We start from the raw sequence: 115343 nt of genomic DNA on the forward strand, positions 1-115343 counted from the left end.
GCGCTGACCGGCGGTCGGCAGATGCGACACCGAGGCCGCGACAACCGGAGGCGAACGATGATCGACCGCGAGACCTTCGTGGAGCTGATGAGCGGGGTGTGCGCCCCGGTCACGGTGGTGACGACGGCCACCGCCGACGGGCGCCCGCACGGCAGCACCGTCTCCAGCTTCACCTCACTCTCCCTGGACCCGCCCCTGGCGAGCTTCGCCCTGGACCGCGGCTCCGGCCTCCTGCCCCACCTGCACCAGGGCGCCCGTGTCGGCGTCAACATCCTCGCCGCCCACCAGCACGCCCTGGCCGCGTCCTTCGCCCGCCGATGCCCCGGCACGGGCTCCAAGTTCGACGGCATCACCTGGACCACCCGCGCCGGCCTCCCGCACCTCCCCGACTCCGCCGGCTGGACCGCGGGCCGCGTCGAACGCCATGTGCCCGGCGGCGACCACGTCCTCCTGGTCATCTCCGTCGAGGAGGCCCACTCGACACCCGCGGCCCCGCTGGTCTACCTCCGCAGATCCTTCGGCACGTACTCCGGGCTGCCGGCGGGCGGTTGACCCGGCGCCCCACCCGCCGGGGGCGAAGCCCCCCGCCCCCGGCTTCCGGGAGCGGCCGGGCTACGTCACCCTGCTCTCCGCTTCCCCCGCCGCTGCCCGCAGCACCGACGACGGCACCCGCGCCCGCGGCCGGCCCGGCGGGTAGAACTGCCGGGCCCAGTGGCGGAACGGGCCGATCGGGCCGTCGCCGCGGGCCAGCCGGGGCGGAGACACGTACCGTTTCGTCGCCCAGACCGGGAAGTCCTGGGACACGAAAGCGCAGTTGCCCCGGAACATCACACCCCCCAGCAGCCGGTGTGCCGAGCCGCTCACCCAGCGGGCCAGCGGCGCCGGGAGGGCGGCCGGCTCGGCCACCTCGAAACGGCTCGTCTGGCGCAGCTGGAACGCCGCGGGCGCGATCATCGTGGTCGTGTACACGGCACAGGTGCGCACCCCGAACCGAGGGAGCGCCGTGCACACGTGCACCCGGCTGATCCCGTTCCCCTCCAGCGTCACCTCCAGCGGGCTCGCGCCCAGCAGCGGCACCCGCTCCTCGGAGCGCACGGAGATCCGGAAGGACCGCCCCTCGAAGACCGCCGGCTCGGCCACCTCCGACGCGCCCCAGCCGTGCAGCGGCGTGAAGTGCCCGATGTCCACCGTGTTCTCGACCACGTCCTGGCTGTGCCCCGCCATCTCCCACGCGGCCACCCGCGGCGCCCGCGTCCCGAGCGTGTGCCAGGGCGTCAGCTCCCAGTCCGGCGCCCGCCCGTCGTGGTGCCGCCACACGAAGACGGCGCCGTCGACCTCCCGCACCGGCAGCAGGGTCAGGTCCGAGGACGGCGGCGGGGGCGTGCCGTACCCCGTCCGCGTGCAGGCGCCGTCCGGGCCGAAGGCGAAGCGGTGGAAGGGGCACAGCAGTTCGTCGCCCTCCAGCGCGCCGAGCCCGAGGTGCGCCCCCAGGTGCGGACAGTACGGGCGGACCGCCCGCACCTCGCCGTCGCGGAGCCGGTAGAGCACCACGTCCTCGCCCTGGAGCGGCCGGGTCAGCAGGGCCCCCCGCACCACCTCCGAGGAGAACGCCACCGAGAACCAGCCGTCGGGGTACGGCAGGACCGGCTCGTGCGCGTCGGCCGGGCTCGGACCCTCCGTGAGCGCCCGGGTGTGGCCGCGCCTCACAGCTCGACCAGCACTTTGCCGAAGGACGCCGCGCGGTCGGTGTACAGGCTGCGGTAGGCGGCGGGAATGGCGTCGAAACCGTGATGCACGGTCTGCTGGTAGCGGATCTCGCCGGCGCGCACCAGCGGCCCCAGCTCGGCGTGCATCGCCGCCCAGTTGTCCTCGGTGAACCACTCCAGCGCGAAGACCCCACGGATCGTCGTGCGCGGGAACATGATGTACGGCAGCAGCCGGGGCCCGGTCCACTCGCCGCCGACCTGGCTCGCCCACTGCCAGCACACCGCGACCCGGCTGTCCACGGTGAGCATCGTGAAGACGGTGTCGGTCATGACCCCGCCGAGGTTGTCGAAGTACCGGTCGATGCCGCCGGGAGCCGCCTTCGCCAGGTCTTCGCGGAGCTGCGCCGGGTCTCCGTCGTGCCGGAAGACGACGACGGCGTCGAAGCCGAGCGCCGTCAGCCGCGCCGCCTTCTCCGGCGAACCGGTCGTGCCCACCACCCGCGCGCCGGCCCGCTTCGCCAACTGCCCGACCAGCGTGCCGATCGCGCCGGACGCGCCGCTGATCAGGACCGTGTCGCCGGGCCGTACGGCCAGGAAGGTGGTGAGGGTGGCCCACGCGGTCATCCCGGCGCCGCCGAGGATGCCGAGCGCGGTGCTCAGCGGCAGCGCCTCGTCGTAGTGGGCCGGGTCCAGCTTCCGGTACGCGGGGAAGACCATCGGGAACGTGCCGGTCTGCCACAGCGCCCCCGCGCCGTTGCTGACCAGGTGGGTGCGCCAGCCGCCGAAGCCCTGCACGAGGTCCCCGACGCCGAACATCGCCCGCGGTCCGGCCGCCAGCACCTCCATGATCGAGTCGGCGCCCATGTGGTCGCCCACCGGTGTGTCCAGGGCGATCCCGTGGAGGTACGGGTCGACGGAGACGTACCGCGTGCGCAGCAGCATCTCGTCCTCGGCCAGGTCGGTGTCGAGCTCCTCCGCCACCTTCTCGTACATCCGGCCCACGTCCGGCACGCCCTCGTTGTGCTCGCTGACGATCCACTTCTCGGTTTTCACGGGGTGGCTCCTGCGGGTTCGATGAGTTGTACGGGGAGAGGGGAGCCGTCGTCGACGGAGGCGGTGAACGGCCGCCCGTCGTCGCGGCAGACGAAGTGCATGACGTGCCGTCCCGAGGCCGCGGCCCGGATCAGGCCGCCGGTGGTGGCCCAGACGCCGGACAGATAGAAGTCCGCGAGCCCCGGCAGTCCCGGACCGTGTCGCTTGACCTCCTGCTCCACGGTCTCGCCGCTGTCCACGAACGGCTGCCAGCCGAGCACCGTGCCGTCGTAGTTGCCGGTGTAGCGGACCTGGGTGAGCGGGGTGGACACGTCCCGCACCACGATCGCGTCCCGCAGCCCGGGGTGCCGCTCGTCGAGGAAGTCCACGATCGTGTCCCGCACCTGCCGCTTGGCCCGCTGGTAGTCGCGACCGCGCCCGACCGGCAGCGTGTGCAGCTCCTCGCCGCGGCGGATCCGGGTGAACTGCTCGGGACCGGTGCTCAGCTCCCGCCACGGCGCGATGTCGCAGAAGTACGTGGCGTACACCACGGAGGTGCCCGGCGGCGACAGCTCCGGGTAGTGGCGGCTGCGGAACTGCACGTTGACGCTGGGGTGCCGGATGCCGGTGAGCCGTTCCGCGACCGCGTCCTCCAGGAGGTACGTGGTACAGGGCTCGCCGTCCGGGAAGGGCCGGCGCAGCCCGAGGAAGACCGTGAGGTAGCCGGGGAAGACCATGCCGGGTTCCGTGATGGTCCGGGTGTACAGCTCCCGGTACGTGTCGGTGAGGTAGCGGCCCTTCAGCAGGTCGAGGAGCGTGGTGCGCCCGTCGCAGGCGGAGACCACGATGTCCGCCCGCAGCTCCGTGCCGTCGCTCAGCCGGACCCCGGCCGCCCGGTCGTTCTCCACCAGGATCTCCACGACCCTGGCGTTGTACACGACCTCGCCGCCGAGCCCCCGGTAGCGCTCCTCGACCGAGCGGGCCAGGCCCAGCGAGCCGCCCTCGGGGACACCGGCCGAGGCGTCGGCGTGCGCCGCGAGCTGGAAGTAGAACGGCAGCACGGGGAAGTTGGGATGCTTCTCGTACAGGATGAAGTTGAACGCCTCGCGCAGCAGCGGGTCCCGGAAGCGCTGCGAGTAGTCCCGCATCAGCGTGCCGATGGAGCGCCGGATCACGTTGAAGTAGGGGACCAGGGACGCCAGCATCCGCCAGCGCTCCAGGCGGCCCATGAGCCCGACCGGGGTGAGGAACGGGTAGCGGGCCAGTGCCTTGCGGAAGGTCCGCAGCCCGGCGCAGAAGTCGCGGATCACCCGGGCGTCGCCGGGGGAGAGGCCGAGCAGGTGCGCTTCGAGGCGGTCCGGATCGGAGTAGAAGTGGACCGCCCGCCCGTCCCGGCCGCGCACCGTGTTGAACACGTCGAAGTTGCGCATCCGCTTGCCCTGGAGCGCGCCGAGCTCCAGCCAGATCTGGTGCATCTCGTTGCCCGGCCCGCTGCCGAGCAGCCAGCTCACACAGCAGTCGAGGGTGAAGTCACCCCGGTCCCAGGCAGTGCAGGAGCCGCCCGGGATCTCGTGCATCTCCAGCACCCTGCTGCGATAGCCGTTCATCTGGGCGTAGCAGCCGGTGGAGAGCCCGCCGAGCCCTCCGCCGACGATCAGCATGGTCCTTCTGGTCATTCGGCCACCGCCGCCTTCCCGGCGTCGCCCCGCTGTTCGAGTCGTGGCAGCCGGCCCAGCTTCCCGGGATGCCACGGCCCGGCACCCTCGCTCGGCCAGGCCCGGAACTCCCGGCCCAGCTCGTCGCAGAGGAACTGGACCGCGTACCGGCCGCTGGTCGCGGCCCGGATCAGGCCGCCCATCCCGGTCCACTGCCCGGCCATCGAGAAGCCGCTCAGCCCCGGCAGCCGCATCCGGCCCCGGTCCACCAGCGCGGTCGACACGTCGTCGGCCTCGGAGAACGCCTTCCAGGCCAGGATGCTGCCGTAGGTGTTGCCGGTGTACCGCTCCGTCGTCGCCGGCGTCGCCACGTCCACCAGCTCGATCCGCTCCTCGATGCCCGGATGACGCTCGGTCAGGAAGCCCCGCAGGAAGTCGACGACCTCCTGCTTGCGCTCCCGGTACGCCCGCCGGTCCGCCTTCCGCAGCTCCTGCCAGGACCGGTGGTCGGTGAAGTACGTGCAGTGCAGCACCGACTTCCCGGCCGGCGCGAAGCCGTCGGCGTAGTCGGACCGCCGCTGCACCACCAGACTGTGCTGGAGGCTCCCCGGCAGTGCCGCGCCCCGCTCCGGACCGAGGAGGTACGTCGTGCTGTGCGGCTCACCGGCGGGCAGCGGGCCGTCGATCCCGACGAACGCGGAGACCACCGCCGGGTACAGGTTGTCCGGGCGGTCCAGCAGCTCCGTGTACAGCCGCTCGGTGTGCGGGCTGCTCCACCGCCCCTCCAGCAGCCGGTCCAGCACCGTCGGCCCGTCGCAGGCGGCGATCACATGGTCGGCGAAGTGCTCCTGCCCGTCCCGCAGCCGTACGCCGACCGCCCGCCCGTCCTCGACGAGGATCCGCTCCACCCGGGCGCGGTAGCCGACGTGCCCGCCGAGCCCCGTGTACCGCTCCTCCACCGACCGGGCCAGACCCAGCGAACCGCCTTCCGGGAAGCCCGCGTTGCCGTTGAAGGCGCAGGACATCGTGAAGAGGAAGGGGAGCAGCGGGAAGCCGGTCAGCTCCTGGAGGAACATGTTCGGGAACGCCTGGCGCAGCAGCGGGTCCTCGAAGCGGTCCGCGAACCGGCGCATCGGCGTGGCCGCGGTGCGCCAGTACAGCCGGAACGCCGGCAGGATCGCGAGCAGCGTTCGCGCCTTCTCCGTCAGGGACTTCAGCGGCGGCGGCTTCAGCTCCCAGTGCGGGGCGAGCCCCGCGAAGCGCCTGAGGTCCCGGCAGAACGCCCGGATCAGGCGCTCGTCGCCGGGCGAGAGCTCCAGCAGGTGCTGCTGGAGCCGGTCCGGGTCGTTGTAGAACGTGACGGACCGGCCGTCCTCCGCCACCACCCGGTTGAACTGGTCGAAATGAGTGATCCGCTTCCCGTCCAGCGCCCCGAGCTCGCGCCACACGTCGTTCGCCCCGGTCCCGGCTCCCGTGCCGATCAGCCAGTCGATGCAGTAGTCGAAGAGGTAGCCCTGCCGGGCCCAGGCGGTGCAGCAGCCCCCTGGCAGCACGTGCTTCTCGAAGATCCGGCTCTCCAGCCCACTCATCTGCGCGTAGCAGCCGGCGGCCAGTCCCGACATGCCCGCGCCGATGATGATCACCCGGGGCCGCCCGCCGGGAGGCCGGGCCTCCCAGCGGGGCCCGCCGTCACGCACTCCCATTCGCGGCACCTCCCGTCAGCAGCGCCCGGACCAGCTCCGCGTTCCCGTCGAGGAACGAGCCGTCGAGCATCTCGGCGTGCCGCCCGTGCCCCTCGCGTACGGTGCACCCGGCGGCGGTGCCCCCGTGCCAGCCGCCGGGCTCGTCCACCGCGAAGCGGAGCAGCTTGTCCTGGTCGGAGATGACCGCGATCGGCGCGTCGAGCACACCGAGCGACGGGTGAGCAGCGCAGTGCGCCAGGTACTCGCGGGCCTGCTCCACGGTCTCCCGGGCGACGATCTCGGAACCGGTGTGCCGCCGCAGGTGCTCCGCGAGCTCCGCCTCGAACTCGGCCAGGTGCTCCTCGCCGAGGGCGACGGCCTCGGCCATCCGGTACGAGTCCATGATCAGGACGAGGTCCACCGCGCGGCCCCGCCGCTCCAGCTCCCCGGCGATCTCGAACGCGAGGTTGCCGCCGAGGGAGTAGCCGAACAGCGTGTACGGCCCGCCCGGGTGCAGCTCCTCGGCCAGATCCGCGTACCGGGCCGCCTTGTCCGGGCCCGACAGGTAGTTGAACGCGGCGAAGCGGTGCTCGGGCAGCCGCGCCGCGAGCTGCCGGTACACCAGCCCGTGCCCGCCCGCGGGCGGCAGGCAGAACACCGTCGCCGCCGGGTCCGCGCCCGGGTTGAACCACAGGTACGGCTCGGCGCCGGGCAGCCGACCGGTGACGACGTCCTCCAGGGTGCGGGCCATGCCGTGCAGGGTGCTGGTCTTGAACAGCCGCCCGACCGGCACGGACGCGTTGAACTCGGTCCGCAGGTGGTGGATCAGCTGGATCAGCTTGATCGAGCTGCCGCCCGCCTCGAAGAAGTCGTCCCGCAGCCCCGGCCGCTCCAGCCCGAGCAGCGACCGCCAGTGCGCCGCCATCCGTGTCTCGTACAGCGTCACCGGCGGTTCGTACCTCTCCGGTCCCGCCTCCGCGCGCGGCTTTGGCAGCGCGTCGAGATCGACCTTGCCGTTCGCGGTCAGCGGCAGCGCGGACAGCTCCGTGAAGTGCGCCGGGATCAGATACGTCGGCAGCTGCTCCGCGAGGTGGCGGCGCAGCTCCCGGGCGTCGGCCGCCGCGCCCGGCGCGGGCACGCAGTAGGCGCACAGCACGTTCTCGCCCGTCTCGTCCCGCCGTACCGTCACGCACACCTGCGCCAGCTCGGGCCGGGCGGCCAGCCGCGCCTCGATCTCCCCGGTCTCCACCCGGTGGCCGCGCACCTTCACCTGCCCGTCGCGCCGCCCGAGGAGGTGCAGTACCCCCTCCGCGTCCCAGTGCCCGAGGTCCCCCGTCCGGTACAGCCGTACGGGTTCGCCGCCCGGTTCGAGGGTCACGAACCGCTCGGCCGTCCGCTCCGGATCGCCCAGGCAGCGGTCGGCGACGCCGGCGCCGCCGATCCACAGCTCACCGGCCACCCCCGGCGGCACCGGCTCGCCGTGCCGGTCGAGGACGTACAGCTCGCTGTTGGGCAGCGGCCGGCCGACCGGCACCATCCGGCCCGGCTCCAGCCCCTCCGCCGGCCCCTCGTAGTAGGCGCTGTCGATGGTGGCCTCGGTCAGCCCGTACGAGTTGACCACCCGGGTCCCCGGCCCGCACAGCGCGACGAGTCTGTGGTGCTCGTCCGCCCGCCAGGCGTCCGAGCCGACGATCACCAGGCGCATGAACTCCAGGCCCAGCCCCTCCCGTTCGCAGTGCGCCAGCAGCCCACGCGCCACCGACGGCACGAACTCGCCGCAGTCCACGCCCTCCGCGCGCATGGTCCGGTAGAGCCGCGCGGTGTCGAAGAGGAGGTCCCGGTCGACGAGGACCAGCGTCCCGCCCGAACTCAGCGCCCGGACCAGGTCCCCGGTGAACACGTCGAAGGAGAGGCCCGCCATCTGCAGGTGCACCCGGACGTCGGTGTCCAGCCGGTACTCCTGCTGCCAGGCGACGAACACCGAGGCCAGGTTGCGGTGGCTGACCCGCACCGCCTTGGGGCGGCCGGTGGAACCCGAGGTGTGGATCACGTATGCCGTCTGGTCGAGGTCCACGGCCGGCTCCGGCCGCTCCTCGGTCCCCGGCCGGTCCAGCTCGTCGAGGGTGACCGGCCGTCCCGGCAGCCGGGCCGCCCCGCCGCGCCGCCCGTCGGTCAGGACCAGCGTGGCCCCGGCGTTCTCCGTCAGCTCGGCCAGCCGCTCCGCCGGGTGGTCCGGGTCCAGCGGCAGATACGCGCCCCCGGCCCGCCACACCGCGAGCAGCGCGATCACCAGCTCCGGCGACTTCGCCAGACGCACCGCCACCACCGTCCCGGCGCCGACGCCGCGTTCGCGCAGCGAGGCCGCCACGCGCCGCGAGCGCTGGTCCAGCTCCCGATAGCCGAGCCGCCGCCCGTCCGGCACGGACACCGCGACCGCCTCCGGGAACTGCGCGGCGATCTTCCCGATCAGCTCGTGCACCGGAACGTCGTGGTCGATCCGCCGGCCGACGCCGCCGAACCCGGTGACGATCCGCTCCCGTTCCCCGGCCCCCAGCATCGGCAGCCGTCCCGCCGGGCGCTCGCCCTCCGCGCGGGTCAGGCCGTCGAGGAGGTTTTGGTAGTGCGCGGCCATCCGACGCACCGTTGCCGCGTCGAACAGGTCGGTGTTGTACTTCAGCACGCAGTGGAAGCGCCCGTCGGACCGGTCCTCGTACGCGGACAGCGTGACATCGAACTGCCCCTCCTCCTCAGGGAGTTCGATGTACTCCAGGGTGTACCCGAAGCGCTCCACGGCCACCTTGTGGGTGAGCAGGATGAACATCGCCTGGAAGACCGCCGAGCGGCTCGGGTCGTGCTGGAGGCCCAACTCCTCCACGAGCAGCACGAACGGGTACTCCTGATGGTCGAGGCCCCCGAGGACCGTGTCCCGCACCCGGCCAAGCAGCTCGGCCACCGACGGCTCCCCGGCCAGGCTCACGTGCAGCGGCAGTGGATTGACGAAGTAGCCGTAGACGGAGGCGAGCTCCTCCTCGGTGCGCCCGGTGACGGGGCTGCCGACCACGATCTCGTCCTGCCCCGACCAGCGGTGCAGCAGCAGGTAGTACGCGGTGAGCAGCACCGTGAACACGGTGACGTTGTGCTCCCGGGCCAGCGTCTGCACCCGGGCGCTGAGTTCGTCGTCGAGCTGGAAGAACTCGGAGGCGCCGTTGTCGGTCTGCACCGGCGGGCGCGGCCGGTCGGTGGGCAGTTCGAGCGCCGGGGCCTCCCGCGGCAGGTGCTCCCGCCAGTACTCCAGCATCCGCCGCGCCTCGGGCCCGGCCAGGAAGCGGTTGTGCCGGTTGAGGAAGTCCAGGTAGCGGGCCCGGACCGGGGCCAGCTCCGCCGGCCGGCCGGTGCGCAGCCCGTGGTAGACCTCGAACAGCTCCTCGATGAAGACGAAGGTGGAGATCGCGTCCGAGACGATGTGGTGGACCGCCTTCATCAGCACCCAGCGGTCCGGGGCCCGCCGGAACAGCCGCAGCCGCACCAGAGGATCCCGCTCCAGGTCGTACGGCCTGCGGTACTCCGCCACCAGCCGGGCGCGGACCTCGTCCCAGGGCAGCCCGGACACATCGAGAAGACCGGTGTCGGCGACGGCCTCGGGCCGCACCCGCTGGACCGGACGCCCGTCCTCGGTGGTGATGTTGACGCGCAGGCTCGGATGCCGGGCGATCAGCGTCCGGAAGGCATCGAACAGCAGCTCCGGGTCGAGCTCCGCGCGCACCTCCACCGCGCCGCCGATGTTGTACGCGAAGCCGTCCGGGTTGAGCTGCCGTAGGAACCACAGGGCCTGCTGGTTGTGGGTGAGCGGGTAGCACGCCTCGTCGGTGAACAACTCCACCGCCGTCTCCGCCACCGGACCCCCGGCCGCCGCGAGTTCGCTCAGCCCCGCGTGCAGCCGCTCGGTCAGCTCGCTCACCGGCCCATTGCTGAGCAGCGCCACCACCGGGAGCGAGACCCCCAGCTCGGTGTGGGTCCGCGCCCGCAGCTCCATGGCGAGCAGCGAGTCCAGACCGAGCGAGCCGAGCCGGGCGTCCGCGTCGACCAGCTCCGGCCGCACCCGCAGCACACCCGCCGCGAGGGCCGCGAACCGCTCGGCCACCAACGCCGTACGCGCCGCCTCGTCGGCGGCGCGGAACGCGGCGAGCAGACTGCCGCCCTGCCCCGCCGGGACCTCCCGCGCCGCCGCGGCGGCGAGCGCCGACACCAGCGGCGGCGGGGTGGGATACCAGGCCAGGAACACCGGCCAGTCCACCACCGCGGCCACCAGCAACTGGGCCCGGTCCTGCCCGATCACCCGCTCCAGGACCGCCATGCCCGCCTCCGGCGCCAGCGAGCTCATCCCGCGCGCGTCCCGGTAGTGGGCGACCAGCCCGAGCTCCTCGATCATGCCGGTGGCCCACGGCCCCCAGTCCAGGCTGAGCGCGGGCAGACCGAGCGCCCGGCGGTGATGGGCGAGCGCGTCCAGGAACGCGTTCCCGGCCGCGTAGTTGACCTGACCGGCCGTGGTCAGCAGCGAGGCGACCGACGCGAACAGTACGAAGTGCTCGACCGGCTCGTCGCGCAGCAGCCGGTGCAGCAGGTACCCGCCGTGCGCCTTCGGCCCGTAGCCCGCGTCGAACGCCTCGCGGTCCAACGACGGCAGCAGGACGTCCCGCACCTGTCCCGCGAGGTGGAACACGCCCCGCACCGGCGGCAGACCGGCGGCCCGACGCCCGGCCAGCCAGCCCTCCATGGCCGCCGCGTCGGTCACGTCCACCGCGGCGACCAGCACCTCTGCGCCGAGCGCTTCCAGCTCGCGCAGGAATGCGACCCGCCGCCCCTCGGGGCCGCCCGGATCGAGCCCCCGCCACGCGCCGCGCTCCGGCACGCCGGTGCGGCCGAGCAGGACCAGGCGCCGGGCCCCGCGCCGTACCAGGGTGCGGCAGAGCAGCCGCCCCAGCGCCCCGAACGCGCCCGTGACCAGATAGGCGCCGTCCGCGCGCAGCCGCAGCGGCAGCGGACGGGTCAGCCCCGCGGGCGGACGCAGCCGGCTGAGGTGCCGCCGCCCGGACCGCAGCGCGATCTCGCCCTCGCCGTCGTCCGCCGTGAGCGCGCGCAGCAGCACCTCGGCCTCGCCGGGACCCCCGGCCGGGTCGAGATCGATCAGTTTGCCGCTGTGACCGGTGAGCTCCTGCTGCCACAGCACTCGGCCGATGCCCCAGGCGGGTGCGCCGAACGGCTCCACCGGCTCGCCCGGAACCACCGCCTGGGCACCCCGGGTGACGATGTGCAGGCGTCCCTGCGGGCACGCCTCGGGCAGCACCTGGGCGAGCAGGACGAGCGAGTAGCCGCCGAGAGTGCCGATACCGTCGAGGTCCGCCGCGCCGACCGTGTCCAGCGGGGGCAGATCGAGGTTCCACAGATGCACCACGGCGCCGAACCCCGGCCCGAGTTCGTCGAACAGCCTGCGCAGATCGGTCGCCGAATCGGGTCGCACGGTCACGTGCCCGGCCCCGCTTCGGTATCGGCTGCCCGGGCGGACCAGCCGGCACCGCCCGCCGCGCGCCACGACCGCCTCGGCCATCCGCGCGCCGAGCCCGCCCTCGTCGGCGAAGACCACCAGGCCGGGCGCGGGGCAGCCGTCGGGACCGGCCCCGCTCCCCTCGGCGGTCCCGACGTCCTCCGGCGCCTCGGTGGACGTCTCCGCCTTGGTGGGCGCCTCCTCCCAGACCACCTCGGCCAGCCAGCCGTCGATGGTGCCGAGCTTCACCGAGGAGGCCCCCCGGTCCACCGCCGCCGCGCGGAAGCGGCTGATCCGGCCGAGCGGCGTCCCGTCCTCGGCGTACAGGGCGAGGTCGCCGACCAGTTCCTCGTCGCTCTCCGCGGTCACCGTCGCGTGCGCCCACAGGGCCGCCCGGTCGCCGACCGCGTCCAGCCGCAGCTCCGCGACGCCGACGGGCAGCCGGATCCCGGCGGACCGGCCGTCGCCCGGCGTCATCGCGGTGAGCATGGTCTGGAAGCAGGCGTCCAGGAGCACGGGGTGCACATGGCAGTCCGCGGCCCCGTCGCCCATGCCCGGGGTGGGCCGGATCAGCGACAGCGCCTCGCCGGGCCCCGTCCACACCTCGTCGATCGCCCGGAACGCCGGGCCGTAGTGGTAGCCGAGCGCCGACAGCTCGCCGTAGCACGCCTCCCCGTCGAGCCGGCGCCCCGCCCGCGCCCGTACCGCGTCCGTGTCCAGCGGTTGTGCGAGCCGGCGTGGCTGCCCGGTGCGGACGACTCCGCTCGCGTGGACCGTACGGTCCGGAGCCCCGGTCCCGGAACCGGCGAGGGAGGCGATGGTGAACCCGGCCTCCTCCGGCGCGAAGGCCAGCTGAACGGTCGTCGCCTCGCCGTCGGGCAGGAACAGGGCCCGGGAGAACTCGACGTCGGCCAGGGTCGCCGTGTCGCCGCCGGTCAGCGCCCGGACCGCCTGCGCGGCCATCTCCAGGTACCCGGCGGCCGGGAAGACCGTGCTGCCCTCGATCCGGTGGTCGGCCAGGTACGGCAGCCGCTCGGTGTCCAGGCGGCTCTCCCAGGTCGGCTGCAGCGCGGAGGACCGCCGGCCGAGCAGTGGGTGGTCCAGCCGGCCGAGCCGGATCTGCTCCACCGGCGCGGGCTCCACCCAGTACCGCTCCCGCTGCCACGGATAGCCCGGCAGCGGCACCGGCCGCCCCACGGGCTGGAGCACCGACCAGTCCACGTCGACGCCCAGCGTGTACAGCTCCGCGAGGGAGCGGGCGAACCGCTCGGGCTCGTCCTCCCGGCGCCGGATCGACGGCAGCGTCACCCCCTCGACGGCCCGGCCCTCCAGGCACTCCCGGATCGAGTGGCCGAGCACCGGGTGCGGACCGATCTCCAGGAACAGCGTGTACCCGTCGTCGACCAGCCGGTCGACCGCGGCACGGAACCGGACGGGCCGCCGGACGTTCTCCCACCAGTACGCGGCGTCCAGCTCCGGCCCCCGCGCACGCCCCTCGCGGGCGGTCGGATACAGCGGGAGTCCGGCGGCGCGCGGCGCGATCCCGGCCAGCGCCTCGTGCAGCTCGGCCTCGATCGGGTCCATCCGCACGCTGTGGTACGGCACTTCGACGTCGAGGAACCGGGCGAAGACCTGCTCCCGCTCCAGCCGCCCGGCGAGCTCCCGGAGGGTGTCCCGGTCCCCGGACAGCGTCACCGACGCCGGGCTGTTCACGGCGGCGACCGACACGCGGTCCCGGTACGGGCGGACCAGCCGCTCGGCCTCCTCCTCGGACAGGTTCGCCGCCAGCATCACGCCGGTGCCCGCGAGCCGGTGCTGGAGGGCGCTGCGCGCCAGCGCGATCCGGACGGCGTCCTCCAGGCCGTACACCCCGGCCTGGTGGAAGGCCGCGATCTCGCCGGTGCTGTGCCCGACGACGGCGTCCGGCCGCACCCCGTGGTGTTCCCACAGCGCCGCGAGCCCCGCCTGGACGGCGAAGTTGGCGGGCTGGGCGAGCCAGGTCTCGGCCATCCGGGACTCCGCCTCGGGCCGGGTCAGCTCGTCGAGCAGCGACCAGCCCGCCTGGCGCCGGACCTCCCGGTCGCAGCGCTCGACCGCCTCCCGGAACACGGGCTCGGCGTCCAGGAGTTCGCGCCCCATGCCCCACCACTGCGGCCCCATGCCGGTGAACACCCACACCAGCCGCTGCGCCCCGGGCTCCCGGAGGCGGCCCCGCACGGCCCGGGCGTGCTGCTCCCCGCGCTCGCAGGCGGCCAGTACCTCGTCGAGGGAGCCGGGTGGGCCGAGGGGGGAGTGGACGACGGCGAGGCGCTCCTCGAAGTGCTGGCGGCGGTGGGCCAGGGTGTGCCCGAGGTCCGCGAGGGACACTCCGGCGGCAAGTTCGCGGCGGACGCCCGCGGCCAGTTCGGCCGGGCCCGACGCGTGCCGGGCGCTCAGCGGGAGGACCGAGACGGCGGGCGTCCGGGCCGTCGCGCGCGGCTCCTTTGGCGGGCGGGGCGGCGCCTCCTCCAGCAGGACGTGGGCGTTGGTGCCGCCGAAGCCGAAGGAGTTGACGCCGGCCCGCGCGGGTCCCTGGTGCTCCGGCCAGTCGACCGGTGCGGTCGGGATCTCGAAGGGCAGCGCGGCGAAGTCGATGGCGGGGTTGGGCTGTTCGAGGTTCAGGTGCGGTGGGATGCGGCGGTGCCGGAGGGCCAGCGCCGTCTTGATCAGGCCCGCGACGCCGGCGGCGGCCTCCGTGTGCCCGATGTTGGTCTTGACCGAGCCGACGTAGCACCGTGCCCCGGGCGCCCGGCCCTGCGCCAGCACCCGGCCCAGCGCCCGCGCTTCGATCGGGTCGCCGACGGGGGTGGAGGTGCCGTGCGCCTCGACGTACTGGAGGCTGCCCGGTGTCACCCCCGCCTCGGCGCAGACCCGCTCGATGAGCGTGGCCTGGGCGTCGGCGCTGGGCACGGTGATGCCGTTGGTGCGTCCGTCCTGGTTCACCCCGCTGCCGATCACCACGGCGTGCACCGGGTCGCCGTCGCGCAGCGCGTCCGAGAGGCGCTTGAGCACCACGACTCCGACGCCCTCGGCCCGTACGTACCCGTCGGCGGAGGCGTCGAAGGCGCGGGAGCGTCCGTCGGTGGAGAGGAAGCCGCCCTTGGTCTCGGCGATGGTGTACTGCGGCGCGAGGTGCAGCAGGGTGCCTCCGGCCAGGGCGAGTTCGCTCTCGCCGCGCTGCAGGCTCTGGCAGGCCAGGTGGACCGCGACCAGGGACGAGCTGCACGCCGTGTCGATCGAGACGCTGGGGCCGCGGAAGTCGAGGCAGTGCGAGATGCGGTTCGAGACCATCGTCATCATCGTGCCGGTCGCGGTGTGCGCGGCCAGCGTCTCGAAGCCGAGGTCGGCGAACTGCAGGATCTTGTAGTCCAGGGTGAAGGCGCCGATGAAGACGCCGACGTCCCGCCCGGCCAGTTCGGCGGGCCGCTGCCCGCCGTCCTCCAGCGCCTCCCAGGACACCTCCAGAAGCTTGCGCTGCTGCGGGTCCATGTGCTCGGCTTCGCGCGGGCTGATCCCGAAGAAGTGCGGGTCGAACTCGTCGAAGCCGTCGATGTAGCCGCCCCGGCCGCCGGTCAGCCGGCCCGGCTTGGCCCGGTCGCGGCTGCCGAGGGTCGTGGTGTCGTACCGGTCCGCCGGGGTGGGGACGAGACAGTCCCGGCCTTCGATCAGATTGCGCCAGAAGGACCGGTGGTCACCCGCGTGTCCGGGGAGCCGGCAGCCGATGCCGATGATGGCGACCTTGTCGCGGTGGGCGGCGCTGGGTGAGTCCGTCATGGTCCAATCCGTTGGAGACGACGCCTGGGTACGGGCCGGGCGGGGGCGTATGGGGGCACGACGCCGGTACGGGGCGGGGAGGTCGCGGTACGGAGCGGGTGTGCGCGGTACAGCGGGCATCGCGGTACGGGGGGGACTACGCGGTGTGGGTCGGGCGGCGCACGGGGTGGAGCAGGCTGGCGACGATCGAGCCGGTCTCCGGGAACGTGGCGGGGTCCTTGACACCGACGATCGCCGGGCGGCGGTCCGGTCGCCAGGTGAAACTGCCGAAGAGGCGGTCCCAGACCGAGAGGTCCACGCCGAAGTGACCGGCCTCGGCCAGGTCGGCGCTGTGGTGCAGCCGGTGTTGCTCGGGACTGGCCAGGACGTGGTGGAGCGGACCGAGCCGGACGTCCACGTTCGCGTGCACGAAATAGCCTTGGACAAGGGTGAAGAGTGCCACCGCGAAAAGGCAGTCGGCGGAGAATCCGAGAAATCCCAGTGCCAATTGGACCGTGCCCTGTTTGAAGGCGACGTCCAGTAGGTGGTTGACGCCGTTATTGGCGACGTTCACCTTTCCGGGGACGTGATGAATTCCGTGTACCTTCCACAGCCACCGATTGGAATGCGCCCAGCGGTGGGCGAGGTAGCCGGTCAGCGAGGAGGCCAGCAGCGCGAGGGGCACCTCGGCCCCGAGCGCGAGCCCCGGTCCCGTGACGGGGGTCGCGGCCAGAACGGCCGCGACGACCGACTGGCCGAGCACGGCGCCGACCATGGTGAACCCGAAATAGGCTGCGTACCAGCACAGTTCCCGGCCGCTCGGGTGCCAGTCGGTCCGGTGCGGGATCAGCCGCTCCAGCGCCGCGAGATAGACGATGGTGCCGACCAGGAAGAACTGGATGGCCTGGCCCCGGTCCCAGCCGAAGCGCAGAACCGAGGCGAAGAGCCAGACCGCGGACAAGAGCAGAATCGGGTACGCGGCATAGCGGAGACACTCGCGGGCGGACGCGCCGGCGGCCCACACATTCGCCGGCAGCGACCCCGTATCGGGTCGATCTTCCATGCGGAGAATCTCCATCACATCCGAATAGGGAGTTCGCAGAGTAGCAGCGGACGTGAGGGGTCGTGAATGAGGGAACGGCGCTTTTTGGTCAGCGCGGTAAGGGGGCGTGCGAGGGTGAATTATAAGGCGCGCGAGGGTAATTAATAAGAAGAAACTCTTTTCAACGTTCGGTGCCCGTGGGGCGGGGCGGAGGGCACGGGGTGCCGGTGACCGGAAGTAACGATTCCGCACTCGCACGGGCGGCGCCGGCCATGCCGGTCGCCACCCGCATAGAGAGCGGTTACTGCCGAGTCCCGGGCCCGGCGGATATGCCCGAAACCATCGCTCCCTGCTCTTCGTGGCGGCGACACGGGCCCGGGACGGTGTGGACGTCTTCTGGCACGGAAAGCCCAGCCCGTTCCTCGACGACTCGTGAGTCGCCCGATTTGTACGGCTCGTGTTCCGCCCGTGGCCCCGCACGCGCTCCCACGGGACCGGGCGCGCTGGATCTCGTGCCGGTGGCGGACCGGGTCACTGTCGCGCAGGCTGTTGACGGCCTCGCGGGGCACGAGTCCGTCCGTCACGCCCGCGATGACCATGCGCTGGTATTCCAGCCCTTGAACCGGAACATCGTGCACCCCGGTGGAGCCGTTCGGGCCGTCGGAGCGGATCTCCACCGAGTCGATACCGTGCAGCTTGAGCGTGTAGGCCGTCTCGGCCGCCATCTGATTCGTCGGCACGCAGATCGCGATCTGCTCGTGCGGAATGGCCGTGTCCGAGTCGGCGTCCCACTCCTCGATGAGCGCGGCCACGCCTTCCCGCTCGGAAGCCCAGTCCGGGAAGGCGTGCCCGGCCGGCAGCCCTCCACTGAGCACCGACCGGTAGCCGGCCAGGGTTTCCTCGCTGCCGTCGAGGTCGTCGTACGTGGTTTCGCCCGGCACGCCGAGGGCGGAGGGCAGGATCTGCCGCGTCGTGCGGTAGCTGAGGCTCAGCTTCGAGGAACGACCGCGGATGTTGACACCGAGACTGCCCAGCGTCACCCGGTTCTTGTAGATGCGCTGGTGGGTGTCGCCGACCAGGAACAGGTCGTCGGCGCCGCGAGGTGCCATCGCATGCAGCATCTTCCAATGTGCCGTCCGAGCCGGTCCAGCCGCTGGGTGAAGCGTTCGGCGAGCTGCCAGATCTCGGCTCGCTCGGCGCGGCCGATGTTCCTGCCGCGTCCGGCGCGCCGGGCCCCGGTCAGAGTGAGAACCTCGGGAGTGAAGCCGTCGAGCATGCTCGTAGTCAGCTGGGCGCTGTCGCCACCGCCGTGCTCAAGGAACTGCAGCACGTTGCTTCAGTGCAGTCAGGCACGCCGGCGTCGCTTGTGGGCCGGCTCGTCGACGAGGGCCGCGTCACCGTCGTCCAGGATGGTGAGCCCCGTCCACACGGGAGGGGTGCGTCTGCCGTCGGCGGCCAGTACCAGACGGCAACCCGACGCGTCGGGACCGCAGAGCAGGCGTACGGGTCCGGCGCCCCCGGCCGGCCTGCCGCCGCGCAGCGCCGCCCTGAGCCCCTCGCCGGCCTCTTCGCCGGTGAGCGCGAGGTACTCTCCCCGACGAGCCCGGCCTGGTCGGTGGCGAGCGCGTTCATCGGGTACAGCAGCACGGCCTTGATCCCGGCCCGCCCCTCGGCCTTCTGCCGCCGGCAGTGATCCAGTACGGGGATCAGGAAGGACTCGCGGTCTTGCCGGACCCGGTACCGGTGGTCACCAGCGTCGGCCGGGCGGGCCCGTGCAGCGTGGAGAGCCGCGCCCACGCCTTGGCCTGGTGCCGCCACGGGGCGAACCCCGGAAAGCCGGCCGACCACTCCCGCTCCCGCTTCCAGCCGTCGTCGGCGACGTGGAACGGCGTCCTGATCCGCAGGTAGGGCCCGCGGAAGATACCGGTCTCCGGATGCCCGAGGAAGCGTTCGAGCGCGCCGCGGGTGTCTTCGTCGGCGAGGGCGTACGTCGTCGTGAGGTACTGCGTCAGACTGCCGCGGAGCTGCGCGGCGGCCATGGTGGGCTTCACGACCGTCCCCTTGCAATGCCGGTGCCATGGTGATCGATACCACCGCATAGGGGGTGGCTGACAGCCCATACAGTGGTGAACCGGGCCTGTCCTGGCTAGCCGGCTTTCTTCCAGCCGGCCAGTTCGTCGGCGAAGTCGCGGAACGACCGGTAGTTGCAGACGCCCTCGACACCGACGGAAATCTTCGACACTCGGTTCGGGCCGCCCCGGAACGCCAGAGCCCCGAAGCCCCCACGTTCCGCCGGCGCCGGCTCGATCCCATCGCGCGTCACGTCTCCCAGGAACTCAAACGCGTGTAACACATTCGACTTGCCCGCCGCGTTCGGCCCGACCATGACGGTCAGAGGCCCCAGCGGCAGCTTCGTGTCGGTCAGGGTGCGGCAGCTGCGCACCGTGAGACCGAGTATGCGGTGGCTCAAGCCTCGCGCCCATCGTGGAACGGCCGGGCTACGACCCGGCACCGAACTGGTCGGCGCACGGCGGACGGTCCCCGACATACGTCTGAGTGCCGCTCAGTTCACCTCGTGAGTCGTCCACTTGGTACGTCCGACCACCGAGTGTCACGAAGCATACAACCTGCGTCACACCGTCACCAGGTACTCGCGTACTTCAGCCATCCGGACCGAAAGGGCTCTCTTTCCCACGGCGTGAGGTTCGCGGACCCTGACGGGGAGGGAAAGCGCGCGGGCCGTGCCGAGGGGGAGCCGCGATGTCCGAACCGCTCTACGTTCCCGTTCTGCCGGTCCGCCAGCATGCCCGGATGGCTTACGAGCGCCTCCGGCCCGACATACAGGCGTCGGTCGCGCCGCTCTGGAACCTCCCGCCCTCTCCGGGGACGACTCCGGCGCAGCTCGAGAAGGCCCGCTGGCAGAAGGAGCTGCGCCGGGTGAGGGGCGTGCACCGGCGCCATCCGGGCTGGATCGACGCCCCGTTCGCCGAAGCCGCGCAGGCCTCGGCACTCGCCGGGATCCTGGCAGAGTGCAGCGCACTCAACCACCTGCTCCGCCCGGTGACCGGTCCGGAGCGGGGCGAGGCCCAGCAGACGGCCGCGCTGGAGACCGCCCGCCGCTGCGGCTGCGGGGTCGGTGTCCGGGTCCGCATGCCGGGGGAGTGGGGCGGAGCCGTCACCGAGGCCGTCGGGGCCCTGATGGGCCGGGTCGACCGGGAGGTGCCCGTCGATCTGCTGCTGGACCTGGGTGCCGTCCTGCCCGGTCGCCCCGACGCGGGAAAGGAGGCGCTGCGCGCTCTGGACGCCCTCGTGGCACTGGCCGGCGACTGGCGGACCGTCGCCGTACTCGGCGGGGCGTTCCCACACGTCACCGACGACATGATGCGGTACGGCGAGCCGCACGAGGAGCCCCGCGCCGACTGGGACGCGTGGCACGAGGTGCGGGCCGCCCGCCGGGATCGCCTCTCGCGGCTGAGATACGGCGACTATGGAGTGCAGCCTGCCGCAGCGCTGGCCACGGAGCCGGGTAACGGAGGCCCGCCCTGGGGCGTCCTCCGCTACACCACCGACCACTCGTTCGTGCTGTGCAAGGTGCGGAACGGAGGGCCGGACCGTACGGCGGGCATCCGGACAGCCGCCCGCCGGATCCGTGACCTGCCGGACTTCCGTACAGCGGTCGCGAGTGCCGGGGAGACCTGGCTGCGCGACTGCGCCGACGGTCCCACGACGGACAGCGAGGGCACCGGAACGCACACCCAGTGGCTCTGGGCGGGCGGCGTCCAGCACATGACACACGTCGTCCGGTCCCTGCCCGGCACTTGACCGACCCCTGTGCAAGGGCCGTTCCTCCTCAGTCGAGCACCGGCGCCAGGAGCTCCTCGCCCGCCAGGACGCGCCACGCGGGGATCCGGATCACGCGGCCCACCGGGCACGTCTTCGCCCCGTGGCCCCCGGACGGAAGCCCGGTCAGGAGGTCGCCCCGCGCGTGGGTCAGCCGCAGGTGCCGTGCCGGGTTGGTACCGGGCGACGGGCCGAGGTCGATCAGGACCGCCGTGTTCTGCCCGGCCTCGGTGAACAGCAGGTCCACCGGGTGGCCGCCGACCACCGCCGCCCGCTCCAGGTCGGTGATCCCGCGCTCGGCGAGGTACTGCTGGAGCCGGTCGGCGAGTTCCTCGCGGAACCCGGTCGCCGGCGTGGCCGCCACCACCGGCCCCTCGGCCTCCTCGGTGTCCGCCCCCAGAAGCGCCGAACGTTCGGCGAGCAGGGTCGGCAGACCGCTCTGCCCCTGCCAAAATCCGTGCGCGCCCACGGTGATCAGCTGGGACTTCGCCCGGGTCACCGCCACGTTCCACAGATTGACCTGGCTCGCGACCCAATGGGTCGTCCTCGGCGGGGTGTTGTGCGTGGCCACGGGGCTCAGCACCATCACGTCGCGCTGCCCGCCCTGGAAGGCGTGCACGGTGCCGACCCGGACGCGATCGTCGTCGCGCCACACCCGCGCCAACGCCTCCTTCTGCGCCCGGAAGGGCGTGACCACACCCACGGTGGCGTCCTGCGGCAGCCGCTCCAGCAGTTCGTCCACCACCCGTCGTACCGCCTCCGCCTCCGCCTGGTTGCGCCAGGACCGCCCGTTGCCACCCAGCGCCGACTCGCCGCGCGGCACGTCGACCCAGCCCAGCGCGGGCGCCGGATCGGCCTCTCCCGCCGGGTCGACGGCCGGGACCTGCCGCCGTACGTCGGTGAGCACCTGCAACTGGCCCGCGTAGCAGTAGCCGTTGACGATGTCGGCGATCCGCGGGTGGCACCGGTAGTGCTCGTCGAGGAGCAACGCGGAGTCACCGTGCTGCTCGGCCGCGTGGTACGAGGAGTAGACGTGGTAGGTGAGCCGGTGGTGTTCCAGCTGCGCCGCGCTCAGCCCGGCCCGGACCCGCGCCCGCTGTTCCTGCTGGGGTGACACGCCGGGGATGTGCCCCAGCTGCATCGGATCGCCGATGATCAGCGCCCTTCGGGCCCGGAACAGCAGGGGAAGCACCGACGGGATGGAACACTGGCTCGCCTCGTCGATGACGACGAGGTCGAACAGCTTCGGGGTCAGTTGCAGCTGCCGCACCGAGTGCGTGCTGACGGCCCACCCCTTGATGTGTGCCATGAGGTTCTTCTGGCTGCGCTGGAAGCCCGAGCGGCTCCGCAGTGCCTGGAGCCGCTGCTGCATGAGCGCCCGCCCTCGCGTCAACGCCTCGGCGGACAGCGCCCGCGACAGTTCCGCCGACAGTTCGGAGAGCGTGCCGGCCGCCTCCAGCCGTGACCGTCGCAGCCCGTCCTCGTCCCATCCCGTCTGCCGGGGGACCAGCGCCCGCACCTCCCGTTCCACCGCCACGGTGTCCGCCAGCGACTCCAGCAACTCAGCCGGAACCGGCCGCCCGGTCGCCCACTCCGGCCACGACGGCAGGTCCGGCCGATCCGGTACGTCCGGTCGATCCTCTTCCGTGCCGGCGGTCGCCGCCGCGACGAGCGCGGCCAGCGCCCGTCCCCGACGCCACGGGCCGAACAGCCACCAAGGGGCACCGGCCACCTTCCGCGCCCGGTCCTCCCAGCGCCCCAGAGCGACCGAACCGTCCTCGCCCGCCGCCGCCCACACCCGTTCGAGGAGCGGCAGCGGCAGTTCCAGCGCTTCCGCCCGTTCCGACCGGTCCCGGAGCAGCTCCAGCAGGCGCCCCTCCTCGCCGACGTGTCGCGCGGCCTGCGCCTCCAGCCCCTCGGCGGTCTTGCGCGCGCTGCGCAACTGCCCGCCCACGGTGGCCGAACCGCGTTGCGGCGCCTGGACGGGCTCGCCCAGCAGCCCTTCCAGCTTGGCCGCCTCCCGCACCAGTGCCTCGGTGTTGCCCGTCCGCATCAGCAGCCCGGGAGCGATGTCGTCGCAGCGTTCGGCGACGACGTCCACGGCCTCGTTGTTCGTCGAGGCGACCAGCACGGACTGCCCGGCGGCGACACAGGTGGTGACGACGGCGGTGACGACCTCGCTCTTGCCCGTGCCGGGCGGCCCGGTCGCCACCGTCAGGGGCCGCGTCATCGCCGAGGAGATGACCGACTCCTGGCTCTCGTTGCACGGCCCCGGAGCCACCACAGTGACGGACGCGCCCCGCGCACCGCCCTCGCCGCCGCTCAGCAGGGCGTCCAGGGCGGTGCCGGGGATCTGCCCGGTCCGGGCCGACATCTGCAGCAGGTTGTCCACCAGAGCCTCGGTGGCCTTGGCCTCCACACCCGAGGGCACCAGCAGGACGGCCGCGTTGTGCGCGCCGGGCCGCAGCGCCTGCATCACGGTCCGTTCGCTGAGCGCGGACGGGTCGAGCGGCTCCAGTTCCGGCAACCCCAGCGCATCCAGCAACTCCCGTACGGCACGCAGCATCTGCGCGTCGTTGCCCTCCTGCCAGGACGGCTGCCAGTGTGCGATGAGGTCGGCCGCGTCGCCCGCTTCGAGGAGTTCCGAGACGACGCCCGTGTGCAAGGAGGGAACGCCACTGGGCCGGAGCACGTCCCGGCCCTCCTCGTCCGGGGCCAGTTCCATCTGCTGGATGAGCAGCGGCGCCAGCTCCACCGTCGTACGCCGCCCCCGGGCCCCGCCGTCGCGTACCGGCAGGGTGATCGCGGGGTAGCCGTACCAGTACTCCTGCTGCCTCCCCGTGTCACCGCCGCTCGCACCGGCCGGCTTGCCCTGCGGCTTGGGCAGCTCCCCCGGTGCGGGAAAGACGGCACCCCGGCCGGACTGGATGGTTTCCTCGCCCTGACCCAGCAGGAAGTACTTCGAGCCGCGCCCGCTGTCCCGGTCGGGCCGCATGCCGGCCGCCGACGTAGCGGCGAGGCACTGCGCGTAGTACCGCAGCAGCCGCTCCCAGTCGACGCCGTCCCGGGCATCGAGCGCGGCCAGTTCCTGGGCCTTCAGCAGGGCGGGGGATCTCCGGGCCGCCTCGGCCGCGTCGCGCGGCAGCGCCGGGAGGCGCACCGGACGGGCCACCGACCGGGCGAAGGGCAACTGGTTCGTGGCCCTGATCGTGGACTTGGTGGGCCGCTGCTCCTCCGGTACGCCGTCGCGCCTCATCTGCGCGGTCAGGTACTCGAAGAGGTCGTCCGGAGTGATCCAGCCGCCTTCCTTGATCCGTCCGTTGCGCAGCCCCTCCACGATCTCCCCGGTGAACCGGGACGTACCGAGACTCGAACCCTCCGGCGCCATCGCGGACGCGGACTGGAGGGCGTCGGACGCGGTGATGAAGTACACGCCCGTCGGCCGTAGCAGCGTGCTCGGCGCGGGCCGGGCACGCTCCTCCGCCGGCCCCTTCGCGGTCCATCCCTGGACGACGGAGCCGCTGGAGCAGCAGTCCAGCAGCACCAGCTTCGAGGCGGCCCGGCACGACTGGAGCATCCGTTCCAGGAACTCCGCCGGGACCGCCGTACCCGGCAGGTCGCCCGGGTCGGTGTCCCGGGTCAGGAAGTACAGCTGGTTGTCGTCCTCGCAGAACTCGCCGTGCCCGCTGAAGTACAGCAGTGCCGTCTCGCTGGGCTGCCGCGCGTTCAGGAACGTCTCGACGGCGTGCAGCATCTCCGCGCGCGTCGGCTCGGCGACCGTCGCGCAGTCGTTGTACATGCCGATCTCGGTGTTCTCCAGCACGGCCCGCATGTAGTGCAGATCGGCGCGCACGGGCGGCAGATCTCGGTACGCGTCACTGTCGTACGTGGACACGCCCACGAGCATGGCGAACCGGTCGTTGTCGGTCATCCGCGCTCAGCCCGCCGCAGGGCTGTCGCCGGACCCGTCGAGCTCCGTGCGGCGGGGTGCCTCACCGCCGCCCGCGAGGAACCGTACGATCCGCTCGTCGTCCTCGCGGGCCTCCTTCCCGGTGATGTGCAGGGTCGCCCCGTCCGGCCGCTTCACGACGATCGTCCGCTGTGGCACCCGTGCCAGCCAGATCTGCACCCCGGCGGCGACCAGCGATCCGGCGCTGATCAGTACGCCGATGGTGTCGGCAGTGAGCCCGCCCTTGAGTGACACGTCGGCCGGCGCGACCGTGTCCCGCCGGGGAACGTCCAGCGCCGCCTCTGGATCGGTGTCGGCGATCTGCGTGAGCAGCTCCCGTGCTTCCTTACGCGCGCGCAACGGGTCATCGTCGAGGATGGAGATCCGGTACCCGGTATGTTCCTCGGGCGTGGTGGTCACAGCGCGTCCCCTCGATCTGCGGTGTGCCTGGTGGAGGCATGAGCGGACGACGATAGTCGGCGGGTTCGACAGCGGGCGCCCGTGTTTCCGAAACCCGTCAGGCGTTGGCGGGAAAGTGACCGATGGGAGACGGAGCGGGGGCCTCCCCGGGCAGCCATAGTTCCGCCCAGGCGGTCTTGCCGGGCCCGTCGGCGCGAGGAGCGACGGCCCAACGGGTCGCCAGTTGGGCGACGATGAGCAGACCCCGCCCTGACTCCTCTTCGCCGGACGGCTCCTGGATGGTGAGCAGCGGTACGCGTTCGGTGCGGGTGTCGGTGACCTCGACCCGCAGGGTGCGCGGGCCGCCGGCGGTCTCGGCCAGCCGTAGGTGGAAGTCCCGCCCGGCGACATGCCCGTGCCGTACGGCGTTGGCGGCCAGCTCCGACGTGATCAGCGACAGCGTCTCGTTGGCGTCGCCGGTGTACGGGTAGCCCCAGGAGTCCAGCCGGTGGGAGACGAGGCGACGGGCGAGGCGTGCACCGCGGGTGGACGACGTGAACCGCATCGCGAACTCGCGGCTGACAGGGCAGGGCGCCGCCCCCGGTGCGGGGGAAGTTTCGTTGTTCATGTGGTCCACGCTGACGTGCCGGTTCTACCGTGACGAGACACGACGTGCACACGCGCGGTAGCTGTAGGTGACGGGTCGGTGCGTGTAGGCGGGGCGGAGCGTGACGGTCGGCGCGGGGGCGCGTTGGCCGGGGAGGCGGTGCGGAGCATGAGCGAGGTGGCTGGATTGGCCGAGGAGGAGTCCGGGGCGGAGGGGGAGGAGCGGGAGCCGGGGGTGGGCTCCGGCATCTTGCGGGTCTTCGGGCGTCAGTTGAAGCGGTTCCGGGTACGAGCGGGGCTGGAGCGGGCCGTGTTCGGCTCGACGACCGGTTACTCCGTGTCGACCATCGCCGCGTACGAGCAGGGGCGCCGGGTGCCGCCGCCGAAGTTCATCGACCAGGCGGATGAGGTGCTGGACGCGGGTGGGGTCCTCCAGGAGATGAAGGAGGAGGTTGCGCGAGCGCAGTATCCCGCGTTCTTTCGGGATGCGGCCAGGTTGGAGGCTGAGGCGGTCGAGGTGTGGGTGTACGCGACCCAAGCTGTGCCTGGACTGCTTCAGACCGAGGAGTACATGCGGGCTGTATTCGGCATGTGGCGCCCATTGCTGGACGAGGAAACCGTGGAACAGAGGGTGGCGGCGCGTCTGACTCGCCAGCACATCTTCGATCGGAAGCCAGGGGCGCTGCTCAGCTTCGTGCTGGACGAGGCAGTGTTGCGTAGGCCGCTTGGTGGCTGGGGAGTCATGCGCGGCCAACTGGAGCACCTGATGCTGGTTGCCGAGTTCCGGAACGTAGAAGTTCAGGTGCTGCCACTGGACCGGGACGACAACGCCGGGGTTGACGGACCGTTCACCGTGTTGCAGCGTGCGGATGGCGATCAAGTGGCTTACCTGGAGGCCCAGGGACGCAGCACAATGGTCAGCGACCGGCGCGAGGTCCAGGGAATCGTGTCGCGCTACGGGATCGTCCGTGCGCAGGCTCTCACCCCACGCGAGTCGCTGGCGTTCGTCGAAAAGCTGCTTGGAGAGGTGTGAAGGTGAAAACTACGGGCGCGGCGGTGGAACTGCACTGGTTCAGGAGCAGCTACAGCGGTGGGGCCGGGGGCGAGTGCGTCGAGGTGGCCGCCTGTCCTCAGGCGATCCACGTGCGCGACTCCAAGGACATAGCCCGCCGTGGCATTTCAGTCGACGAGGTGGCCTGGAAAGCGTTTGTAGGCTTCGCCGTCAGGTAGAGCGTCGAGGGTCTGCCCCCTGGCAAGGCGCCAGGGGGCAGACCTGTGTCCGGCGAGGCTCGTCGACTACGCCTGTACGGCTTCGCGGACGGGCGGTGTCCAGCGCCCGGCGGCGATCTCCGCGTCCAGGCGGGCCTGGAAGTGAGTGTGCGCGGCCCTCATCTCGGCCTCTCGGTCGGCCTTGTAGAAGGGAGCGTGGTAGCCCTCCGGGGGTGGCGTGCGCTCCGGCTCCTCCAGGTGGGCCAGGAGGTCGAGGTAGTCCTGCTTAGCCTCGCGCTTTCACCAAGCGGGGTGTCCGAGGTTTGATCAAATAAGCGGAGAGTGCTCCTGACCTGCAACGATGGGACTTGTCTAGGGTCCTGTTGACTGCACGGGAAGAAACACTCTCCAGGTGAAGAAGCGTATCGGGTCGTACCCGCGTGTCCGTATCGAGGGCGGCGGCCGGGGGCGTGGTCTCGCAGGCCGGGGGCGTGCTGCTGGTCGAGACCGTCCGCAAGGCCGGCTTGGACACCGCGATATCAGCGGCGCTGACGCCGTGGCGGAAGGCCCGGGCGGTGCACGATCCAGGCAAGATCCTGCTGGACGTGGCCCTGGCGGTCGTGTTGGGCGGGGACTGCCTCGCGGATGTCGCCATGCTGCGGGCCGAGCCGGCTGTGTTCGGGCCGGTGGCCTCCGACCCGACGGTCTCCCGCCTCGTCAACTCCCTCGCCGCCTCCGGCGAGGAAGCATGGGCGGCGATCCGTGCCGCGCGGGCCGAAGCACGCGACCGGGCCTGGCGGTTGGCCGGCCGGGATGCGCCTGATGCGGGCGGGACGGTGACCGTCGACCTCGACGGGGTGCTGGTTGTCGCGCACTCCGACAAGGAGGACGCCGCACCGACCTGGAAGCGGACCTACGGCCATCATCCGCTGATGGGGTTCGTGGACCACGGACCGGGCGGCACCGGTGAGCCGGTGGTGGCCCTGCTCAGGCCGGGCAACGCGGGTTCGAACACCGCCGCCGACCACGTCACCGCCGCCCAACTGGCCTTGGCCCAGCTGCCGAAGAAGTACCGGCGCGGGCGCCGGACCCTGATCCGCACCGATTCCGCGGGCGGCACTCACGACTTCGTCGCATGGCTCGCCCGGCGGGGACGGTGGCTGTCCTACTCCGTCGGCATGGTGATCACCGACGCGATCCACCAGCACGTGCTCAAGGTTCCCGCCTCGGCCTGGACGGCGGCCGTCGAGGCGGACGGCGAGGTCCGGGACGGTGCCTGGGTCGCCGAGCTCACCGGAGACGTCCTGGACGGCCGGCCCACGGGCATGCGGCTGATTGTCAGGAAGGAACGGCCGCACCCAGGAGCCCAGTTGCGGCTCACGGATGCGGACGGCATGAGGCTGACCTGCTTTGCCACCAACACCACGGGGCGCCCAATCGCCGAGCTCGAGCTCCGTCACCGGCTGCGGGCCCGGGCCGAGGACCGCATCCGGGCCGCCCGGGCCACCGGCCTGCGGAACCTTCCCCTGCACGACACCGCCCAGAACCGCATCTGGCTGGAGATCATGCAGATCGCACTGGACCTGCCGGCCTGGATGCCGATGCTCGCGCTGACCGGAAAGGCCCGCCTCTGGGAACCCCGCCGCCTGCGACTCCGACTGTTCACCACGGCCGGACAGCTCGTCACCACCGGCCGTCGGCGGATCATCCGACTGGCCGGACACTGGCCCTGGACCAGCCACATCACCGCCGCCCTCGACCGACTCGCACTCCTACCGAACCCCGGCTGACCAGCGAATCCACCCGCCCCTACGAAAGAACCCTCCAACCGGAGCAGTGGAACCCGGCGTCCACCCGAGACGACACTCGGACCCTCAACCTGCCCAGCCTCCGCCACCAGCAACAAGATGGGCCGCCGACTCCGTCGGCGACCCATCAAGAAAGATCGAGGTTAGACCACTCCGTGCCGGTCAGGCCGGTCTCTCACACCGGATACGCCGTATGGATATGGCCGTCGCGGATGACGACTTCCACGTCCCTGGTCTCCCGTCCGCTGCCGTTGATGCCCACAGGCTCGCCGTGTTCGAAGCGGTGCAGGTGGCTGTCCTGTCCGGCTCTGGCGCGGGGGTTGGGGGTGGCGGGGGTGCCGTCGACGCCCTCGCGGAGCCGTCGGCCCAGGACGAAGTCGTCGCCCTCCCAGAAGAAGTCCTCGTAGAACTCACCGGGCAGCGAGGGTTCCGGCCCCGTCGGGTCGGCGTTCTCCCGCACGCGGTCCTGGGCGCCGGGGCCGTGCTGGCCCTCGATGTGGGTCTCCCGTTGCTCCGTGATGCCGTGCCTGCTGCTCTCGCAGCTCACCAGCCCCCACGGGTCGGTCCAGCGAAGGGGGTCGAGGACGTAGGCGTGGTGGTTCGGCGCGGGAGCGAGGCCCAGAGGGTCCGGGCTGATGTAGCGGGCGTTCTCGGGGTCGTAGTAGCGCCGGAAGTTGTAATGGAATCCGGTTTCCGGGTCGTGGTACTGGCCCGGGAAGCGCAGAGGACAGCCGACCGGCCCCTCTGAGCCGCCCACCGGCGTGCCCCACAGCGTCGTGCGCGCCCGCCAGGCGACCCGCCCCTCCTCGTCGACCAGTTCGGTGGGGGTGCCCACCAGGTCGGTGACGATGGCGTAGAAGCGGCGGTCGACCTCGTCCTGGTCGATCTGCAGCAGCACACGGTCTGTGCCGGGAGCCCATTCCCAGCTTCGGGTGGGACCGCCGGCGGAACTGCGCTGTTCCACCAGGTGGGAGCCGTCCCAGGTAAAGACTGTCTCCTCGACCGGCAGACCTCCGTCGGACAGCAGGCGCTTGGCGACGCGGCGGCCGAGGCCGTCGTAGACGTACGCCCAGCGACGACCGTCCGGGGTCGTGACCTGAGTGAGCCGGTCCTCGGTGTCCCACACGTAGGTCCACTCCCGCGTCCCCCCGGACAGCAGCTTGCGCGTCTGCCGCACGAGGCGCCCCTGTGCGTCGTGGACGTAGGTGATGTGTCCGGCCCTGCGGATGAGCGTTCCGTCGTGGATTCGCTCCCCTTGCGGGCCCTCCGGTGCGTCCGCCCGGCTCATGTTGCCCGCCGCGTCGAAGGCGTAGCGCTCGGACCAGTCGCTGGCGGAAACCGTCTCTACCCGGCCGAGACGGTCATGGCTGAACCGGCGGGTGCCGTGGGTCTGGTCCTCGACGGCGGTCAGACCGCCGTCCGGTCCGTACGTGTACGAGCGGTGCAACAGGGTCTCGTCCGGTGAACCCGTGTCGGAGGCGATGCGGCCGAGGACCCTCTGCTCCGTCAAACGGTGGCCGGCGTCCCACTCCTGCGTCAGCACCGCCGTCTCCCCGAGCCGCCGCTCGGTCTCGTGGCCCGAGGTCCCGTAGGCGAAGGACAGCGAGCTGTCGGCGAGCTGGACCCGGGTCGGCCGGTTGTTCGCGTCCCATTCCCAATGGCTGACGGCGCCCGACGGAGTCCGGCGTTCCGTCCGCCGGCCGAGTGCGTCGTACGACGTGTGGACCGCGCGGCCGTTGCACTCTTCGGAGACGACGCGGCCCACCACGTCGCGCTCGAACGTGAGCGTCGTCTCGGGGGTGACCGCCGTGACGAGCCGGCCCGAGGAGTCGTAGGCGAAGGTTGCGATCGCCTCGCCGGACCGTCGCTCCACGACCCGGCCGCACGTGTCCCGCACATAGGAGGTGATCTCGCCGGCGCCGTTGGTGCGCCGGATCAGACGGCCCGCGGCGTCGTAGGTGTAGGCGACGGCGCGGCCGTTGAAGTCCACTTCGCCGACGAGGCGGCCCGCCGGGTCGTAGGTGTACGACCACACCGCACCCGACGCGCTCGTCACGGACGTGAGCCGCAGTTCGGTGTCGTACGCGAACCACGTCGTCGAACCGTCCGCATCCGTCCTGGAGTGGATCCGGTCGAAGTGGGTGAAGGTGTGGGTCGTGCTCCGGCCGTCGAGGCCGGTGTAGCGGAGGATGTTGCCCTCGCCGTCGTAGGACCAGCTTTCGCCGCTGCCGTCGGCCATGACGCGCTCGGCGGGGTAGCCCTCCACCGTCCAGGTGGTGCGTGTCGCCGCGCCGGCGGCGTCGACGGTACCCACGATGCGGCCGAAGGCGTCGCGGGTGACGCGCGACGTACCGCCCAGTGGCGCGGTGACGGAATCGGGCAGCCCGAGCGGCCCCGGGTGGACGCGGTGGGTCGCACCGAGGGCGTTGGTCACGCCGAGCAGTCCACCGGAGGGTTCATGGGCGTAGGTGGTGACGGCACCATCGGCGTCGACGGTCGCCGCCGGGTGGCCGTGCTCGTCGTACGCGTAGCCTCGCCTGCCACCGTTCGGCAACGTGATCCACAGGGGACGGCCGGAGGGGTCGTACTCACAGGTTGTGACCGTGCCGTCGGGACGGACCACAGAGATGAGGTTGCCACGCTCGTCGTAGCTGTAACGGGATGTGTGGCCCAGCGGATTGGTGCGTGAGAGCAGCTGGTTGTACGCGTCCCACTCGGCGTGGGTGGTGTTGCCGAGCGCGTCGGTCTGGCCGACGACCTGCCGGCGTTCGTTGTACCGGTAGGTCGTGGTGTGGCCGAGCGAGTCGGTGTAGCGGGTCTCCCGACCTTCCAGGTCGTAGGCGACGGAGCAGGACAGGAACCCGTCGGCGCCTTCACCGCGTACGCAACGGTCCTGGTCGTCGTAGGTGAAGCGGTACCAGGTGCCGTTGCGGTCGGTCCAGGATGTGATGCGTCCCTGGAGGTCGTAGGTGTACCTGAGGGGAAGACCGCTGGAGTTGTAGATCTCCGTCAGGTGACCCTCGGCGCTGTAGCCGTAGCGCCGCAGCGTCGTGCCGTCCGGCCCCGCCTCCTCGTCGCGCAGCCGCAGGCCGACTATGCGGTTGCCCTCGGTGTCGATGTGCACATGGCGGCCGCCGGAGTCGCGGACGGCGACGGGGGCGCCGGTGTCGTCCCGGTCGATGTCGATGCGCCGTCCACCGCGGTCGGTCACGGCGGCCAGGGGAAGGGTGAACGCCTCGTACGCGGCGACGGGCCCGGCGAGCGGGGCGAAGTGGCGGGTGTGTCCGGAGGCCGGGTCGGTGATGCGGAGGGGACTCTCGGGAGAGCCGTCCCAGTCCAGCGGCCAGCGCGGGCCCTCCGTCGGCGTGACCGACGTACCGGGGACGGGCACGGGATACACGAGGATCATGCCGTCCTCAGCGGCGAAGACGACGCCTTCCGCGTCCAGCTCAAGGCGCTCGTCGAACGTCGAGGCCCAGGACGAGCCGAACCAAGAACCCCAGTTGTACGTCGAGAGGTGCGTACGCCGCAGCACGAGCGGGAGGAGCCCGGGAAGCTCGGCGTCGGTCTCCTCCACGAGCATCTCGCCGGAGACCATGTCGATGGGGTCGCCGTTCTTGCAGCGCCCCTTGGCCGGTTTGCTCTTGCCGACCGCGTCGTCGGCTCCCTTGCGCAGGCCTCGTCCCAGGCCTTTGGCCATCGCCTTGAGGCCACCCTTGCCCAGTGCTTTCGCTCCTGTCGCTTGCCGAGCGTCGTGATGCCCTTGCCGCCCGGTATGCAATCCAGGGCCGCGAACCCCACGTCCCACAGCGACGCTTCGCCTTTGCGGTATTTGTTGAGTGTGTCGGCGAGGACGACGAGGGCGGCAACGACGACGATCGCGGCCAGGATCGGTCCGCCGATGATCATTGCGACAACGCCGACCACTGTCACGACGACCTTGCAGACCGCGACGATGGTGTCCCAGTTGTCGGTGAACCAGTCGCCGATGTCCTCCCACCACGACCGGTTCTGGATGCCGGCGTCGGACGCTTCGTCGATCTTGTTCTTGGTCTCGCGGGCGGCGTCCTCGCGCATGGTGCGGGCGTCTTCGGCCATCTTCTTCGCCGCGTCCAGGGCACTCTGTGCGTCGTTGACGGCCGCCTGCGCGTTCGTCTGCGCCGTCTTGGCATGCCGCACGTCCCGGGTGGCTGCCCGCACCTTCCCCTCGTCCGGCTTGTCGGAGTCCGACTTGCTGCCGGTCGGGTCGTCCTTGTACTTGTCTGCCTCCTTCGACGCCCGGGTCACCCAGGAGTCGGCAGAGGAGAGCGTCGACTGCGCCGAGGAGAGGTCGGCACGGGCCTCGCGCGCCTTCACCAGCGCCCTGTCCGCCAGAGCCTGGGCACGCTCCAGCTTCGGCCAGAAGTCCGTGAGAGCGTCACCGCACATCCCGTAGGACTTCTCTAGCTTCTTCAAGTTCTTCGGGACGCCCGAGAACTCCTCCTTGAAGACCGTGGCCGACTTGCCCGCCCACTCCGCGAGTGTGCTCTCGCCTGCCATGTTCTTGACCAGGCGCAGGGCGTCGGACACGTCGTCGGCGAAGTCGTGCAGGACTTTAGCCAGCCTGCGCACTCGTTGCGGATCGCCGGGGGCCGGGTCCTTGTCCAAATCGAGGACATGCCAGTCCGTTGGCCGGTTGCCCATGTTCTTCCCCCGTCGCATGGCTCCAGTCAAGGCACGTACGCCTCAGTAAAGTTACTTGATGTCCAGCTCATAGACTCGGGGCGTGAGCCACAACGAAGAGACACCCGGCGTCGGCGCTTCCGACGGACAGCAAGGGGAGCGGACCGGGCCGGAGTCGCAGCATCTGGCTGAGCTCGGACCAAGGGAGATGTACGAAGCGGCGGAGAAGCTGTGCCGCACGACGAACGGCGACGGCCCCCCTGAAGCCTCGGCGGCACGAGCTGTCGGGCAGATCGCCGAGACTCTGGCCGACACGCGTTCCCGGGACAGTGCGACGTTCGCTGTGGACCTCGTGAGCCGGCTGCTGCCCGAAGTGGCCATGCCTCCTGACGAAGGCGATCGACTGCTGCGTTCCGTAGCTGCCAAGGTGGTCAAGTCCCAGCATCTGCGTGACATCGAACCTCTGTTCCGTGAGATGCCGGACGGGATTCCGGATCCGGCAGTCGAGCTACGGGCCTGTCTTCTCGGAGAGCTGGCGCTGATCGGCTCGGGTGTAGGTCGCCGCTCGCTGGAGGCGTACGCCGAGAAGCTGCGTGAGCTGGGGCATCCGCTGGCCCGCCTGCCAGGGGCGCGGCTGGACATCGAGCACCGGTTCGCCGTTCGTGTCCGGGGGCTGGGGGCGGTCAAGTCCGCGAAGCAGTTGCGGTCGCGTTTCCCGGAGGCCCCCTCGACCGACGGCGGCGCCGTCGCAGGCTGCGGGGCCGGGGACGCCCGGGACGACGGTCGGGCGAACGCGGCCGCCCGACCGTTCACGGCCGGCGGCTGGGCCCGTGAGCCCGAGGCACGGTTCTTCACGCTGCCGAGCCCGCTCGGCCCCGACGACTTCGGCATCTCGTTCATCAAGGAACTGTCCTTGCGCTGTCTGGCGGGTGAGGGCAGCCGCCGGGGGAGCGCGCTCGCCTGCGTGACGACACCCGACGATGTGCTCAACGAACTGTTCTCGGCTTCGTACGTCGGAGGAGTGAACGGCCATGGGCAGGGCGGTGCGTATGCGCGGCTGTATGCCTGGGAGAGCTTCTACGCACTCATGGGGTTGCCCACCGATGTACCCCTCTTGAAAGCGGTGCGGCACGCGGCGGATTACCGGTGGCTGCGGTTCATGGCGTTCACGGACTGGTTCCACCACGACACCTCGGATCTGGCTTTCGCCGTGCTCGATCCCACCCGGACTCGGGTCGCGGTGCTGGCGGCGACCGATACCGATGCCCACCGTGACGCTCTCGGATAGCGGGACACCGTTCCTGGGACCCGGTCCAGCCGATGGCCGGGCGTCTGCCGGACGGGAACATGCAGGCCCTGCAGCAGCTGAGGCGCGTCCCCCGGCCCGGCTGGGCGCGGAGCTCCGCGCCCAGCCCGGCTGACACAACCTCGTCCCGCGCGTCCTCGTGCGCCACCTCGCCCGGCACCGGGACGCCGGCCTTCAGGGCGACCCCGAAAGGTGACTGCGCCGTTTCGTCGAGTGAGGCACCTGTTTCCGCAGGGTGACGAGAGGTGACCGTCGGGTGGCCGGTTCTGTGAGGGCGCGCACAGGACTCACGTCACACCGGGCCCGGGTTAGTAGACGTCGGACGGCCACTCGCCGTGTGGTGGCCGGCCGTCCGAGGCCATCACGCGGCCGGTCTGCGAAGCGGCGTAGTAGGTCACACACTTGTCGCGACGCCGGAGTACTCCGCAGTGTGTTCGGCGTACCGGGGAGCCGAGCGCCGGGACCGGACGGGAAGAGCCCGTCCGCGATCCAGACACCGGCCCTGATGACGCGAAGCCCGCGTCCAACGCGGACACCGCGTCGCCGACCCCCCGTCGGCCTCCCCATCACGTTCCCGAATGGAGAGGTACACCCGTGCACGCCACCATGCGCCGCCCCGGCTTCCGCAAGTCCGCCATGGCCTCCCTCGCCACTGCGGGCGCCGCCGCCGTCACCCTCGCCCTCGCCCCGAGCCCGGCACACGGCGCCGAGCCGGCCAAGACGTCCACCGCGCAGGCCCAGGCCCAGACCGACAAGATCAAGGCCATCGTCAAGGCCGGCGAGAAGAAGCACGGCGACGACCTCGACGGCTGGATCCGCACCGCCCTGGACGTCATGGACGCCAAGAACATCCCGGGCACCTACGAAGGCCTGCACCGCAACATCATGCGCGAGTCGTCCGGCAATCCGAAGGCGCAGAACAACTGGGACGTCAACGCCCAGAACGGCATCCCCTCGAAGGGCCTGCTCCAGACGATCCAGCCGACGTTCGACACCTACCACGTCAAGGGCACGAAGGACTCCATCACCGACCCGGTCGCCAACATCGTCGCCGCCTGCAACTACGCGGCCGACAAGTACGGCTCCATGGACAACGTCGACTCCGCCTACTGACCGGCGGACCCACCGACCGCCTGAGTCCCCGGGACAACCGGTCCCGCGCGGAGGCCGGCGGGGCCCAGGCAACGCGGCGGGGCCGGAGGACGACACGTCTCTCCGGCCCCGCCTGCGGTCGCACCCCCGTGCGTCCCGCCGATTCGGACGTGATTACTCGATGTCCGGGTCATCGGCCTCTTCGAGGAGACGGGTCGCGAGGTCGTCGGCCCACTCCACGGCCCAGAAGCGGAGAGCGTTGATCGTGGCGTCCTCGAGCCCATAGGCGGCGAAGGCTTCGTCGTCGGTCCACTCGGCGCCCGTGAGGTTGGATTGCAGGTCCTCGCGCTCGAAGCGGCCACGAGCGTGGCGACGGCCGAACTCCTCGAGGTCGGCATTGGACCAGCGGTGTGAGGCCGCGAACACGTCGATCAGGTCGCGGGGCGCTCCGCGGTCGGCGAGGGCGCGGACCTTGGTTCCGATCACGTCCTCCTCCGCGAGGACGGGCCCGTAGGGGCTCTGTGCGACTGGCCGCCAGAAGATCTCCTTGAGGATGTCGACTTCGCATTCGTGTCCGGTGGCAGGGTCGGTCACGGTGAAGCGGGCGGACAGCGGGGCGGTTTCCAGGGCGTGCACCTTCCAGCCGCGGGCTTCCAGGCCGGCGCGGAGCGTGGCGGCGATGTCGGCCATGGGTGCCGGGTTCTCGGTGGCGAGGTCGAGGTCATGGCTGGGGCGGCTGACGAGGCGGTGCGCTCGCACGGCGTATCCGCCGGTGAGGACCAGGGGATAGGGGGGAACCGAGGGCGATCACATCCGCCAGAAGCCGCGTGTGCAGCTCCGGCATGTCCGTCACGCGGCGGCCCGGGTGCGGGAGGCGAGCTTAGGGAAGGCGTCTTCCCATACGGTGCGCACGCTGCGGCCGACGAGGGTGCGCAGCACTGGCCACAGCTGGAGGAGCAGGCCCTGGTTGAGGTAGTGGGGCAGGTCGTCGTGCAGACCCTCGTGCAGGACGGTGCGGTACAGCCCCATACGCTGGCGCGGCTTGCCCAGGTCGTACGAGGTCATTCCCGACCACGCCATGTGCAGCGGAAGCTCCACGATCCCCTGAGTGGGGCCCTGCAACTCGTCCAGCGACTCCGGCAGGCGCCGCCGAAACTTCTCCCGGTACAACGCGAGGTCCTCAGCGGCCGCGTCCGAGAGGCTGCTCGGCACGGGTGCGGGGCGCTGTGGGGTGGGGGGCATACCTCCATTATGACCGTAGGGGAGCGGTCAGGGGCATGATGCGCGAGCTTGCCTCCGCAGTGGGCGGGACGGGCACCGGCGCGTGGAGGGTGTTTGGGCGTGACAGCAAGGCGGTGAGTCGAGAACCCGACCCGGCCTGTTCTCCTTCGTGAGTCGCTCAGGTCGGCGCCCGTCCGGACGGGCAATCCGTCCCTCAACTCCTGGGAGCGGCAGTCTCCGGGCTCGGCCCGAAAGTCCCTGAGGAGTCCCACAGATGAAACCGAATCCCCTCCTGGCTCGCATACGTGCAGGTCAGAAGGGGATTCACGTTAGTTTTTCCTAGAACCCTCAGATGTCCCGGAAGATCTCGATCTGCGCCCCGATCGAGTTCAGCCGCTCCGCGAGGTCCTCGTAACCGCGGTTGATGACGTAGACGTTGCGCAGGACCGACGTGCCCTCGGCGGCCATCATCGCCAGGAGGACGACCACGGCGGGGCGCAGGGCCGGCGGGCACATCATCTCGGCGGCGCGCCAGCGGGTGGGGCCCTCGACCAGGACGCGGTGGGGGTCCAGGAGCTGGAGGCGGCCGCCGAGGCGGTTGAGGTCGGTGAGGTAGATGGCGCGGTTGTCGTAGACCCAGTCGTGGATGAGGGTCTGGCCCTGGGCCGAGGCCGCGATGGCCGCGAAGAAGGGGACGTTGTCGATGTTCAGGCCCGGGAAGGGCATCGGGTGGATCTTGTCGATCGGGGCTTCGAGCTTGGAGGGGCGGACGGTGAGGTCCACCAGGCGGGTGCGGCCGTTGTCGGCGAAGTACTCCGGCGTGCGGTCGTGGTCGAGGCCCATCTCCTCCAGGACCGCCAGCTCGATCTCCAGGAACTCGATCGGCACCCGGCGGACGGTCAGTTCGGACTCCGTGACCACGGCTGCCGCCACCAGGCTCATCGCCTCGACCGGGTCCTCGGAGGGGGAGTAGTCCACGTCGGCGTCGATGACCGGCATGCCGTGCACGGTGAGGGTGGTGGTGCCGATGCCTTCGACGCGGACGCCGAGGGCCTCCAGGAAGAAGCAGAGGTCCTGGACCATGTAGTTCGAGGAGGCGTTGCGGATGACGGTGACGCCGTCGTGGCGGGCCGCGGCCAGCAGGGCGTTCTCCGTGACCGTGTCGCCGCGCTCGGTCAGCACGATCGGGCGGCCCGGGCGGACGGAGCGGTCGACCACCGCGTGGTAGTGGCCCTCGGTCGCGGCGACGTCCAGGCCGAAGCGGCGCAGCGCGATCATGTGCGGCTCGATGGTGCGGGTGCCGAGGTCGCAGCCGCCGGCGTAGGGCAGCCGGAAGCGGTCCATACGGTGCAGCAGCGGACCGAGGAACATGATGATGGAGCGGGTGCGCACGGCCGCCTCGGCGTCGATGGCCTCCATGTCCAGCTCGGCCGGCGGCACGATCTCCAGGTCGACGCCGTCGTTGATCCAGCGGGCGCGCACCCCGATGGAGCTGAGCACCTCCAGGAGGCGGTAGACCTCCTCGATGCGGGCGACCCGGCGCAGTACCGTGCGCCCCTTGTTCAGGAGTGAGGCGCACAGCAGCGCCACACAGGCGTTCTTGCTGGTCTTGACGTCGATGGCGCCCGAGAGGCGCCGGCCGCCGACCACCCGCAGGTGCATCGGACCCGCGTAGCCGAGCGAGACGATCTCACTGTCCAGCGCTTCGCCGATACGGGCGATCATCTCAAGGCTGATGTTCTGGTTGCCGCGCTCGATGCGGTTGACGGCGCTCTGGCTGGTGTTGAGCGCCTCCGCGAGCTGTGACTGCGTCCAGCCGCGGTGCTGCCGGGCGTCACGGATGAGCTTGCCGATGCGTACGAGGTAGTCGTCTGCCATGAGCTTGAGGTTATCTCAGATATGAGATCGCGCCTCCCGGGGGGTCCGTTCGGGTGACGCGGGGTCAAAGCCCCCTCGTCAGCGCCTCGGCGCCTCAGCGGTGCCGGCTCGTCGTCGTGCGGCGCCAGCCGAAGGGGCCCGGCGAATCCATCGATGTCGTACGACGTCCGGTGCTGCTGCGGGTGTGGCGCGGGCCGTTCCGGCCTCCGGTCGTGATGGACCACGAGTGTTTGTTGATGTTCAGCCGCACTACGGGAAGGATCCGGAAACTCTTGCGGAACGTGAGTGGCATCGTGCCCCCCTTCCGGGTCGTGCCGGGATGCCGACGCTTCCCGGCACGCATCGGATACCCGGGTTCGGCGTAGTGATGGCCGCACGGGTCACCCGGACGGGGCGCGGGAGCGTATGCGGCGCTGTGGTGGGGCGCACGCCACATGGCGCCCGGGCATGACCAGACCGGCCCTATGTACTAGAGTTATCTCGACATCGAGATATCTGCCGAGGCGTACCTCAGCCGCCACCCTGGTAAGGGCTACCTAACTTAGCCTTACCTCAGCGAATCCGCCAGGGCGGCGCGGCGGCAGGATGCGGTGGTACGCGCACATGAATGAAGGAGACTGTCGTGTCGGCGAACAGCTTCGACGCCCGCAGCACGCTGCAGGTGGGCGACGAGTCGTACGAGATCTTCCGGCTGGACAAGGTCGAGGGCTCCGCGCGCCTTCCCTACAGCCTGAAGGTCCTGCTGGAGAACCTGCTCCGTACCGAGGACGGCGCGAACATCACCGCCGACCACATCCGCGCCCTCGGGGGCTGGGACTCGCAGGCCCAGCCGTCGCAGGAGATCCAGTTCACGCCGGCCCGCGTGATCATGCAGGACTTCACCGGCGTGCCCTGTGTCGTGGACCTCGCCACCATGCGTGAGGCCGTCAAGGAGCTCGGCGGCGACGCCAACAAGATCAACCCGCTCTCCCCGGCCGAGATGGTCATCGACCACTCCGTCATCGCCGACAAGTTCGGCACCAACGACGCGTTCAAGCAGAACGTCGACCTGGAGTACGGCCGCAACAAGGAGCGCTACCAGTTCCTGCGCTGGGGCCAGACCGCCTTCGACGACTTCAAGGTCGTCCCGCCCGGCACCGGCATCGTCCACCAGGTCAACATCGAGCACCTGGCCCGCGTCGTCATGACCCGCGACGGCAAGGCCTACCCCGACACCCTGGTCGGCACCGACTCGCACACCACCATGGTCAACGGCCTCGGCGTCCTCGGCTGGGGCGTCGGCGGCATCGAGGCCGAGGCCGCGATGCTCGGCCAGCCGGTCTCCATGCTCATCCCGCGCGTCGTCGGCTTCAAGCTGACCGGCGAGCTGACCCCCGGCACCACCGCCACCGACCTGGTGCTGACCATCACCGAGATGCTGCGCAAGCACGGCGTCGTCGGCAAGTTCGTCGAGTTCTACGGCGAGGGCGTGGCCGCCACCAGCCTCGCCAACCGCGCCACCATCGGCAACATGTCGCCGGAGTTCGGCTCCACCGCCGCGATCTTCCCGGTCGACGACGAGACGCTGAACTACATGCGCCTGACCGGCCGCAGCGACCAGCAGGTCGCCCTGGTCGAGGCGTACGCCAAGCAGCAGGGCCTCTGGCTGGACCCGAAGGCCGAGCCGGACTTCTCCGAGAAGCTGGAGCTGGACCTCTCCACGGTCGTCCCCTCCATCGCCGGCCCGAAGCGCCCGCAGGACCGCATCGTCCTGGCCAACGCCGCCCAGCAGTTCAAGACCGACGTCCTCAACTACGTGGACGTCGTGGACGAGGCGGGCAAGGAGTCCTTCCCGGCCTCCGACTCCCCGGCCGTCACCCCGAACGGCGCCCCGTCCAACCCGGTCCGCGTGACCGCCCCCGACGGCACCTCGTACGAGCTGGACCACGGTGCGGTGACGGTCGCGGCCATCACCTCCTGCACCAACACCTCCAACCCGTACGTCATGGTCGCCGCCGCCCTGGTCGCCAAGAAGGCGGTCGAGAAGGGCCTGACCCGCAAGCCGTGGGTCAAGACCACCCTCGCCCCGGGCTCCAAGGTCGTCACCGACTACTTCGAGAAGGCGGGCCTGACCCCCTACCTCGACAAGGTCGGCTTCAACCTCGTCGGCTACGGCTGCACCACCTGCATCGGCAACTCCGGCCCGCTGCCGGAGGAGGTCTCCAAGGCCGTCAACGACCACGACCTCGCCGTCACCTCGGTGCTCTCCGGCAACCGCAACTTCGAGGGCCGGATCAACCCCGACGTCAAGATGAACTACCTGGCGTCCCCGCCGCTGGTCGTCGCCTACGCCCTCGCCGGCTCCATGAAGGTCGACGTCACCAAGGACGCCCTGGGCCACGACCAGGACGGCAACCCGGTCTTCCTCAAGGACATCTGGCCCTCCGAGGCCGAGGTGAACGACGTCGTCGCCAACGCCATCGGCGAGGACATGTTCTCCAAGTCCTACAGCGACGTCTTCGCGGGCGACGCCCAGTGGCAGGCGCTGTCCATCCCGACCGGCGACACCTTCGAGTGGGACGCCGAGTCCACCTACGTGCGCAAGCCCCCGTACTTCGAGGGCATGGGCATGGAGCCGGCCCCGGTCGAGGACATCTCCGGCGCCCGGGTGCTCGCCAAGCTGGGCGACTCGGTCACCACCGACCACATCTCGCCCGCCGGTGCCATCAAGGCCGACACCCCGGCCGGCAAGTACCTCACGGAGCACGGCGTCGAGCGCCGCGACTTCAACAGCTACGGCTCGCGCCGCGGCAACCACGAGATCATGATCCGCGGCACCTTCGCCAACATCCGCCTGCGCAACCAGATCGCGCCGGGCACCGAGGGCGGCTACACCCGCGACTTCACGCAGGCCGACGGGCCGGTGTCGTTCATCTACGACGCCTCCCGCAACTACATCGAGCAGGGCACCCCGCTCGTCGTCCTGGCCGGCAAGGAGTACGGCTCCGGCTCGTCCCGCGACTGGGCCGCCAAGGGCACCGCGCTCCTCGGCGTCAAGGCCGTCGTCGCCGAGTCCTACGAGCGCATCCACCGCTCGAACCTCATCGGCATGGGCGTCCTGCCGCTCCAGTTCCCGGAGGGCCGCACCGCCGAGTCCCTCGGCCTGACCGGCGAGGAGACCTTCTCCGTCTCCGGCGTCACCGAGCTGAACGACGGCACCACCCCGCGCACGGTGAAGGTCACCACTGACACGGGCGTCGAGTTCGACGCGGTCGTCCGCATCGACACTCCCGGCGAGGCGGACTACTACCGCAACGGCGGCATCCTGCAGTACGTGCTGCGCAGCCTGATCCGCAAGTAGGCGGCAGCAGTACACAACGGTCGAGGGCCGCACCCCCTGTTTCGAAGGGGGGTGCGGCCCTCGCCGTGTGCCGAGCGTGTGCCGAAGGGGTCGGCTGCCTACGACAGCAGCTCCACCTCCGACAGCGTGTGCTCGCCGTCCAGGACCAGGCGGTACTTCGCGTACGTGCCCGGTGACTTCACCGAGAACGCCCGCGTCTGGCGGTCCCAGGCGAAGGACTCGCCGGAGCGCCGGTCCAGCGTCCGCCACGTCTTGCCGTCGGCCGAGCCCTGGAGCTTCCAGCCGGCCGGGGCCCTGGTGTGGTCCGCCGACGAGGTCAGCGTGTACTGGAGCGCCTTGGCGCCCTTGTCCGCGACCGGCAGGTCCACCGACGTCACGGTCGCGTCGGTGGCCGACGTGTTGTCGAACAGCGCGCCCTCGCCCGTGACCGCGTCGGCGCGCGGGGTCGGCACCTCGTCGTCCTTCGTGATCGACGGCGGCGCCGCGTTCTCGCCGGTGCCCCACGAGGACGGCTTCGCGCCCATGTCGAACTCCAGGACGCCGCCCTTCGAGATCAGCGAGTGGGGTAGCGAAGTGGAGGTCCAGCGCTTGCCGTTGACCTTCAGGCCCTGCACGTAGACGTTCTTCGTGCTGTTCTTCGGCGCCTTGACGACCAGCTTGCGGCCGTTCTCCAGGTGGACCGTCGCCTTGGTGAACAGCGGGGACCCGACGGCGTACTCGCCACTGCCCATCACCAGCGGGTAGAAGCCGAGCGAGGAGAAGAGGAACCAGGCCGACTGCTCGCCGTTGTCCTCGTCACCGTGGTAGCCCTGGCCGATCTCGCTGCCGGTGTACAGCCGCTGGAGCACCTCGCGGATGTTCTTCTGCGTCTTGTACGGCTGGCCGGCCGCGTCGTACATGTACAGGGCGTGGTGGGCGACCTGGTTGGAGTGCCCGTACATGCCCATGCGGACGTCCCGCGCCTCGGTCATCTCGTGGATGACGCCGCCGTAGGAGCCCTTCAGGTCGGGGGAGGCCGTCTCCGGGGTGGAGAGGTACTTGTCGAGCTTGTCGCCGAGGCCGTCCCGGCCGCCGTACAGGTTGGCGAGGCCGCGGCTGTCCTGCGGGGCGGTGAAGGCGTAGCCCCAGCCGTTGGTCTCCGTGTAGTCGTAGCCCCACACGCGCGGGTCGTACTTCTCGGAGTCGACGCGCCAGTTGCCCTTGGTGTCCTTGCCCTGGAAGAAGCCGGCCTTCGAGTCGAAGAGGTTGACGTAGTCCTGGGCGCGGTTGAGGAAGTACGCCGACTCGTCCTTGTACCGCTTCTCGCCGGTCTCCTTGTAGAGCTTCTCGCCCATCTTGGCGATGCCGTAGTCGTTGAGGTAGCCCTCCAGCGCCCACGACAGGCCCTCGTGCGTCTCGGTGCCGGTGTAGCCGAGGAACGGCGAGGTCTCCATGCCCTTGCGGCCCACGCCCGAGGACGGCGGCACCACGGTGGCGTTCTTGAGGGCCGCGTCGTACGCCGCCTTCGCGTCGAAGTCGACGCCCTTGACGTAGGCGTCCGCGAAGGCCACGTCCGAGGAGGTGCCGGTCATCAGGTCCGCGTAGCCCGGGGAGGACCAGCGCGAGGTCCAGCCGCCGTCCTTGTAGTGCTGCACGAAGCCGTCGACCAGCTCACCGGCCTTGGAGGGGGTGAGGAAGGAGTACGCGGGCCAGGTGGTCCGGTACGTGTCCCAGAAGCCGTTGTTGACGTAGACCTTGCCGTCCACGACCTTGGCGCCGGTCTCGGTCGGCGTGTTCTCCTTGACCGCCTTGGAGAACGGGGAGGCGTACTTGTACTTCCCGTCGACCTTCTCGTGGCCCGAGTTCGGGTACAGGTACAGCCGGTACAGGCTGGAGTACAGCGTGGTCAGCTGGTCCCGCGTGGCGCCCTCGACCTCGACCTTGCCGAGGATCGTGTCCCACTGCTTCTGGGCGTCGCGCTTGACCTTCTCGAAGGAGGCGCGCTTCGGGAGCTCCTGGCGCAGGTTGTCCTTCGCCTGGTCGACGCCGAGCAGCGAGGTGGCGATGCGCATCGTCACGGCGCGGTCGCGGCCGGCGTCGAAGCGCAGGTGGCCCTTGACGCCGCCGGTGTCCTCGCCGCCGGTGACCTTGCTGTCGAACTCGCCGTAGACGAAGAGCCGGGTGGCGCCCGCGGAGCCGCCGGACTTGACGTCCGAGTAGCCGCTGAAGGTGCCGTTCTCCTTGTCCAGGGTCAGGCCGCCCTTGTCCTCGACGTTGTCGAAGATCACGCTCGCGTCGTCACCGGGGTAGGTGAAGCGCATCATCGCCGCGTGGTCGGTCGGCGCCATCTCGGCCTTGAGGCCGTTCTCGAACCGCACCCCGTAGTAGTACGGCCGGGCGGTCTCGTTCTCGTGCCGGAAGGCCAGCTCGCGGGCGTCCCGGCTCGTGTCGGGGGTGCCGGAGGCGGCCGACGGCATCACCTGGAAGGTCTGCCGGTCGCCCATCCACGGGCTCGGCTCGTGACTCGCGCCGAACGCCTGCAGGGTGGGCAGGTTGTCGTCGTTGTTGCCGCTCGCGTAGTCGTACAGCCAGCTGGTCGTCCCGGCGTTGGTCACCGGCGTCCAGAAGTTGAAGCCGTGCGGCACGGCGGTCGCGGGGAAGTTGTTGCCGCGCGAGAAGCTGCCGCTGGAGTTGGTGCCGCGGGTGGTGAGCGCGTAGTCGGACAGGTGGGCCTCGGGGCGCTCGGGCTCCGCCCGCTTGATCTCCACGTCGTCCAGCCAGCCGCGGAACTTCGCCGGGCCCTTGGGGGAGTCGTACGCCACCAGGATCCGGTCGACGGTCTTGCCGGCGGCGACCGAGCCGATGCCCGACTCGACGCTGTTCCACTGGTTGACGTAGAGGATCTTGGCGTCGCCCTGGCCGCGCGGCGTCAGCGGGAACCCGTGCTGGTCGGTGGCCTCGAGGTCGCTCAGGTAGGTGCCGTCGGTGAAGGCGAGGTCGACGGAGACGTTCGTGGCGTCGTAGTCGAGGTCGCGGTCGGCCATCGCGGGGAAGATCTTGTACGACAGCTCGGTGCGCCGGTCGACCTTCACGTCGACGTCGAAGACCTTGTTGTACGAGTAGGCCCGGCCGTCCGCGGTGTGCCGGCCCGCGTAGCGCAGCGCGTGCGTGCCGGTGAAGCCCGCGTTCGCCTTCGCGGTGGGCGAGCTGGTGGGGCCCTCGTCGACGAAGGCGAGCATGTCCTCGGGCGCCGGGGTCTCGGCGTCGCCCGTGGAGAACTGGACGTCGCCGAGCTGGAGCGCGTCGCCCGCCCCGTTGTTCTTGGTGAACTCCAGGCGGAAGTGCTGGAACTCGGCGGTCTCGGCGAGGTCGTAGGTCTTCGTCGTGAACGGTTCGCCGAAGGTCTCGCCGGAGCGGGTGTCCAGCGTCTGCCAGCTCTCGCCGTCCGTCGAGCCCTTCAACGTCCAGTCGCGCGGGTCGCGTTCGGAGTGGTCGTTGGCGGAGGTGAGCGCGTACTTGACGATCTTCGTCGGCGCGTCCAGGTCGAACTCGACCCAGCCGGTCGGCGCGAAGGTCAGCCACTTGGTGCCCGGCTCGTTGTCGGCGAGGTTCTCCTTCACCTCCCCGCCGTTGGTGTTCTCGGCGCTGGCGCGCACGCGGGTGACGTGTTCGGTGACGTTGCCGGGTATGCCGGTGCTGAAGCCGCCGTCGACGCCCGAGGACCGCTTGCCGCCGTCCGCGCCGGTGTCCACGGTGCTGACCCAGTCCGGGGCCGGGTCGCCGTCCTCGAAGGACGACGTGAACTCCCGGTCGGTCTTCGCGGGTGCGTTCGGCAGTGCGACCGCCGCCCCTTGAGAACCCACCGCCAAAGCGAAGGCGGTCGTCATGACGACCGCCGGACCCCATCTGTGCCGAACTCTGTACTGCATGTCCTGGCCACCCTCCCAGCGCGTGGGACAACGTTGTCAATTCAACTGCGCAAGGACCAGTAGGGGTCAAGTGGCATGTGATGTCAAGGGTGTTGGATGTGGCGTTCGGGGGTTATGCCAGGGATTCTTACGGCATGCGGCGCACCGGCCACTCATATTTCCGGGAGGTCTCAACTCGGAAAAGACGTACCGCCAACCTTGCATTCGATCTTGCTCAGTCGGCGGAAAGTGGACTATACCTGTCGGCCACCGGGGGAACCCGGGGAAACCGCGACGGGACCCCCGCCGGGCGCCCGAACAGCAGTGGAAGCACGAGTGGCAGCACGGCAGTACCGCACTTCCTGCACGAACCAGCACGACCCGATCGCGGTGCCGGTCAGGATCCGGTTCACCGCCTGAGTCCTGGAGAAGGCGAGGACTTGAGCATGGGATCCACTTCCGCCGAGAACAACGGTACGGGCGTCGGCCGCCGCGATCTGATCAAGCGGTCCGCCGCGCTCGGCCTGATCTCCGTACCCACGATGGGTTTTCTGTCCGCCTGCGCCAGCGGCGGCGGTGGCTCCCAGGAGAAGGCCGAGGCGGGCGAGAAGTCCGAGAAGAACCCGCTCGCCGTCAATGACAGCGCCCAGATGGAATTCGTCCTCTTCGACGGAGGCTTCGGCAAGGAGTACGCCGAGGACGCCGTGAAGCTGTACGAGAAGGCCTATCCCGGCGCCAAGGTGAAGTTCGCCGCCACCCAGAAGATCCAGTCGACCCTGCAGCCGCGTTTCAACGGCGGCAACCCGCCCGACCTCGTCGACAACTCCGGCGCCGAGCAGATGGACATGGGCGTCCTGGTCGGCAAGAAGCAACTCGCCGACCTCACCCCGCTCCTTGACGCCCCGTCCTACGACGACCCCGCCAAGAAGGTCCGCGACACCCTGCGCCCCGGCATCGTGGAGATGGGCCAGTTCGACGGCGACCCGGTCTGGATCCTGTACTACGCCTACACGGTGTACGGCAACTGGTACTCCCAGAAGGCGCTGGACTCCCTCGACGCGGAGTACCCGAAGACCTGGGACGAGATGCTCGCGGTCTGCGCGAAGGCCAAGAAGAAGGGCATGGCCGGCTGGACGTACGCGGGCAAGTACCCGTACTACATCCCCTTCTCCATGTCCCCGATGATCGCCAAGGTCGGCGGCGTCGAGGTGATCGACGCCATCGACAACCTGGAGCCGAACGCCTGGAAGCACCCGGCGGTCAAGACGGTCTTCGAGGCCTGGTACGAGCTGTTCAAGAAGGGCTACGTCCTCAAGGGCACCCCGGGCCTGGACCACATCCAGTCGCAGACCGCCTGGGCCAAGGGCGACGCCCTGTTCCTCCCCAACGGCTCCTGGGTGGAGAACGAGTCGGCGAAGGTCATCCCCGCCGACTTCCAGCTCACCGTCTCCGCGCCGCCCGGCATCGACGACTCCGACAAGATGCCGTTCGGCACCATGTGGGCCTCCGGCGGCGAGCCCTTCATCGTCCCCGCCAAGGCGGCCAACGGCGCCGGCGGCATGGAGCAGCTGCGCATCATGCTCAGCGAGGCCTCCTCCAGGAACTTCACCGGCAAGGTCAAGTCCCTGAGCGCCTACAACGGCGGCACCGACGGCATCGAGCTGACCCCGGGCCTCAAGTCCGGTGTCGCGGCGCTGGAGCTGGCCGGCGAGAACGTGGTCAACCCGCGCATGCAGGACTGGTACGTGCAGCTCCAGAAGGAGAAGATCGGCGTCGCCTGCCTGGGCGAGATGATGGCCGGCCGGCTCACCCCGGCCGAGACCATCAAGAAAATCCAGGGCTACGCCGACGACGCCGCCAAGGACTCGTCGATCAAGCACTACAAGCACCAGTGAGGACGCGTCACCAGGGCCTGTCCGGCGCCGCCGCGGCGCCGGACAGGCCCTGGCGGCGCCGCCCGCGCGCAGATCGGGGTCGGTAGCAATGCAGCACGGCAAGTACCGGTTCATCGTGGGGTTCCTGGCGGTTCCCCTGGGGCTGTACGCGCTCTTCGTCATCTGGCCGTTCATCCAGTCCATCTACTACTCGTTCACCGACTGGACGGGCCTGAGCCCCGAGTTCTCGATGGTCGGCTTCGACAACTACTCGCGGCTGCTCGACGACGACATCTTCTGGAAGTCCCTGCAGCACAGCGTGCTGTTCGCCCTGCTGGTGCCGCTGGTCACCCTCGGCCTGGCGCTCTTCTTCGCCTTCATGATCAACGTGGGCGGACGGCGCCGCCGAGGCGGGCCCGCGATCACCGGCGTCCGCGGCTCCGGCTTCTACAAGATCGTGTACTTCTTCCCGCAGGTGCTCTCGATCGCGATCGTCGCCCTGCTGTTCCAGTTCGCGTACAACCCCGACAGCGGAGCGATCAACTCGCTGCTGCGCGGGATCGGCCTGGACTCCGTGCAGCCGCTGTGGCTCGGCGACCCGAACATCGCCCTGTGGTGCGTGATGGCGGTGCTGGTCTGGTCCACCGTCGGCTTCTTCGTCGTCCTCTTCTCCGCGGGCATGGCCTCCATCCCGGCGGAGCTGTACGAGGCCGCGCTGCTGGACGGGGCGAACCGCTCCACCACCTTCTTCAAGGTCACCCTGCCGCTGCTGTGGGACACCGTGCAGTCCGGCTGGGTCTACATGGGCATCCTCGCGCTCGGCGCCGAGTCGTTCGCGGTCGTGCAGATCATGACGACCGGGCCGGGCGGACCCGACTACTCGACCACCGTGATGGTCCTGTACGTGTACCAGAAGGCGTTCCGGGACGGTCAGGCCGCCTACGCCACCACCATCGGCGTCGCCCTGCTCGTCGTCACGCTGGCCTTCGCGGCCGTCGTGATGCGGCTGGGCCGGCGCGAGCGGCTGGAGTACTGATCACATGACGACGACCGACACCCCCGCCCCCGTACCGGCCGAGCCCGGCACGCCCGTCGACAAGGGCGGGGCGCCGTCCGACGGGCCCCGGAAGGGGAAGAAGGAGGGCACCGCCCTCAACGTCTTCTCCCACGGCGTCCTGGTCATCTGGGCGATCATGGTCGGCCTGCCGCTGGTGTGGGCGGTGATGACGTCCTTCAAGGACGACGCCTCCATCTTCGGCTCGCCCTGGTCGCTGCCCGACAGACTGAACTTCGACAACTGGTCGCGGGCCTGGTCCCAGGCCCACATGAGCGACTACTTCCTCAACACCGTCCTGGTGGTGGGATTCTCGCTCGTCGGCACCCTGGTCCTCGGCTCCATGGCGGCCTACGTCCTGGCCCGGTTCGAGTTCCCCGGCAACCGGTTCATCTATTACTTGTTCATCGCCGGCATGAGTTTCCCGATCATGCTCGCGCTGGTCCCGCTGTTCTACGTCGTGGACAACATGGGCCTGCTGAACACCCTCCCCGGGTTGGTCCTGGTCTACATCGCCTACTCACTGCCCTTCACGGTGTTCTTCCTGACCGGGTTCTTCCGCTCCCTGCCGAGTTCGGTGGCCGAAGCCGCCTTCGTGGACGGCGCCTCGCACACCCGGACCTTCTTCCAGGTCATGCTGCCGATGGCCAAGCCCGGCCTGATCAGCGTGGGGATCTTCAACTTCCTGGGGCAGTGGAACCAGTACATGCTGCCCACCGTGCTGAACACGGACCCCGACAAACACGTCCTCACCCAGGGCCTGGTGCAGCTCGCGGTCAGCCAGGGCTACAAGGGCGACTGGTCGGGCCTGTTCGCGGGCCTGGTGATGGCGATGCTGCCGGTGCTGGCCGCGTACATCGTCTTCCAGCGCCAGGTGGTCCAGGGGCTCACGGCCGGTGCCCTGAAATAGCGCTCAGGAGACCCCGCACGCCGCCCCCGGGACACCGGGGGCGGCGTGCGCGTGTGCGCGGGACGCCTGTGCGGGGCACCCGGATGCGGTTCAACCTCTTGACGGGAGGCGACCCGAACGGCTCAGCTTAGAGTTCACTAGTTGGACATTGGACGGGGTCTCATCGAAGCGGCCCCGCGCGCAGGAGGTCGTCGTGGAGACTCCCGGGTCGCAGTCGTCGCTGCACCGAGCCAACCTGGAACGCGTCGTACGGGCGGTACGGCTCGCCGGGTCGCTCACGCAGGCGGAGATCGCGAGGACGACGGGGCTGTCCGCGGCCACGGTCTCGAACATCGTGCGGGAACTGAAGAACGGCGGGACCGTCGAGGTCACCCCCACCTCCGCGGGCGGACGCCGGGCCCGCAGCGTCTCGCTGAGCGGGGACGCCGGTATCGTCATCGGCGTCGACTTCGGACACACCCACCTGCGTGTCGCGGTCGGGAACCTCGCCCACCAGGTGCTCGCCGAGGAGTCCGAGCCGCTGGACGTCGACGCTTCCTCGGACCAGGGCTTCGACCGGGCGGAACAGCTGGTCAGCCGCCTGATCACGGCCACCGGCGTCGACCGTGCCAAGATCGCCGGAGTGGGCCTCGGCGTGCCCGGGCCGATCGACGTGGAGTCCGGGACGCTGGGCTCGACGGCGATCCTGCCCGGCTGGAGCGGCATCCGGCCCGCCGAGGAACTGCGGGGCCGGCTCGGCGTTCCGGTGCACGTGGACAACGACGCCAACCTCGGCGCGCTGGGCGAGCTGGTCTGGGGGAGCGGCCGGGGGGTGCGGGACCTGGCGTACATCAAGGTCGCCAGCGGTGTCGGCGCGGGCCTGGTGATCAACGGGAAGATCTACCGCGGTCCCGGCGGCACGGCGGGGGAGATCGGCCACATCACCCTCGACGAGGGCGGCCCGGTCTGCCGCTGCGGAAACCGGGGTTGCCTGGAGACCTTCGCCGCAGCACGCTATGTGCTGCCGCTGCTCCAGCCCAGCCACGGCACCGGCCTGACGATGGAGGGCATCGTGCGGCTGGCGCGGGACGGCGACCCGGGCTGCCGTCGGGTGATCGCCGACGTCGGCCGCCACATCGGCAGCGGAGTCGCCCACCTCTGCAACCTGCTCAACCCGAGCCGGGTCGTCCTCGGCGGCGATCTCGCCGAGGCCGGCGAACTGGTCCTCGGGCCCATAAGAGAATCCGTCGGACGCTATGCCATCCCCAGTGCGGCGCGGCGCCTTACCGTGCTCCCGGGGGCACTTGGCGGCCGTGCGGAAGTGCTCGGCGCCCTGGCCCTGGCGCTCAGTGAGATGGGCGACTCGACGCTGCTCGACGGAGGCGCGACCGGCGCTCTGCCGGCGGCGACGCATGCCTTCACTTAGAGCACGGATGGCACCGTTGTCATCTCGTTAAGGATTTACTTCTTGACGTCGCACGTGCGGCCGAGTTGACTTCCAGCCACCTCGGCCGCAGCGACGCGGCCTCGTCAGGGAGGTTTGTGAAGTGAACACGCGTATGCGTCGTGCCGCCGTTGCCCTCGCCACCGGCGCCATGGCCGTCTCGCTCGCCGCCTGTGGCAGTGCCAAGGAGTCCAGCGACAACAACGACTCCGACTCGGCGGCGAAGAAGGGCGACGACATCACGGTCGGCCTGCTTCTTCCGGAGAACCAGACCGCGCGGTACGAGAAGTTCGACAAGCCCTTGATCGAGAAGAAGGTCAAGGAGCTCACGAACAACAAGGGCAAGATCCAGTACGCCAACGCCAAGCAGGACGCCAGCCTGCAGGCGCAGCAGGTCGACACGATGGTGACCAACAAGGTCGACGCGCTGATCGTGGACGCGGTGGACTTCAAGTCCATCGCCGGCTCCGTCAAGAAGGCCCACGACGCCGGCATCAAGGTCGTCGCCTTCGACCGCCTGGCCGAGGGCCCGATCGACGCCTACACCTCGTTCGACAACTTCACCGTCGGCAAGACGCAGGCCGAGGCGCTCCTGGAGGCGCTGGGCGACAAGGCCAAGGACAGCCAGGTCGTCATGATGAACGGTTCCTCCACGGACCCGAACGCCGCCCAGTACAAGGAGGGCGCCCACTCCGTCCTCGACGGTAAGGTGAAGATCGGCCGCGAGTACGACACCAAGGAGTGGAAGGCGGAGAACGCCAACGCGAACATGGACGCGGCGATCTCCGCCCTCGGCAAGGACAAGATCGACGGCGTCTACTCCGCCAACGACGGCATGGCGGGCGGTCTCATCACCGCCCTGAAGCGGGCCGGTATCGCCGACATCCCGGTCACCGGGCAGGACGCCGAGCTGAACGCCGTGCAGCGCATCGTCACCGGCGAGCAGTACATGAGCGTCTTCAAGTCCTACCCGAAGGAGGGCGAGGTCGCCGCCGAGATGGCCGTCGCCCTGGCTCAGGGGAAGTCGCTCGACTCCATCGCCACCAGCAAGATCGACAACGGCACCGTCAAGGACGTTCCGGCCGTCCTCGTCCCGGTCGTCTCGCTGACCAAGGACAACATCAAGGAGACCGTCGTCAAGGACGGTTTCTACACGGTCGACGAGATCTGCACCGACCGGTACAAGGCCGCGTGCGACAAGATCGGCCTGAAGTAGGCGGACCCGCGCCCCGGGCCGGCCGAGCCGCCCGGGACCTCCGCCCCCGCTCCTCCGGCGCCCCGCCCACACCAGCCCCGCACGCTGCGCGGGGCGCCGGACGGAACACCCCCCATACATAACTGCTGCACAACCTCCCGCCGGGTCAGGCGGCGAAGGAGTTGGTTCACGTGTCCGCTACGCCCGTGCTGGCGTTGCGCGGGGTCTCCAAGCGATTCGGTGCCGTCCAGGCGCTCACCGACGTAGAGCTTGAGGTCCACGCCGGTGAGGTGGTCGCCCTGGTGGGCGACAACGGTGCCGGAAAGTCCACGCTGGTCAAGACGATCGCCGGCGTGCACCCCATCGACGAGGGCGCCATCGAGTGGGGCGGCCGGTCCGTCTCCATCAACAGGCCGCACGACGCCCAGAGCCTCGGTATCGCGACCGTCTACCAGGACCTCGCGCTGTGCGACAACATCGACGTCGTCGGCAACCTCTACCTGGGCCGGGAGATCCGCAAGCGCGGCGTCCTGGACGAGGTGGAGATGGAGCGCCGCTCCCGGGAGCTGCTGGACACGCTGTCCATCCGCATACCCAGCGTCCGCATCCCGATCGCCTCGCTCTCCGGCGGTCAGCGCCAGGTCGTGGCGATCGCCCGCTCCATGCTCGGCGAGCCCAAGCTGGTCATCCTCGACGAGCCGACCGCCGCCCTCGGCGTCGAGCAGACGGCGCAGGTCCTCGACCTGGTCGAGCGGCTGCGCGAGCGCGGCCACGCCGTCATCCTCATCAGCCACAACATGGCCGACGTCAAGGCCGTCGCGGACAAGGTCGCCGTGCTGCGCCTCGGACGCAACAACGGCATCTTCGAGGTCAAGTCGACCTCCCAGGAAGAGATCATCTCCGCCATCACGGGCGCCACGGAGAACGCCGTGACCCGTCGTGCGGCGCGCACCAATGGGGAGATCAAGAAGTGAGCATCGACAAGACCTCAGCACCCGCCGACGAGACGTCGGCGGAGAACCCCGACGCGGCCCCCGCCGCGGTCGCCGTGGTCGACCCGCGGCTGCTGGTGCGCGAGCAGGGCTTCGCCGGCTACCTCGGCGAGTTCAAGCGGAAGATGAAGGCCGGCGACCTCGGGTCCATCCCGGTCGTGGTCGGTCTGCTGGTCATCTGGGCCATCTTCACCAGCCTCAACTCCAACTTCCTCACCGCCGGCAACTTCTCCGACATGTCGGTCGCGATGGTCGGCACCGGCATGATCGCTGTCGGCATCGTCTTCGTGCTGCTGCTCGGCGAGATCGACCTGTCGGTCGGTTCGGTCAGCGGTGTCGCGGGCGCCACCTTCGCCGTGCTCAACATCACGCACGGGATGAACGAGGTCCTGGCCCTGGTCCTGGCCATCCTCACCGGCACCGTGGCCGGCGCGCTGCACGGCTTCTTCTTCGCCAGGATCGGTGTCCCGGCCTTCGCCGTCACGCTGGCCGGCCTGCTGTTCTGGCAGGGCGCCATGCTGCAGATCCTCGGCAGCAACGGCACCATCAACCTGGACAGCGACGGCATCGTCGTCAAGCTGACCAGCTACTACTTCAGCGACGTGGCGGCCGCCTACGGCCTGGCGATCGTCGTGACGGCGGGCTACTTCCTCTCCGCCTTCTTCGACAACCGCCGCCGCGCCGCCGCCGGGGTGCCGTCCCGGCCGCTGAGCGAGATCATCGTCCGCACGGTGCTGCTGGCCGTGCTGGCCTTCGTCGTCGCGATCGTCTTCAACCAGTACAAGGGCCTGCCGCTGGCCGTGGTGATCTTCCTGGCGTTCCTGCTGCTCACGGACTTCGTCCTGCGCCGCACCGCCTACGGTCGCAAGATCTTCGCGCTCGGCGGCAGCGTCGAGGCGTCCCGCCGGGCCGGCATCAACGTGGAGCTGGTGCGGATCTCGGTCTTCGCGATCGCCGGCACCTTCGCCGCGATCGGCGGCCTCTTCGTCGCGTCGAAGATCGCGTCCGCCAACCAGGGCGCGGGTACCGGTGAGTTCCTGATGAACGTCATCGCCGCGGCCGTGATCGGCGGCACGTCCCTCTTCGGCGGCCGCGGCCGCACGTGGGACGCGCTGCTCGGTGTGATGGTCATCGTCTCGATCCAGTACGGCCTCGCCCTGCAGGGCATCGCCTCGCCGGTCCAGTACATGATCACCGGCGGTGTGCTCCTCGCGACCGTCGTCATCGACGCGGTCACCCGCAAGACGCAGAAGACGGCCGGGCGCGCGTAGCGCGCATCCGGCCGGCCACAGCGGTCCGCCCGTCCCGTCCGGCCCCGTGCCGACCGGGGCGGGCGGACCGCTGCGTTCCGGTCGGTCCCGTCGGGGGCGTCGCGGGGCGGCCGGCGGGGCAGACGTAGAAGGGTCCGCCGCTGGGTAAGGCCGAACGCGTGACGTACGACGCACCGCCCGGACACGTTCCGCCACGGCGGAACATTAGACTCGGGCAGGCCCGGCAACAGCTCTACTGCAAGGAGGCACGGGTGCCGCTGCTGACCCGCATCACGGGACCGCGCGATCTGGACCGGCTCAGCCTGGAAGAGCTGAACCAGCTGGCCGAGGAGATCCGTACCTTCCTCGTCGACGCCGTGTCCAAGACCGGCGGCCACCTCGGCCCCAACCTCGGCGTGGTGGAACTGACCCTCGCCCTGCACCGCGTCTTCGACTCGCCGAAGGACAAGGTGCTCTGGGACACCGGCCACCAGTCCTACGTCCACAAGCTGCTCACCGGCCGCCAGGACTTCTCCAAGCTGAAGATGAAGGGCGGCCTGTCCGGCTACCCCTCGCAGGGCGAGTCCGAGCACGACGTCATCGAGAACAGCCACGCCTCCACGGTCCTCGGCTGGGCCGACGGCATCGCCAAGGCCAACCAGGTCATGGAGCGCGACGACCGCGTCGTCGCCGTCATCGGCGACGGAGCCCTCACCGGCGGCATGGCCTGGGAGGCGCTGAACAACATCGCCGCCGCCAAGGACCGCCCCCTGGTCATCGTCGTCAACGACAACGAGCGCTCCTACGCCCCCACCATCGGCGGCCTCGCCGACCACCTGGCGACCCTGCGCACCACCGACGGCTACGAGCGCTTCCTGGCCCGCGGCAAGGACCTCCTGGAGCGCACCCCGGTCGTCGGCCGCCCGCTCTACGACACCCTGCACGGCGCCAAGAAGGGCCTGAAGGACTTCATCGCCCCGCAGGGCATGTTCGAGGACCTCGGCCTGAAGTACGTCGGCCCGATCGACGGCCACGACGTCGAGGCCCTGGAGTCCGCCCTCACCCGCGCCAAGCGCTTCGGCGGCCCGGTCATCGTGCACTGCCTCACCGAGAAGGGCCGCGGCTACCAGCCCGCCCTGGCGGACGAGGCCGACCGCTTCCACGCCGTCGGCAAGATCCACCCCGACACGGGCCTGCCCATCTCCTCCTCCGGCGCCGACTGGACCAGCGTCTTCGGCGAGGAGATGCTCAAGCTCGGCGAGGAGCGCCGCGACGTCGTCGCCATCACGGCGGCCATGCTCCAGCCGGTCGGCCTGGAGAAGTTCGCCAAGGCCTTCCCCGACCGGGTCTACGACGTCGGCATCGCCGAGCAGCACGGCGCCGTCTCCGCGGCCGGCCTCGCGCACGGCGGCGTCCACCCGGTCTTCGCCGTGTACGCCACCTTCCTCAACCGCGCCTTCGACCAGGTCCTGATGGACGTGGCCCTGCACAAGTGCGGCGTGACCTTCGTCCTGGACCGCGCCGGTGTCACCGGCACCGACGGCGCCTCGCACAACGGCATGTGGGACATGTCGATCCTCCAGGTCGTCCCCGGCCTCAGGCTCGCCGCCCCGCGCGACGCCGACCAGGTCCGCGCCCAGCTGCGCGAGGCCGTCGAGGTCGACGACGCGCCGACCGTGGTCCGCTTCTCCAAGGGCGCCGTCGGCCCCGCCGTGCCCGCCGTCGGACGGGTCGGCGGCATGGACGTCCTGCGCGCCCCCGGCACCGACACCCCCGACGTCCTCCTGGTCTCCGTCGGCGCCCTGGCGCCGATGTGCCTGGAGGTCGCCGACCTGCTGAACAAGCAGGGCATCTCCACCACCGTGGTCGACCCGCGCTGGGTCAAGCCCGTCGACGAGGCCATGGCCCCGCTCGCCGAGCGGCACCGCGTGGTCGTCACCGTCGAGGACAACTCCCGCGTCGGCGGGGTCGGCTCCGCCGTCGCCCAGGCCCTGCGCGACGCGGGCGTCGACGTGCCGCTGCGCGACTTCGGCATCCCGCCGCGCTTCCTCGACCACGCCACCCGCGCCGAGGTCCTCGCCGAGATCGGGCTCACCGCGCCCGACATCGCGCGCCAGGTGACCGGCCTGGTCGCCAAGCTCGACGGCCGGTACGACCGGGCGGGTGCCGAGGTGGACCAGGTGGAGGCCGCGCGCGACTGACGCCGCGCACTCCCCGCTCGGCCGAATGGGCCGGTTCCCCCACTCGTTGCAGTAGCGGAACCGGTCCATCCGCGTGAATGCGCCCACGCCGGGGCATACGCAGTACGCCCCCTCTCGATCATGTCGAGGACGACAAGCGTGGGAGGACCCGTGAGCAGCAGCAGTATCTTCAGGACCAAGAAGATCGAGCAGTCGATCAGTGACACGGAGGAACCGGAGCACGGGCTCAAGAAGTCCCTGTCGGCCCTCGACCTGACCGTCTTCGGCATCGGCGTCGTCATCGGCACCGGCATCTTCGTCCTGACCGGCACGGTCGCCAAGGACAACGCCGGGCCCTCCGTGGCCCTGGCCTTCGTCCTCGCCGGCGTCGTCTGCGCCCTCGCCGCGCTCTGCTACGCCGAGTTCGCCTCCTCGGTGCCGGTGGCCGGATCGGCGTACACCTTCTCCTACGCCTCGCTGGGCGAACTGCCGGCCTGGATCATCGGCTGGGACCTGATTCTGGAGTTCGCGCTCGGCACGGCGGTGGTGGCCGTCGGCTGGTCGGGCTACCTCCGCTCACTGCTGGACAACGCGGGCTGGCACCTGCCCGCCGAGCTGGGCGGCCGGGACGGCGCCGACGGCTTCGGCTTCGACATCCTCGCCGCCGCCCTGGTGCTGGTGCTCACCGCGATCCTCGTCCTCGGCATGAAGCTGTCGGCGCGGGTCACCTCGGTCGTCGTCGCCATCAAGGTCGCCGTCGTCCTCATCGTGATCGTCGCGGGCGCCTTCTTCGTCAAGGGCGCCAACTACGACCCGTTCATCCCGAAGGCGCAGCCCGTGGAGGCGGGCGGGGGCCTGCACTCGCCCCTGGTCCAGCTGATGTTCGGCTGGGCGCCGTCCAACTTCGGGGTGATGGGCATCTTCACCGCCGCCTCGGTCGTCTTCTTCGCCTTCATCGGCTTCGACGTCGTCGCCACGGCCGCCGAGGAGACCAAGAACCCGCAGCGCGACATGCCCCGCGGCATCCTCGGCTCGCTGATCATCTGCACCCTGCTGTACGTCGGCGTCTCCATCGTCGTCACCGGCATGCAGCACTACACCCAGCTCTCCGTCGACGCCCCGCTCGCCGACGCGTTCAAGGCCACGGGGCACCCGTTCTTCTCCGGTGTGATCAGCTTCGGGGCCGCCGTCGGCCTGACGACGGTCTGCATGATCCTGCTGCTCGGCCAGAGCCGGGTGTTCTTCGCGATGAGCCGCGACGGGCTGCTGCCGCGCTTCTTCTCCCACGTCCACCCGAAGTTCCGCACCCCGTACCGGCCGACCATCCTGCTCGGCGTGGTCATCGCGATCGTGGCCGGCTTCACCAGCCTGAGCGAGCTGGCCGAACTGGTGAACATCGGCACGCTCTTCGCCTTCGTCGTCGTCGCGATCAGCGTGATCATCCTGCGCCGCACCCGCCCCGACCTGCCCCGCGCCTTCCGCACCCCGCTGGTCCCGCTGCTGCCGATCGTGTCGGTGGCCGCCTCGCTGTGGCTGATGCTCAACCTGCCCGCCGAGACCTGGGTCCGCTTCGGCATCTGGATGGCGATCGGCTTCGTCGTGTACTTCCTCTACGGCCGCACCCACAGCCGCCTGGCGCGCGGCGAGGAGGCCCCGGCCGACCGGACGGGAGCCCCGTAGGCGGGGGGCGGGAGTGCCGGCGGAAACGGTCCGCGGGGCCGGGCTTCAGACGGGGCGTACCGTCCTCGGGCCCGCCACCTCCGCGCCCAGCGCCGTCACCCGGCGGCGCAGCTCGCGGTCGGCGGTCACGACCAGCACGGGGCGCTCCCCGGCCGTCCGCGCGACCAGCGCGACCATGTGGTCGTCGCCACTGCCGGGCGCCGCCTCCACCCGCACGCCGGGCACGGACTCCACCCCGCGGGCCGCGCCCTCGACGACGAGCACGATTTCCACCGGCCCGGACCGCCCCGGCACCCCGTCCGCCGCCAGCCGGTCCCGCAGCCGCTCCGCGGCCCCGTGCCGGTCCCGCCACCAGCCGTCGGGCACCGACCCGACGACGTTCGCGGCGTCCACGACCACGAGCGCGGTGCCGTCCTGCCTGCCCTCAGCGTCCATGCCGCCAGGGTCGCACGCACACCCCCGGGACAGCCCGGGGGACGGCGGCATAAAATGATCAGGTGAACGGCGAGTGGCTCATACGCGGCCGGGACGGCCGACTCAGTGTCTACCTGATGGCCCAGGACGCCGTCCTGTGGCGGGCGGAGGAGCTTGCGGGCGGTGCCTGGACCGCCGCCCGCAGGATCGGCGGCGACCGGCGGCTCAGCTCCGTCGCGGGGATCGGCCGGGGTGCCGACGGCTACACGCACCTGGCCGCCTGGTCCCCCACCCCCTCCGGCGGGGCGGAGCTGGTCCACACCACCCACTTCCGCCCGCTCCTCGCGCCCCTCGACTGGGCCCCGGCCGGCCATCCCGACGGCAAGGGCGGGATCACCGGCGGGCCCGCCGTCGCGGTCGACGACCAGGGCCGCGGGCACGTCTTCGCGCGCAACGAGGGCGGCGGGGTCTCCAAGCTCGCCCAGAAGTACAAGGGCGGCTGGCACCCCTGGCGCGACCTCAAGGGCGCCGACCTCCAGGGCCCGCCCGCCGCCGTGCCCGGCCGGGCCGGACGCATGGAGGTGTACGCCGCCGGCTCCGGCACGCTCCAGTACTGGCGCCAGGAGGAGCCCGCCACCCGGTTCGACCTGGTGGAGGCCGTGGAGTGCGAGGCCCGCCCAGGGACCCTGCGCGCCCTGGCCACCTCGGACGAGTCCACCACCCTGTTCTTCACCGACGGCTCGGACCGCCTGTGCGTGTGGCGCCCCGGTACGAAGCCCGTGCCCCTGCTGTCCGCGGCCGGTCCCGGCCCCGTCGCCGCCACCCGCGCCGCGATAGACGGCCACGACTGCACGCTCGTCGCCCAGCGCTCGGCCGGCAGCGGCCGCGTCGTCTTCGCCGCCTACCCCTCGGAGCAGGAGGAACTCGGCGCGAGCTGGACGGAGTCGGGGCCCGCGCTGCCGGACGACGCCCTGGTGTCCCTGGCCCGGGACGCCGACGGGCGGGTGGTGGCGGCGACGCTGTCCCCGTCCGGCGGTCAGCTGCTGCTGAGCCGGCAGAAGGACGAGGCGGGTCTGGCGCTGGGGGCCTGGCAGGCCGTCTGACGGCCCCCTGCACCGCCCCGCGCGGCCAGGCACGAGAAGAGGGGCCCCGCCTCGGCAGGGGCCCCTCAGTCGTCGTTGTACGGCCGTTACGCGGGCACGCTCGCCACGCCGGCCGCCAGGAACCGCTTCCCGTTCACGCGCTCGGCGACGCCCTCGCGGTCCAGGTACGGCGTGACGCCGCCCAGGTGGAAGGGCCAGCCGGCGCCGGTGATCAGGCAGAGGTCGATGTCCTGGGCCTCGGCGACGACGCCCTCGTCGAGCATCAGGCCGATCTCCTGGGCCACCGCGTCCAGGACGCGGTCGCGGACCTGCTCCTCGGTGAGGACGGAGTCGCCCTGCTTGAGGAGCGCGGCGACCTCCGGGTCCAGCTCGGGCTTTCCGCTGTCGTAGACGTAGAAGCCGCGCTTGCCGGCCTCGACGACCGCCTTTAGGTTCGGGGAGACCGTGAAGCGCTCGGGGAAGGCCCGGTTGAGGGTCTCCGAGACATGCAGGCCGATGGCCGGGCCGACCAGTTCGAGGAGGACCAGCGGGGACATCGGCAGGCCGAGCGGCTCCACCGCCTTCTCCGCCACCGGCACCGGGGTGCCCTCGTCGATGACGTTCTGGATCTCGCCCATGAAGCGGGTCAGGATGCGGTTGACCACGAACGCCGGGGCGTCCTTGACGAGGACCGCGGTCTTCTTCAGCTTCTTGGCGACGCCGAACGCCGTGGCCAGCGCGGCCTCGTCGGTCTGCTCGCCGCGGACGATTTCCAGCAGGGGGAGGATCGCGACCGGGTTGAAGAAGTGGAAGCCGACGACCCGCTCGGGGTGCTTCAGCTTCGAGGCCATCTCGGAGACGGAGAGCGAGGAGGTGTTCGTGGCGAGGATCGCGTGCGCGGGCGCCACGGCCTCGACCTCGGCGAAGACCTTCTGCTTGACGCCCATCTCCTCGAAGACGGCCTCGATGACGAAGTCCGCGTCCGCGAAGCCCTCGGCCTTGTCCAGCACGCCGGAGACGAGGCCCTTCAGCCGGTTCGCCTTGTCCTGGTTGACACGGCCCTTGCCGAGCAGCTTGTCGATCTCGGCGTGGACGTAGCCCACACCCTTGTCGACGCGCTCCTGGTCGATGTCGGTCAGGACGACCGGCACCTCCAGGCGGCGCAGGAAGAGCAGCGCCAGCTGGGAGGCCATCAGACCGGCGCCGACGACGCCCACCTTGGTGACCGGGCGGGCCAGGTTCTTGTCCGGGGCGCCGGCCGGGCGCTTGCCGCGCTTCTGGACCAGGTTGAAGGCGTAGATGCCGGAGCGCAGCTCGCCGCCCATGATCAGGTCGGCGAGGGCCGCGTCCTCGGCGTCGTAGCCCTGCTGGAGGTCGCCGTTCTTGGCGGCGGCGATGATGTCCAGGGCGCGGTAGGCGGCCGGGGCGGCGCCGTGCACCTTGCCGTCGGCGATGAACCGGCCCTTGGCGACCGCCTGGTCCCAGGCCTCGCCGCGGTCGATCACCGGGCGCTCGACGGCGATCTCGCCCTTGAGGACGGACGCCGTCCAGAGCAGCGACTGCTCCAGGAAGTCCGCGCCCTCGAAGATCGCGTCGGCGATGCCGAGTTCGTGGACCTGCGCGCCCTTGAGCTGCTTGTTCTGGTTGAGGCTGTTCTCGATGATCACCGAGACGGCCTTGTCGGCGCCGATCAGGTTCGGCAGCAGCGTGCAGCCGCCCCAGCCGGGGACCAGGCCGAGGAAGACCTCGGGCAGCGAGAACGCCGGGAGGGCCGCCGACACCGTGCGGTAGGTGCAGTGCAGGCCGATCTCGACGCCGCCGCCCATGGAGGCGCCGTTGTAGTACGCGAAGGACGGCACCGCGAGGTTCGCGAGGCGCTTGAGGACGTCGTGGCCGCCCTTGCCGATGGCCAGCGCGTCCTCGTGCCGCTTCAGCAGCTCGACGCCCTTGAGGTCGGCGCCGACGGCGAAGATGAACGGCTTGCCGGTGACGCCGACGCCGACGATGTCGCCGTCCGCGGCCTCCTTCTCGACCTGGTCGATCGCGGCGTCGATGTTCGCCAGCGACTGCGGGCCGAGGGTGGTCGGCTTCTTGTGGTCGTGCCCGTTGTCCAGGGTGATCAGCGCGAAGCGGCCCGCGCCGAGGGGCAGGTCGAAGTGGCGTACGTGCGCCTGCGTGACGACCTCGTCCGGGAACAGCTCGGCCGCACCCTTCAACAGCTCTGCGGTGGTGCTCACTTGTCCCCCTCGAAGTGCGGGTTCTCCCAGACGACCGTCGCGCCCATGCCGAAGCCGACGCACATGGTGGTCAGGCCGTAGCGGACGTGCGGCTGCTCCTCGAACTGGCGGGCCAGCTGCGTCATCAGCCGGACGCCCGAGGAGGCCAGCGGGTGGCCGAAGGCGATCGCGCCGCCGTACTGGTTGACGCGCGCGTCGTCGTCGGCGATGCCGTAGTGCTCCAGGAACGCGAGGACCTGGACGGCGAAGGCCTCGTTGATCTCGAACAGGCCGATGTCGTCGATGGACAGCCCGGCCTGGGCCAGGGCCTTCTCCGTCGCCGGGATCGGGCCGTAGCCCATGACCTCCGGCTCGACGCCCGCGAAGGAGTACGCCACCAGGCGCATCTTGACGGGAAGGTCGTTCTCGCGGGCGAAGTCCTCACTCGCGATGATCGAGGCGGTGGCGCCGTCGTTCAGACCGGCCGCGTTGCCCGCGGTGACCCGGCCGTGCACCCGGAACGGCGTCTTGAGGCCCGCCAGGTTCTCCAGCGTGGTGCCGGGGCGCATCGGCTCGTCGGCGGTGACCAGGCCCCAGCCCGTCTCGCCGGCCTCTTCGTTGGTGCGGCGCACCGAGACCGGCACCAGGTCGGCCTGGATCTGGCCGTTGGCGTAGGCCTTGGCGGCCTTCTCCTGCGAGCGCACGGCGTACTCGTCGGCGCGCTGCTTGGTGATGCCCGGGTAGCGGTCGTGCAGGTTCTCGGCGGTCATGCCCATGAACAGGGCGGACTCGTCGACCAGCTTCTCGCTGACGAACCGCGGGTTCGGGTCCACGCCCTCGCCCATCGGGTGGCGGCCCATGTGCTCGACCCCGCCCGCGACGGCGACGTCGTACGCGCCGAAGGCGACCGAGCCGGCCACCGTGGTGACGGCGGTCAGGGCGCCCGCGCACATGCGGTCGATGGAGTAGCCGGGGACCGAGGTGGGCAGGCCCGCCAGGATGCCGGCGGTGCGGCCGATGGTCAGGCCCTGGTCGCCGATCTGCGTGGTCGCGGCGACGGCGACCTCGTCGATCTTCTTCGGGTCGAGACCGGGGTTGCGGCGCAGCAGCTCCCGGATCGCCTTCACGACCAGGTCGTCGGCGCGGGTCTCGTGGTAGACGCCCTTCGGGCCCGCCTTGCCGAACGGGGTGCGGACGCCGTCGACGAAGACGACGTCCCTGACGGTACGAGGCACGATGGCTCTCCTCCAGGGTGCGGGGTGGCACTGCTGCGGCACGCATGCGCTGAGCGCGCGCTCAGTCCCATGCTACTTATGAGTAACGTAGCTGCCCAGTCCCCCCGGCGGGAGCGGCGAAGGTCACACCGCCCGTCACACCGCCGGCGGACCCGCCCGGCCCGGCGCCCGGGCCCGTCGGCGGACGGCCGGACCCGGCGCCCGCGCCCGTCGGCGGCCCCTCGGACCCGGCACCCTGGCCGAAACCCGCCGCCCGCCACCCCGGGTCGCTCTCCGGTACGACGGGCCGGTGGGTCGGGTCGGCGGCTCTCAGTCCGAGCCCTCGGCCAGCGCCGTCACCAGGACCGGTGTCACCTGCTCCACCTGCCAGGGCCGGGCCCCGTGCCCGGCGAGGGCCGCGCTCACCGACTCGGCGTCGACGGCCGCGGGCGGCTCCCAGCAGACCCGGCGCACCGTGTCCGGGGTGATCAGGTTCTCCTGCGGCATGTTCAGCCGCTCGGCGAGCGCCGTCACCGCCGCGCGCGCCGCGGTCAGCCGGGTCGCGGCGGCCGGGTCCTTGTCGGCCCAGGCCCGCGGCGGCGGGGGGCCGGTGACCGGCTGGCCCGGCGGGGGCAGCTGCGACTCGGACAGCGCCCTGGCCCGGTCGACCGCGTCCTGCCACTGCTCCAGCTGCCGGCGGCCGACCCGCCCGAAGCCGTTCAACGCGCCCAGCGCGTGCGCGTTGGGCGGCAGCGCGAGGGCCGCCTCGACGATCGCCGCGTCCCCGAGCACCTTGCCGGGCGAGACGTCCCGGCGCTGCGCGATCCGGTCCCGGGCCTGCCACAGCTCGCGCACGACCGCCAGCTGACGGCGCCGGCGCACCTTGTGCATGCCGGACGTGCGGCGCCACGGGTCCTTGCGGGGCTCGGGCGGCGGGGCCGAGGCGATCGCGTCGAACTCCTGCCGCGCCCACTCCAGCTTGCCCTGCCGGTCCAGCTCCTTCTCCAGCGCGTCGCGCAGGTCGACGAGGAGTTCGACGTCGAGCGCCGCGTAGCGCAGCCACGGCTCGGGCAGCGGGCGGGTCGACCAGTCGACGGCCGAGTGGCCCTTCTCCAGCACGAAGCCCAGGACGTTCTCCACCATCGCGCCCAGCCCGACGCGCGGGAACCCCGCGAGCCGTCCGGCCAGCTCGGTGTCGAAGATACGGGTGGGCACCATCCCTATTTCGCGCAGGCACGGCAGGTCCTGGGTGGCGGCGTGCAGCACCCACTCGGCGTCCGCGATCGCCGCGCCGAGGCCGGAGAGGTCGGGACAGGCCACCGGGTCGATCAGCGCGGTCCCCGCGCCCTCCCGGCGCAGCTGCACCAGGTACGCGCGCTGGCCGTAGCGGTACCCGGAGGCGCGCTCGGCGTCGACGGCGACGGGGCCGCGGCCGGCGGCGAAGGCGGCGGTCACTTCGGCGAGGGCGCCGGCGTCGGCGATCACCGGTGGAATGCCCTCGCGTGGTTCGAGCAAGGGGGTCGGCGCCTGACTCGCAGAAGATCCGGCGTCGTCCGGAGGGGCGCCTCCGGTGGTTCGCAGTGGACGGTCTGCTGCGGTTTCGTGGGCGCCGGGGGGTCGTAAACCAGTCAGGTCAGTGAAAGACGGGCTGCACGGGACCTTCGGGGGAGGGGAGCGGAGGGGGCGGGGGGAGTGGGGGAGTGGAGGGGGCGGGCAGGTGCGGGGTGGTCAGTGGATGATGCCGGTGCGCAGGGCCACCGCGACCATCCCGGCGCGGTCGCCCGTGCCGAGCTTGCGGGCGATGCGCGCGAGGTGGCTCTTGACGGTCAGGGCGGACAGGCCCATCGAGACGCCGATCGCCTTGTTGGACTGGCCCTCCGCGACCAGCCGCAGCACCTCGACCTCGCGGCCGGAGAGTTCGCGGTAGCCGCCCGGGTGGCTCGGGGCGCCCGGGTGGCGGCGGTGCAGCCGGGCGGCGGCGGCGCCGATGGGGGCGGCGCCCGGGCGGGTGGGGAGCCCGACGTTGGTGCGGGTGCCGGTGACGACGTAGCCCTTGACGCCGCCGGCGAGGGCGTTGCGCACGGCGCCGATGTCGTCGGCGGCGGACAGGGCGAGGCCGTTGGGCCAGCCCGCGGCGCGGGTCTCCGACAGCAGGGTCAGGCCGGAGCCGTCGGGGAGGTGTACTTCCGCGACGCAGATGTCGCGGGGGTTGCCGATGCGGGGACGAGCCTCCGCGACGGACGAGGCCTCGATGACGTCGCGCACACCGAGCGCCCACAGATGGCGGGTGACGGTGGAACGGACGCGCTGATCGGCCACGACCACCATGGCGGTCGGCTTGTTCGGGCGGTAGGCGACCAGGCTTGCAGGCTGCTCGAGGAGAACGGACACCAGGCCTCCTGGGGTGCGGGACGGGGCCGGCTCGTGGGGGTGAAGCCGGGACGAACCGTGCTTTCAAGGTCACAGTCGTCTTCGGCAGCGAGCCCGTCCGCCTTTAGAGAATGATCACGATCTAGTGAGTAACAATCCGAGCAATTCGGACACACTGTCGATCATTCGAAGATCGAACGCTTCCGCACTTTGTCGATACGTGGCCGAATGTGGCTGTGTCGACAAAGTGACGGAACGTTTCCTGGGTGGGGGTCATGCCCTGACGAATAGGTGTAATTCGGGCGAGGGATTGAGGGGTGGAGGAGTGGCCGCACAGCGGAGCGCCCGGCCGTCGGGACGGCCGGGCGCTGGGGTGGTCGGTGCGGCTGGTCGGTCAGCGTGACTGCGGGCCGCGTCGCTGCGGCAGTGTGACGACCGACGCGTCGCCGGGCGCCGCCGGCGGCAGACCCGCGACCTGGGCCAGCAGATCGCACCACGAGGAGAGGTGCCCCGCGGTGTCCGGGACGCCGCCCAGGCCCTCGCGCGGCGTCCAGGACGCCCGGATCTCGATCTGCGAGGCGGACGGCCGCGCCGAGAGTCCCCCGAAATAGTGGGAACTCGCGCGTGTGACCGTGCCGCTGGGCTCGCCGTACGCCAGTCCGCGCGCCTCCAGCGCGCCGGTGAGCCAGGACCAGCACACGTCCGGCAGCAGCGGGTCCGCGGCCATCTCCGGCTCCAGCTCGGCACGCACCAGCGTCACCAGCCGGAAGGTCCCGTGCCAGCCGTCGTGGCCGGCCGGATCGTGCAGCAGCACCAGCCGCCCGTCCGCCAGGTCCTCGTCGCCGTCGACGACCGCGGCCTCCAGGGCATACGCGTACGGGGCCAGCCGCTGCGGCGCGCGTGTCGCCTCGACCTCCACCTGCGGCCGCAGCCGCGCCGACCGCAGCGCCTCGACGGCGGCCGTGAAGGCCGAGGGCGCGGTACTCCCCTTGTTCCCGTTGTGCCGGGCCTCCTCCTGGGCCCCCTTCGCCTCGTCCGTTCCGCCAGCGTCGTCCGACAATCGTCCCTGAGCCGCAGCCATGCGGGGAACATTAAGCGGAACGGCGGCTCGGCGCAGGGAGGGACACCCGCGTGCGGGCGCGATGTCCGGATCCTGCGGTTCGGAGGGGCCCGCGCGGGCCGTTCCCCCCGTGGTCCGGCGCCGTGCGGGGCTCGTGGGAGACTTGCCGATGTGAGTGCCAACCAGAGCCCCGCGGGCAAGCAGCCGACCGCCACGTACGACTCCGCCTTCCTCAGGGCGTGCAGGCGTGAGCCGGTGCCGCACACCCCCGTGTGGTTCATGCGGCAGGCGGGGCGCTCGCTGCCGGAGTACCTCAAGGCGCGCGAGGGCATCCCGATGCTCGAGTCCTGCATGCGGCCGGAACTGGTCGCCGAGATCACCCTCCAGCCGGTGCGGCGGCATGGCGTGGACGCGGCGGTCTACTTCAGCGACATCGTGGTCCCGCTCAAGGCCATCGGCATCGACCTCGACATCAAGCCGGGGGTCGGACCGGTGATCGCCGAACCGATCCGCACCCGCGCGGACCTGGCACGGCTGCGTCAGCTCACCCCCGAGGACGTCGCCTACGTCACCGAGGCCTTCGGCCTGCTCACCCGTGAACTGGGCGCCACCCCGCTGATCGGCTTCGCCGGTGCGCCGTTCACCCTCGCGAGCTACCTCGTGGAGGGCGGCCCGTCCCGCAACCACGAGCACACCAAGGCGCTCATGTACGGCGACCCGCAGTTGTGGGCCGACCTCCTGGACCGGCTCGCGGACATCACGGCCGCCTTCCTGAGGGTACAGATCGAGGCGGGGGCGAGCGCCGTCCAGCTCTTCGACTCCTGGGTCGGCGCCCTCTCTCCCGCGGACTACCGCCGCTCGGTGCTGCCCGCCTCCCGCAAGGTCTTCGAAGCCGTCTCGGAGTACGGCGTGCCGCGCGTCCACTTCGGCGTCGGCACCGGCGAGCTGCTCGGTCTGCTGGGCGAGGCCGGCGCGGACGTCGTCGGCGTCGACTGGCGTGTCCCGCTGGACGAGGCGGCCCGCCGCGTCGGCCCCGGCAAGGCGCTGCAGGGCAACCTGGACCCGGCCGTCCTCTTCGCCGGGCGCGAGGCGGTGGAGACCAAGACCCGCGAGATCCTGGACGCGGCGGCGGGCCTGGAGGGCCACGTCTTCAACCTCGGCCACGGTGTGCTGCCCACCACCGACCCGGACGCGCTGACCCGCCTCACGGAGTACGTCCACACGCAGACGGCCCGCTGAGCCGCGCGGTCGCGAAGCCGGCGGGGCCCCCGGCGCGGGACGCTCAGAAGGCGTCCGCGCCCGCCAGGATCTCCGCGGCGGCCACGCCGGAGGCGGCGCTCGCGCCGTGGGTGAAGATCTGGGCCGCCGCGGCGCCGTGGGTGCCGGGCAGGCCCATCTCGACCACGATCGCGTCCGGGCGGGCCGCGGTCAGGCCGGTCACGGCGCGGCTCATCCAGGTGTGCCGGGCCGCGTCGCGCGCGACGACGACCAGCGGACGTCCCGCGGCCGGTGCGAGGGCGCAGCTCTCCAGCGCCACCGTCCCCTCCTCCAGTTCCTGGCCGCGCACCCGTACCGAGGTCGTGCCGGGCAGCCGCTCCCGCAGCGGGCCTGCCACGCCCCAGGGGGTCTCCTTGCCGATGGCCATGTTGGTCACCGGCGCCAGCTCGACCACGTGCGGCGGCGCCGTCAGCGGCAGGGCCTCGCGCGCGGCGCCGGTGACCCGGACGGCACGGCGCGCGGCGACCTGCCCGATGCCCTCGCCGGCCGCCGGTGCCGGGGAGGCCGAGGCGCCGGCCCGCAGCCCGGCCGACCAGGCGGCGAACTCCCGTACCCGGCCCGCCGCGTCGGCCAGCCGCTCCTCGGGGAGCTCCCCGTCCGTCACCGCGGCGACCAGCGCCTTGACCAGCAGCGCGGTGGTGGCCTCCTCGGCGCTCTCGCCGCCGACGCAGATGGCGTCCACCCCGGCCGCGACGGCCTTCACCGTGGCGCCGTCGATGCCGTACCGGCGGGTGACGGCGCCCATCTCGATGGCGTCGCTGACCACCAGGCCGTCGAAGCCCAGCTCGTCGCGGAGCAGGTCGTGCAGGATGCGCCGGCTCAGCGTGGCCGGGAGGTCGGGGTCGTAAGCCGGTACCAGCAGGTGACCGCTCATCACCGCGCGGACCCCGGCCGCGACGGCCGCCCGGAACGGGGGCAGCGCCTGGGCGGCGATCTCGTCCGGCCCGGCCCCGTACGCGGGCAGGTCGTGGTGGGAGTCGACGGCTACGTCCCCGTGGCCCGGGAAGTGCTTGGCGCAGGCGGCCACGCCGGAGGACTGGAGGCCGCGGATCCACGCGGCGGTGTGCCGGGACACCACGTCGGGGGCCGAGCCGAAGGAGCGTACGCCGATGATCGGGTTGTCCGGGTTGGAGTTGACGTCCGCGCTCGGCGCGTAGTCGAGGCTCACTCCGGCGGTGCGCAGCTGCCGGCCGAGGTCGGCGGCGACGGCCTCGGTCAGGTCCGTGTCGTCGACGGTGCCGAGCGCGAAGTTGCCCGGCCGGGACGAGCCCGTGGCGGACTCGATCCGGGTGACGTCACCCGCCTCCTCGTCGATCGCCACGATCAACTCGGGATTCTCCGCGCGTAGTTGTTCAGTCAGCCGGGCGACCTGCTCGGTGGAGACGATGTTGCGGGAGAAGAGCACGACGGAGGCCAGTCCGTCGCCGATGTCGCGCAGGACCCAGTCGGGCGCCTCGGTGCCCACGAAGCCCGGCTGCAGAACGGAGAGCGCGAGCCGACGCAACTCGCTGCTGTGCTTGCTGGTGCCCATCGACCGCGCCTTTCGGAGCCTTTCGGAGAGGATTCTTGGTATAGACCAAGAAGGTGCGCGTTCAGGTTAACCAGGCGTGTCAAGAGGGGATCCGCCCAACTCGGAAGTAACAACTGACCTCGTCGAAAGGAGTGTTGACACCCTCCCTTGGTCTAGTCCATTGTGAGGCGCACGTTCGGCGAGGGACACCTGTGACAGCCGTTTCCGCGCCGGGCGCCTGCCGCGGCCGACTGCGAAGCCGCCCGCGCGGCGACACCTCCCGTACGACGACTTCCGTGACGACCACCCCGGACGAGACGACCCCTTTGGACGAGAGCGTGGACCGGGCGACGCCCTGAGCGGGGCGACCCCCCGTCCGCCGAGCCGCCCTCGTCGACCCGTTCCCGCCCCGTGACGCGAGCGGGCCCCGCTGCCACCACCGACCTCAGGTGCGACGGCCCGACCGCCGTCGCACGCACCGCCGTTGCCCGCACGGGGCGACGGCGAGGATCTGGAGCACCCCATGGCGACGCCCGATTCCTACCTCCACCGAGCCCCGTCGGACCTGCCCTACTTCAGCGCGGACGCCGACACGTACCTGGTCCGCACCCAGTTGCGCGACCTCGACAAGACCCGGCCGCTGCGGGTGCTGTCCGAGGAGGACTTCGCCCACTGGCAGACGTACGGATACGTCGTGGTGAAGGAGGCCATACCCGCCTCCTCCGCGCGCCGGCTGCTCGACTTCGCCTGGGAGTTCCAGGGCCTCGACCCCGAGCGCCCCGACACCTGGTACCAGGAGCGCGAGTACCGCTCCGACCTCGACCGGGAGCTGCACATCTACGGCTTCGTCGAGGCCTACCAGCACCAGCTCATCTGGGACAGCCGCCAGGCGCAGCGCGTCTACGACGCCTTCGTCGACGTCTGGGACTGCGAGGAGCTGTGGGTCACCCTGGACCGGCTCAACCTCAACCCGCCCAACACGGGCAACCGGGACCGCGCCCTCATCGACAAGCCCGAGCGCGGCTTCGACATCGAACTGCACTGGGACGTCGACACCACGCAGGGCGTCCTGCCCCAGCGCGTCCAGGGCATCATCGCCCTCAACGACACCAAGCCCGACCACGGCGGCTTCCAGTGCTGCCCCGAGCTGTTCCGGCGCTTCGACCGCTGGAAGGCCCTCCAGCCCGACGGCCGCGACCCCATCCGGCCCGCGATCGACCGCGAGGACATGCCCGTCGTACGGCCCGACCTGGAGGCCGGCGACCTGCTCATCTGGAACGGCCTGCTGGCCCACGGCGTCGCGCCCAACATCTCCGGCGACGGCGTGCGCGCCGTGCAGTACCTGTCGATGATGCCCGCCCTCGAGACCCACCACGCCCTGCGCGACTCCCGCGTCGACTCCTGGCGGAACCTCACCACCCCCGACTGGAACGCCACCCTCCTCGGCGACGCCCACCGGCACGAGTCCGAGCGCTACGGCCCCGCCGAACTGACCGAACTCGGCGCCAGACTGCTCGGCCTCAAGTCCTGGCACGCCGACGCGGCCACGGACGGGGCGACCGACGAGGCCACCGGGGACGCCGCATGCGCCGCATCTGCCTGACCCTGCCCACCAACCGGCACTGCCCGGAGACGATCGCGGCCCTCGGCGCGGAAGCCGCCCACGCCGCCGACCACTTCGACGTCGAGGTCCATCTGCTGGTCCTCGACTCCTGCGGGCCCGCGGACCACGCCGCCCACGCCGACGCCGTACGGCGCCTGCCCGCGCACCCCCGGATCACCGCGCACCACCTCGACGAGGCCGGCCAGCGCGACTTCCTGGCCCGCGTGACGGCACGCTCCGGCAGCGCCAAGCCCGAGCTGCTGCTCGACCTGATGCTCCCCGACGGACTGTCCTACGGCGCCTGCACCAACCGCGCCTTCCTGATCGCGGCCGCGCTCGGCTGCGAGTCCGTCCACCGCAGGGACTCCGACAGCCGCTACCAGAGCGTGGACGGGCGGACCGTCTTCCCCGTCCACCACGAGCTGCTCTCCCTCGGCGCACGCGCCGCCGACGCCGCGGGCGGCGTCACCGAGCCGGTCCGCCTCCCGGACGACCTCCTCGGCCGGCGGGTCGCCATGGTCGGCAGCTCCTTCGTCGGCGAACTCTCCGTCGACATCGCGCGGATACGGGACGCCGACCCCGCCGTCTACCACGACGTCGTCTCCCTCTGGGCGCCGGAGGACTGGTCCGCCGAGCAGAAGCGCGCCCTCGTGGAGGAGTCCTTCGCCGGCGCGGGCACCGAGCCCTTCACGGCGGACCGCTCGCTGCTGACCGTGGTCGACCCCATGCGGGTCGACATGTGCAACATCGCCTTCCACGGCCCGAGCGTCAGCGAACGCGTGCCGCTGCCACCGGCCCGGGACACCATCGGCAGCGACTACTTCCTCATCCACCTCGTGCACGACGCGCGGCTGCCCGGCGTGCTCCACAACCGCAACATCGTCAACTACTACACGGGCGAACGCAGGACGGGACCCGGCTTCCTCGCCTACCAGACCCGCTTCGCCAAGTTCCTGCTGTCGATGCTCTACTTCCACTTCGTCTACGACCGGATGGCCGACGCCGGTGACGCCCTCCTGGACGCACACGGCCGGGTCCGCCCCGCCGCCGTGGCGGCCCTGGCCCGCGAGAGCACCGGCCTGGACACCGGCGAGAACGTCCGCAGGCTCGACGCCCTCGACGCCGCCTACCGCCGACTCGGCGGCCGGTACGCCGAGTTCGCCGACCACCTGGCCGGACGGCGCGCGCGCCTCCTCGACGAGGCACGCGACGACATGGCGGACTTCGCGGTGCTGACGGAGGCCTGGGAGGGGCTGGTGGCCGCCGCCGGCGACACGCCCCTGACCCGCCCGCCGGGGCGGTCCCGGTGAGCGCGGCCGCCGGGACGGACCCGGTCAGAGCGCTGCCGACGGGCGCGGTCCTCAGCGAGCCCCTGGCCGCCGCCCTCGCCGCCGCCACCGAGGACCGGATCGTCTACGACCTGGCCGGCATCGGCCGGAGCCTGGACACCCTGCGGGCCGAACTGCCCGGCGTACAGGTGCGGTTCGCGCTCAAGGCCTGCCCGCTCGACGAGGTCCTCGGCGTCCTCGCCCGCCGGGGCGCCGGGGTCGACGCCGCCAGCCCCGGCGAGGTGGAGCAGGCGCTGCGGGCCGGGGTCCCGGCCGGGCGCGTGCACTACGGCAACACCGTCAAGTCCGACCGGCACATCGCCGAGGCGTACCGGCTGGGCGTGCGCACCTTCGCCACCGACAGCGCCGAGGACGTGGCCGCCCTCGCCGTCCACGCGCCCGGCGCCCGAGTCTTCTGCCGGGTGGCGACCGGCGGGGCGGGGGCCGTGTGGGGACTGAGCAACAAGTTCGGCTGCCCGCCCGAGGACGCCGTCGACGTGCTGGCCCGGGCCCGGGACGCCGGTCTCGTCCCGGCCGGGCTGTCCGTGCACGTCGGCTCCCAGCAGATGACCGGCGAAGCCTGGCACGCCGCCGTCGACGACCTGGGCGACGTACTGCGCGCCCTGGACCGGCGCGGCATCCGCGTCGACCACGTCAACCTCGGCGGCGGACTGCCCGCGCTCGGCTACCGCGACCGGCGCGGCGCGCTCCTCGACCCGCCGCTGGACAAGATCTTCCGGGTGATCCGGGAGGGCACGGACGAACTGCGCCGCGTCCACGGGGGTCCCCTGGACTTCGTCGTCGAACCGGGGCGGCACCTCGTCGCCGACCACGGCGCGATCCGCGCCCACGTCACCCGCCTCGCCGAGCGCCGCGGAGCGGGCGGCGAGCGGCAGTACTGGCTCTACCTGAGCTGCGGCAAGTTCAACGGACTCTACGAGATGGACGCGCTCCAGTACCCCCTGCACTTCCCGGGCCACACCGCAGGGCCGCGGGTGCCCGCCGTCGTCGCCGGACCCACCTGCGACAGCGACGACGCCTACTCCCACGAGGAGGGACTGGTCCGGGTACCCGCCGCGCTGGCCTCCGGCGACCCGGTCTGGGTGCTGTCCTGCGGCGCGTACGCGACCAGCTACACCACCCTCGGATTCAACGGCTTCGCCCCGCTCCCGCACGCCTGGGCCGACCGCCCGGAGGGGACCGGCGCCGATGGATGAGACCGTGCGCGTACGGCTCCTCGCCGACCGGGACTGGGACGCCGTGGTCGCGCTGGAGCGGGACGCCTACAGCGGCCTCGGCCTGTCGGAGGACCGGGCCGCGCTGCAGTCCCGGGCGGCGGCGTCGCCGGACACCTGCTTCGTCGTGGACGTCGGCCCCCGCACCGCCGGCTACGTCCTCGCCCTGCCCTACCCGCCGCACCGCTACCCCGACCTGGCCCGGACGGAGGACGCGGAACCGCCGGCGCACCCGTCCGGCTCGTCCAGCCCGTCCAGCGGGTCCGGTGGCTGGGGCAACCTCCACCTGCACGACATCGTCGTGGCGCCCGGCCTGCGCCGGCGCGGGCTCGCCAGCCACCTCCTGCACCACCTCACCGGCACGGCCAGGGCCCGCGGCGACGAGCGGATCTCGCTGGTCGCCGTGGGCGGCACCGAAGGCTTCTGGACGGCGCGCGGCTTCGTCGCCCAGCCCGGCGTCGTGCCCGCCGGCGCGTACGGCGGCGGGGCCGTCTACATGTCCAAGCCGGTCCCGGCCCGTCCGTCCCCGTCCCCGCCCGCAACCACCCTGCGCGAAGTGAGCTGATGCGCGTGTCCCGCCTGAACGACCCCTTCCTGCGCGGCCAGTTGGCGATCGCCGCGCTCTTCCTCTCCCTGGGATTCCAGTACGCCACCTGGGCGGCCCGGATCCCGGTGCTCAAGTCCGACCTGGACCTGAGCGCGGGCGAGGTGGGTGTGCTCCTGATGGCCGCGGGGGTCGGCTCGGCGGTGACGTTCCCCGCAGTGGCGTACCTGATGCGCCGCCTGGGCTCGCGCCGCCTGGCCCTGCTCTCCCAGCTCGGCCTGGCCCTCGCGCTGCCCGCCCTCGCGGCGGCCCCCAACTACCCGGTGGCCCTCCTGGTCATGTGCGCGGACGGCGTCCTGGTCGGCGGCCTGAACGTGGCCATGAACGCGCAGGGCGCGGCCCTGGAGACACGGCACGAACGCAACACGATGGCGAGGCTGCACGCCACATTCAGCGCCGGTTCCCTGCTCGCCGCCCTCGTCGCCTCCGGCATGACCGCGGCGACCGACTCGGTCCTGGCCCACTTCGGCGTCGCCGCGGTCCTCCTGGCGGCCCTGAACCTGACGTCCCGCACGGGCCTGCTGGAGCAGGACGCCCCCGCGCAGGACGCCCCCGCCGAGGACACCCCGGCCGAGACCGCCGCCCCGGAACCGGCCCGGCGCCGATGGACCCTCCCCTCCCGCCTGACCCTGTGGATGTGCTGCGCGATGGTCTTCGGCACGGTCGCCGAGGGGGCCATGAACGACTGGTCCGCCCTCTACCTCAGGGACGTCGCCGAGGCCTCGGCGGAACTGGCCCCGCTGGGCATCGCCGTCGTCTCCGGCATGATGGTCGTCGCCCGTGTCTTCGCCGACGGCTGGCGCGCCCGCTGGGGCGACGGCCGCGTCGTCCTCGTCGGCAGCACCGCGGCCGGCGCCGGTCTCGCCGCCGCCCTGGTCAGTGGCGGTGTCGCGCCCGCCCTCGCCGGGTTCGCCTGCATGGGCCTGGGCATCGCCGCCGTGACCCCCTGCGTCTACGCCGCCGCGGCCCGGCAGGGGTCGGACGCGCTGACGCTGGTCGCCGCCATGGGCACCACCGGCCTGCTGGCCGGCCCGCCCCTGATCGGCTTCATCGCGAGCGCGAGCAGCCTCGCCTGGGGCATGGGCGCGGTGGCCGCGTCCGCCGTCGCCGTCGCCCTGTGCGGCACCCGTATCCGCTGGACCGCGACGCCGGTCGTGCGGGAGGAGGCGGCCGCCTGAGTACGGGGCGCCGCACGCCGCTCAGGGTGCCGGGTGTGCCTGCCGGACCGCCGCGTCCGTGGTCGAGGCCAGCGGCAGGTGGTCCGCGGTGCCGGTGATCCGGAACAGCCGTGCCACGGTCGGGTGGAAGGGCCCGGAGACGGCCAGCCTTCGCCCCTGCTCCGCGTACCGCAGCCGGGCTTCGAGGAGCAGGTTGAGGAGACTGGAGTCGGCGAACTCGGTCCCGGACAGGTCCACCACCGTCACAGGGGCGTTCGCCCGCCAGGCCCGCGCCATCGACTCGTGGAGCTCGTTGACCACGTCGATGTCGACCTCTCCGGCGACCGCCACCACGAACGCCTGTTCGCTCTCTCTGACTGTGACCAGCTGTTCGTCGCTCATGCTCCGCACTCTGCCAGCTCGTGTTCATCGGCTCCAAGACGGCCCCGTGTGACGTCCCTCCCGCGGAACGCGAGGTCACCGGTGGTACTCGTCCTGCCGCCCGGGCGGGTTGCCCGGGTGCAAGGATTGCGGGATAGTTGTCACTCGGCAAGTTAATGTGTGAAGACCGCGCGCGTGAGGTGAGGTGAGGGCCCGGATCCGGGCCCCCGATCGATGGCTGTTCTCCCGGAGGGTGCCGGCACGGACACCGCTGACGCGGTGGGTGCCGCGAACGCCCCGTACCCGGTGGTGGTCGTGGACGCGGCGGGACGGGTCGTACAGCTCAACGACGCGGCCTCGGCGCTGCTGCCGGCCGCCCGCCTCCACGAGCCGCTGTCCTCGCCCGCCTGGCTCGCCCGCGCGCAGCACTCCGAAGGGCCCGGCGACGTCAACGGCGCGTGGGGCGGACGCCACTTCTCGGCACAGCGCACCCGCCTCGCCGGCGGCGGCACGGCATGGTGGCTGGTGGACGAGACCGCCTACCGGTCGGTGGCGGCGGAACTCGCCGCCGAGCGGGAGCGCACCCGCTTCCTGGCGGAGGCGTCCAGCGCCCTGCTGTCCTCGCTGAACCTGGACCGCTGCATGGAGGTGACCGCGAGCCTGGCCGCCGACCACCTGGCCGACGCCGCGCTGGTCGTCGCCCCGGCCGGGGGCCGCAGACTGCCCGTGGTCGTCTGCGACCAGGACGGACGTCTCGCCCACGTCGCGGTGTCCGGCACGCCGGATTCCGTGCCGGGACTGGCCGAGGCGCTGCGCGGTTTCCCGCCGGTGCCCTCGCGCTGGATAGATCCCGCCACCGCCCCCGACTGGCTCGTCCCCGAGGGCTTCGGGCCGGTCGGCTCACTGGTCGTCACCCCCCTGCCCGGACACGGCGTGCCGGCCGGTGCGCTGATCCTGTTGCGCCGGGCGCGGCAGAGCGCCTTCAGCGCGTCGGAGGAGGCCTTCGCCGGGCTGTTCGCCGCCCGCGCCGGTGCGGCGCTGTCCGCCGCGCGGCTGTACGCCGAGCAGAACGCCGTCGCGGACACCCTCGTCCAGGCCCTCCTCCCGCCGACGCTGCACCGGGTGGAGGGAGTGGAGTTCGCCGGCGGTTACCGGGCCAGCGTGGACACCGACCTGATCGGCGGCGACTTCTACGACGTCCACCCGCCCGGCGAGGACTGCCCCGAGACCCTCGCCGTGCTGGGAGACGTGGCGGGCAAGGGGCTGGAGGCCGCCGTGCTCACCGGCAGGATCCGCAACACGCTGCACGCCCTGCTCCCGATGGCCGACGACCACGCACGGATGCTGCGGCGCGTCAACGACGCCATGCGCGGCGCCGGCCCGGTGCGGTTCGCCACGCTCGTGCTCGCCTCCGTGCGCCGCGAGGGCCGCGACGTGCTGCTGCGGCTGACGTCGGCCGGTCACCCCGTGCCGTTGATCGTGCGGCGGGACGGCCGGGTCGAGGAGGCCGACACCGGGGGCACGCTGATCGGCGTCCTGCCGGCGATCGAGTCCCGCACCGCCCACGTGCGGCTGGCCCCGGGCGAGACGTGCCTGCTGTACACCGACGGCGTCACCGAGGCCAAGGGAGGGCCGCTCGGCGACAGCATGTTCGGCGAGGGGCGTCTGCAGCGGGCCCTGGCCGAATGCGCCGGCCTCCCGGCCGAGGCCGTCGTGGAGCGCGTCCAGATGCTCACCGACGAATGGATCGGCGACGGCCGCCACGACGACATCGCCGTCCTGGCCGTCACCGCACCGCGCGCCGCCTGACCGGGAGCGAAGGGGCCGGGAGCGAAGGGGCGGGGAGCGAAGGGGCCGGGCCCGGACGGCTCCGCCAGGAGCGATCCGCCCCGGCGGCAGGCGAGATGGAGGCCATGGGACGATATGGTTCACATGTGCCCCGAACGAGGCGGTCACGCGGGAGTGGCCGCCGGAGCAGCGGGCGGGGGCGACGGCCGAAGCCCTGCGAGCGGGGCGAGGCCCGCTTCTCCCACCCGTGCGGCGGGAACGACCAGCCCGATGGAGTGCCCCACATGAACGCGCGAGCCACCTCGCCCCCGCCCCGGTCCGGGGAAGCGGCCGAAGCGGCGTGCGAGGTCGTCGAACTCCTGGAAGTGCTGTGGGAACGCGGCCGCGACGCCGCCCAGGTCACTCCGGTGTCCTCGTCGCAGCTGCGGGTGCTCTACAGCCTGGAGCGGGAGGACGGCATCAACCTGCGCACACTCGGCGAGGTCCTCGGCTGCTCCCCGCCGTCGGCCAGCCGGCTCTGCGACCGGTTGCAGGCCCTCGGCTTCGTGGAGCGGACCCCCAGTCCCGCCAGCCGCAGGGAGCTGATGCTCCACCTGACCAAGCGGGGCGAGACCTATCTGCGCGACCTCAGGGCCCAGCGCGAGGACGTACTGCGCGCGGTGATCGAGACCATGCCCCGCTCGACCCGGGCGGCCCTGCTCAAGGGGCTGTCCGCCTTCCGGGACGCCGTGGAGGGGACCACCCTGGTCCGCCGGGTCGACCGGACCGGCCGGACGGCCTGAGTACCGGCCCCGGCGGCGGGGCATACGGTAGCGGTGAGTCAGCCGGTACGAAGGACGGGTCACGGGCGGGGTTCCACCCGGCCGGTCCGGCGGTGGAGCGGAGCCGGCAGTACGGATCGGGGTGCGTGTTGATCACGATGACGTCGTCCGACGGAGGCGTCTCGGACGCCCGGCGTGCCGCGAAGGCGTTCGTCGCCCGGCAGTGGCCCGACGCCGACCTCGGCGCGCTGGCGCTGGTGGTGTCCGAACTGGTCGCCAACGCCGCCCGCCACGCCGGTGGCTGGTGGCGCCTGACGGTACGTGCGGAGGGGCGGGCGATCGTCGTGGACGTCGACGACCGGAGCCCCGCGGTGCCCACCGCACGTGTCGCGGACACCGACGGGCTGGGCGGCCACGGACTGAACATCGTGCGGGAGCTCTTCGGCCCGGTGGAGATACTCCCGCGCGGCGACGGCAAGACGGTCCGGGTGCGGTGGGCCGCGGGCCGGCCGGCGTACGGCACCGCGTCGGGACCGTACCCGGACGGCGCCTCAGGCCTGGTCGGGCGTGAGCCGTAGCCGCTCGTGCTCCATGACCGGCAGCGGGTGTCCGGCGCCGTGCTCCACCGGCCGGCGGTGATCGGGTGCGGGCGCGGGTGCGACGAAGTAGTCGCTGTCCTTGGGCCGGTTGGCCGTCGCCCCCCTCGGGCGGGGGGCGGGCTCCAGGTGCGGGATGTACTTGGAGCACTGGACATAGGCCTCGTCCACCGTCAGATGGACCCAGAGGGCCGGCTTCCGGCTCTGGGCGGTGTCGACGGGCAGGTGCGGATAGACGCTCCGCTGCTCCGCGTCACTGACCACCTTCGCCCTGCCGTTGACGTGGAGCCCTATGTGGTGATGCGTGAAGTCGATGAAGAGCAGGCCCAGGTGCGGGTTCTCGAGGATGTTCCCGTTGCCCGCGTGGACCCCGTTGCCCCGGTACTCGGGGTAGGTCAGGGTGTCCGCGTCGAGGTCGATGACGAAACCCGGGGGACCGGCCCGGAAACCGGTGTCGCAGTTGCCGGCCGCGTCGGCGGTCGACAGGAAGACCATGGTCTGCTGCCGGACGAACTCCCGCATCATCGGGGTGAGTTGGGGTTGGACCTGCCGGTCGTAGAAGACGGCGGCACGGTCGGTCGTCCCCAGGTGGCTCTGCAGGAGGCGTTCGCCTGCGGAACCCGGGCCTGCGGGCCGGTTGTTCATATGCGGTAGTCCTCTTCCTGCGCCTGGTGGACCGGCTCCAGAGGGGCGTCCAGCACCGGGACGCCCAACGGGTCGTGGTGGATGCGGAAGGCGGGCATCCCGCACCGCAGGAGTGCCTGCCGGGTGGCGGCGATCATGCCGGGAGGCCCGCTGACGAACGCCTCCGCGTGCTCCCACGGGCCGGACGCGGCGATCACCTCCGGCAGGAAGCCCTGGGCGCCGGGGATGTCCTCGTGGGAGACGGCGGCCCGGACCGACAGCCAGTGGTGGCGCTGCGCCATGCGGAGCATGTCGTTGAACCCGTACAGCTCGTTGCCGGTGCGGGCCCCGACGAACAGGTGCACCCGCCGCTCCGGAGGGCGCTGCTCCGCCGCGAGTTGTTCGATCAGGGCCCTGACCGGAGCCAGACCCGTACCGCCCGCCGCGAACACGAGATCCTGGGCGGAGGCCGCCGAGAGCAGCATGTCGCCCTCGGGAGGGCCGAGGCGCACGACGTCGCCGACCCGGGCCCGGTAGACGAGCGCGTGGCTCACGTGGCCGCCGGACACGTGACGCACGTGGAAGGTCAGGGTCGAGTCGGCCCGCGGGGCGTTGGCCGGGGAGTAGTGGCGCCACACGCGGGGCCGCCACGGCGTCTCCATGCTGACGTACTGGCCGGCCTGGTAGGGGTAGGCCGGGTTCGTCGCCACGGTGATCTCCGCCAGGGCGTTGCCCAGGTGGCGGTGGCCGACGACGCGGGCCTCCCACACCGCGGGGCGCAGCCGGGTGTCGTCGTTGGCGGCGAGGATCATCGCCTCGGAGGCGATCTGGTAGGCGCGCTGCCAGGCCTGGGCCGTCTCCGGCGTCCAGGCGGGCCCCGCGTAGCGGGCCAGCGTCTGCAGGAGGCATTCCCCGACCGCCGCGTAATGCTCCGTCAGGGTCCCGAACTTGCGGTGGTCGCGGCCGAGTCGGGAGCAGAAGCGGGCCAGGTGCTCGGGCGAGTCGACGAGATCCACGATGCGCAGCAGGGCACGCAGCAGCCGGTCCCGCTGCACGTCCATGTCCTGCGGGAAGAGGTCACGGACGCCGGGATACCGCACGAACAGGATGGCGTAGAAGTAGACGGCCAGGTCCGCGGCCTGCGGTTCGAGCAGGGCGAGGCTGCTGCGGACCACGTCGCACTCCGCCGGGCTCAGGGGCTCCGGAAGCGCGTTCGCCGCACGGGGCGGAGGCTCCGGCTGACGCTCGGTCCCGGGCGCCGGCGGCCCGCCGTGGCGGCCCTCGGCGTGAGGGTGGTCGGTGCCCAGCGTCACACGGCGCTCCGCTCCTTGACCGGCGCCGTTCTGACTCCCGCGTTGCTGCGCTGACCGTGCACGTCGCTCTCGTCTCCCACTCGGGTGCCGCTTGACTGAGCACTCACCGCTGAGTACTTCACTGCTGATCATTTGCCCGACGGCAACTTTTAGCGTACGAGGGCGTCGCCGGCAAACGAGTGACACGCTGGGAGAGACTACACATCCATGACCATGCCCATGGCATACGCGTCACACAAGCGTCACGAACATGTTTCGTACGTGCCGGGCCCCGCGGCCGCGTCCGCGGCGATCACCGCCGCCCGACGCGCGACGTCCGGCGGACCGGGTTCAGTGACGCCCGTTCCAGTCGAGGCACACGACCAGCGCGTCGTCGTCCAGCGGCGTCTGCCCGCGGTACGTCGCCAGTTCGCGCAGCACCGCGCCGGGCACCTGCGGCGGGGGAAGGAGCCGGGTCGAGGCGAGTGACCGGGCCAGGGCCCGCTCCCCGTACATCTCGCCGGCGGCGGACGCGGTGTCGTAGACGCCGTCGCTGCCGATCAGGAGGCGGTCGCCGGGACGTACCCGGAACTCCTCACACGTGTAGGGCGTGTCGCCGAACATGCCGAGGGGCAGTTGGGCGTCGAACGGCATCGCGGTCACCTGCTTGTCCCTCAGCCGCCAGAGCCTCGGGGACCCCGCGTCCACGGCCCGGACCTCGCCGGTCGCGAGGTCGAAGCGGAGCAGCAGCACCGAGACGTGGGCCGCACCGCGGTACTGCGCGTACACCGCCTGGTCGGCGAGGCACGCCTGGTCGGCCAGGCCGAGGCCGGCGCGCCGGGCGTTGCGCATGGCGTTGACGGCCAGGTTGGTCAGGAGCGCGGCCTCGATGCCCTCGCCCATGCCGTTGGTGACGGTCAGCGTCAGGTGCTCGGCGGAGGCGGACCAGTCGAAGTTGTCCCCGAGGATCGAGTACGCGGGTTCGAGATGGCCCCCCAGGGAGAACTCGGGTCGCGAACACGCCCGCCCCGGCAGCAACTGCCACTGCATCTCGGCGGCCAGCGTCAGCCGCGCGGCCCGCCTGGCCAGTACGTAGAGGTCGGTGTCGCGCTCCGCGACGAGGATCTCGTGGCCCAGGACGTCGCAGATGTGCTGCATCTCCGGGATCAGGGCCTAGGCGTAGCGGTCCTCCGGCATGGTGACCGACAGCACACCCATGCGGTCGCCGCGGATGGTCACCGGGAAGTGCACGGTCACCGCGTGCCCGTCGGGGTCGGGGAGCACGTACGGTTCCTGGGATCCGAACGCCCGGCCCTGCGGGCTGTCATGGATCATGACCGGCTCCGTGCTGAACGGCACGGTCTCGACCGCCTGCAGCGACCTCATCCCGTAGTCGGCCAGCCGCAACTCGACGCGTACGGCGCCGTACTGCTCCATGAGGGCTGCCGTGACGATGTCGAGCAGGGCGTTCGGCGTCGCCGCGCGCAGCGCGCGCTCGACCGCGGTGAGTCGGTCCACACCCTCTCGCTTTCCCCGTCCCCGCAGCCGTTCGCCGCCCGGTTCGTCCGATTATACGTCCCGCGGTGACGGCGCTTCCCCGGGCTCCTACCAGGGAGGCCGCGCCCGCCGGCCGAAGAGCGCGCCGCGCGGCGGGGGCGGTGGGGGAGTGCCGGGCCTGAGCGGCCAGGCGAGGAGCGCCCCGACCGCGAAGCCGGCCACGTGCGCCACGTAGGCGACGGTGCCTGCGTCGGAGACACCCTGGCCCGCGGAGTAGAACGCCTGAAGGACGAACCACAGGCCCAGGACGACCCAGGCGGGCAGCCGCAGCGGCAGGAAGATCAGGAAGGGCACCAGCACCCAGACCCGCGCCTTCGGATACAGCACCAGATAGGCGCCGAGCACCCCGGCGATCGCGCCGGACGCGCCGATCAGCGGGGCGCCCGAGCCCGCGTTCAGCAGGGCGAAACCGTAGGTCGCCGCGTAGCCGCAGACGCCGTAGAAGAGCAGGTAGCGCAGGTGGCCCAGCCGGTCCTCGACGTTGTTGCCGAAGATCCACAGGAACAGCATGTTGCCCAGCAGGTGCAGCCAGCCGCCGTGCAGGAACATCGCGGTCAGGACGCTCAGCTCCGGCGACTTGTCGTAGCCGGGCGGCGCCACCACGCACCCCGGCCCCTGCGGGCCGACCCCGGTGTCGCCCGTCGGCACCAGGCGGGGCATCCGGTGCTGGAGCAGTTCCTGCGGCACCGCCGCCCAGCGGTCCAGGAAGGCCTGGAGGTCGCACATCTGCGCCAGGCCGCCGTCGCCCGTCACGGACCCGGTCATGCCGGGGGTGAACAGGAACACCAGGATGTTCGCGAGGACCAGCGCGTACGTCACCCAGGGGGTGCGGCGCGCCGGGTTCACGTCATGGACGGGGATGACCACGGGACAGTACTGCCCGCCCGGCGGGCGGCGAATCGGTTCGCCCGTTGAACGCCGCCGTCCGTGTGTACGTATCCCCTCCCAACCGCCCGTGTTCCGGGGAAGGCGGGGCACGGGGACGACGTGAGGAACTGGCGATGAACGAACGGGTCACACCGGCCGCGACGATGCAGGCCCTGCCCGACGGCGAGGCCGAGGTCGCGCTCGTGGTGCGGCTGCCCTGGGAGGACGTGGCCCGGCTCGGCCAGGAGGCCGGGCGGCTGGCCGCGCAGCTGCAGCGGCCGGTGACGCTGGACGAGGCGGTGAGCCACCGGCTGCGCTCCGTGCGGGCCTCCCACGCCAGGCCGGCCGGTGAGCAGCCGCCCGCGGTGGGCGCCCCCGCGCCGACGGCCGGCGCCGCCCCCGTGAGCCCCCCGGCCTCGGTGTCGTCCCTGCCGGCGCGGCCCCCGGCCGAGCAGGCGCGGCAGGCCATCGACCGCATCAACGGGACGGCGTGAGGACCGGTGCCGCCCCGGCCTCGGGTCGCCCGGCCTCGGGTCGCCCGGTCCCGGATCGCCCGGTCTCGGGTTGCCCGGTCCCGGATCGCCCGGTCTCGGGTTGCCCGGTCCCGGATCGCCCGGTCTCGGGTTGCCCCGGGCCGCCTCGTCTCAGCGCTGCTGCTCCACCACCCGCGCCGCCTTGCGGGCCGCCACCAGGACGGGGTCCCAGACCGGCGAGAAGGGTGGCGCGTAGCCCAGGTCCAGGGCGGTCATCCGCTCGACCGTCATCCCGGCCGTGAGGGCCACCGCGGCGACGTCGACCCGCTTGCCCGCGCCCTCGCGGCCGACGATCTGCACGCCGAGGAGCCTGCCGGTGCGGTGCTCGGCGAGCATCTTCACGGTCATGGGGGAGGCGTCCGGGTAGTAGCCCGCGCGGCTGGTGGACTCGATCGTCGCCGTCACGAACCGCAGCCCCGCCCGCAGCGCGTCCTTCTCGCGCAGCCCGGTCCGCGCGATCTCCAGGTCGCAGACCTTGCTGACCGCGGTGCCGACCACGCCCGGGAAGGTGGCGTAACCGCCGCCCGCGTTGGTGCCGATGACCTGGCCGTGCTTGTTGGCGTGCGTGCCCAGCGGGATGTGCCGCTCCCGCCCGGAGACCAGGTCGAGGACCTCCACGCAGTCGCCGCCCGCCCAGATGTTCTCGTGCCCGCGCACCCGCATGGCCAGGTCCGTCAGCAGTCCGCCGTGGGCGCCGAGCGGGAGACCGGCCGCCTCGGCGAGGCCCGTCTCCGGCCGTACGCCGACGCCGAGGACCACGACGTCCGCCGGATACTCCCCGTCCTCGGTGGCCACCGCCCGGACCCGGCCGTCGTCGCCGGTCAGCACCTCGGTGACCGCGGCGCCGTTCACCATCGTGATGCCGAGGCCCTCCATGGCCGTGCGCACCATGCGGCCCATGTCCGGGTCGAGCGTCGACATCGGCTCCCGGCCGCGGTTGACGACCGTCACCTCGTAGCCGCGGTTGATCAGCGCCTCGGCCATCTCCACGCCGATGTACCCGGCGCCGACGACCACCGCGTGCCGGCCCCGCGTGCCGGCCAGCGTGTCGAGCAGCGCCTGCCCGTCGTCCAGCGTCTGCACCCCGTGCACGCCGGGCGCGTCGATGCCCGGCAGCTCCGGCCGGATCGGCCGCGCGCCGGTGCCGATCACGAGCTTGTCGTACGCCGTCCAGTACTGCGCCCCGGAGTCGAGGTCCCGCGCGCGCACCCGCCCGCCGGCCACGTCGATCTCCGTGACCTCGGTGCGCATCCTGAGGTCGATGTCCCGGGCGCGGTGCTCCTCCGGCGTACGGGCGATCAGGAGGTCCCGGTCGGACACGTCGCCGCCGACCCAGTACGGGATGCCGCACGCCGAGAACGAGCTGAAGTGGCCGCGTTCGAACGCCACGATCTCCAGTTCCGCCGGGCCCTTCAGCCGGCGGGCCTGCGACGCGGCGGACATGCCCGCCGCATCGCCGCCGACCACGACCAGCCGCTCCCCGGCGTGCCTTCCGGTACCGCCCGCACCGCTCATGCCCATCCCCGTGCCCGTGCCGATGCTCATGCGGACACGCTACGCGGGCGGGCGTCGCGGGGACCGACCGCACGCGCGGGACCAGCGGCCCGCCACCAGGGCCACCCGGCCCCGGGGCGGGCGCGGCGCGGTCTGAGACGCTGAGGGACATGTGCGCAAGTGAGAACCCGAGTGAGGACCCGGCGGGTGAGCGGCCCGCGGGCCCGGAACACGTGGTCGTGGTCGGAGCCGGCATCGCCGGACTGGCCGCCGCCCACCGCCTCCTGGAGCACGGCGTCCGGGTGACCGTGGTGGAGGCGTCCGACCGCGTCGGCGGCAAGCTGCTGCCCGGCGAGATCGCCGGAGTCCGCGTCGACCTCGGGGCCGAGTCGATGCTGGCCCGCCGTCCCGAGGCCGTCGGCCTGGCCCGCGCCGCCGGTCTCGCCGACCGGCTCCAGCCGCCGTCCACCGCGACGGCCTCCCTGTGGACCCGCGGCGCCCTGCGCCCCATGCCCAAGGGCCACGTCATGGGGGTCCCCGGCACCGCCGCCGCCCTGTCCGGCGTGCTCTCCGAGGAGGGGCTCGCCCGCATCGGGCGCGACGCCGAACTGCCCCGCACCGAGGTCGGCGAGGACGTGGCGGTGGGGGAGTACGTCGCGGCGCGCCTGGGCCGCGAGGTCGTCGACCGCCTCGTCGAACCGCTGCTCGGCGGCGTCTACGCGGGCGACGCCTACCGCATCTCCCTGCGCTCGGCCGTGCCGCAGCTCTTCGAGGCCGCCCGCACCCACGCCTCCCTCACCGAGGCGGTCCGCGCGCTCCAGGGCCGCACGGCCACCTCCCCGCCGAGCGGGCCGGTGTTCACGGGCATCGAGGGCGGCGTCGGCACGCTCCCGCTCGCCGTCGCCGAGTCGGTCCGCGCGCGCGGCGGCGAGATCGTCACCGGCGCGCCCGTCACGGAGCTGCGGCACACGGCCGGCGGCGGCTGGCGGGTCGTCGCCGGGGACCGGGTGCGGCACGCCGCGGCGGTCGTCGTCGCCGTGCCCGCACGCCCCGCCGCCGAGCTGCTGCGCGCCGAGGCGCCCGCCGCCGCGGCCGAGCTGTCCGCGGTGGAGTACGCCTCGATGGCCCTGATCACCCTCGCCTACCGCCGCTCGGACGCCGCCGCGCTCCCCGAGGGCAGCGGCTTCCTCGTACCGCCCGTCGACGGGCACACCATCAAGGCGTCCACCTTCGCCTCCCGCAAGTGGGGCTGGATCGCCGACGAGGACCCGGACCTGGTCGTCCTGCGCACCTCGGTGGGCCGGTACGGCGACACGGAGATCCTCGGCCGCGACGACGCGGGCCTCGTCGCCGTCTCCCGGCACGACCTGCGCGAGGCCACCGGACTGGCCGCCGCGCCGGTCGCCACCCGCGTCACCCGCTGGCAGGACGGCCTGCCGCAGTACCCGGTCGGCCACCACGCGCGCGTGGCCCGGGTCCGCGAGCACGTCGCGGGACTCCCGGGCCTCGCGGTGTGCGGCGCGGCCTACGACGGTGTCGGCATCCCGGCGAGCATCGCGAGCGCGTACGCCGCCGTCGACCAGGTCCGGGGCGACCTGCGCGGTGTGGAGGAGCTCACGGCCCACCCGGTGCAGAGCCTGCACGGCGGAGCGGGAGAATAGGGCCATGAGTGACGACGCCTCCACCCCCGCGGCCGAGCGCACCCCCAACAAGGGCAAGCTGGCCAAGGACCTCAACGAGGTCATCCGCTACACCCTCTGGTCCGTCTTCAAGCTCAAGGACACCCTCCCCGAGGACCGCGCCGGTTACGCCGACGAGGTCCAGGAGCTGTTCGACCAGCTCGCCGCCAAGGACGTGACGATCCGCGGCACCTACGACCTGTCCGGCCTGCGCGCCGACGCCGACCTCATGATCTGGTGGCACGCCGAGACCGCCGACCAGCTCCAGGAGGCGTACAACCTCTTCCGCCGCACCAGGCTGGGCCGCGCGCTGGAGCCGGTCTGGTCGAACATGGCGCTGCACCGCCCCGCCGAGTTCAACCGCTCGCACATCCCGGCCTTCCTGGCCGACGAGACGCCGCGGAACTACATCAGCGTCTACCCGTTCGTGCGCTCGTACGACTGGTATCTGCTGCCCGACGAGGACCGCCGGCGCATGCTCGCGGACCACGGCAAGATGGCCCGCGGCTTCCCGGACGTGCGCGCCAACACGGTCGCCTCCTTCTCGCTGGGCGACTACGAGTGGATCCTCGCCTTCGAGGCCGACGAACTGCACCGCATCGTCGACCTCATGCGCCACCTGCGCGGCTCCGAGGCCCGCCGCCACGTCCGCGAGGAGATCCCCTTCTACACGGGGCGCCGTAAGGAGATCGGCGAGCTGGTTGCCGGGCTCGCCTAGTCAGGTCCTCGGCTTCGGTTGAGGCCGCGGCTCCGGGCGTGGGGCGCACGACGTGTCCCGCGCCGGGAGGCGGCCCTCCAGCAGGTACGCCTCCAAGTGGTCGTTGACGCAGGCGTTCGGACCCGCCGCGACGCCGTGCGTCCCGGCGTCCCGCTCGGTCACCAGGACCGAGCCCGACAGCCGCCGCCGCAGCTCCAGCGCGCCCTCGTACGGCGTCGCCGCGTCGCGTTCCGCGGCCAGGACCAGCGTCGGCGGCAGCTCACCCGGCGCGGTGCGCACGTCGAGCGGCTGCTGCCGGGGCGCCCGCCAGTAGGCGCACGGCAGGTTCGCCCACACGTTGTCCCAGGTCTCGAACGGCGCCCGGCGGGCCAGCCGCGTGTTGTCCCGGTCCCAGACCCGGAAGTCGGTCGGCCACGGCGCGTCGTTGCACTCGACGGCCGTGTACACGGCGTTGGAGTTCTCCGCCGCGACCGAGCCCTCCTCGGTGCGCGTGCCCGCCTGGTCGACCAGCGGCTGCGGATCGCCCTTCAGGTACGCCGACAGCGCCTCGGCGCGGTGCGGCCAGTAGTCGTCGTAGTACCCGGCCTTCAGCATCGCCCCCTGCAACTGCGCGGGCCCCACCGTCCCGCCCGCCGGCTCCGCGGCCAGCCGCGCGCTCGCCTCGTCGTAGCCGTCCTGCACCTTCCTCGGCGTGTCGCCGAGCCCGTACTCGGCGTCGTGCTCGGCGACCCACTCCTTGAAGTCGTCCCAGCGGTCCTCGAACGCCTCGGACTGGTCGAGGTTGTTGCGGTACCAGACCTGCTCTGGGTCCGGGTTCACCACCGCGTCGAACACCATCCGCCGCACGTGCGACGGGAACAGTTCGGCGTACAGCGCCCCCAGGTAGGTGCCGTACGACGCGCCCATGAAGGTGAGCCGCCGCTCGCCCAGCGCCGCGCGGACGACCTCCAGGTCACGGGCGTTGTTGAGCGAGTGGTAGTGGCGCAGCGCGTCCCCGGCGCGTGCGGCGCAGTCGTGCGCGTACGTCTCCGCCTCGGCGGCGCGCTCCGCCTTGTACGCGTCCGAGGGCTGCGTCGGAGCGGGCCGGGGCCCCTTGAAGAAGTCGCCGGGGTCCTGGCAGGACAGCGGCGCGGAGGGCGCGACGCCGCGCGGGGCGTAGCCGACGAGGTCGTAGGCGGCGGCGATGCGCTTCCACTCGGGCACCATGCCCACCAGCGGGAAGTACAGCCCCGAGGCGCCGGGGCCGCCCGGGTTGTAGAGGAGGGCGCCCTGGCCGGGGACCTTGTGCTTGCCGTTGTCCGGGTCCTTGTGGGTGGCCGGTACGCGGCTGACGGCGAGTTCGATCTGCTTGCCGTCGGGGTGCGCGTAGTCCAGGGGCACGCTGACCGTGCCGCAGCGGATGCCGCCCGGCAGTTCCTCCGCCTTCGGGCAGGGGCCGAACGTGATCCCGGCCGCCGCCGCGCGCCCGGCGGCCACGGCGGTGCCGCGTGCCTCGGGGGACTCGGGGCCCGCCGGGGCCGTCGCCCGGGCCGGGCCGGCGGCGAGGGTGGTCAGCAGCAAGGACCCGGCGGCCGAGTAGAGGACGGCAGCTCGCATCGCGTATCCCTTCGGTGGCGCGGGGGTGACAGAAGGGATGTTTGGCGCGCCGGAGGTGCGGGGCAAGCACCGGCCGCGGGTGTCGGCGCCGAGTGCCTCCGTGCGCCCCCGCGGGCCCGGCGGGTCAGACCCGGCGCTCGCGGTGCCCCTCGGCGTACTCCTCCCGGTGTGCGAAGGCCGCACGCAGGTCCGGTTCGCCGATCGCGTGGACGCCCCGCACGGCGACCGAGGTGAGGAAGGTCCGGTCGTCCGCCGTGCCGTCGGCCCGCTGCACGAGGGCGCCGATCAGCCGCTGCCCGGCGGGTGAGGCCCAGCGCGAGTACGGGTGGACCTCCATGCGCGTGATGACGAGGCACCCCAGGGTCAGGGCGAGCGGCAGCGCGAACCAGAGGGCGACCAGAAGGCGCGGCTCGGTGGTGGGGAGGGGCAGGGCCAGGGCGGCGAGGCCGAGCGCGCACACGGTGGCCGCGGCGGCCCGCACCCGCCGCACCCCGTCCGCGACGCCGCCGGCGCCGCCGTCGGGCACGGCGAGGCCCGCGCCCACCAGCCGGTCGGCCAGGCCCCGTACGGCGTCGGCGGTTGCCGCGGCGGCCCGTACCGGTGCTATCCGCGACTGCCCCTCCGGCCCTATCGCTCCGATGACCGACCGCTCCATGTCGTCGCGCCCGCACGGATCCACGACCGTCGCCCAGCCGGTGTGCGCGAGCAGCAGCCGCCGCTGACGCGCCATCGACACGAGCGTCAGGTCGGCCACCCGCCGTGGGCCGCCGGACAGGAACGCCGCCTCGTACAGCGTCAGCGCGTGCTCACGGGCGACGGAGCGCGGGGCGGCCGCGGCCGCTGCCGCGGCCCGCACGGCGGCCAGGCACAGGCGCAGACACGCGAGCCCGGCCACGGCCCAGGCCGACAGGAGGAAAAGGACCCAGAACATGACGTACTTGTATGTCAAAGGCTTTCACGCGCGCCATGCCCTGTTCACATTCCGGGACGCGGTGGTGCGGGTGGGTGACGTTCCGTCCGGCGACGGTCCCCCGCGGCGGTGCGAGGTTCAACGGCGCAGCAGGACGCGCCTGGTCGCACGGGCCAGCCGGGCCCCGGGCCGGGCCGACCGCGGTACCGGTCCCGAGCGTTCCCGCCACCACTCCCGCAACTCCCGCCGCACATCCCGGAAGATGCCCTCCGGTCCCGCCCCGGCCCGCAGCACGTGCTCGGCGAAGTCGAGTGCGTCCCGCCGGTAGCCGCCGGTCATCGGGCGCGTCCGCGCGTAGGCGAGGAAGGCCGGCCGGTACCGCGGGCCCAGGATCACCGGCAGTTCGGGCGCGACCTTCGCGACCACGTCGGCCCGCTTGCCGGCCAGCGCCCGCGCCTGCACCCCGAGCCGGGCCCGGTCGAACCCCTCGGGCACGGGCGCCCCCGCCACCAGCGAGGCCAGCAGCGCGTGCTGCGCGCGTCCGAGCCGCTGCCGTACGGCGTCGCCGGCGCCGGCGACGGCGCCGGAACCTCGGGGTACGGCCCGGCGTGGCCCCGCCGGGTCCGGGCCGCCGGACGCCCCGCGCGCCCGTCCCTCGGCGAGGGCCGCACGGATCGACGCCACCTCGCCCGCCAACTCCTCCCCCTCGGGGAAGTTCTCGTCCCGCTCCAGCAGCACGCCCGGCGGTGCGACGCGCGAGGCGAGGTCGGTCAGGATGTCGAGCACCGGCCGCGGAACGGGGTGGGCGTGGCTGTCGTGCCAGACGCCGTCCCGTTCGAAGCCGCCCGCGACATGGACGTAGGCGATGGCCTCCAGGGGCAGTTCACCGAGCGCCTCGGCCGGGTCCTCGCCGCGATTGACGTGGTTGGTGTGCAGGTTCGCGACGTCGATCAGCAGCCGCACGCCGGTCCGGTCGGCCAGCTCGTACAGGAACTGCCCCTCCGTCAGCTCCTCGTCCGGCCACGAGAAGAGCGCGGCGATGTTCTCCACGGCGAGCGGGACGGGCAGCGCGTCCTGCGCGATGCGCACGTTCTCGCACAGCACGTCGAGGGCGTCGCGGGTGCGCGGCACGGGCAGGAGGTGCCCGGCCTCCAGCAGGGGCGACGCGCCCGGCGCCCCGCCCGCCCGCACGAACGCGATGTGCTCGGTGACCAGCGGCGCCCCGAGTACCCCGGCCCGCTCCGCCAGTGCCGCCAGCCGCCCCGCGTCCGGCCGTTCGGCGCCGCCGAGTCCGAGCGAGACGCCGTGCGGCACGACGGTCACGCCGCGCCGGCGCAGCCGCAGCAGCGAGTCGGGCAGGCGCCCGGGACACAGGTTCTCGGACACGGCCTCGACCCAGTCGATGCCGGGCATCCGCTCGACGACGTCCGCGATCTCCGGCCGCCATCCGATGCCCGTCCCCAGTCGCATGATCGGCTCCATGGCCGCCACCTCCCCTCGTGCGCACATGTCGGGGGTATCGCCCACCCGGCCCGGGCCGAACCCCGGCCGGGCCGTCTTCAGCATGATCTAGCACGAAACCCCTGGCGTTCATGCCCGGGAGGAAGTGCTTCTTAACACTGCTCTGACCCGCGCGGGAGCACGGGTCTACATTACTGACCTCAGCTGGGACGTTTCTGTTTCTCGATGTACTCCTTGATGACGGCGAGGGGTGCGCCGCCGGCGGAGGCGGCGAAGTAGGACGGCGACCAGAAGTGTTCGCCCCACAAGTACATGCGGATGTGGTCGGGGAATTCCTGCCGCAGGCGGCGGGCGGAGACTCCTTTGAGGGAGCCGACGAGTCGGGAGATGGCGACCTTGGGCGGGTAGTGCACGAGCAGGTGGACGTGATCGCGTTCGCCGTTGAACTCCCGCAGCTCGGTGCCGAAATCGGTGCACACGTCGCGCATGACCTCTTCACACCGCCGGAGGATCTCGTCAGTGAAGGGCCCGCGCCGGTACTTGGGGGTAAAGACCAAGTGCACGTGGAGGGTGTGGACGACGCTACGACCCCTGTGGATGTCGGGAATAGGCTCCCAGCGTGGTGACATAGACCAATGCTACGATCGCGTCTGTGAAGCTCGTGGCGCAGGTCAAGCTCGTGCCGGATGCCGTGCAGGCATCCGCGCTCGAGCGCACCCTGACCACGGTCAATGGCGCCGCGAACTGGGTGTCGGCGGTGGCGTTCGAGCGCGGTCTGCCGCGCGAGTACGAGCTGCGCACGCACACCTACGCCGAACTCAAAGCACGGGGGCTGGGGGCGCAGGCCGCGCAACACGTCATCAAGAAGGTGCGCGACGGCTACACCACGCTCAAGGCCAACATCCGAGCCGGAAACCTCGGCAGGGAAGGCTCCGGGCGTCGCCGCAAGGCCGAGTCCAAGCCGGTCGCCTTTCGCCCCGACGCCGCCCAGCCCTATGACGACCGATGCCTGAGCTGGCAGTACGACCAGCAGACCGTGTCCATCTGGACCGTGGACGGCCGGGTCAGGAACGTCCCGTTCGTGTGCTCCGCCGACGCGCTCAAGCTGCTGAAGGCGCACCGGCAGGGCGAATCCGACCTGATCGCGCGCGACGGCGTGTTCTATCTCGTCGCCACCTGTGACGTTGTGGCGGCCGAGAGGTACGAGCCGGACGGCTTCATCGGCGTGGACCTCGGCATCGCCAACATCGCCACCGCCTCCACCGGCTACCTCGCCGCCGGGCGCGGCCTCAACCGGTACCGCAAGCGACAGCTCGCCCTGCGGGCCAAGCTCCAGAAGAAGCGCACCAAGAGCGCCAAGCGACGGCTCAGGGCCCGCGCCCGCAAGGAAGCCCGGCACGCCGCCAACCAGAACCACATCATCTCCAAGACGATCGTGACCGAGGCTGAACGCACCGGGCGCGGCCTGGCCCTGGAAGAACTCAAGGGCATCCGCAACCGGGTACGGCTCCGCAAGCCCCAACGGGTCGCGCTCCACTCCTGGGCGTTCGCCCAGCTCGGAGGCTTCATCGTCTACAAGGCCGAGCGGGCCGGTGTGCCGCTGGTCTTCGTTGATCCTGCGTACACGTCACAGACGTGTGCCGAGTGCGGACACGTCGACAAACGCAACCGTGTCGACCAGGGGCTTTTCATCTGCCGGGGGTGCGGGGTCGTTGCCCACGCCGACCGGAACGCTTCCCACAACATCGCCACCCGTGGCGAGAGTGTGTGGAACGCGGGGCGTGAGTCACGCGTCCCTGCCACCCCATAACGGGGCGTCTGGACGGAGGAGTCCACCTCAGCAGCCAGCTGGGCACTACCTCCAAGCCCGGTCCTTTCAGGGCCGGGTCAAGTTGACAGCAACATCTGAGCTTTCGCGTGGGCGGGGCGGCTACCGCCGCAGCGCCGGGTGGTCCGCCACCACCGTGCACGAGCCCGGCGCGATCTCCGTGAAGCCCGCGTCGCGCACCACCGGAAGGCCGCCGGTGGTCAGGCCGCTCCAGCGGGACGGGTCCGCGGTGCGTACCGACAGCGGGAACCCCGCGTCGCGCCACGCCGCCCGCTCGCCGTCGGACAGTTCCCACCAGGCGAGCTGCGCACCGTGTCCGGCCTGGGCCATCGCCTTGCCCGCCGACATGTCCAGGCCGGGGTTCATCCAGAGCACCGGCGTGGCGGGGTCGGCCCCGGCCGGCGGCTCGGGGTCGTCGAGGTCGGTGCCGGAGACCTGGAGCCGGGCCAGGTCCTTCGGCCAGCCGTCCAACGGCACCGGCGGAAACACCCGCACCTCGGCCGTTTTCCCGCCGACCGTGATGCCGGGCAGCGCCTCGGCCCGCCGCCACTCGGCGCCGCGGGCCCGCCGCACGACCTTGCGGATCCGCGCGTCCTGCCAGTCCCGCACCGCCCGCGCCCACTCGCCGTCACCGGTCGACCGCTCGTCCCCGAGCATCACCAGCACCGCCCGGGCCGCGGTCTCCAGCGCGTCGGTACGGTGCGGCGGCGCCGCCCGCTCGATGCGCACGACGAGCGGCAGCACGAACTGCGGCGCGAGATCACGGTCCCCGGCCTCGGCCCGGAAGGGGCTGTCGGGGGCGGGGACGGAGGCGGGGTCGGTAACGGGAACGGGCATCGCCGGATCATTGCTCACCCCGACAGTCTGCCAACCGTCCGCCCGCGCCCCGCGAGAGGATGGCCCCATGCGACCCGAGCTACGGCTGAACGGCGTGGGGCGCCGCTACGGCGTCCGCGGCCCCTGGGTGCTGCGCGGCGTCGAGCTGGACGTGGCGCCCGGCACCCTGGTCCGCGTCGAGGGCACCAACGGCACCGGCAAGTCGACCCTGCTGCGCCTGCTCGCCGGCATCGACGCCCCCACCGAGGGCCGGGTCACCGGCCGGCCGCGCACCGCCTACGTCCCCGAACGCTTCCCGCCCGCCCTGCCCTTCACCGCCCTCCAGTACCTCACCCACCTCGGCAGCGTCCACGGGCTGCCCCGCCGGTCGGCGGCGCGTGCGGCGGGGGAGTGGCTGGAGCGGCTCGGGGCCGGGCAGTACGCCGGCACACAGCTTGCCCGGTTGTCCAAGGGCAGCAGCCAGAAGGTGGCGGTGGCGCAGGCCCTGCTCGCCGAGCCGGAGCTGCTCGTCCTCGACGAGGCCTGGACCGGGCTCGACGCGGAGGCACGCGGAGAGCTGGAACGGGCGGCCGCCGAGCGGACGGCGGCGGGCGGGGCCGTCGTCTTCGTCGACCACGACCCGCGCCGCCTGGCCGACGCGCCCGACGCCGTGTACGCGGTCCGCGACGGCGCCCTGCACCGTCGTACCGCCCCGGCCGGCGTCCCGGACGGGCCGCGTGTCGTCGTCCGGGTGCGGGGTCCGTCCGATGCCGCCCTGCCCGCCGACGTGCGCCGGACCGTCGTCCGGGCCGAGGAGACCGGCCCCGGTCGCCACACGCTCGCCGTCCCCGCCTCGCACTCCGACGTGGTGCTGCGCACGCTGCTGACCGCCCGGCCGCCCTGGCACGTGGTGAGCGTGCACGCCCCGGAGGACCGGCGATGACCGCTCTCCTGCGCTACCAGGCGGCCCTGCTGCTGCGCTCCCAGCGCTGGCTGCCGCCCGTCGTCCTGTACGCCGCCGCCCTCGGCATCGGCGTGCAGGGCGGGCAGCCGGTGCTCGACTCGCTGGGCTGGTCGGCGGCCGTGCTGCTGCCGGTCGCGGCCTGGCTGGTGCGGATCTCCGTCACGGGTGAGCCGTCCGCCGCCCGGGGCTGTGCGGCGGCGGCACGCGGTCCGGGGCGGGCCCACCTGGCGTCCGTGCTGGTGGCGCTGGCCGCCGCGGTCGTCCTGGGCGCGGCGGCGACCGTCGTCGTGGCGCTCATCAGCGACCCCGTCAGCACCGGACGCGGCACGCGCGTGGCCCTGCTCCCGGCGGCGGGTGCCGGACTGCTCGCCGCGCTGGTGTGCGCCCTGCTCGGCACCGCCGTCGGCGCGCTCACCACCTGGCCGGTGCTGCGCTCGCCCGGCCGCGCGGTCCCCGCCCTGCTGCTGGCGGCCCTGCTGGCGCTGGTGGCGTCGGGCTCCCCGGCGCGGGCGGCGGTCAGCGGCCTGGTCACTGGGTCGAGATCGGGCGCGGTCCCCCTGCCGCTGCTGCCGCTGGCGGCCGCCGCGGCACTCGCCTCGGCCGCGACCGCGGCGGCCTGTGCGCTCAGCTCGCGCAGACCCTCGTCCTGAGCGGGCCGGTCAGCCCGAGCAGGCCGTGCGTAGGGCCTCCTGCCATGCGCAGACCGGGCAGAGCGTGATGCCCTTGTACGACTCCGGATACTCCGTCGGCTCCCGGCACAGGACGCAGTCCGCGTACGGAGGGCCCTCGGCCTCCGGCGGCCGGGCGGCGTCGAAGGGGGAGTGGTCGTCCGGGGCCCGGTCGGAATCGCCGCTCATCCCTCCAGGGTAGACCGGAGTGTCCCGGCGGTCCGCAGCCCCCGCACACGACGGCCGACCTCCGGCTCATCCCTGGGGATCGAAGGCAGATTGGCCGTATCCCGCCTGCCGTCCCTCGACCCCGCAGAGGCTTAATGAGGCTCCCGCGCCACGCGCTGCGCGGGCGGTCGTGACGAAGGGTACGGGGGAACCATGGATCACACGGGCGGCATTGGCGTACCACCTCCCGGGAGACCCTCCGGGCCCTTGCCGGGGATTCCGCCCCGGCCTTCGTCCCCGCCGCCGCAGTCGCCCTCCCGGATACCGCCGGTGCCGCTGCCTCCGCGCAAGGGAAAGCCGCTGCAACTCCAGGTCCTGCGGCACATCCTGTGGGTCGGGTCGGCGGCGGTTCCGCTGCCCAACGTCAGCTGGGTCGAAGTGTTCAGGCTGAGGCCCGACTGGGGCAAGGCCGGCCTCTACCTCCTGCTGGTGGTGGTCAGCGCCTCCTTGTTCTCCGACCGGCTCGGCTCCCTGGACGAGGGGGGCGGCCCCACCCTGGTGGTCCTGGCCGGGTTCGCCCTGGTCGTCGTCGGCGCCGTCCTGCTCTCGTCGCGGAAGCCGGTGCTGATCTTCGAGCTGAACAGCGGTTCCAGGGTGGTCCTCACCCTGCCGACCATGGATGAACTGCGGGCGATCGCCGGGCAGATCGTGTACGCGATCGATCACCCGGAGTACGAGTTCACCGCCGTCCTTGAGCAGCACAACACCACGAACGACTTCGGTTCCGTCGTCAACTTGAACGGCGGCAGGGGGAACACGGGGATGAAACTGTGAGCGACACGTCGAACTACTACGGAGACGTCGTCAACGTGCACGGCGGCGAAAGGGTCATCGGCATCTACCACAACACCGCTCCGGACACCGAGCTGCGAGCCGCCGTGGCGGACCTCACCCGCCTCCTCGGCGAGCTGCGTCCGGTGCTGTCCCCGGACCAGGCCCGGACCGTGGACGACGCGCTGCCCGCGCTCACCCCCGACCGGGCCGCGCTGCGTGAGCGCGGCATGATCCTGGCGTCCGTCTCGCAGATCGCGGCGATCGTGGGCGAGGTGGGCAGGCCCGTCATGGAGGCGCTGGGTCGGCTGCTCGCGCTGCTGGGCTGACGGGCCTCATCGCGCGTCCCTCCGTTCCTGGACCGTGACGACGATCTTCTTCCCGGCGTGCAGCCCCCTCTCCAGGTGGCGGTGTGCCTCGACGATGTCGTCTAGGGCGAACACCTCGCCGACGGCGGGCCGCAGCGCACCGAGGCGTACGCCGGCGTTCAGGAAGGCCGCCATGCGTCTCACCACGACGGCGTCGAGGGTGTGCTCGAAGCTCCGGTAGCTGAAGACCCTGAGCGGCGTGCCGGTCGGGGAGGGCGTGGGCCGGGGGTCCAGGAAGCCCGCGGCGACCAGTGTGCCGCCGGGGCGGGCCGCCCTCAGGAGATCCTGCTGGCCGGGGCCCCTGACGAGGTCGAGGACGATGTCGGCGCCGGCCCCGCCGGTGTGGTGGCGGACGGCTTCGACGACGTCCGCGCGGTCGGTGGCGACGACCGCGGCGGCGCCCGCGGCGAGCAGGTCGTCCCGGTTCGCGGTGTGCCGGGTGACGGCGAGGGGCACGGCGCCGATCTGACGGGCGACCTGGAGGGCCGCGCGGCCGACGCCGCCGGACGCGGCGGTGACGAGGACGTGGTCGCCGGGCCGCATCCCCGCCTTCTCGACGAGCGCGCCGTAGGCGGTGGAGTACCCGACCCAGACCGCCGCCGCCTCCGTGACCGCGAGCCCGGCCGGCCGGGCGACGACCTGGCTCGCGGGGACCGTGGTGTACTCGGCGTAGCTGCCCCGGGCGCTCGGGTCCGGAACGGCAGCGAGAACGACCGGATCGCCGACCTCCAGCCCGGTGGCTCCGGGGCCCAGCGCGTCGACGACGCCGGTTCCCTCGATGCCGAGGCGGGCGTGCGGCAGGGGGACGGTCGCGGGCGAGGTGCCCGCACGCATCATCCGGTCGAGCGGGTTGAGGGCGAACGCCTCGATCCTGACCCGTACCTCGCCGGCGGCGGGTTCGACGACCGGCTCCTCGACGACGTGCATGACCTCCGGCCCGCCGAACTCGTCGAACACGACGACTCGTGGCATGGTGACTCCTCTGTGTCCGCTGCTGGTTTCGTTGCTCACGGAAGACGCTACGGAGCCGTCGGGTACCTCCTGGTACCTTCGAATGTCATGCGGAACGTGGCTGGACCAGCCTTCCTCGCCGACTGCCCCACGCGCCTGGCGGTCGAGATCATCTCCGACAAGTGGGCCGTGCTCGTGCTCTTCGGGCTCAGTCATCGGCCGCGCAGGCACGGTGAGCTCGTGGACCTCATCGGCGGCATCTCGCGCAAGGTGCTCACCCAGACGCTGCGCCGGCTCCAGCAGTACGGTCTGGTCGAACGCCGTGCCGAAGCGCCACGGCGGGTCGAGTACCGCCTCACCGACCTGGGCCTGACCCTCGTGGAGCCCATCGAGGTCCTGACGGACTGGGTGAGGGACCACGGCGAGGCCGTCGTCGCCTTCCAGGAGGCGGCGGAAGCGGCCGACCCGGCCCGGGTTCGCGCGGCGGGCTGATCGCAGGCCGGTCCCGGACCGTCAGGCGCGGCCGTTCGCCGCGCCCACCAGGTCCGAGACCTTGACGAAGCGGTAGCCCCGGCTGCGGAGTTCGGGAACCACCGCCCGCACCACTTCCTCGGTCACCGGGGCCGCGCTGCGCGTGCAGTGCATGACCACGACCGATCCCGGCCGGGCTCCGTCGAGCACCTGCCGGGTCACCGCGTCGGCGTCCGTGGCGAAGGCGTCGCCGCTCACCACGTCCCACTGCACGGCGGTGACACCGGTGGCGGACAGTTCCTTCAGGGCCGCCTTGTCGTAGCAGCCGCCGGGGAAGCGGAAGTACGGCATCGGGTTCGGCACCCCGGCCTTCTCGAACGCCGTGTACGCCCGCTCCAGGTCCGCGCGCATGTCGTCCTCGGCCACCGTCGGCAGGCCGTAGCAGTCGTCGGTGTAGGCGTAGTGGCTGTAGGAGTGGTTGGCGATCTCGAACTGCCGGTCGCGGCCGATGGAGCGGGCCTTGTCCGGGTACTCCTCGGCCCACCGGCCGGTCATGAACACCGTCGCCGGCACCTTCAGCTCCCGCAGCGCCGCGATCAGCTGCGGATTGTCGAACCGTTCGCCCGACGCGGCGCGCGGCCCCTGGTCGGCGGTCATGTCGGCGTCGAAGGTGAGGGCGATCAGCTTGCCGTCCCGGGTGCCGTCCTGTTCGCCGTGGGTCGTGCCGTCCGTGCGGGGGCCGTGCTCGAAGACGGGGGTGAGACCGCCGGGGCCGGGGGCGAGGGTGGGGGTGGGGGTCCGGGAGGCGGAGGAGGACGGGGCGGGGGCCGAGGGCGCCGGGCGGGGAGCCACCTCGGCCGCGGTGGTCCCGCAGGCGGTGAGGGCGGCGCCCAGGACACAGAGCGCGGTGGCGCGTCGTACGAGAGTGATCACCGTACGAACGTAGGAGTGAGATGTTCTGTTTGTGTTACTAAATGGGGTGACGTGCCGGTTCGGTCACCCGCCCGGTCCAGGCCCTCCGGCGCCGTCAGATGTCCCGCTGCTCCAGCGGCTTCGTCGCCGGGCCCTCGATGACCTTGCCGTCCGTGCCGAAGCGGGAGCCGTGGCAGGGGCACTCCCAGGCGCGCTCGGCCGCGTTGAAGTCGACGAGACAGCCCAGGTGGGTGCAGCGTGGCGAGACGGCGTGCAGGGTGCCCTCCTCGTTCCGGTAGACCGCGAGCCGGTCTCCGCCCGCCCGCACGACGGCGCCCTCGCCCGGCGGCAGTGAGTCCACCGGCGGCGCGGGCCGCAGCCGGTCGCCGACGAAGTGCCGGGCCACCTCGGCCTGCGTCTTGAGCAGCGACGGCGCCTCGCGCACCGCCGTACGCAGCCGGCGCGGGTCGTAGAGCCCGCTCCACGCGCACTCCTCGCCGGTGACCTGCGCGGTGAGCAGCCGGCCCGCCATGATGCCGCCGCTCAGCCCCCAGCCGCCGAAGCCGGTGGCGACGTACGTGTGGTGCGCGCCCGGGTGCAGCGGGCCCACCATCGGCACGGTGTCGGTCGGGTCGATGTCCTGCGTGGCCCAGGCGTGGGTGCGCTCGACGCCGGGGAAGTACTCGTCCGCCCAGGCGGCCAGGCGCTCGAAGCGCTCGCGGGTGTCGCCCGTGCCGGGGGTGAAGTGCTCCCCGGTGACGATCAGCAGGCGGCGGCCCGCCTCGTCCAGGGGTGCCGTGCGCACCGAGCGGGTGTTCTGCTCCGGCGTGATGTACATGCCGTCGATGTCGCGGTCCGCCCCGACGGTCCCGGCGACGACCAGCTCGCGGCGCGGGGAGAGCCGGGCGAAGAGCAGGGCGCGGTCGAAGACGGGGTAGTGCGTGGCCACCACCACGTCCCGGGCGGTGACCGACGCCCCCGTGCCGGTGGACACGCGGCACGGCGTGCCCTCGTCCAGACCGTGGACGACGGTGTCCTCGAAGATCAGCCCGCCCCGCGCCTCCAGGTCCGCGGCGAGCGCCCGCAGGTACTTGAGCGGGTGGAACTGGGCCTGCCCGGTCACCCTCACGGCGCCCGCCACCGGGAACGGCAGCCCGGTCTCCGTCACGAACGACGCCGGCAGCCCCGCCTCCCGCGCGGCGTCCGCCTCCGCCCGCACCTCGTCGACGCGGTCCGGGGCGCGGACGTACGTGTACGCGTCGCGCGTCTCCCACTCGCAGTCGATGCCCAGCTCGGCGACGATCCCGGCGGCGTGCTCGATCGCCTCGGACTGCGAGCGGGCGTACAGCCGGGCGCCCTCCGCGCCTCGGGTGCGGCGCAGCCTGTCGTAGACCAGGGTGTGCTGGACGGTCAGCTTGGCGCTGGTGTAGCCGGTGACGCCGGCGGCGACCCGCCCGGCCTCCAGGACCGCCACACTGCGCCCGGCCCGCGCCAGCTCCCAGGCGGCGCTGAGCCCCGCGACACCGGCGCCGATCACGGCGACGTCGACGTCGAGATCCTCGGCGAGCGCGGGGCGGGGCGCGCCGCCCGGTGCTGTCTGCAGCCAGTACGAGCCGTTGACCTGCACGTTCTGAGTCATGCGGCCCGGGTACCCCGGGGCCGCCGCTTCAGTGGCAGGCTTCGGCGACCGGACGGTGCGCCCCGCCTGTTCCGTACCGCTACCTGCGCCAGGGCCCCGTCACCGCGAAGGTGGTGCCCGGTGTGTAGCAGTTGACGTACATCGTGTCGCCGTCGGGGGAGAAGGTGACGCCGGCGAACTCACCCCACTCGGGTTCCTCCTCCGTGCCGATGTTCTGGGCGCCGCGGGCCATGGCGTACACCTCGCCGCGCCGCGTCACGCCGAAGACGTGCTGCGCGCCGTTGCCGTCCTCGCAGACCATGAGGCCGCCGCTGGGTGCCAGGCAGATGTTGTCCGGGGACTCGCCCGGCAGCTGCACGTCGGTGTCCGGACCGAAGACGATCACCAGGGTGAGCCGGCGCCGCTCGGGGTCGTAGCGCCAGATCTGGCCGTAGTGGTCGGCGGCCGAGCCCTCGTCGCTGTGGGCGAAGGACGACACGAAGTACACGCTGCTCCCGCCCCAGTAGCAGCCCTCCAGCTTCTGCGCGTGGGTGATGCCGCCCCGGCCGAAGTCCTGGAAGCGGATGGGTGTCCCGTCGGCCAGCGGGTCGGGGACGTCCACCCACTCGATGCGGTCGAAGGTGGCGCCCGTCTCCTGGATCGAGGAGAGGTCGGGCACGCCGGGCACGCGCATCGCCTGCAGCCTGCCGCCCGCCCGCAGCGATCCCCTGCCGCCCAGCGGCTTCTCGGGCAGGAAGCGGTAGAAGAGGCCGAAGGGCCGCTCGAAGGCGTCCTCCGTCTCGTACACCACGCCCCGCCGCGGGTCGACGGCGATCGCCTCGTGCTGGAAGCGGCCCATCGCGGTCAGCGGCACCGCGCCGGTGCGGTGCGGGTCGACCGGGTCGACCTCGAAGATGAAGCCGTGGTCCTTGGTGTAGCCGTTGGTGCCGGCCCGGTCCTCGGTCTCCTCGCAGGTCAGCCAGGTGTGCCAGGGCGTGGGCCCGCCCGCGCAGTTGACGGCCGTGCCGGCGACGGCGACCCGCTCGGACAGGACGCGGTTGCGGGAGTCCAGCTCAAGGGCCGTACAGCCGCCCTTGCCCTCCGGGTCGTACGTCAGGCCCTCGACGGTCGGGACCGGGACGCGGCCGTCGGCGCGGTTCTCGTGGTTGCGGACGAGGTGGGTGTGGCCGTGTCTGCCGGGGCCCTGCCCGGGGAAGGCCGACATGCCGTCGTGGTTGGAGGGCACCCTGCCCTCGCCGGAGCGCAGTTCGTCGCCCTCGCGGGACAGCACGCGGTAGTGGAAGCCCTTGGGCAGGTCGAGCAGGCCGTCGGGGTCGGGGACGAGGGGGCCGTAGCCGGTGTGGCCCAGGGACTGGGCGGCCGCGGTGCCGGCGAAGAGCTCCGAGAGGGCGCCGGTGAAGGCGATGCCTGCGCCCAGGGCTCCGGTACGGGCCAGCACCTGGCGTCGGGTTGCGGACATGGGGAAACCTTCCTGCTGGCGGACAGGACAGTGACCCCGCAGTGTCTATCACCTGCCAGGAGCCCCGGGAACCACGCGTGCCCCTCGTGTCACGACGGCGTCCCCGCACGGGTGTCGGGGTTGCCGCGACTGCCGGGGGCGCCGGGGGCGCCGCGACCGTCGGCGTCGCCGAGGACGATCGGGCCGCCGAGGCGGGCCGGGCCGCGACGCAAGCCGCCCGGCACTTCCCGCGGGGGCGCGCGGGAAGTGCCGGACGGGGTCGACGGGCTACACCGGCGCCTTCGCCACCGGAGCCCTCTCCGGCTCCGTGACCTTCACCGGGTCGGTGCCGGCGGAGCTGTGCCGTTCGGCCCAGTTCTCCAGGGCCGTGCGGCAGGCGTGGTCCAGGTGGTGCAGCCCGGACAGGTCCAGCTCGACCGGGCGGTCCTGCGGCAGCGCCTCCAGGCTCTCCAGGATCTTCGGGAGCCGCAGGAAGGTCGCGTTGCCCGTCAGGTGGACCTGGACGGGACCCGCGCCCTTGTCGACGATCTCCAGCTTCAGGTGCGAGGCCTCCCAGGCGGTCTTGACCACGGACAGGGCCAGACCGATCAGCACGCCCTCGAACATGTTCACCGCGACGATCGAGACGGCCGTGACCACCAGGATCAGCGCCTCGCCGCGGTGACCGCGCCACAGCGCCACGACGCCCTTGAACGGGATCAGCTTCCAGCCCGCGTGCACCAGGATGCCGGCCAGCGCGGGCAGCGGGATCAGGGCCAGCGCCGACGGCAGCAGCGCGGCGAACAGCAGCAGCCACACGCCGTGCAGTACCCGGGACGCCTTCGTCCGGGCGCCGGCGCTCACGTTGGCGGAGCTGCGCACGATGACCGCGGTCATCGGCAGCGCGCCGAGCACACCGCACACCGTGTTGCCCGCGCCCTGCGCCATCAGCTCCTTGTTGTACTCGGTGCGCGGACCGGTGTGCAGCCGGTCCACCGCGGCGGCGCTGAACAGGCTCTCGGCCGAGGCGATCAGGGTGAACGCGACGATCGTGCCCAGCAGGCCCACGCTCGCCAGCTGGCCGAACGCGTCGGCGCCGGGCGGCTGGATGGAGTCCAGCAGGCCGTTGACCTCGACCGTGGCGACCGACAGACCGAACGCCGCCGTGACCGCCGTGGCCAGCACGACCGCGGCCAGCGCGCCGGGCAGGGTCTGCGCGGCCTTCGGCAGCCGCTTCCACAGCACCATCACGGCGATGGTGCCCGCGCCGAGGGCCAGCGAGGTGAGTGCCTCGGCGCTGCCGACCGCGTCGGCGGCGGCCCCGGGCAGGCCGATGATCTTGTCGATGCCGGAGGCGGGTGCCTCCAGGCCGGCGGCCGAGTAGAGCTGTCCGGCGATGAGCACGAGGCCGATGCCGGCCAGCATGCCCTCGACCACCGACAGGGAGATCGCCCGGAACCAGCGGCCCAGCTTCAGGGCGCCCATCGCGAGCTGGATGAGCCCGGTGGCGAGCACGATCACACCGAGCGCGGGCAGCCCGTACTCGTCGACCGCGCCGAAGACCAGCACGGTCAGACCGGCGGCCGGGCCGGAGACCTGGAGGCTGCTGCCCGGCAGGAAACCGGTGATCAGACCGCCCACGATGCCGGTGATCAGGCCGAGTTCGGCCGGGACGCCGGAGGCGACGGCCACGCCCACGCACAGCGGGAGCGCGACCAGGAAGACGACGAGGGAGGCGGTGAAATCCTTCCGCCAGTGCGGGAACTTGCGGCTCTGGTTCGATATGAGAGACATGTCGGCACTCACAGCGTCTCGAACGCGTCGGTGTCCGCGCTGTGCTGGCGCACGAGGCCGGTGTGGACCTCGTAGTACCAGCCGTGCACGCGAAGCCGGCCGTCCGCCAGGCGCTGTTCGACGCACGGGTAGGAGCGCAGGCGCAGCAGCTGCGCCAGCACGTGGTGCTGGACGGCCTCGGCGACCGTGGGGTCGGTGGTGTCGCACGGCTTCGGCTCGTCCGCGGCGTGCGCCAGCCAGTCGCGCACGGCGGGTACGGCGGTCAGGTCGTCGCCGCGCACCAGCGCGCCGACGGCGCCGCAGTGCGAGTGGCCGCAGACCACGATGTCGGTGACGCCGAGCACCGTGACGGCGTACTCGATGGTGGCGGTCTCGCCGCTGGGGCGCTCGCCGGCGTAGGGCGGGACGATGTTGCCCGCGGTGCGCAGCTCGAAGAGCTGGCCGGGCCGGGCGCCCGTGATGAGGGCCGGTACGACCCGGGAGTCGGAGCAGGTGATGAACAGGACTTCGGGCGACTGGCCTGCGGCGTGCCCGGCGAACTCCTCAGGGCGCTGTCCGAACGTACGGGCGTTGTCGATGAGGGGCTGCTGCATGATGCGGGTTTCCTCCTGGCGCGCAGTGGGGGCGCGTCGGACGGGCGGGGCAGTGGTGGGGGAGGTGCCGTGCCGCTCAGCAGCGGAAGACCTGGAGGGCCGCCGGGGAGTGGTCCGCCGCGGCTCTGGACCGGGGTCCGGCCGCCCCGCCGGACAGGAGGGGAGTGTCGGCCGCCGGGTCGCGCTGCCCCCGGAGCGAGTGCTCGGGCAGCTCGGGCCGGGGCGCGGTGGTGGCGCGGTGGCGGTCGCCGCGGACGCGTGCGGGACCGTGCGGATGTCCCGAACGGCCGGTGTCGTGGCACGCGACCCGCTCCTCGTGCGACGAGGGGCCGGAGGCGATGATTCCGGACTGAGCGTTGGCCATGGCATCGCGGTGCGTATGCGCGATTGCGAAGGAAGCCGAGGGGGCGAGGAACTGGAGGGCCACGAGGAGGGCGGCGAGGAGTGGAATCCGCAGCCGGGCGTTCGAGCCTCGGAACATGAGCCCCCTCCAGGTACTTCGTGCTTCGCTGTGCGCCCGGGCATGGTCGGTGCACGGGTCATGACTCGGTCAACGCAGGGTCAATGCGCAGTCAAGAGTCACGTTAACCCTGCGAAGAGCTTTGCAGGGTTAACGTAGCGTTACGGGCTGAAGAGAGCCTGAAAATCGCGGGTTGCTTGGCGCGAAGAGGCCGTTTGCGGGGCGGCGTACGGGCGTTGCCCGGGGGCGAAGGCGCACTCGGCTGTACGGCCGCGCTCCGGCCTGTGGCTGTACACCGGGCGTATGGCTTTACCCGTGGGCGTACGACTGTAGGTCCGGGGTACGGCTGCACCCCGGGCGTACGGGGGTTCTCAGCGAGCGTCGACGAGGGGCGCGGCGTCCCTGGCCAGCGCGGTGAGGCGGGAGATCGCCCGGAAGTACTTCTTGCGGTAGCCGCCCTTCAGCATCTCCTCGCCGAAGAGCCGGTCGAAGGGCTCCCCGGAGGTCAGGACGGGCACCTCACGGTCGTAGAGCCGGTCCGCGAGCACCACGAGCCGCAGGGCCGTCGACTGGTCGGGGACGGGACGCACTCCCGTCAGGCACACCGCCGAGAGGCCGTCGGTCAGCGCACCGTAGCGGCTGGGGTGGACCCGGGCGAGGTGGTCGAGGAGCGCGGTGAAGTCGTCCAGGGAGGCGCCCTCGGTGGCCCGGGCCGCCCGGGTGACCTGCTCCTCGGAGTAGGGCGCCGGGGCCTCGGGCAGACCGCGGTGGCGGTAGTCCTCGCCGTCGATGCGCAGGGCGCGGAAGTGGGCGGACAGGCCCTGTATCTCCCGCATGAAGTCCGCCGCCGCGAACCGGCCCTCCCCGAGCTTGCCGGGCAGCGTGTTGGAGGTGGCGGCCAGCGCGACGCCCGCCTCCACGAGCCGGGCGAGCAGGCTGGAGACGAGGACGGTGTCGCCCGGGTCGTCCAGCTCGAACTCGTCGATGCACAGCAGGCGGTGCCCGGAGAGGGTCTGCACGGTCTGCTGGAAGCCGAGGGCGCCGACCAGGTTGGTCAGCTCCACGAAGGTGCCGAAGGCCTTGCGGGACGGCTCGGCGTCGGTGGCGTGCCACAGGGAGGCCAGCAGGTGGGTCTTGCCGACGCCGTAGCCGCCGTCGAGGTAGACGCCGCGGGGTCCTGCGGGGACCTTCGGCGCCCTGCCGCGCCCGAACCCGAAGAGGCCCCGCCTGCCGGCGGCCGGGCCGGGTGCCTGGCCGAGACCGTTCGCGAACTCCTCCAGGACGTGCACGGCCTCGCGCTGGCTGGGCTGGTTCGGGTCCGGGAGGTACGTGCTGAAGCGGACCGAGTCGAAACGCGGCGGCGGGACCATCTCGGCGACCAGGCGGTCCGCGGGCACCCGCGGCTCGCGGGAGCACAGGGACAGCGGGGCCGTCCCGGCTATCGGAGTGCGGTCGGAGGCGGGGGTGGAGGAGGGCGACACGGTCGTCAATGGTAGGCCCTGTTCGAAGAGGACACGGCAGGCCCTGTCCGGGAGGGGGCGGTGCGGCCTCTGCGAAGGGACGCGGTGCGACCTGTGGGGAGGGAGGGGGGAGGGCCGGGCGGCGGGGTTCGGGCCGCGGGCGCGTGGAACACTGCACGGCATGCGACGCCTGTTCCCCGTGACCGACCGGCCGGCCGGCCCGGACCCCGCCCCGTCCGGCGCCCGCTCCGGTGCCGATGCCGGCTTCGGAGCCGACGCGACCGACGGGGATCGGGACCGGGAGTGGAGCCTGGCCGAGCTGGCGGCGGCGTACGCCTACCCGGTGCCGGACGGGCGGCGGCAGACCTGGCTGCGGGCCAACATGGTGTCCACCCTCGACGGTGCCGCCCAGCACGACGGCCGCTCCCAGCCCATCTCCAGCGCGGCCGACATGCGCGTCTTCGGCACCCTGCGCGCGCTGGCCGACGTGGTGATCGCGGGCGCCGAGACCGTACGGCAGGAGGGGTACCGCCCGGCACGCGCGCGTGCCGAGTTCGCCGAGGGGAGGCGGGCCGCCGGGCAGGAGCCCGTGCCGGCGGTCGCGGTGGTCAGCGCGAGCCTGGAGCTGGACTTCTCGCTGCCGCTGTTCACTGCCCCGGCCGTGCCCACCCTCGTCCTGACCGGTGCCGCCGCGGCCCCGGACCGGATCGAGGCCGCCGAGCGGGCCGGCGCCCGGGTGGTGATCGCCGGTGACGGTGTCGGCGTGGACCCGGCCCGTGCGCTGCGGGAACTGGCCGCCCTCGGCCATACCCGGCTGCTGACCGAGGGCGGTCCGCGCCTCCTCGGGCAGTTCGTCGCGGCCGGGGTGCTGGACGAGCTGTGCCTGACCGTGTCGCCGATGCTCGCCGCCGGGGACGCCCAGCGGATCGCGGGCGGACCCTCGGTGGAGGTGCCCCGGCGGTTCACGCTGGCGTCCCTCCTGGAGGAGGAAGGTTTCCTCTTCAGCCGTTACCGGCGCGCCTGAGCCGTTCCCGGAGCCGGCCCCGGTCGGGGCGGGTGACGCCCCGGACGCGGCTGCCGAATAGAGGTTCGATCCGTACCGCGCTCCCGGGAATCGGCGGAATCTCCCGTTCCGTTTGGTTCGCGCCGGGCACACTGAATCCGGCAGTACCCGTGCGATCACGGGGCAGGATGGTTTCCGCAGGGTCCGGCACGGCCTACGGAGGGTGGGTTCACGGACCCTCGAAGGAGAAGGGGCGCCTGGTGTTCACAAGCGTTTTGATGATCGAGAAGGCCCTGACGTCCGCCGACGTGGAGTTCGTCACCACCTTGCACGGCGAGGAGACGGTCGCCTTCCACGTGCTGCTCCAGCCGCGCGGCGACCAGGCCGACCGGCTGCTGCGGGCCATCGACGACGTCGCGCTCGGCGAGCTCGACGACGCCGTGCGGGAGAACGAGACCCCCGAGGGCGACGACGCGCAGGGCGTCGGCAGACGGGCGCTGGAGGTGTCCCTCACCGCCCTGCGCGCGTCCGGGGCCGAGGCCGAGGGCCGGCTGATCGAGGACCACCCGCTGGACGAGCTGAAGTCCCTGGTCCTGGAGATCGGCGCGGACGAGGTGATCGTCCTGACCGATCCCCACTACGTGGAGGAGTTCTTCCACCGGGACTGGGCCTCCCGGGCCCGGCACAAGGTCGGCGTACCGGTCCTGAAACTGTTCTCCCACAGCAAGGCATAGGCTGGGGCCGCGCCCCGGCGAGGGGCGCGGCACCGCCGGGCGGCGCACCGCCCGGCGCACCACGCAGCAGACCACCTCTCGCGCACCACGACGCGCCGCACCCCTGGGGAGAACAGCGCATGGCACCCGGCCTTCCTACCGCCATGGACCGACCGCACTTCATCGGCATCGGCGGCGCCGGGATGTCGGGCATCGCCAAGGTCCTCGCCCAGCGGGGCGCGGCGGTGGCGGGCAGCGACGCCAAGGAGTCCGCGACCGCCGGGGCGCTGCGCGCGCTGGGCGCCACGGTGCACATCGGGCACGCGGCCGGGCACCTCGCCGACGACGCGAGCTGCGTGGTCGTGTCCTCCGCGATCCGCGAGGACAACCCGGAGCTGGCCCGCGCCGCCGAACTGGGCATCCCGGTCGTGCACCGTTCCGACGCGCTCGCCGCCCTGATGAACGGGCTGCGCCCCCTCGCGGTGGCCGGCACGCACGGCAAGACCACCACCACCTCGATGCTGGCCGTCTCCCTGTCCGAGCTGGGTCTGAACCCGTCGTACGCGATCGGCGGCGACCTCGACGAGCCGGGCTCCAACGCCCTGCACGGCTCCGGCGAGATCTTCGTCGCCGAGGCGGACGAAAGCGACCGCAGCTTCCACAGGTACGCCCCCGAGGTCGCCATCGTCCTCAATGTGGAGCTGGACCACCACGCCAACTACGCGTCCATGGACGAGATCTACGAGTCCTTCGAGACCTTCGCCGACAGGATCGTCCCGGGCGGCACGCTGGTGATCGCGGCCGACCACGAGGGCGCCCGGGAGCTGACCCGGCGGCTGGCCGGCACGGTGCGGACGGTGACCTACGGGGAGTCCGAGGACGCCGACGTACGCATCCTGTCGGTCGTCCCGCAGGGCCTGAAGAGCGAGGTCACCGTCGTCCTGGACGGTGCCGAGCTGACCTTCGGCGTCTCCGTCCCCGGCCGCCACTACGCCCACAACGCCGTCGCCGCCCTCGCCGCGGGCGCCGCCCTCGGTGTCCCCGCCGCCGAGCTGGCTCCCGCGCTGGCCGCCTACACGGGCGTCAAGCGGCGCCTCCAGCTCAAGGGCGAGGCGGCCGGCGTCCAGGTCGTCGACTCCTACGCGCACCACCCCACCGAGATGACCGCCGACCTGGAGGCCATGCGCGCCGCGGTCGGCGACGCCCGCATCCTGGTCCTCTTCCAGCCGCACCTCTTCTCCCGCACCCAGGAACTGGGCAAGGAGATGGGCCAGGCGCTGGCCCTCGCCGACGCCTCGGTCGTCCTCGACATCTACCCGGCCCGCGAGGACCCGATCCCGGGCATCACCAGCGACCTGATCGTCGAAGCGGCGCGGTCCGCCGGCGCCGACGTCACCCCGGTCCACGACAAGGACGCGGCGCCCGCCGCGGTCGCGGGAATGGCGAAGGCCGGTGATCTCGTTCTCACCATGGGCGCGGGCGATGTCACCGACCTCGGACCGCGCATCCTGGACGAGCTGTCGAGCCAGGCGAACCAGTAAGTAAGGGGCTGAGAACTCATGTCGTACGACGTCGAGAAGCCGGACGAGCAGTGGCGGAAGGAACTGGCCCCGGCCGAGTACGCCGTTCTGCGCGAGGCCGCCACGGAGCCCGCCTTCACCGGTGAGTACACCGACACCAAGACCGAGGGCGTCTACTCCTGCCGGGCCTGCGGCGCGGAGCTGTTCACCTCCACCACCAAGTTCGAGTCGCACTGCGGCTGGCCGTCCTTCTTCGACCCGAAGGACACCGACGCGGTCGAGCTGATCGAGGACCGCTCCCACGGCATGGTCCGCACGGAGGTCCGCTGCGCCCGCTGCGGCTCCCACCTGGGCCACGTCTTCAAGGGCGAGGGCTACCCGACCCCGACCGACCAGCGGTACTGCATCAACAGCATCTCGCTGCGGCTGGAGCCGGAGCGGGGCTGACGCGGAATCCCGCTGTGCGCGGCCGCCCGGCTGCCTACCCTGGCCCGGAGGGCTGTCGGAGTCCGGCCGCGCACGGATGGCAGGGGTTGCGTATGGAAGCCGAACTGGCGGCGCTCGCCGCCTCCGGGGCCACCACACTGGTGGGACTCATGGTGTCGGAGACCTGGGAGCAGGCGCGGCACCGGCTGTCCAGGTTCTTCGCCCGCGACGGCGACGAGAACGCCGTCGCGGCGGAGCTGCGGTCGTCGCGGAGTGACCTGGTGGCGGCCCGCGACGGCGCCGACGCCGAGGCCGTCGCGGACATCGAGGCGGCCTGGCGGGCCCGGCTGAGGCGGGCCCTGCTGTCCGATCCCGAGGCGGCCCGGGAGCTGAGGGCGCTGCTGGCCGAGATCGCTCCGTCGGACGGTACGGGGGAGGCGGCCGGTGCGGTGCACAACACCGTCAGCGGCGGCGTCCAGCACGGCCCGGTGCTCCAGGGCGGGCGGTTCTCGGGGGTGAGTTTCCACGGGGCGGGCCGGCCGGTGCCGAATCTCGACAATCTCCCTTGCGCGGGTGATCGTCCCAGTACTCTCGGCGAGACGTGATCTTTTACGGCGATCCGATCGTCGTACGAGCAACTAGGAGTCCCGTGTACGCCGAGCTGTACAGCGCCGCCCTCCCCCTCATGGACGCCGGTTCCTTCGACTGGGAGTTGTTCCGCTGGATCTGGTGACCCCGCCCGTGCCGGTCCCCGAAGCGGGACGGCGGGGACCGGCGGGACGGTGTCCCGCCAGGAACCGGAGCAGTTCCGCCGCCTCCGTCTCCGCGCCCAGGGCGCGGTAGCGGGCGGCGGCCCGCTCACCGTAGGTCTCGGCGAGGCCTACGGTGCGCCGGGACAGGACCGTTGTCCGGGCCAGTCCCGCCAGCGCCTGGGCGGAACCGAGAGCGTAGTGAATCCGTTCCGCCACCTCCAGAGCCCGCTCGTAGCCCTGTGACGCCAGATCGAGCCGCCCCGACTCGCGCTGGACGTCCGCTGCCCCGAGGGACGCGCGAATCGTCTCGTACGGGTTGTCGATGTCGGCGGCGACGCGTTCCGCCATCGCGAAGTGGAGGAGGGCCTCGCCCCGGCGCCCCGACTCTGCGTAGGCCCGCCCCGCGAGGATCAGCGCGTCGGCCTCTCCCAGGCTGTCGCCGCTGGCGCGGTGAACGGCGAGGGTGCGCCGGAAGTGGGTGAGCGCCTCGTCGGTGCGGCCCATCGCCTGGTGCACCGCCCCGAGGTTCGTCGACACGGTCGCCACGTCCGTGCGGCCGCCGTACCGTCGCATCCATACCAGAGATTCCTCGTAGCAGGCGCGCGCGTCCGCGTAGCGGCCCTGGAGGAAGTGCAGCTCACCGCGGTTGTTCTGGGCCCGCGCCAGTCCGTGGAGGTCGTGCAGGCTCTCGTGGATCGTCCCCATCCGCTCGACCTTCTCGAGCGCCTGGTCGTACCGTCCCAGATAGGACAGGGCAGCCCCCTGCACGTTGAGGCAGTCGGCCTCCCCGGCAGGGTCGCCGACCGTGCGGTACAGCGCCCGCGCCTCCTCCAGGACGGGCAGCGCGCTCTCGCCGTGGCCCGCCGCGAGCCGGGCCCGGCCGGACTGGAACAGAGCGTCGGCCCTGCCGTGCTCGTCGTGCAGCTCCTCGTGGATCGCGAGGGCCTCGGTCGCGCAGTCCAGGGCCTCGCCGTGGTTGCGCTGCGCCAGGAGATCCGCGCGGTCCGTCAGGGTGCGGGCGAGCAGGGCGCGGTCGCCGGACCCGCGCAGCACGGGCAGTGCCGCCTCGAACAGCCGTGAGGCGTCGCCCCACGCACCCCAGAGCTTGAGGGGGCCGGCCAGGACCCGCGGGAACAGCGCCGCGTACTGCGGGTGCCGGTCGGCCGCCATGCGCGCGACCGCCGTGAGGTTGGCGCGTTCCACGGTCAGCCACACCGAGGCCTCGTCGGCGTCGGAGAGGGCGGGGACGGAGGCGGTGGTCTGCCGGGGTGGTGGAAGGGGGAACGCGCGGCGGTGCGGGCGGATGAGTAGGTCTGCTCGGTGGGCCGTGGCCAAGTAGTGGTGGGCGAGGCGGCCGGTCGCGGCGGTTCGGGTCCGTTCGGTGTCCGTGTCCAGGCCCACCTGGGCGGCGTACGAGCGGGTGAGGTCGTGCAGGCGGTAGCGGCCGAGCACCGGCTCCTCCAGGAGGCTGGCGTCGAGCAGTTCCTCGACGCACTGCTCCAGCAGCGCGGGGTCCTCGGCGCCGGTGAGCGCGGTGGCGGCGGGCAGCGCCAGGTCCGGGCCGGGGTGGAGGGCCAGCAGGCGGAACAACTCCTGTGCGGGTGCGTCGAGTTCGGCGTAGGAGAACCTGAACACGGCGCTGATCAGCGAGTCGAACTCCTGGAGCGGGCGGCTGGCGTGCCGCAGCCGGTCGAACAGGTGCCGCAGGTCCCACGCGCCCCGGTGGCGGAAGCGGCTGGCCAGGACCTGGAGGGCCAGCGGGTGGCATGCGCAGGCGGCCGCGATCCGCCGCAGGTTCTCCGGGTCGGCGGCCACCCGGGAGGCACCGGCGACGCGGGTGAAGAGGGACTCCGCCTCCTGCCCCGACAGCGTGTCCAGGAGCAGCGGAGCCGCCCCGTCCAGCCCGGCGAGCCGGTTCCGCGTCGTCACCAGGACCCGGCAGGCGGGGGAGCCGGGGAGCAGCGGGGCGACCTGGGCGGCGTCCCGTACGTTGTCCAGGACGAGCAGCGCACGGCGCCGCGCGGTCCACTCGCGCCACTTGGCGGCGCGCTCGTCCAGGGTGGCCGGCAGCGTGCCGTCGCACCCGGCGGTGTGCAGCAGGACGGCCAGGGCGTCGGACGGGTCCAGCGGTTGCTGACCGCTGTGGCCGCGCAGGTCGACGTAGAACTGGGCGTCCGGGTAGACCGGGGCCAGTTGGTGTGCCGCGTGTACCGCGAGAGCCGTCTTGCCGATGCCGGGCATGCCGTGGATGACGGTGACCGGGAGTGCCGTGCCGGCACCGCCGCCCGTCGCCTCTCGGCCGCCGCCGGCTCGGGTCCCGGTCCCGGCGAGGAGGATGCGCAGCTCGCCCGACCGTCCGACGAAGTCCGGGATGTCGCGCGGCAGGCAGTTGAGGGACTCCGCCGGGGCCGCTGAGACGGCGAGAGCCGCCGGGACGGGCGGGGTGTCGGTGCCGGCGGCGCCGGTCCGCAGGAGGTCGTGGTCCTGCTCCAGCATCCGCAGATGGAGCTGCTGCAACTCCGCGGTCGGCTCGATGCCCTGGCTGCGGTGCAGGCGCGTACGGGTGTCCCGGAAGACGGTCAGGGCCTCGTCGTGGCGGCCCGAACGGTACAGCGCCAGCATCAGCGAGCCGATCACCCGCTGCGCGAACGGGTTCTGCGAGGCGAGCTCCTGCAGTTCACCCAGGAGGTCCGCGTGGCGGCCCAGTTCCATCTCCAGGCGTATCCGCTCCTCGCGCACCCGGCGGTGGTCCTCGGCCAGCCGTGCCCGCGTCGACTGGGCCCAGGAGTTGTCGGCGAACTCGGCCAGCGGCTCACCGTGCCACTGAGCCTCGGCGGCGCGCAGCAGCCCGACGGCGACTTCGCGGTCCCGGCCGGCGGCGGCAACGGCCTGCGAGCGCAGCCGGTTGAAGCGCAGCAGGTCGATGTCGCCGGGATCGGCGCGCAGTTGGTACGCCCGGGAGGAGTGCCGGCGCACCTGTGCCAGGTCGTCGCCGACCGCGCGGCGCAGCCGACGGCGGAGCCTGGACAGGTACGTGTGCAGCGTGTCCACGGCGGTCGGCGGTGGCTCACCGTCCCAGACCCGGTCCATCAGCGTGTCCACCGTGACCGGCTCGCCGCGCGCGTGCAGCAGCACCGCCAGTACACAGCGCTCCTTCAGCGATCCGAGTGCGTGCTGCCGCTGGTCGTGCCAGAGCTCGAGAGGTCCCAGAACGAGAAGGTCCACCGTCTCCCCCGATGGGTGCGCTGCGTACCACGGTCTTGGCGCAGGTGTGACACGAACCACTGTTCTACGGTCGCACCGGGGCGTCAGGGGTGGGATCGCGGGCGCACGGGGGCAGCGACGGGGCGCACGGACACCGGCCGCCGGGGGACTGCCACAGGAGTGCAGGATTCCTGCAAGCCCGCCGTCCAGCCCTCCGGGCATCCCCCTCCCATCGGCCGCGCGGCGGCGCGGCCGCACGGAACAGCCGTGCAGACCACGCAGACCGCAGGGAAGGACCGGGGGATCTCAACATGAGTCTGACAGTGCCGGAGCCGCACGCGCGGCACGTGCCGGTGCGCATGGACGTCGACCGCTGGGCCACGCACCGGAGCCGCCGCAGGCTCCTGGTCGTGGTGCACACCGTCGTCACGGGCCAGCGACTGCTCGACGCGATACGCCTGTTGGAGGGCGACAACCGGGTGCAGACCTTCTTCACCCAGGCGCCCGACGTGTTCAGCAACGGGGTGGAGGCCTTTCTCGAACGGCTGGGCGGTCTCGTACTGCCCTGGAACCAGGCGGTGTTGACCCGCTTCGACCTCGCGCTGGCCGCCGGCCACGGAAACCTGCACGACCTGCAGACGCCGGTGGTGGTACTGCCGCACGGCGCCGGGCACAACAAGGTCGTCCACGCCGTGCCGGGGGACCGCCCGGCGGCGCACCGGGGTGCCTACGGGCTCAGCAGGCAGCGCCTGATGCGGGACGGCGCGGTGGTGCCCGAGGCGATCGTGCTGGCCCACCAGGAGGAGCTGACCCGGCTCGGGCAGGACTGC

At 72.1% G+C, this 115343-nt stretch carries 83 protein-coding genes and 6 pseudogenes (1 of these 89 running past the window's edge); 43 read left to right on the plus strand and 46 right to left on the minus strand.

Features of this window, described 5'->3' with window-relative positions:
* The first annotated feature begins 57 nt into the window (after window positions 1-57).
* Window positions 58-552: a flavin reductase family protein gene (locus IG94_RS0127320; RefSeq protein WP_031042745.1), complete on the plus strand. Its 495-nt coding sequence runs from the start codon at window positions 58-60 to the stop codon at window positions 550-552.
* Window positions 553-612: 60 nt separating this feature from the next.
* Here the strand turns inward: IG94_RS0127320 and IG94_RS0127325 are convergent, their stop codons facing one another.
* The 6 genes from IG94_RS0127325 to IG94_RS0127350 form a co-directional block, all read right to left on the minus strand.
* Window positions 613-1707, minus strand: coding sequence for a Rieske 2Fe-2S domain-containing protein (locus IG94_RS0127325; protein WP_031042748.1), 1095 nt, complete (start codon window positions 1705-1707; stop codon window positions 613-615).
* On the minus strand, window positions 1704-2759 hold the full coding sequence (locus IG94_RS0127330; protein ID WP_031042752.1) for an MDR family NADP-dependent oxidoreductase: 1056 nt from the start codon (window positions 2757-2759) through the stop codon (window positions 1704-1706). Before IG94_RS0127330 ends, IG94_RS0127325 begins: the two co-directional genes overlap by 4 nt.
* Window positions 2756-4399 carry a phytoene desaturase family protein gene (locus tag IG94_RS0127335; RefSeq protein WP_031042755.1) on the minus strand — a complete coding sequence of 548 codons (1644 nt, stop codon included), beginning with the start codon at window positions 4397-4399 and terminating at the stop codon, window positions 2756-2758. Before IG94_RS0127335 ends, IG94_RS0127330 begins: the two co-directional genes overlap by 4 nt.
* A gap of 11 nt (window positions 4400-4410) precedes the next feature.
* The gene (locus tag IG94_RS0127340; RefSeq protein ID WP_031042758.1) at window positions 4411-6096 is read right to left on the minus strand and encodes a phytoene desaturase family protein; all 1686 of its coding nucleotides are present in this window, start codon (window positions 6094-6096) and stop codon (window positions 4411-4413) included.
* Complete coding sequence (locus IG94_RS0127345; RefSeq protein ID WP_031042761.1) at window positions 6083-15430, minus strand: hybrid non-ribosomal peptide synthetase/type I polyketide synthase; 9348 nt, start codon at window positions 15428-15430, stop codon at window positions 6083-6085. The genes IG94_RS0127340 and IG94_RS0127345 overlap by 14 nt, the downstream gene beginning before the upstream one ends.
* Window positions 15431-15566: 136 nt before the next feature.
* The gene (locus tag IG94_RS0127350; protein ID WP_031042764.1) at window positions 15567-16472 is read right to left on the minus strand and encodes a sterol desaturase family protein; all 906 of its coding nucleotides are present in this window, start codon (window positions 16470-16472) and stop codon (window positions 15567-15569) included.
* Window positions 16473-16794: 322 nt separating this feature from the next.
* On the opposite strand from IG94_RS0127350, the pseudogene IG94_RS44390 reads away from it, so the two are divergent.
* Window positions 16795-16887 (plus strand): annotated as a pseudogene (locus IG94_RS44390) (3'-5' exonuclease); the annotation flags it as partial.
* Between the two features lie 55 nt (window positions 16888-16942).
* Here the strand turns inward: IG94_RS44390 and IG94_RS0127355 are convergent.
* From IG94_RS0127355 to IG94_RS0127370, 3 genes and pseudogenes are all read right to left on the minus strand, one after another.
* Window positions 16943-17685 (minus strand): annotated as a pseudogene (locus tag IG94_RS0127355) (UvrD-helicase domain-containing protein); the annotation flags it as partial.
* A 356-nt stretch (window positions 17686-18041) separates the two neighbouring features.
* A pseudogene (locus IG94_RS0127365) lies at window positions 18042-18502 on the minus strand (DEAD/DEAH box helicase); the annotation flags it as partial.
* Window positions 18503-18597: 95 nt separating this feature from the next.
* The gene (locus tag IG94_RS0127370; protein WP_031042778.1) at window positions 18598-18921 is read right to left on the minus strand and encodes an AAA family ATPase; all 324 of its coding nucleotides are present in this window, start codon (window positions 18919-18921) and stop codon (window positions 18598-18600) included.
* 290 nt (window positions 18922-19211) lie between these two features.
* On the opposite strand from IG94_RS0127370, the gene IG94_RS0127375 reads away from it, so the two are divergent.
* Entirely contained in the window at window positions 19212-20273 is a 1062-nt protein-coding gene (locus tag IG94_RS0127375) for a beta family protein (protein WP_031042781.1), read from the plus strand.
* A 28-nt stretch (window positions 20274-20301) separates the two neighbouring features.
* Here the strand turns inward: IG94_RS0127375 and IG94_RS0127380 are convergent, their stop codons facing one another.
* The 3 genes from IG94_RS0127380 to IG94_RS0127390 form a co-directional block, all read right to left on the minus strand.
* Window positions 20302-24222 carry a caspase, EACC1-associated type gene (locus IG94_RS0127380; RefSeq protein WP_031042785.1) on the minus strand — a complete coding sequence of 1307 codons (3921 nt, stop codon included), beginning with the start codon at window positions 24220-24222 and terminating at the stop codon, window positions 20302-20304.
* A gap of 6 nt (window positions 24223-24228) precedes the next feature.
* The gene (locus tag IG94_RS0127385) at window positions 24229-24660 is read right to left on the minus strand and encodes an effector-associated constant component EACC1 (RefSeq protein ID WP_031042786.1); all 432 of its coding nucleotides are present in this window, start codon (window positions 24658-24660) and stop codon (window positions 24229-24231) included.
* Window positions 24661-24757: 97 nt separating this feature from the next.
* A complete protein-coding gene (locus IG94_RS0127390) occupies window positions 24758-25276 on the minus strand; it encodes an ATP-binding protein (RefSeq protein WP_372458717.1) in 519 nt (172 codons plus the stop codon).
* Between the two features lie 138 nt (window positions 25277-25414).
* On the opposite strand from IG94_RS0127390, the gene IG94_RS0127395 reads away from it, so the two are divergent.
* From IG94_RS0127395 to IG94_RS38885, 3 genes and pseudogenes are all read left to right on the plus strand, one after another.
* Window positions 25415-26278, plus strand: a complete 864-nt coding sequence (locus IG94_RS0127395) for a helix-turn-helix domain-containing protein (protein ID WP_031042788.1) — start codon at window positions 25415-25417, stop codon at window positions 26276-26278.
* 2 nt (window positions 26279-26280) lie between these two features.
* Window positions 26281-26475 carry a DUF397 domain-containing protein gene (locus IG94_RS0127400; RefSeq protein WP_031042789.1) on the plus strand — a complete coding sequence of 65 codons (195 nt, stop codon included), beginning with the start codon at window positions 26281-26283 and terminating at the stop codon, window positions 26473-26475.
* A 391-nt stretch (window positions 26476-26866) separates the two neighbouring features.
* Window positions 26867-28244 (plus strand): annotated as a pseudogene (locus IG94_RS38885) (IS1380 family transposase).
* Between the two features lie 193 nt (window positions 28245-28437).
* Here IG94_RS38885 and IG94_RS0127415 read toward each other — a convergent pair.
* Window positions 28438-31962: a DUF6531 domain-containing protein gene (locus IG94_RS0127415; RefSeq protein ID WP_052410880.1), complete on the minus strand. Its 3525-nt coding sequence runs from the start codon at window positions 31960-31962 to the stop codon at window positions 28438-28440.
* Window positions 31963-33027: 1065 nt separating this feature from the next.
* Here IG94_RS0127415 and IG94_RS0127425 point away from each other — a divergent pair.
* Both IG94_RS0127425 and IG94_RS0127435 read left to right on the plus strand, forming a co-directional pair.
* Window positions 33028-34212: a DUF6183 family protein gene (locus tag IG94_RS0127425; protein WP_031042807.1), complete on the plus strand. Its 1185-nt coding sequence runs from the start codon at window positions 33028-33030 to the stop codon at window positions 34210-34212.
* A gap of 612 nt (window positions 34213-34824) precedes the next feature.
* Window positions 34825-35343, plus strand: a complete 519-nt coding sequence (locus tag IG94_RS0127435; protein WP_031042810.1) for a transglycosylase SLT domain-containing protein — start codon at window positions 34825-34827, stop codon at window positions 35341-35343.
* Between the two features lie 153 nt (window positions 35344-35496).
* Here IG94_RS0127435 and IG94_RS38890 read toward each other — a convergent pair.
* From IG94_RS38890 to IG94_RS40815, 4 genes and pseudogenes are all read right to left on the minus strand, one after another.
* Window positions 35497-36166: pseudogene (locus IG94_RS38890) on the minus strand (nucleotidyl transferase AbiEii/AbiGii toxin family protein).
* A gap of 5 nt (window positions 36167-36171) precedes the next feature.
* Window positions 36172-36564 carry a hypothetical protein gene (locus IG94_RS0127445; RefSeq protein ID WP_031042813.1) on the minus strand — a complete coding sequence of 131 codons (393 nt, stop codon included), beginning with the start codon at window positions 36562-36564 and terminating at the stop codon, window positions 36172-36174.
* A gap of 327 nt (window positions 36565-36891) precedes the next feature.
* The gene (locus IG94_RS0127450) at window positions 36892-38421 is read right to left on the minus strand and encodes a helix-turn-helix domain-containing protein (protein WP_031042816.1); all 1530 of its coding nucleotides are present in this window, start codon (window positions 38419-38421) and stop codon (window positions 36892-36894) included.
* 94 nt (window positions 38422-38515) lie between these two features.
* Entirely contained in the window at window positions 38516-38713 is a 198-nt protein-coding gene (locus tag IG94_RS40815; RefSeq protein WP_078892443.1) for a DUF4236 domain-containing protein, read from the minus strand.
* A 330-nt stretch (window positions 38714-39043) separates the two neighbouring features.
* Here IG94_RS40815 and acnA point away from each other — a divergent pair, with 330 nt between their 5' ends.
* The gene (acnA, locus tag IG94_RS0127455) at window positions 39044-41761 is read left to right on the plus strand and encodes an aconitate hydratase AcnA (RefSeq protein ID WP_031042818.1); all 2718 of its coding nucleotides are present in this window, start codon (window positions 39044-39046) and stop codon (window positions 41759-41761) included.
* Window positions 41762-41859: 98 nt separating this feature from the next.
* Here acnA and IG94_RS0127460 read toward each other — a convergent pair whose 3' ends face one another.
* A complete protein-coding gene (locus IG94_RS0127460) occupies window positions 41860-45669 on the minus strand; it encodes a GH92 family glycosyl hydrolase (protein WP_031042820.1) in 3810 nt (1269 codons plus the stop codon).
* Between the two features lie 425 nt (window positions 45670-46094).
* Between IG94_RS0127460 and ngcE the strand changes: the two genes are divergently transcribed.
* The 9 genes from ngcE to IG94_RS0127510 all read left to right on the plus strand — a co-directional run bounded on the left by ngcE (window position 46095) and on the right by IG94_RS0127510 (window position 58206).
* A complete protein-coding gene (gene ngcE, locus IG94_RS0127470; RefSeq protein ID WP_031042822.1) occupies window positions 46095-47543 on the plus strand; it encodes an N-acetylglucosamine/diacetylchitobiose ABC transporter substrate-binding protein in 1449 nt (482 codons plus the stop codon).
* 88 nt (window positions 47544-47631) lie between these two features.
* Window positions 47632-48558, plus strand: coding sequence for a carbohydrate ABC transporter permease (locus IG94_RS0127475; protein ID WP_031042823.1), 927 nt, complete (start codon window positions 47632-47634; stop codon window positions 48556-48558).
* A 4-nt stretch (window positions 48559-48562) separates the two neighbouring features.
* Window positions 48563-49486: a carbohydrate ABC transporter permease gene (locus IG94_RS0127480; protein ID WP_031042825.1), complete on the plus strand. Its 924-nt coding sequence runs from the start codon at window positions 48563-48565 to the stop codon at window positions 49484-49486.
* Between the two features lie 193 nt (window positions 49487-49679).
* Window positions 49680-50891, plus strand: coding sequence for an ROK family transcriptional regulator (locus tag IG94_RS0127485; RefSeq protein ID WP_031042827.1), 1212 nt, complete (start codon window positions 49680-49682; stop codon window positions 50889-50891).
* A 133-nt stretch (window positions 50892-51024) separates the two neighbouring features.
* Window positions 51025-52125, plus strand: a complete 1101-nt coding sequence (locus IG94_RS0127490; protein WP_031042829.1) for an ABC transporter substrate-binding protein — start codon at window positions 51025-51027, stop codon at window positions 52123-52125.
* Between the two features lie 161 nt (window positions 52126-52286).
* Complete coding sequence (locus IG94_RS0127495) at window positions 52287-53078, plus strand: ATP-binding cassette domain-containing protein (protein ID WP_031042831.1); 792 nt, start codon at window positions 52287-52289, stop codon at window positions 53076-53078.
* The gene (locus tag IG94_RS0127500) at window positions 53075-54367 is read left to right on the plus strand and encodes a sugar ABC transporter permease (RefSeq protein WP_031042834.1); all 1293 of its coding nucleotides are present in this window, start codon (window positions 53075-53077) and stop codon (window positions 54365-54367) included. The genes IG94_RS0127495 and IG94_RS0127500 overlap by 4 nt, the downstream gene beginning before the upstream one ends.
* Window positions 54368-54618: 251 nt before the next feature.
* Window positions 54619-56547: a 1-deoxy-D-xylulose-5-phosphate synthase gene (gene dxs, locus IG94_RS0127505; protein WP_031042837.1), complete on the plus strand. Its 1929-nt coding sequence runs from the start codon at window positions 54619-54621 to the stop codon at window positions 56545-56547.
* Between the two features lie 150 nt (window positions 56548-56697).
* Window positions 56698-58206 carry an amino acid permease gene (locus IG94_RS0127510; RefSeq protein WP_031042839.1) on the plus strand — a complete coding sequence of 503 codons (1509 nt, stop codon included), beginning with the start codon at window positions 56698-56700 and terminating at the stop codon, window positions 58204-58206.
* 45 nt (window positions 58207-58251) lie between these two features.
* Here IG94_RS0127510 and IG94_RS0127515 read toward each other — a convergent pair whose 3' ends face one another.
* The gene (locus tag IG94_RS0127515) at window positions 58252-58641 is read right to left on the minus strand and encodes a PIN domain-containing protein (protein ID WP_031042842.1); all 390 of its coding nucleotides are present in this window, start codon (window positions 58639-58641) and stop codon (window positions 58252-58254) included.
* 62 nt (window positions 58642-58703) lie between these two features.
* Here IG94_RS0127515 and IG94_RS0127520 point away from each other — a divergent pair, with 62 nt between their 5' ends.
* Entirely contained in the window at window positions 58704-59723 is a 1020-nt protein-coding gene (locus IG94_RS0127520; protein ID WP_031042844.1) for a DUF8189 domain-containing protein, read from the plus strand.
* Between the two features lie 86 nt (window positions 59724-59809).
* Here the strand turns inward: IG94_RS0127520 and IG94_RS0127525 are convergent, their stop codons facing one another.
* From IG94_RS0127525 to IG94_RS0127545, 5 genes are all read right to left on the minus strand, one after another.
* Window positions 59810-61939 (minus strand): 3-hydroxyacyl-CoA dehydrogenase NAD-binding domain-containing protein, encoded by a 2130-nt coding sequence (locus IG94_RS0127525; protein ID WP_031042849.1) that lies wholly within the window; start codon window positions 61937-61939, stop codon window positions 59810-59812.
* Window positions 61936-63153: an acetyl-CoA C-acyltransferase gene (locus IG94_RS0127530; RefSeq protein WP_031042853.1), complete on the minus strand. Its 1218-nt coding sequence runs from the start codon at window positions 63151-63153 to the stop codon at window positions 61936-61938. The genes IG94_RS0127525 and IG94_RS0127530 overlap by 4 nt, the downstream gene beginning before the upstream one ends.
* 309 nt (window positions 63154-63462) lie before the next feature.
* Window positions 63463-64764 carry a ribonuclease D gene (locus IG94_RS0127535; RefSeq protein WP_078892445.1) on the minus strand — a complete coding sequence of 434 codons (1302 nt, stop codon included), beginning with the start codon at window positions 64762-64764 and terminating at the stop codon, window positions 63463-63465.
* 96 nt (window positions 64765-64860) lie between these two features.
* Window positions 64861-65523, minus strand: coding sequence for a helix-turn-helix transcriptional regulator (locus IG94_RS0127540; RefSeq protein ID WP_031042859.1), 663 nt, complete (start codon window positions 65521-65523; stop codon window positions 64861-64863).
* 373 nt (window positions 65524-65896) lie between these two features.
* Window positions 65897-66583 (minus strand): DUF3000 domain-containing protein, encoded by a 687-nt coding sequence (locus tag IG94_RS0127545; protein WP_031042861.1) that lies wholly within the window; start codon window positions 66581-66583, stop codon window positions 65897-65899.
* Between the two features lie 150 nt (window positions 66584-66733).
* Between IG94_RS0127545 and hemE the strand changes: the two genes are divergently transcribed.
* A complete protein-coding gene (gene hemE / locus IG94_RS0127550) occupies window positions 66734-67801 on the plus strand; it encodes a uroporphyrinogen decarboxylase (protein ID WP_031042864.1) in 1068 nt (355 codons plus the stop codon).
* A gap of 43 nt (window positions 67802-67844) precedes the next feature.
* Here hemE and IG94_RS0127555 read toward each other — a convergent pair whose 3' ends face one another.
* Complete coding sequence (locus tag IG94_RS0127555) at window positions 67845-69371, minus strand: glycoside hydrolase family 3 protein (protein WP_031042867.1); 1527 nt, start codon at window positions 69369-69371, stop codon at window positions 67845-67847.
* 502 nt (window positions 69372-69873) lie between these two features.
* Here IG94_RS0127555 and IG94_RS0127560 point away from each other — a divergent pair.
* From IG94_RS0127560 to IG94_RS0127580, 5 genes are read left to right on the plus strand one after another with little or no spacing between them, the layout of a single operon-like run.
* Window positions 69874-70953, plus strand: a complete 1080-nt coding sequence (locus tag IG94_RS0127560; RefSeq protein WP_031042870.1) for a phytanoyl-CoA dioxygenase family protein — start codon at window positions 69874-69876, stop codon at window positions 70951-70953.
* Window positions 70935-72263, plus strand: a complete 1329-nt coding sequence (locus tag IG94_RS0127565; RefSeq protein WP_031042873.1) for a DUF6271 family protein — start codon at window positions 70935-70937, stop codon at window positions 72261-72263. Before IG94_RS0127560 ends, IG94_RS0127565 begins: the two co-directional genes overlap by 19 nt.
* 32 nt (window positions 72264-72295) lie before the next feature.
* On the plus strand, window positions 72296-73498 hold the full coding sequence (locus tag IG94_RS0127570) for a type III PLP-dependent enzyme (protein ID WP_031042876.1): 1203 nt from the start codon (window positions 72296-72298) through the stop codon (window positions 73496-73498).
* The gene (locus IG94_RS0127575) at window positions 73491-74081 is read left to right on the plus strand and encodes a GNAT family N-acetyltransferase (RefSeq protein WP_031042882.1); all 591 of its coding nucleotides are present in this window, start codon (window positions 73491-73493) and stop codon (window positions 74079-74081) included. Before IG94_RS0127570 ends, IG94_RS0127575 begins: the two co-directional genes overlap by 8 nt.
* Window positions 74081-75298, plus strand: a complete 1218-nt coding sequence (locus IG94_RS0127580) for an MFS transporter (RefSeq protein ID WP_211269694.1) — start codon at window positions 74081-74083, stop codon at window positions 75296-75298. The genes IG94_RS0127575 and IG94_RS0127580 overlap by 1 nt, the downstream gene beginning before the upstream one ends.
* A 21-nt stretch (window positions 75299-75319) precedes the next feature.
* Here IG94_RS0127580 and IG94_RS38895 read toward each other — a convergent pair whose 3' ends face one another.
* On the minus strand, window positions 75320-75679 hold the full coding sequence (locus tag IG94_RS38895) for an STAS domain-containing protein (RefSeq protein WP_031042887.1): 360 nt from the start codon (window positions 75677-75679) through the stop codon (window positions 75320-75322).
* A gap of 213 nt (window positions 75680-75892) precedes the next feature.
* Between IG94_RS38895 and IG94_RS0127590 the strand changes: the two genes are divergently transcribed.
* The 3 genes from IG94_RS0127590 (at window position 75893) to IG94_RS0127600 (ending at window position 78785) form a co-directional block, all read left to right on the plus strand.
* Window positions 75893-77467, plus strand: coding sequence for a PP2C family protein-serine/threonine phosphatase (locus IG94_RS0127590; RefSeq protein ID WP_052410883.1), 1575 nt, complete (start codon window positions 75893-75895; stop codon window positions 77465-77467).
* 263 nt (window positions 77468-77730) lie between these two features.
* Window positions 77731-78228: a MarR family winged helix-turn-helix transcriptional regulator gene (locus tag IG94_RS0127595; RefSeq protein WP_043484650.1), complete on the plus strand. Its 498-nt coding sequence runs from the start codon at window positions 77731-77733 to the stop codon at window positions 78226-78228.
* Between the two features lie 125 nt (window positions 78229-78353).
* The gene (locus IG94_RS0127600) at window positions 78354-78785 is read left to right on the plus strand and encodes an ATP-binding protein (protein ID WP_157852323.1); all 432 of its coding nucleotides are present in this window, start codon (window positions 78354-78356) and stop codon (window positions 78783-78785) included.
* On the opposite strand, the gene IG94_RS0127605 is transcribed toward IG94_RS0127600, so the two are convergent.
* The 4 genes and pseudogenes from IG94_RS0127605 to IG94_RS0127620 all read right to left on the minus strand — a co-directional run bounded on the left by IG94_RS0127605 (window position 78759) and on the right by IG94_RS0127620 (window position 83143).
* Window positions 78759-79448 carry a pyridoxamine 5'-phosphate oxidase family protein gene (locus tag IG94_RS0127605; protein WP_078535741.1) on the minus strand — a complete coding sequence of 230 codons (690 nt, stop codon included), beginning with the start codon at window positions 79446-79448 and terminating at the stop codon, window positions 78759-78761. The two genes, IG94_RS0127600 and IG94_RS0127605, sit on opposite strands and share 27 nt — an antisense overlap.
* Window positions 79445-80602 (minus strand): globin domain-containing protein, encoded by a 1158-nt coding sequence (locus IG94_RS0127610; protein WP_224219679.1) that lies wholly within the window; start codon window positions 80600-80602, stop codon window positions 79445-79447. The genes IG94_RS0127605 and IG94_RS0127610 overlap by 4 nt, the downstream gene beginning before the upstream one ends.
* A gap of 468 nt (window positions 80603-81070) precedes the next feature.
* Window positions 81071-82237 (minus strand): annotated as a pseudogene (locus IG94_RS38900) (PP2C family protein-serine/threonine phosphatase).
* An 87-nt stretch (window positions 82238-82324) separates the two neighbouring features.
* Complete coding sequence (locus IG94_RS0127620; protein WP_031042904.1) at window positions 82325-83143, minus strand: rhomboid family intramembrane serine protease; 819 nt, start codon at window positions 83141-83143, stop codon at window positions 82325-82327.
* Between the two features lie 134 nt (window positions 83144-83277).
* On the opposite strand from IG94_RS0127620, the gene IG94_RS0127625 reads away from it, so the two are divergent.
* A complete protein-coding gene (locus IG94_RS0127625) occupies window positions 83278-83637 on the plus strand; it encodes a hypothetical protein (RefSeq protein WP_031042905.1) in 360 nt (119 codons plus the stop codon).
* 150 nt (window positions 83638-83787) lie between these two features.
* On the opposite strand, the gene IG94_RS0127630 is transcribed toward IG94_RS0127625, so the two are convergent.
* Window positions 83788-85197 carry an FAD-dependent oxidoreductase gene (locus IG94_RS0127630; protein WP_372459440.1) on the minus strand — a complete coding sequence of 470 codons (1410 nt, stop codon included), beginning with the start codon at window positions 85195-85197 and terminating at the stop codon, window positions 83788-83790.
* 143 nt (window positions 85198-85340) lie between these two features.
* On the opposite strand from IG94_RS0127630, the gene hemG reads away from it, so the two are divergent.
* The gene (gene hemG / locus IG94_RS0127635; protein ID WP_052410885.1) at window positions 85341-86831 is read left to right on the plus strand and encodes a protoporphyrinogen oxidase; all 1491 of its coding nucleotides are present in this window, start codon (window positions 85341-85343) and stop codon (window positions 86829-86831) included.
* Window positions 86832-86835: 4 nt separating this feature from the next.
* Window positions 86836-87567, plus strand: coding sequence for a hydrogen peroxide-dependent heme synthase (gene hemQ / locus IG94_RS0127640; RefSeq protein WP_031042924.1), 732 nt, complete (start codon window positions 86836-86838; stop codon window positions 87565-87567).
* Here the strand turns inward: hemQ and IG94_RS0127645 are convergent, their stop codons facing one another.
* The 4 genes from IG94_RS0127645 to tnpA form a co-directional block, all read right to left on the minus strand.
* Window positions 87568-89163 carry an alpha/beta hydrolase gene (locus IG94_RS0127645; RefSeq protein WP_031042927.1) on the minus strand — a complete coding sequence of 532 codons (1596 nt, stop codon included), beginning with the start codon at window positions 89161-89163 and terminating at the stop codon, window positions 87568-87570. It abuts the gene before it with no gap.
* Between the two features lie 124 nt (window positions 89164-89287).
* The gene (locus tag IG94_RS0127650; protein WP_031042930.1) at window positions 89288-90094 is read right to left on the minus strand and encodes a TIGR04222 domain-containing membrane protein; all 807 of its coding nucleotides are present in this window, start codon (window positions 90092-90094) and stop codon (window positions 89288-89290) included.
* A gap of 117 nt (window positions 90095-90211) precedes the next feature.
* On the minus strand, window positions 90212-91546 hold the full coding sequence (locus IG94_RS0127655; RefSeq protein ID WP_031042932.1) for an MbnB/TglH/ChrH family RiPP precursor modification enzyme: 1335 nt from the start codon (window positions 91544-91546) through the stop codon (window positions 90212-90214).
* A gap of 188 nt (window positions 91547-91734) precedes the next feature.
* Complete coding sequence (gene tnpA, locus IG94_RS0127660) at window positions 91735-92163, minus strand: IS200/IS605 family transposase (RefSeq protein ID WP_078892447.1); 429 nt, start codon at window positions 92161-92163, stop codon at window positions 91735-91737.
* Window positions 92164-92186: 23 nt separating this feature from the next.
* On the opposite strand from tnpA, the gene IG94_RS0127665 reads away from it, so the two are divergent.
* A complete protein-coding gene (locus tag IG94_RS0127665; RefSeq protein WP_031042938.1) occupies window positions 92187-93344 on the plus strand; it encodes an RNA-guided endonuclease InsQ/TnpB family protein in 1158 nt (385 codons plus the stop codon).
* 120 nt (window positions 93345-93464) lie between these two features.
* On the opposite strand, the gene IG94_RS0127670 is transcribed toward IG94_RS0127665, so the two are convergent.
* Window positions 93465-94199: a peptidyl-tRNA hydrolase gene (locus IG94_RS0127670; protein ID WP_031042940.1), complete on the minus strand. Its 735-nt coding sequence runs from the start codon at window positions 94197-94199 to the stop codon at window positions 93465-93467.
* 67 nt (window positions 94200-94266) lie between these two features.
* On the opposite strand from IG94_RS0127670, the gene IG94_RS0127675 reads away from it, so the two are divergent.
* Together IG94_RS0127675 and IG94_RS0127680 are read left to right on the plus strand one after the other, a co-directional pair.
* Window positions 94267-95121, plus strand: a complete 855-nt coding sequence (locus IG94_RS0127675; protein ID WP_031042943.1) for an ATP-binding cassette domain-containing protein — start codon at window positions 94267-94269, stop codon at window positions 95119-95121.
* Window positions 95118-95792 (plus strand): hypothetical protein, encoded by a 675-nt coding sequence (locus IG94_RS0127680; protein ID WP_031042946.1) that lies wholly within the window; start codon window positions 95118-95120, stop codon window positions 95790-95792. The genes IG94_RS0127675 and IG94_RS0127680 overlap by 4 nt, the downstream gene beginning before the upstream one ends.
* Window positions 95793-95801: 9 nt before the next feature.
* On the opposite strand, the gene IG94_RS0127685 is transcribed toward IG94_RS0127680, so the two are convergent.
* The gene (locus IG94_RS0127685) at window positions 95802-95999 is read right to left on the minus strand and encodes a hypothetical protein (RefSeq protein WP_031042949.1); all 198 of its coding nucleotides are present in this window, start codon (window positions 95997-95999) and stop codon (window positions 95802-95804) included.
* Window positions 96000-96308: 309 nt separating this feature from the next.
* Here IG94_RS0127685 and IG94_RS42000 point away from each other — a divergent pair, with 309 nt between their 5' ends.
* A complete protein-coding gene (locus IG94_RS42000; RefSeq protein ID WP_031042952.1) occupies window positions 96309-96812 on the plus strand; it encodes a DUF6232 family protein in 504 nt (167 codons plus the stop codon).
* Window positions 96809-97138, plus strand: coding sequence for a hypothetical protein (locus tag IG94_RS0127695; RefSeq protein ID WP_031042954.1), 330 nt, complete (start codon window positions 96809-96811; stop codon window positions 97136-97138). The genes IG94_RS42000 and IG94_RS0127695 overlap by 4 nt, the downstream gene beginning before the upstream one ends.
* A 6-nt stretch (window positions 97139-97144) precedes the next feature.
* On the opposite strand, the gene IG94_RS0127700 is transcribed toward IG94_RS0127695, so the two are convergent.
* Complete coding sequence (locus IG94_RS0127700) at window positions 97145-98149, minus strand: zinc-dependent alcohol dehydrogenase family protein (RefSeq protein ID WP_031042955.1); 1005 nt, start codon at window positions 98147-98149, stop codon at window positions 97145-97147.
* 87 nt (window positions 98150-98236) lie between these two features.
* Here IG94_RS0127700 and IG94_RS0127705 point away from each other — a divergent pair, with 87 nt between their 5' ends.
* The gene (locus tag IG94_RS0127705; RefSeq protein ID WP_031042957.1) at window positions 98237-98620 is read left to right on the plus strand and encodes a winged helix-turn-helix transcriptional regulator; all 384 of its coding nucleotides are present in this window, start codon (window positions 98237-98239) and stop codon (window positions 98618-98620) included.
* Window positions 98621-98641: 21 nt separating this feature from the next.
* Here IG94_RS0127705 and IG94_RS0127710 read toward each other — a convergent pair whose 3' ends face one another.
* The 7 genes from IG94_RS0127710 to zapE form a co-directional block, all read right to left on the minus strand.
* Window positions 98642-99532 (minus strand): polysaccharide deacetylase family protein, encoded by an 891-nt coding sequence (locus IG94_RS0127710; RefSeq protein WP_031042959.1) that lies wholly within the window; start codon window positions 99530-99532, stop codon window positions 98642-98644.
* Between the two features lie 94 nt (window positions 99533-99626).
* The gene (locus tag IG94_RS0127715) at window positions 99627-101150 is read right to left on the minus strand and encodes an FAD-dependent oxidoreductase (protein WP_031042961.1); all 1524 of its coding nucleotides are present in this window, start codon (window positions 101148-101150) and stop codon (window positions 99627-99629) included.
* Window positions 101151-101229: 79 nt separating this feature from the next.
* Window positions 101230-102609, minus strand: coding sequence for a PhoX family protein (locus IG94_RS0127720; protein WP_031042963.1), 1380 nt, complete (start codon window positions 102607-102609; stop codon window positions 101230-101232).
* Between the two features lie 267 nt (window positions 102610-102876).
* On the minus strand, window positions 102877-104382 hold the full coding sequence (locus IG94_RS0127725; RefSeq protein ID WP_031042965.1) for a SulP family inorganic anion transporter: 1506 nt from the start codon (window positions 104380-104382) through the stop codon (window positions 102877-102879).
* 8 nt (window positions 104383-104390) lie between these two features.
* Window positions 104391-104975 carry a carbonic anhydrase gene (locus IG94_RS0127730; protein ID WP_031042967.1) on the minus strand — a complete coding sequence of 195 codons (585 nt, stop codon included), beginning with the start codon at window positions 104973-104975 and terminating at the stop codon, window positions 104391-104393.
* A gap of 76 nt (window positions 104976-105051) precedes the next feature.
* Complete coding sequence (locus IG94_RS0127735) at window positions 105052-105456, minus strand: PHD finger domain-containing protein (RefSeq protein ID WP_031042969.1); 405 nt, start codon at window positions 105454-105456, stop codon at window positions 105052-105054.
* 350 nt (window positions 105457-105806) lie between these two features.
* Window positions 105807-106859 (minus strand): cell division protein ZapE, encoded by a 1053-nt coding sequence (gene zapE / locus IG94_RS0127740; RefSeq protein ID WP_107060707.1) that lies wholly within the window; start codon window positions 106857-106859, stop codon window positions 105807-105809.
* 217 nt (window positions 106860-107076) lie between these two features.
* Here zapE and IG94_RS0127745 point away from each other — a divergent pair, with 217 nt between their 5' ends.
* From IG94_RS0127745 to IG94_RS0127765, 5 genes are all read left to right on the plus strand, one after another.
* A complete protein-coding gene (locus IG94_RS0127745; RefSeq protein WP_031042975.1) occupies window positions 107077-107919 on the plus strand; it encodes a pyrimidine reductase family protein in 843 nt (280 codons plus the stop codon).
* A 239-nt stretch (window positions 107920-108158) separates the two neighbouring features.
* On the plus strand, window positions 108159-108632 hold the full coding sequence (locus IG94_RS0127750) for a hypothetical protein (protein WP_031042977.1): 474 nt from the start codon (window positions 108159-108161) through the stop codon (window positions 108630-108632).
* Between the two features lie 119 nt (window positions 108633-108751).
* Window positions 108752-110152: a UDP-N-acetylmuramate--L-alanine ligase gene (gene murC / locus IG94_RS0127755; protein WP_031042980.1), complete on the plus strand. Its 1401-nt coding sequence runs from the start codon at window positions 108752-108754 to the stop codon at window positions 110150-110152.
* An 18-nt stretch (window positions 110153-110170) separates the two neighbouring features.
* Window positions 110171-110578: a peptide-methionine (R)-S-oxide reductase MsrB gene (gene msrB, locus IG94_RS0127760; RefSeq protein WP_031042982.1), complete on the plus strand. Its 408-nt coding sequence runs from the start codon at window positions 110171-110173 to the stop codon at window positions 110576-110578.
* 92 nt (window positions 110579-110670) lie between these two features.
* Window positions 110671-111162, plus strand: coding sequence for a hypothetical protein (locus IG94_RS0127765; protein WP_052410886.1), 492 nt, complete (start codon window positions 110671-110673; stop codon window positions 111160-111162).
* A gap of 78 nt (window positions 111163-111240) precedes the next feature.
* Here IG94_RS0127765 and IG94_RS0127770 read toward each other — a convergent pair whose 3' ends face one another.
* Window positions 111241-114534 (minus strand): AfsR/SARP family transcriptional regulator, encoded by a 3294-nt coding sequence (locus tag IG94_RS0127770; RefSeq protein WP_063763412.1) that lies wholly within the window; start codon window positions 114532-114534, stop codon window positions 111241-111243.
* Between the two features lie 290 nt (window positions 114535-114824).
* Here IG94_RS0127770 and IG94_RS0127775 point away from each other — a divergent pair, with 290 nt between their 5' ends.
* Window positions 114825-115343, plus strand: partial view of a hypothetical protein gene (locus tag IG94_RS0127775; RefSeq protein WP_031042990.1) — the 5' end (the start) only. It continues 741 nt past the right edge of the window; 519 of the gene's 1260 nt are visible here — the first part of the coding sequence; the start codon lies at window positions 114825-114827; its stop codon lies beyond the right edge, outside the window.

Origin of the sequence: Streptomyces olivaceus (genome assembly GCF_000721235.1) — a bacterium.
GTDB lineage: Bacteria > Actinomycetota > Actinomycetes > Streptomycetales > Streptomycetaceae > Streptomyces > Streptomyces olivaceus.

What these genes read in the sequence shown, in the direction of transcription:
- IG94_RS0127320 (WP_031042745.1), top strand. Translation starts at nt 58, where the DNA reads ATGATCGACCGCGAGACCTTCGTGGAGCTGATGAGCGGGGTGTGCGCC.
- IG94_RS0127335 (WP_031042755.1), bottom strand. Translation starts at nt 4,399, where the DNA reads ATGCTGATCGTCGGCGGAGGGCTCGGCGGGCTCTCCACCGGCTGCTAC.
- IG94_RS0127340 (WP_031042758.1), bottom strand. Translation starts at nt 6,096, where the DNA reads ATGGGAGTGCGTGACGGCGGGCCCCGCTGGGAGGCCCGGCCTCCCGGC.
- IG94_RS0127345 (WP_031042761.1), bottom strand. Translation starts at nt 15,430, where the DNA reads ATGACGGACTCACCCAGCGCCGCCCACCGCGACAAGGTCGCCATCATC.
- IG94_RS0127350 (WP_031042764.1), bottom strand. Translation starts at nt 16,472, where the DNA reads ATGGAAGATCGACCCGATACGGGGTCGCTGCCGGCGAATGTGTGGGCC.
- IG94_RS0127375 (WP_031042781.1), top strand. Translation starts at nt 19,212, where the DNA reads ATGTCCGAACCGCTCTACGTTCCCGTTCTGCCGGTCCGCCAGCATGCC.
- IG94_RS0127380 (WP_031042785.1), bottom strand. Translation starts at nt 24,222, where the DNA reads ATGACCGACAACGACCGGTTCGCCATGCTCGTGGGCGTGTCCACGTAC.
- IG94_RS0127395 (WP_031042788.1), top strand. Translation starts at nt 25,415, where the DNA reads ATGAGCGAGGTGGCTGGATTGGCCGAGGAGGAGTCCGGGGCGGAGGGG.
- IG94_RS0127415 (WP_052410880.1), bottom strand. Translation starts at nt 31,962, where the DNA reads ATGGCCAAAGGCCTGGGACGAGGCCTGCGCAAGGGAGCCGACGACGCG.
- IG94_RS0127445 (WP_031042813.1), bottom strand. Translation starts at nt 36,564, where the DNA reads ATGCCCCCCACCCCACAGCGCCCCGCACCCGTGCCGAGCAGCCTCTCG.
- IG94_RS0127450 (WP_031042816.1), bottom strand. Translation starts at nt 38,421, where the DNA reads ATGGCAGACGACTACCTCGTACGCATCGGCAAGCTCATCCGTGACGCC.
- IG94_RS40815 (WP_078892443.1), bottom strand. Translation starts at nt 38,713, where the DNA reads ATGCCACTCACGTTCCGCAAGAGTTTCCGGATCCTTCCCGTAGTGCGG.
- IG94_RS0127460 (WP_031042820.1), bottom strand. Translation starts at nt 45,669, where the DNA reads ATGCAGTACAGAGTTCGGCACAGATGGGGTCCGGCGGTCGTCATGACG.
- ngcE (WP_031042822.1), top strand. Translation starts at nt 46,095, where the DNA reads ATGGGATCCACTTCCGCCGAGAACAACGGTACGGGCGTCGGCCGCCGC.
- IG94_RS0127475 (WP_031042823.1), top strand. Translation starts at nt 47,632, where the DNA reads ATGCAGCACGGCAAGTACCGGTTCATCGTGGGGTTCCTGGCGGTTCCC.
- IG94_RS0127480 (WP_031042825.1), top strand. Translation starts at nt 48,563, where the DNA reads ATGACGACGACCGACACCCCCGCCCCCGTACCGGCCGAGCCCGGCACG.
- IG94_RS0127490 (WP_031042829.1), top strand. Translation starts at nt 51,025, where the DNA reads ATGCGTCGTGCCGCCGTTGCCCTCGCCACCGGCGCCATGGCCGTCTCG.
- IG94_RS0127515 (WP_031042842.1), bottom strand. Translation starts at nt 58,641, where the DNA reads ATGGACGCTGAGGGCAGGCAGGACGGCACCGCGCTCGTGGTCGTGGAC.
- IG94_RS0127545 (WP_031042861.1), bottom strand. Translation starts at nt 66,583, where the DNA reads ATGGCTGCGGCTCAGGGACGATTGTCGGACGACGCTGGCGGAACGGAC.
- IG94_RS0127555 (WP_031042867.1), bottom strand. Translation starts at nt 69,371, where the DNA reads ATGGGCACCAGCAAGCACAGCAGCGAGTTGCGTCGGCTCGCGCTCTCC.
- IG94_RS0127560 (WP_031042870.1), top strand. Translation starts at nt 69,874, where the DNA reads ATGGCGACGCCCGATTCCTACCTCCACCGAGCCCCGTCGGACCTGCCC.
- IG94_RS0127565 (WP_031042873.1), top strand. Translation starts at nt 70,935, where the DNA reads ATGCGCCGCATCTGCCTGACCCTGCCCACCAACCGGCACTGCCCGGAG.
- IG94_RS0127575 (WP_031042882.1), top strand. Translation starts at nt 73,491, where the DNA reads ATGGATGAGACCGTGCGCGTACGGCTCCTCGCCGACCGGGACTGGGAC.
- IG94_RS0127580 (WP_211269694.1), top strand. Translation starts at nt 74,081, where the DNA reads ATGCGCGTGTCCCGCCTGAACGACCCCTTCCTGCGCGGCCAGTTGGCG.
- IG94_RS38895 (WP_031042887.1), bottom strand. Translation starts at nt 75,679, where the DNA reads ATGAGCGACGAACAGCTGGTCACAGTCAGAGAGAGCGAACAGGCGTTC.
- IG94_RS0127590 (WP_052410883.1), top strand. Translation starts at nt 75,893, where the DNA reads ATGGCTGTTCTCCCGGAGGGTGCCGGCACGGACACCGCTGACGCGGTG.
- IG94_RS0127595 (WP_043484650.1), top strand. Translation starts at nt 77,731, where the DNA reads ATGAACGCGCGAGCCACCTCGCCCCCGCCCCGGTCCGGGGAAGCGGCC.
- IG94_RS0127605 (WP_078535741.1), bottom strand. Translation starts at nt 79,448, where the DNA reads ATGAACAACCGGCCCGCAGGCCCGGGTTCCGCAGGCGAACGCCTCCTG.
- IG94_RS0127625 (WP_031042905.1), top strand. Translation starts at nt 83,278, where the DNA reads ATGAACGAACGGGTCACACCGGCCGCGACGATGCAGGCCCTGCCCGAC.
- IG94_RS0127630 (WP_372459440.1), bottom strand. Translation starts at nt 85,197, where the DNA reads ATGGGCATGAGCGGTGCGGGCGGTACCGGAAGGCACGCCGGGGAGCGG.
- hemG (WP_052410885.1), top strand. Translation starts at nt 85,341, where the DNA reads ATGTGCGCAAGTGAGAACCCGAGTGAGGACCCGGCGGGTGAGCGGCCC.
- hemQ (WP_031042924.1), top strand. Translation starts at nt 86,836, where the DNA reads ATGAGTGACGACGCCTCCACCCCCGCGGCCGAGCGCACCCCCAACAAG.
- IG94_RS0127645 (WP_031042927.1), bottom strand. Translation starts at nt 89,163, where the DNA reads ATGCGAGCTGCCGTCCTCTACTCGGCCGCCGGGTCCTTGCTGCTGACC.
- IG94_RS0127650 (WP_031042930.1), bottom strand. Translation starts at nt 90,094, where the DNA reads ATGTTCTGGGTCCTTTTCCTCCTGTCGGCCTGGGCCGTGGCCGGGCTC.
- tnpA (WP_078892447.1), bottom strand. Translation starts at nt 92,163, where the DNA reads ATGTCACCACGCTGGGAGCCTATTCCCGACATCCACAGGGGTCGTAGC.
- IG94_RS0127670 (WP_031042940.1), bottom strand. Translation starts at nt 94,199, where the DNA reads ATGCCCGTTCCCGTTACCGACCCCGCCTCCGTCCCCGCCCCCGACAGC.
- IG94_RS0127675 (WP_031042943.1), top strand. Translation starts at nt 94,267, where the DNA reads ATGCGACCCGAGCTACGGCTGAACGGCGTGGGGCGCCGCTACGGCGTC.
- IG94_RS0127680 (WP_031042946.1), top strand. Translation starts at nt 95,118, where the DNA reads ATGACCGCTCTCCTGCGCTACCAGGCGGCCCTGCTGCTGCGCTCCCAG.
- IG94_RS0127685 (WP_031042949.1), bottom strand. Translation starts at nt 95,999, where the DNA reads ATGAGCGGCGATTCCGACCGGGCCCCGGACGACCACTCCCCCTTCGAC.
- IG94_RS0127700 (WP_031042955.1), bottom strand. Translation starts at nt 98,149, where the DNA reads ATGCCACGAGTCGTCGTGTTCGACGAGTTCGGCGGGCCGGAGGTCATG.
- IG94_RS0127705 (WP_031042957.1), top strand. Translation starts at nt 98,237, where the DNA reads ATGCGGAACGTGGCTGGACCAGCCTTCCTCGCCGACTGCCCCACGCGC.
- IG94_RS0127715 (WP_031042961.1), bottom strand. Translation starts at nt 101,150, where the DNA reads ATGACTCAGAACGTGCAGGTCAACGGCTCGTACTGGCTGCAGACAGCA.
- IG94_RS0127720 (WP_031042963.1), bottom strand. Translation starts at nt 102,609, where the DNA reads ATGTCCGCAACCCGACGCCAGGTGCTGGCCCGTACCGGAGCCCTGGGC.
- IG94_RS0127725 (WP_031042965.1), bottom strand. Translation starts at nt 104,382, where the DNA reads ATGTCTCTCATATCGAACCAGAGCCGCAAGTTCCCGCACTGGCGGAAG.
- IG94_RS0127730 (WP_031042967.1), bottom strand. Translation starts at nt 104,975, where the DNA reads ATGCAGCAGCCCCTCATCGACAACGCCCGTACGTTCGGACAGCGCCCT.
- IG94_RS0127735 (WP_031042969.1), bottom strand. Translation starts at nt 105,456, where the DNA reads ATGTTCCGAGGCTCGAACGCCCGGCTGCGGATTCCACTCCTCGCCGCC.
- IG94_RS0127745 (WP_031042975.1), top strand. Translation starts at nt 107,077, where the DNA reads ATGCGACGCCTGTTCCCCGTGACCGACCGGCCGGCCGGCCCGGACCCC.
- murC (WP_031042980.1), top strand. Translation starts at nt 108,752, where the DNA reads ATGGCACCCGGCCTTCCTACCGCCATGGACCGACCGCACTTCATCGGC.
- msrB (WP_031042982.1), top strand. Translation starts at nt 110,171, where the DNA reads ATGTCGTACGACGTCGAGAAGCCGGACGAGCAGTGGCGGAAGGAACTG.
- IG94_RS0127765 (WP_052410886.1), top strand. Translation starts at nt 110,671, where the DNA reads ATGGAAGCCGAACTGGCGGCGCTCGCCGCCTCCGGGGCCACCACACTG.